Source organism: Sphingobium bisphenolivorans, assembly GCF_000412635.1.
In the GTDB taxonomy this organism is placed as follows: domain Bacteria; phylum Pseudomonadota; class Alphaproteobacteria; order Sphingomonadales; family Sphingomonadaceae; genus Sphingobium; species Sphingobium bisphenolivorans.
The window spans coordinates 1-84,093 of sequence record NZ_ASTG01000024.1; the positions used below are offsets into that span (position 1 = coordinate 1).

At 62.4% G+C, this 84,093-nt stretch carries 72 protein-coding genes, 2 tRNA genes and 2 pseudogenes; 30 read left to right on the forward strand and 46 right to left on the reverse strand.

Features of this window, described 5'->3' with window-relative positions:
* Nucleotides 1–526, reverse strand: a 526-nt coding sequence (locus L858_RS20370; RefSeq protein ID WP_193742878.1) for a hypothetical protein, incomplete at its 3' end; no start/stop codon positions are given.
* Between the two features lie 32 nt (nucleotides 527–558).
* Between L858_RS20370 and L858_RS0115720 the strand changes: the two genes are divergently transcribed.
* From L858_RS0115720 to L858_RS22045, 4 genes are all read left to right on the forward strand, one after another.
* Nucleotides 559–1,470 carry a hypothetical protein gene (locus L858_RS0115720; RefSeq protein ID WP_022684106.1) on the forward strand — a complete coding sequence of 304 codons (912 nt, stop codon included), beginning with the start codon at nucleotides 559–561 and terminating at the stop codon, nucleotides 1,468–1,470.
* A complete protein-coding gene (locus tag L858_RS21730; protein ID WP_152639855.1) occupies nucleotides 1,470–2,102 on the forward strand; it encodes a hypothetical protein in 633 nt (210 codons plus the stop codon). The genes L858_RS0115720 and L858_RS21730 overlap by 1 nt, the downstream gene beginning before the upstream one ends.
* Before the next feature lie 307 nt (nucleotides 2,103–2,409).
* Nucleotides 2,410–3,015, forward strand: a complete 606-nt coding sequence (locus L858_RS0115730) for a hypothetical protein (protein WP_022684108.1) — start codon at nucleotides 2,410–2,412, stop codon at nucleotides 3,013–3,015.
* The gene (locus tag L858_RS22045; protein WP_022684109.1) at nucleotides 3,015–3,170 is read left to right on the forward strand and encodes a hypothetical protein; all 156 of its coding nucleotides are present in this window, start codon (nucleotides 3,015–3,017) and stop codon (nucleotides 3,168–3,170) included. Before L858_RS0115730 ends, L858_RS22045 begins: the two co-directional genes overlap by 1 nt.
* A 45-nt stretch (nucleotides 3,171–3,215) precedes the next feature.
* Here L858_RS22045 and L858_RS0115740 read toward each other — a convergent pair whose 3' ends face one another.
* The gene (locus L858_RS0115740; RefSeq protein WP_022684110.1) at nucleotides 3,216–3,662 is read right to left on the reverse strand and encodes a ferritin-like domain-containing protein; all 447 of its coding nucleotides are present in this window, start codon (nucleotides 3,660–3,662) and stop codon (nucleotides 3,216–3,218) included.
* Between the two features lie 85 nt (nucleotides 3,663–3,747).
* Nucleotides 3,748–4,335 carry an SOS response-associated peptidase family protein gene (locus L858_RS0115745; protein WP_022684111.1) on the reverse strand — a complete coding sequence of 196 codons (588 nt, stop codon included), beginning with the start codon at nucleotides 4,333–4,335 and terminating at the stop codon, nucleotides 3,748–3,750.
* Between the two features lie 101 nt (nucleotides 4,336–4,436).
* Here L858_RS0115745 and L858_RS0115750 point away from each other — a divergent pair, with 101 nt between their 5' ends.
* From L858_RS0115750 to L858_RS21735, 3 genes are all read left to right on the forward strand, one after another.
* Nucleotides 4,437–4,775, forward strand: a complete 339-nt coding sequence (locus L858_RS0115750; protein WP_022684112.1) for a hypothetical protein — start codon at nucleotides 4,437–4,439, stop codon at nucleotides 4,773–4,775.
* 60 nt (nucleotides 4,776–4,835) lie between these two features.
* A complete protein-coding gene (locus tag L858_RS0115755; protein WP_152639856.1) occupies nucleotides 4,836–5,183 on the forward strand; it encodes a hypothetical protein in 348 nt (115 codons plus the stop codon).
* A gap of 69 nt (nucleotides 5,184–5,252) precedes the next feature.
* Nucleotides 5,253–6,089 carry a thermonuclease family protein gene (locus L858_RS21735; RefSeq protein WP_152639857.1) on the forward strand — a complete coding sequence of 279 codons (837 nt, stop codon included), beginning with the start codon at nucleotides 5,253–5,255 and terminating at the stop codon, nucleotides 6,087–6,089.
* Here the strand turns inward: L858_RS21735 and L858_RS0115760 are convergent.
* The 9 genes and pseudogenes from L858_RS0115760 to yajC form a co-directional block, all read right to left on the reverse strand.
* Nucleotides 6,086–6,610, reverse strand: a complete 525-nt coding sequence (locus tag L858_RS0115760; RefSeq protein WP_022684114.1) for a hypothetical protein — start codon at nucleotides 6,608–6,610, stop codon at nucleotides 6,086–6,088. The two genes, L858_RS21735 and L858_RS0115760, sit on opposite strands and share 4 nt — an antisense overlap.
* A 55-nt stretch (nucleotides 6,611–6,665) precedes the next feature.
* Nucleotides 6,666–7,685 (reverse strand): HNH endonuclease, encoded by a 1,020-nt coding sequence (locus L858_RS0115765; protein WP_037504837.1) that lies wholly within the window; start codon nucleotides 7,683–7,685, stop codon nucleotides 6,666–6,668.
* 115 nt (nucleotides 7,686–7,800) lie between these two features.
* A pseudogene (locus L858_RS21740) lies at nucleotides 7,801–7,902 on the reverse strand (ATP-binding protein); the annotation flags it as partial.
* Between the two features lie 132 nt (nucleotides 7,903–8,034).
* Entirely contained in the window at nucleotides 8,035–8,709 is a 675-nt protein-coding gene (locus L858_RS0115775; RefSeq protein ID WP_022684117.1) for an RlmE family RNA methyltransferase, read from the reverse strand.
* Nucleotides 8,706–9,824 (reverse strand): Ppx/GppA phosphatase family protein, encoded by a 1,119-nt coding sequence (locus L858_RS0115780; protein ID WP_022684118.1) that lies wholly within the window; start codon nucleotides 9,822–9,824, stop codon nucleotides 8,706–8,708. Before L858_RS0115780 ends, L858_RS0115775 begins: the two co-directional genes overlap by 4 nt.
* A 103-nt stretch (nucleotides 9,825–9,927) precedes the next feature.
* A complete protein-coding gene (locus L858_RS0115785) occupies nucleotides 9,928–10,272 on the reverse strand; it encodes an MTH938/NDUFAF3 family protein (RefSeq protein WP_028056220.1) in 345 nt (114 codons plus the stop codon).
* A gap of 53 nt (nucleotides 10,273–10,325) precedes the next feature.
* On the reverse strand, nucleotides 10,326–11,312 hold the full coding sequence (secF, locus tag L858_RS0115790) for a protein translocase subunit SecF (protein ID WP_022684119.1): 987 nt from the start codon (nucleotides 11,310–11,312) through the stop codon (nucleotides 10,326–10,328).
* Between the two features lie 16 nt (nucleotides 11,313–11,328).
* A complete protein-coding gene (secD, locus tag L858_RS0115795) occupies nucleotides 11,329–12,930 on the reverse strand; it encodes a protein translocase subunit SecD (protein WP_022684120.1) in 1,602 nt (533 codons plus the stop codon).
* A gap of 5 nt (nucleotides 12,931–12,935) precedes the next feature.
* On the reverse strand, nucleotides 12,936–13,271 hold the full coding sequence (yajC, locus tag L858_RS0115800; RefSeq protein WP_022684121.1) for a preprotein translocase subunit YajC: 336 nt from the start codon (nucleotides 13,269–13,271) through the stop codon (nucleotides 12,936–12,938).
* 190 nt (nucleotides 13,272–13,461) lie between these two features.
* Between yajC and L858_RS0115805 the strand changes: the two genes are divergently transcribed.
* The 3 genes from L858_RS0115805 to L858_RS0115815 all read left to right on the forward strand — a co-directional run bounded on the left by L858_RS0115805 (nucleotide 13,462) and on the right by L858_RS0115815 (nucleotide 14,499).
* Nucleotides 13,462–13,538: transfer RNA gene (locus L858_RS0115805), tRNA-Pro, on the forward strand.
* Nucleotides 13,539–13,678: 140 nt separating this feature from the next.
* Nucleotides 13,679–14,218, forward strand: coding sequence for a glycoside hydrolase family 108 protein (locus L858_RS0115810; protein ID WP_028056212.1), 540 nt, complete (start codon nucleotides 13,679–13,681; stop codon nucleotides 14,216–14,218).
* Between the two features lie 11 nt (nucleotides 14,219–14,229).
* On the forward strand, nucleotides 14,230–14,499 hold the full coding sequence (locus L858_RS0115815; RefSeq protein ID WP_022684123.1) for a 3TM-type holin: 270 nt from the start codon (nucleotides 14,230–14,232) through the stop codon (nucleotides 14,497–14,499).
* On the opposite strand, the gene L858_RS0115820 is transcribed toward L858_RS0115815, so the two are convergent.
* From L858_RS0115820 to L858_RS0115835, 4 genes are all read right to left on the reverse strand, one after another.
* Nucleotides 14,496–15,086 carry a histidine phosphatase family protein gene (locus L858_RS0115820; protein WP_022684124.1) on the reverse strand — a complete coding sequence of 197 codons (591 nt, stop codon included), beginning with the start codon at nucleotides 15,084–15,086 and terminating at the stop codon, nucleotides 14,496–14,498. The genes L858_RS0115815 and L858_RS0115820 overlap by 4 nt on opposite strands.
* Nucleotides 15,086–15,910 carry a 3-deoxy-manno-octulosonate cytidylyltransferase gene (locus L858_RS0115825; RefSeq protein ID WP_152639858.1) on the reverse strand — a complete coding sequence of 275 codons (825 nt, stop codon included), beginning with the start codon at nucleotides 15,908–15,910 and terminating at the stop codon, nucleotides 15,086–15,088. The genes L858_RS0115820 and L858_RS0115825 overlap by 1 nt, the downstream gene beginning before the upstream one ends.
* Nucleotides 15,911–15,923: 13 nt before the next feature.
* Nucleotides 15,924–16,931, reverse strand: a complete 1,008-nt coding sequence (locus L858_RS0115830; protein ID WP_022684126.1) for a KpsF/GutQ family sugar-phosphate isomerase — start codon at nucleotides 16,929–16,931, stop codon at nucleotides 15,924–15,926.
* Nucleotides 16,932–17,224: 293 nt separating this feature from the next.
* Nucleotides 17,225–18,220, reverse strand: coding sequence for an NAD-dependent epimerase/dehydratase family protein (locus tag L858_RS0115835; RefSeq protein WP_022684127.1), 996 nt, complete (start codon nucleotides 18,218–18,220; stop codon nucleotides 17,225–17,227).
* 186 nt (nucleotides 18,221–18,406) lie between these two features.
* Here L858_RS0115835 and L858_RS0115840 point away from each other — a divergent pair, with 186 nt between their 5' ends.
* Nucleotides 18,407–19,534 (forward strand): GNAT family N-acetyltransferase, encoded by a 1,128-nt coding sequence (locus L858_RS0115840; RefSeq protein WP_028056214.1) that lies wholly within the window; start codon nucleotides 18,407–18,409, stop codon nucleotides 19,532–19,534.
* Entirely contained in the window at nucleotides 19,531–20,403 is an 873-nt protein-coding gene (locus tag L858_RS0115845) for a cupin-like domain-containing protein (RefSeq protein WP_022684129.1), read from the forward strand. The genes L858_RS0115840 and L858_RS0115845 overlap by 4 nt, the downstream gene beginning before the upstream one ends.
* On the opposite strand, the gene L858_RS0115850 is transcribed toward L858_RS0115845, so the two are convergent.
* From L858_RS0115850 to L858_RS0115860, 3 genes are all read right to left on the reverse strand, one after another.
* The gene (locus L858_RS0115850) at nucleotides 20,381–21,445 is read right to left on the reverse strand and encodes a GNAT family N-acetyltransferase (RefSeq protein ID WP_022684130.1); all 1,065 of its coding nucleotides are present in this window, start codon (nucleotides 21,443–21,445) and stop codon (nucleotides 20,381–20,383) included. The two genes, L858_RS0115845 and L858_RS0115850, sit on opposite strands and share 23 nt — an antisense overlap.
* Before the next feature lie 49 nt (nucleotides 21,446–21,494).
* Nucleotides 21,495–21,860 (reverse strand): Mpo1-like protein, encoded by a 366-nt coding sequence (locus L858_RS0115855; protein WP_022684131.1) that lies wholly within the window; start codon nucleotides 21,858–21,860, stop codon nucleotides 21,495–21,497.
* A gap of 64 nt (nucleotides 21,861–21,924) precedes the next feature.
* A complete protein-coding gene (locus tag L858_RS0115860) occupies nucleotides 21,925–22,896 on the reverse strand; it encodes a serine hydrolase (protein WP_022684132.1) in 972 nt (323 codons plus the stop codon).
* 78 nt (nucleotides 22,897–22,974) lie between these two features.
* On the opposite strand from L858_RS0115860, the gene ung reads away from it, so the two are divergent.
* Nucleotides 22,975–23,667 carry a uracil-DNA glycosylase gene (ung, locus tag L858_RS0115865; protein WP_022684133.1) on the forward strand — a complete coding sequence of 231 codons (693 nt, stop codon included), beginning with the start codon at nucleotides 22,975–22,977 and terminating at the stop codon, nucleotides 23,665–23,667.
* A 48-nt stretch (nucleotides 23,668–23,715) separates the two neighbouring features.
* On the opposite strand, the gene L858_RS0115870 is transcribed toward ung, so the two are convergent.
* The 5 genes from L858_RS0115870 to L858_RS0115890 all read right to left on the reverse strand — a co-directional run bounded on the left by L858_RS0115870 (nucleotide 23,716) and on the right by L858_RS0115890 (nucleotide 35,327).
* Entirely contained in the window at nucleotides 23,716–29,916 is a 6,201-nt protein-coding gene (locus tag L858_RS0115870; protein ID WP_022684134.1) for an Ig-like domain-containing protein, read from the reverse strand.
* Nucleotides 29,917–29,957: 41 nt separating this feature from the next.
* Nucleotides 29,958–31,145: an HlyD family type I secretion periplasmic adaptor subunit gene (locus tag L858_RS20375; RefSeq protein WP_022684135.1), complete on the reverse strand. Its 1,188-nt coding sequence runs from the start codon at nucleotides 31,143–31,145 to the stop codon at nucleotides 29,958–29,960.
* Complete coding sequence (locus L858_RS20380) at nucleotides 31,142–33,223, reverse strand: type I secretion system permease/ATPase (RefSeq protein WP_022684136.1); 2,082 nt, start codon at nucleotides 33,221–33,223, stop codon at nucleotides 31,142–31,144. The genes L858_RS20375 and L858_RS20380 overlap by 4 nt, the downstream gene beginning before the upstream one ends.
* A complete protein-coding gene (locus L858_RS0115885) occupies nucleotides 33,220–34,470 on the reverse strand; it encodes a TolC family protein (protein WP_022684137.1) in 1,251 nt (416 codons plus the stop codon). The genes L858_RS20380 and L858_RS0115885 overlap by 4 nt, the downstream gene beginning before the upstream one ends.
* A gap of 185 nt (nucleotides 34,471–34,655) precedes the next feature.
* Nucleotides 34,656–35,327 carry a spermidine synthase gene (locus L858_RS0115890; protein WP_022684138.1) on the reverse strand — a complete coding sequence of 224 codons (672 nt, stop codon included), beginning with the start codon at nucleotides 35,325–35,327 and terminating at the stop codon, nucleotides 34,656–34,658.
* A 108-nt stretch (nucleotides 35,328–35,435) separates the two neighbouring features.
* Here L858_RS0115890 and L858_RS0115895 point away from each other — a divergent pair, with 108 nt between their 5' ends.
* Nucleotides 35,436–35,879, forward strand: coding sequence for a hypothetical protein (locus L858_RS0115895; protein WP_022684139.1), 444 nt, complete (start codon nucleotides 35,436–35,438; stop codon nucleotides 35,877–35,879).
* 131 nt (nucleotides 35,880–36,010) lie between these two features.
* Here L858_RS0115895 and L858_RS22560 read toward each other — a convergent pair.
* The 3 genes and pseudogenes from L858_RS22560 to L858_RS0115905 all read right to left on the reverse strand — a co-directional run.
* Nucleotides 36,011–36,195 (reverse strand): annotated as a pseudogene (locus L858_RS22560) (IS6 family transposase); the annotation flags it as partial.
* Between the two features lie 213 nt (nucleotides 36,196–36,408).
* On the reverse strand, nucleotides 36,409–38,688 hold the full coding sequence (locus L858_RS0115900) for a TonB-dependent receptor (protein ID WP_022684140.1): 2,280 nt from the start codon (nucleotides 38,686–38,688) through the stop codon (nucleotides 36,409–36,411).
* A gap of 95 nt (nucleotides 38,689–38,783) precedes the next feature.
* Entirely contained in the window at nucleotides 38,784–40,397 is a 1,614-nt protein-coding gene (locus L858_RS0115905; RefSeq protein WP_338010742.1) for an N-acyl-D-amino-acid deacylase family protein, read from the reverse strand.
* A 526-nt stretch (nucleotides 40,398–40,923) separates the two neighbouring features.
* Between L858_RS0115905 and L858_RS21045 the strand changes: the two genes are divergently transcribed.
* Nucleotides 40,924–41,772: a helix-turn-helix transcriptional regulator gene (locus L858_RS21045; protein ID WP_022684142.1), complete on the forward strand. Its 849-nt coding sequence runs from the start codon at nucleotides 40,924–40,926 to the stop codon at nucleotides 41,770–41,772.
* Between the two features lie 811 nt (nucleotides 41,773–42,583).
* Here the strand turns inward: L858_RS21045 and L858_RS0115920 are convergent.
* Nucleotides 42,584–42,674, reverse strand: a tRNA-Ser gene (locus tag L858_RS0115920).
* A 131-nt stretch (nucleotides 42,675–42,805) separates the two neighbouring features.
* Here L858_RS0115920 and ald point away from each other — a divergent pair.
* The 3 genes from ald (at nucleotide 42,806) to L858_RS0115935 (ending at nucleotide 45,514) form a co-directional block, all read left to right on the forward strand.
* Entirely contained in the window at nucleotides 42,806–43,921 is a 1,116-nt protein-coding gene (gene ald / locus L858_RS0115925; RefSeq protein WP_022684144.1) for an alanine dehydrogenase, read from the forward strand.
* Nucleotides 43,922–44,148: 227 nt separating this feature from the next.
* Nucleotides 44,149–44,979, forward strand: a complete 831-nt coding sequence (locus L858_RS0115930; RefSeq protein WP_022684145.1) for a sulfite exporter TauE/SafE family protein — start codon at nucleotides 44,149–44,151, stop codon at nucleotides 44,977–44,979.
* Nucleotides 44,980–45,145: 166 nt separating this feature from the next.
* Nucleotides 45,146–45,514, forward strand: coding sequence for a hypothetical protein (locus L858_RS0115935; RefSeq protein ID WP_022684146.1), 369 nt, complete (start codon nucleotides 45,146–45,148; stop codon nucleotides 45,512–45,514).
* A 2-nt stretch (nucleotides 45,515–45,516) separates the two neighbouring features.
* Here the strand turns inward: L858_RS0115935 and L858_RS0115940 are convergent, their stop codons facing one another.
* Entirely contained in the window at nucleotides 45,517–46,752 is a 1,236-nt protein-coding gene (locus tag L858_RS0115940) for a phospholipase D-like domain-containing protein (RefSeq protein ID WP_022684147.1), read from the reverse strand.
* Between the two features lie 88 nt (nucleotides 46,753–46,840).
* On the opposite strand from L858_RS0115940, the gene rpoZ reads away from it, so the two are divergent.
* Nucleotides 46,841–47,185, forward strand: a complete 345-nt coding sequence (gene rpoZ, locus L858_RS0115945) for a DNA-directed RNA polymerase subunit omega (protein WP_007688625.1) — start codon at nucleotides 46,841–46,843, stop codon at nucleotides 47,183–47,185.
* 118 nt (nucleotides 47,186–47,303) lie between these two features.
* Here the strand turns inward: rpoZ and L858_RS0115950 are convergent, their stop codons facing one another.
* Nucleotides 47,304–47,897 (reverse strand): nitroreductase family protein, encoded by a 594-nt coding sequence (locus tag L858_RS0115950; RefSeq protein ID WP_022684148.1) that lies wholly within the window; start codon nucleotides 47,895–47,897, stop codon nucleotides 47,304–47,306.
* Nucleotides 47,898–47,985: 88 nt separating this feature from the next.
* Nucleotides 47,986–48,153 (reverse strand): hypothetical protein, encoded by a 168-nt coding sequence (locus L858_RS22050; protein WP_022684149.1) that lies wholly within the window; start codon nucleotides 48,151–48,153, stop codon nucleotides 47,986–47,988.
* 346 nt (nucleotides 48,154–48,499) lie between these two features.
* Between L858_RS22050 and L858_RS0115960 the strand changes: the two genes are divergently transcribed.
* Nucleotides 48,500–49,501, forward strand: a complete 1,002-nt coding sequence (locus L858_RS0115960; protein ID WP_022684150.1) for a LacI family DNA-binding transcriptional regulator — start codon at nucleotides 48,500–48,502, stop codon at nucleotides 49,499–49,501.
* Here L858_RS0115960 and L858_RS0115965 read toward each other — a convergent pair.
* Nucleotides 49,487–50,344, reverse strand: coding sequence for an SMP-30/gluconolactonase/LRE family protein (locus L858_RS0115965; protein ID WP_022684151.1), 858 nt, complete (start codon nucleotides 50,342–50,344; stop codon nucleotides 49,487–49,489). The genes L858_RS0115960 and L858_RS0115965 overlap by 15 nt on opposite strands.
* Nucleotides 50,345–50,355: 11 nt before the next feature.
* The gene (locus L858_RS0115970) at nucleotides 50,356–51,495 is read right to left on the reverse strand and encodes an aldose epimerase family protein (RefSeq protein WP_022684152.1); all 1,140 of its coding nucleotides are present in this window, start codon (nucleotides 51,493–51,495) and stop codon (nucleotides 50,356–50,358) included.
* Between the two features lie 129 nt (nucleotides 51,496–51,624).
* Here L858_RS0115970 and L858_RS0115975 point away from each other — a divergent pair, with 129 nt between their 5' ends.
* A complete protein-coding gene (locus tag L858_RS0115975; protein WP_022684153.1) occupies nucleotides 51,625–52,929 on the forward strand; it encodes a sugar MFS transporter in 1,305 nt (434 codons plus the stop codon).
* Nucleotides 52,930–53,000: 71 nt separating this feature from the next.
* Here L858_RS0115975 and L858_RS0115980 read toward each other — a convergent pair whose 3' ends face one another.
* A complete protein-coding gene (locus L858_RS0115980; protein WP_022684154.1) occupies nucleotides 53,001–53,765 on the reverse strand; it encodes a FadR/GntR family transcriptional regulator in 765 nt (254 codons plus the stop codon).
* A gap of 210 nt (nucleotides 53,766–53,975) precedes the next feature.
* Here L858_RS0115980 and L858_RS0115985 point away from each other — a divergent pair, with 210 nt between their 5' ends.
* From L858_RS0115985 to L858_RS0116005, 5 genes are all read left to right on the forward strand, one after another.
* Nucleotides 53,976–54,902: a Gfo/Idh/MocA family protein gene (locus tag L858_RS0115985; protein ID WP_022684155.1), complete on the forward strand. Its 927-nt coding sequence runs from the start codon at nucleotides 53,976–53,978 to the stop codon at nucleotides 54,900–54,902.
* Between the two features lie 19 nt (nucleotides 54,903–54,921).
* Entirely contained in the window at nucleotides 54,922–56,484 is a 1,563-nt protein-coding gene (locus tag L858_RS0115990) for an alpha-N-arabinofuranosidase (RefSeq protein WP_022684156.1), read from the forward strand.
* A 104-nt stretch (nucleotides 56,485–56,588) separates the two neighbouring features.
* On the forward strand, nucleotides 56,589–57,620 hold the full coding sequence (locus tag L858_RS0115995; protein ID WP_022684157.1) for an arabinan endo-1,5-alpha-L-arabinosidase: 1,032 nt from the start codon (nucleotides 56,589–56,591) through the stop codon (nucleotides 57,618–57,620).
* 22 nt (nucleotides 57,621–57,642) lie between these two features.
* Nucleotides 57,643–59,070, forward strand: a complete 1,428-nt coding sequence (locus L858_RS0116000; RefSeq protein ID WP_022684158.1) for a glycoside hydrolase family 43 protein — start codon at nucleotides 57,643–57,645, stop codon at nucleotides 59,068–59,070.
* A 256-nt stretch (nucleotides 59,071–59,326) separates the two neighbouring features.
* Nucleotides 59,327–62,131: a TonB-dependent receptor gene (locus L858_RS0116005; protein ID WP_022684159.1), complete on the forward strand. Its 2,805-nt coding sequence runs from the start codon at nucleotides 59,327–59,329 to the stop codon at nucleotides 62,129–62,131.
* Between the two features lie 455 nt (nucleotides 62,132–62,586).
* Here L858_RS0116005 and L858_RS0116010 read toward each other — a convergent pair whose 3' ends face one another.
* The 5 genes from L858_RS0116010 to L858_RS0116030 all read right to left on the reverse strand — a co-directional run bounded on the left by L858_RS0116010 (nucleotide 62,587) and on the right by L858_RS0116030 (nucleotide 68,218).
* Nucleotides 62,587–63,264, reverse strand: coding sequence for a response regulator transcription factor (locus tag L858_RS0116010; protein ID WP_022684160.1), 678 nt, complete (start codon nucleotides 63,262–63,264; stop codon nucleotides 62,587–62,589).
* Nucleotides 63,261–64,694 carry a DUF4118 domain-containing protein gene (locus L858_RS0116015; protein ID WP_022684161.1) on the reverse strand — a complete coding sequence of 478 codons (1,434 nt, stop codon included), beginning with the start codon at nucleotides 64,692–64,694 and terminating at the stop codon, nucleotides 63,261–63,263. The genes L858_RS0116010 and L858_RS0116015 overlap by 4 nt, the downstream gene beginning before the upstream one ends.
* A gap of 8 nt (nucleotides 64,695–64,702) precedes the next feature.
* Nucleotides 64,703–66,607 (reverse strand): potassium transporter Kup, encoded by a 1,905-nt coding sequence (locus L858_RS0116020; RefSeq protein WP_028056216.1) that lies wholly within the window; start codon nucleotides 66,605–66,607, stop codon nucleotides 64,703–64,705.
* Between the two features lie 329 nt (nucleotides 66,608–66,936).
* Nucleotides 66,937–67,605: a hypothetical protein gene (locus tag L858_RS0116025; protein ID WP_022684163.1), complete on the reverse strand. Its 669-nt coding sequence runs from the start codon at nucleotides 67,603–67,605 to the stop codon at nucleotides 66,937–66,939.
* Between the two features lie 58 nt (nucleotides 67,606–67,663).
* On the reverse strand, nucleotides 67,664–68,218 hold the full coding sequence (locus L858_RS0116030; RefSeq protein WP_022684164.1) for a recombinase family protein: 555 nt from the start codon (nucleotides 68,216–68,218) through the stop codon (nucleotides 67,664–67,666).
* Nucleotides 68,219–68,397: 179 nt separating this feature from the next.
* Here L858_RS0116030 and L858_RS21750 point away from each other — a divergent pair, with 179 nt between their 5' ends.
* The gene (locus tag L858_RS21750) at nucleotides 68,398–69,156 is read left to right on the forward strand and encodes a hypothetical protein (protein WP_028056217.1); all 759 of its coding nucleotides are present in this window, start codon (nucleotides 68,398–68,400) and stop codon (nucleotides 69,154–69,156) included.
* A gap of 422 nt (nucleotides 69,157–69,578) precedes the next feature.
* On the opposite strand, the gene L858_RS0116045 is transcribed toward L858_RS21750, so the two are convergent.
* From L858_RS0116045 to L858_RS0116065, 6 genes are read right to left on the reverse strand one after another with little or no spacing between them, the layout of a single operon-like run.
* A complete protein-coding gene (locus L858_RS0116045; RefSeq protein WP_022684167.1) occupies nucleotides 69,579–72,092 on the reverse strand; it encodes a DNA-directed RNA polymerase in 2,514 nt (837 codons plus the stop codon).
* Between the two features lie 49 nt (nucleotides 72,093–72,141).
* Nucleotides 72,142–75,249, reverse strand: a complete 3,108-nt coding sequence (locus tag L858_RS0116050) for a type I restriction endonuclease subunit R (RefSeq protein WP_022684168.1) — start codon at nucleotides 75,247–75,249, stop codon at nucleotides 72,142–72,144.
* Between the two features lie 47 nt (nucleotides 75,250–75,296).
* On the reverse strand, nucleotides 75,297–75,944 hold the full coding sequence (locus L858_RS21755; RefSeq protein WP_152639859.1) for a hypothetical protein: 648 nt from the start codon (nucleotides 75,942–75,944) through the stop codon (nucleotides 75,297–75,299).
* A 17-nt stretch (nucleotides 75,945–75,961) separates the two neighbouring features.
* Nucleotides 75,962–77,338 (reverse strand): restriction endonuclease subunit S, encoded by a 1,377-nt coding sequence (locus L858_RS0116055; protein ID WP_022684169.1) that lies wholly within the window; start codon nucleotides 77,336–77,338, stop codon nucleotides 75,962–75,964.
* The gene (locus L858_RS0116060) at nucleotides 77,335–79,170 is read right to left on the reverse strand and encodes a type I restriction-modification system subunit M (RefSeq protein ID WP_022684170.1); all 1,836 of its coding nucleotides are present in this window, start codon (nucleotides 79,168–79,170) and stop codon (nucleotides 77,335–77,337) included. The genes L858_RS0116055 and L858_RS0116060 overlap by 4 nt, the downstream gene beginning before the upstream one ends.
* Nucleotides 79,171–79,230: 60 nt before the next feature.
* A complete protein-coding gene (locus L858_RS0116065; RefSeq protein ID WP_238564984.1) occupies nucleotides 79,231–80,820 on the reverse strand; it encodes a site-specific integrase in 1,590 nt (529 codons plus the stop codon).
* A gap of 673 nt (nucleotides 80,821–81,493) precedes the next feature.
* On the opposite strand from L858_RS0116065, the gene L858_RS20395 reads away from it, so the two are divergent.
* The 3 genes from L858_RS20395 to L858_RS0116080 all read left to right on the forward strand — a co-directional run bounded on the left by L858_RS20395 (nucleotide 81,494) and on the right by L858_RS0116080 (nucleotide 83,268).
* Complete coding sequence (locus L858_RS20395; RefSeq protein ID WP_022684172.1) at nucleotides 81,494–82,105, forward strand: outer membrane protein; 612 nt, start codon at nucleotides 81,494–81,496, stop codon at nucleotides 82,103–82,105.
* Between the two features lie 347 nt (nucleotides 82,106–82,452).
* Nucleotides 82,453–82,755 (forward strand): type II toxin-antitoxin system TacA family antitoxin, encoded by a 303-nt coding sequence (locus L858_RS0116075; protein ID WP_022684173.1) that lies wholly within the window; start codon nucleotides 82,453–82,455, stop codon nucleotides 82,753–82,755.
* 3 nt (nucleotides 82,756–82,758) lie between these two features.
* Nucleotides 82,759–83,268, forward strand: a complete 510-nt coding sequence (locus L858_RS0116080; protein ID WP_022684174.1) for a GNAT family N-acetyltransferase — start codon at nucleotides 82,759–82,761, stop codon at nucleotides 83,266–83,268.
* Between the two features lie 167 nt (nucleotides 83,269–83,435).
* Here L858_RS0116080 and L858_RS0116085 read toward each other — a convergent pair whose 3' ends face one another.
* The gene (locus L858_RS0116085) at nucleotides 83,436–83,684 is read right to left on the reverse strand and encodes a hypothetical protein (protein ID WP_028056219.1); all 249 of its coding nucleotides are present in this window, start codon (nucleotides 83,682–83,684) and stop codon (nucleotides 83,436–83,438) included.
* Nucleotides 83,685–84,093: the final 409 nt, after the last annotated feature.

An 84,093-nucleotide genomic window follows, 5' to 3' on the forward strand; every position in this document is an offset into this window, starting at 1 on the left:
CTCTCACCCAGATCGTCGCGCTATACCTTTTGCCTTTTGTGGTTTTGGTCAGTGCCAGCAGCAACTCAAGATCGCGGCTAAACGCCCTAGCTTCGCTTTGCTCGCTAAACGACACGACGAGACTGCCAAAGTAGTCGCGCTCGTCATGGGGCTTGTCCTCAAGCAGGTCGCTCAGGAAGTCCTCTAGAAAATCCACGCCTTTGATCGGCTCAGCATGTAGCCGCCATCTCGTTTCGAAGCCGTCCTTATCAACCTCAAACCAACGAATTTCCCCGCGACGGTTTGCCAGCTTCACCATGCTCTGGATCGCTTTAGCCCCGTAACAAGTGGGGTCGAAAGGCACGGCAACATTCCATTCAAATGCTTCCGAAGATCGCAGCAAAGGGGTGGATGCTGAACTTTTTTTGCTGCTCATTTTTGGCGGTTTTCCTGTGGTTTCGATGGTTAACTCAGAAGCACGAAGCCATGAAAATATGGTTAAAATCAGCCCCCTCAAAAAACCATGAGAGCTTTCAATTGTCAGCAAGACGCTGGCAGTTTGAAAGAAGGAAGTCCAAAATGCACAACTCGACTAACTCCCCCGTCACCGCTTCGCAGGGTTCGATTATCAACCTGAGCTTCACGTCTGAACAGGACGCTCGTAATCAGGCGGACAGCATACGCAATATCTGTACTGCACAGATCAACGCCGATAACGCTGCAAAGGCGAACTTGCGGGTTTCTTCACAAAACAACCTCTACGTTCTTCTCGGCACGTTCTGCGAATTGTCGTTCAAGTTCCTTGATCCGATGAATGCGAACTTCCTGAGTGTCGTTCTTGGTGATTATGGATTGCAGCCTGCGCCTGCTGGCGTGAACCCCTTCCGTCCTCTCTCGGATATGTTGTTTGGTGAGTGGGTTCGAGAAATCATCAACTATGAAGAAACGAAGTCGGCAGCACTGCCATCGTCAGAGTTGCAGAAGGTGAAGGCAAAGACGCGCAAGGCACCTCCGGGTACTACTGCAACGCGGACTGTCAATGGAGAAAAGTGGTTCTTTGTCCCCAATCGCTCTGCGGAAAAATATGCGAAGGTCGCTCGCTACGCCAAGTCGCAGGGATGGGAGCCGCAATATGTCGCGCAAAACATCGCAGACTTTAAGGGCAAGATGGACGGTGTGGTGAAGGCTGACACTGCCGCGACGAGGGGTACTGACGCGAAAGAGATTGAGACGCAGGAACTTGTCGATCTCGTGATGGCAAGAGAGCCGCATTCTAAGTTGGATACCTCGGAATGTGGTTTTGGTCCTGAAGACAAAAAGCGCGAGCTTGTGTGTCTGTGGGCTGAAGTTGAGGGTGATGAAGTTTTGATCCGAGGATTAATGCCAACGAGCCAAGATGCTATCAAAGCCTATCTCCGCAAATATGCCAATGACAATGCCGCGCAGCTTTGGAAGGAGCAGGCAAAGGGCAATAAGACGGCAGAAGCGTAATGGTGAAAACCGATCCCAGTGCTCCTCGTGAGCACTGGGCTAGTCCCTTCGATCTTGAAGCCCACTGGCGGAAGATGGAGGAAACTGAGCAAGCTCGCAAACCCAAGCTGCCACCGCTCGAACTGACGCCTTATGGTCCTGATCGCAATGTGATTTGGACAACCTACTATGCCTTTCTCGATGGTGGGAAATTCCCGCTTCCGAACGGGCATTGGCCTCCTAGGGCGCTGTATGATCCGACCTTTATCGGACCTTTACCGCCCAACAATAGATGGTGGATACCTCCAACAAAGCGGGATAATAGAACTGGTCTTTGGTACTTTACAAACAACATGGTCATTCCTGATCCGAATGAGGTAGCTGAGTGGATCAAGCAGAACGCAGTGCAGTCGATCCACATCTACTATTCTTGGGAGGAAAAGGGTGTAATGAAGAGTCGGCAAAGTCACAAGAAATGGACCTATCGCCCTAATGATGATTGTGATGAAAACCGTCGCTTTAGGAATAGAATTCGAGAGTTTTTTGGATGGCTTGAAACTGAGCGAGTTTTCCTCGTCGGCTTTGATTTCGACGATGAGAATGATGGAGGTAAGTTCAAACTGCGCTTTCCTTGGCGATACAAAGAGCAATAACAAAGCCCTGTAGCCGGTTCATTCTGGCTACGGACTTTTCTCGTTCAACATAAATTTTGAGTAGCCCTGTTGAGCATCCTGTTGTCTAAACCACAAGATGCACATATTTAGCCGCTGATGGCAGATGCCCGATTGCGGAGTTACGGCAATCGGGCACCTGTCTAAGTTCCAAGCAAACATTGGAAAGCACTTGCTTGTCTTGTATTTAACGATACAGGCTTGTTGCCCTCGCGTCATTATTCTTAAACAAGATTTCTGACGCCGATCAGGTAAATAACTCTGGAAAGCAAATTACCGGAGTTACAATATGATCGACCTTACTCTTACCCAATTTCTCAAGGCCACCTCGACTGCCAAGCCTGAGAACGCAATCATCGCGCCACGCGCTGCACATGATGCAATCCCCTACACGATGTTCGATGTTCTTGATGCGGTTCAAGAGAACCAACTAGCGAAGAGCCGCTCAGACTATTTCAGTTTCTCGGATTGGGATGATGGCCACTCTTCTGCTGACCATGTTCGAACCACGCTGCTCTACGTGGAATATGAAGCAAGCCGCAAAGAGGCTGTTCAAGATCGTCTCGCTGAGATGGGCTTGGACTATTATGCCATCCCAACATTTGCGACAGATCGGAATAAGGAAGGCCGCAAGAAGCGCATAGATTGTTGGGGCTTCGCGATCGGTCTTGATGAACCGCTCAATGAGAGCGACACGATCCGAATGGCGAGCCTCATCATCGAAGCCATCGAATGTGGCGGACTGACTGACGGCTCCTACATGCCAACCTATCTGCTTCGTTTACGCGCCGGCCAGATCGAACATAACGCTGGCAAGCTGCTCTCTCGCGAGTTCATGGAAGAAGCTGCTTTGATCCGCACGACTGTTCGCACTTGGAAGAGGGAGGTGCTGTGATGATCGAACTACAGCCGACCCTCATGCTGACCGACGAAGAGCTGGAAATCCTGAATGCCGACAAGCACGTGGACAACGAGGCTCTCGCTACTGCAATCGACGCGGCGATCGCAAAGATAGAAGAAGCGATGAAGGCACTTCGACCTTCGGACTAAGACCGACCCCGCTGTCGTGTTGGCAGCGGGGCAGTCGTCGGCTGTTTACGATAGACTATGCTTCAGGGCGCTGGCACGATCATGACCGGCTTTCACGGACTGAAATGCCTGCTCCACTACTGACCGAGAAGACGGATCGAGATCGGCATCATTGAGAGCGGCCTCGAACTTTCCTTTGATGTAATCTTCGCCGCGTTCAACCTCCTGAATGATCGCTTTGTCATCCTTTCCGGTGAACGCCTGCTTCAAATCCATAAACGTCCGATGCGCGGCGGCTAGGAAGCTGCTGTCGTCCTCCGGGTTGCCACCCAGTCTTGTAACCTCGGTCTGGAGAGAAGTTGCGACTTGGCTGCGCTCACGAGCAAAATCAGCAAAGAGTGTTGCGAACTGCGTGCTCTCCGCATCCTCTGCGGCATCTTTGAAGCCCTTCATACTGTCCAGCGTAGTTTTGATCAGGCTGTTCAGGGTCGAAATGGTGCTGTCTGCGCTCATCGCCATTCTCCTATCAGATGGTGACATGCAAACGGGCAGCGAGAAAGAAGGGTCCGTCGCCCACAACAATCGCAACCTACTTAGATTATTGGACGGTCATCCTGATCGAAGGAAACGGCTTGGACATCGCACAGGCTCCTACGAAATCCGTGGACAGCCATTCCTCGTACTGGTTTGGATCAAGAATCACCGGCATGGCCTTGGGGTGAAGCGGCTCAAGCAGTTCATTGGGTTCGCATGTCAGGAACGCGAATGCGGGTCCATACTTACACTGCCGCCAGATGCCGGCGAACGCCGCCATAGGCTGATCCAGGACATTGAACCACCACTCTTCACGGCCGTGCCCGATCTTCGGCTCAGCGAACGTTGAGAACGGCACCAGGCATCGCTGAGCCGGATTGGCGAGCATCGACTTCCAAAAGTTGCTTGATAGCTTTCTGACGTTCGTGACGCGCTTCTCCAGCATTTTGCCGCTGGCACCCCGAACATCGCAGGGAACTCCCCACGCCATCACATCAGATCGAACTATCCCATCGTCCTTACGGACGACCATCCCCATACGTTTTGGATAAACGTCGGTCGCGAACTCCTCGTTCGGCTGGCGCACATCGAAGCCCGCATATTCACGCCAAAGAGGTATCTGATCAGGATTGTTGCGGTAGTGATTACACATACCCGCAGCCTATCTAACCAGCAGGTCATCGCAACCCCCTTGCCGAATCGTTCTCATTTTGTTCTCATATGGGCAGCACTCGACTCGAAGGAACAGGAACGATGGACAGGCTTGAGGAAGCATACGCTGCGCTGGCCGCGCATATCGACATTCATGGCAAGAAAGGCCCTTACAATGGCATCGAGGAGATCGCGGCCGATTTGGGCATGAACAAGGTGGATATGTCGGATGCCGACGACATTCACTTTGCCTACCGTCTCAACCAAACCGGCGCGAAGCTGACCCTAATCTATCTGCTGGTGCCCGCGCCTGAAGGCCAGCCGATAGAGGAAAACTACTGGCTGGAACTGTCAGGTCGTGGCCCTGCCAGCCATGCGAAGGTTTGGCATTTCAGTGACGGCGAACTCGTGGACAATGAGCCAATACGAAAAGCGGCTTAAACCTTTTCCAATCCCATGAGCGCCGGGCCTTGACCCCGGCGCTTTGTTTCTCGGACGATAATGTCAATTCCTCCCCAAGCTCTGACGCGAAAGGCGCTGCTCGCGTTAGAAGAAATTTGCGGCGTCTCGCATGGGCGCTTTACACGCACCATGACGCTGCGCTTTGTCCTGGCCTACCTCTATGCTGTAAGCAAAACCAAGGACAGGACGTTCTTCGATGACCTCTGGAAAGGCCATGGCACCCCGCATCGGCGTGGGCAGCACATGGATGACATCTGCGCTGCCCAACATTCGACTGCCTGCCTGAATGCGATCTATCGCGCAGTTGGGTTCGAGCGCAGTACGGACTTTCAGTTCTACCACCTTCGGCAGCGAAAATATTTAGAGCAGAAGGGAAGGGGCGAGTGATTCCCTTACATATTGCTACGGAAGCGTTATAGAACCACGGTTATGGGGCGAAGATCACAACAGGGATTTTTGATCGAACTGGCCATTATCGGCGCGTTGGGAGCTGGTGTATGGGCTGAAAAAAATACCGTTGTTTCCGGCTCGTTCGTCATAGGACCTGCGCTGGCTATCTTGGTGCCGCTGTTCTTCTGGAATTACATGCGGCCTTGGGTCCGTCGCAGAAAATGGCGTCCCCGCATAGTCGGCCAGCAGCGGCAACCATATGATAGGCGGTGGCGGTCGAATGGGTGGCAGCAGCCCAAGGAACGGCAATTCCCCGCATGGGCGGTTTATGCCGCTGCTGCGGTCCTGATGGTCGGCACGTTCTGCGCTGTCTTCTTCTGGCCCAACAGCGAGCCGAGCGAAGCGGCTTTGGTTGAAGCGTCGCCCTCACCGGTTCCCGCTCCGCTTAATGCCCTATCACCCTACCCGCCGAGCAAACAGACATTCGCCAATGTGCCGGAAAGGTCGGGCGCACCTGTTGAGCCGTCGGAAGCTCATCCAAGGGTCAGTGAAGTTCCGTCTGATCGCTTTCTATGCAATGTGAGCAGCATCACAGACGGCGACACGCTGCGCTGCTCAGATGGAACGAGGGTCAGGCTCCATGCTGTAGCTGCCCGTGAAAGTGACGAAACCTGTCGTCCGGGCCATCCCTGCCCGTCTGCTTCTGCCGCATCAGCAACCGCAATGTTGTCCCAACTGGCATCGGGTCAGACGCTCCAATGCGAGCAGACCGGAACCAGCTATAACCGCGTAACGGCTGTTTGCTGGAACGAGCAAAACACGGAAATCAACTGTGCGATGGTGAACAGCGGCACGACACTCGTCTGGCCGAAGTTCAATGCACGGCGGTCTATATGTAGTTAAACAGTATCTTTCGCGACAACATCAATATTGGAGGGCGGCATCGCAAGCGCTGCCTCACCCTGCTGCCTGGCGAACTCATCTACGCTATCCGGGGTTTCGGAGAAGCGGTCCCTGAGCGCTGTCCAAATGTTGATAGCGGCTTTCGGGCTCAGTTCACGCGTCCCGTCATTCACGACCAGCACTGAAATAATCGGCAGGCCGTGATCCCAGCACCACGCCCCGAGCACACCTAACCCGTCCGTCAGTTGATTGACCCAATACTGGCCTAGAGGATGTCGCTCACCGTGCCATGCTTGGTAGAGATCCTTGTAAGAGACGCGCTTGTCAGCGGCCTTATGGCACTCAGCCAGGATCAGCCGAGCCAAGCGAACTGGTTCGTAGATCGACGTCTTACGCCGATCCAATTCGATAGCTAGATCGGATCGAGGCCACTTGCCGCCAACCGTAAGGCCGCGAGCATCGTAGTTGCCGATCATCCTCGTGAGTTCGTCGTTCGTCAGTTCGTGAATTTGCCGTGGCATACTCTATCCGATATTCTTTCTACCGCGCGGCTAGGGTAAAAAGCAAAATGATGCGTTAACCCGGCCCCTTGATCAGCGCCTTGAGTTCCGAAACTGATAGCCAAGGCTTCGCCTTATGAACCATTCGGTGGCAGTTGGAGCAAATCAGCGCCAAATCCTCAGGCAACGTTTCGTCGCCTTCGACCATCGCGTGAACCGGATTTGTGTGATGCGCTTCGATAAACCCGTACCCTCGCGCACCATAGCTTGCCACGAAGTCAAAACCGCAAGCCTCGCACTCCAATTTTCCGTGTGCCTTGAGTGCCGCCGACTTGCGGATTGCTACGACCTTTCTGTCTCGCTCAAGAGTGCGGTGATAGCGGTAGCTAACCTTGCCTTCCTTGGCCTTATAGCTCTGGACCTCATCAAGCGTGTCGTCATCCATATTGGCAAAAGTGCCCTCACGGATGGCTTCGGCAGCGACAGCAAGCTCTTGCGGCCGTCCATAAAATTCAGCCCATATCGCTTCATCCAGTTTACTCGCACCGTCGAGACCCTTCCCACCCTTGCTGGTGAATGCCGGGTCTAAGCTACGGAAGTTCATCATCTTCATGATGACCCCGCTCGGATTTCGATAAGTGGTTAGACCTGCCTCGGTCGCCATCTGCCTTAGCAGCGCCGACATTTCGATAACGTCTGGATGATTTATGCCCGGATCGCGGCCCTTGTGCTTCACATAAAGATCTAATGCGAGAATCACCTGTTCGCGCGTCCAGAGCGGGTTCTTTGTTTTGATCTCACTCCCTTCTGGCGCATCGAAACTGAACCCCAGCTTCTCCAGCACCGGCACAACATAAACCTGGCCGCCGCTAAACTCATCAAAGCGCAGTGGCGCCGGTTTGCCGGGCAGATAACCAAAGGCTGCGCCGATGATCGCTTTGCTGTCGTATGGATTACCGTTGTGCCACAGCCGATATGTCCGAGCAGGCTTGTACCCATATTTGGTCAGGAATTTCTGCTGACCAAGCGCGTCGTATTCCGCAATGGCCGCCAGCACAGCCGCTCTCGTGACGTTGAAAGTCGTTCTCTCTACCACCGCCAAGCCCCCGCCTCGGTCGAATCGTTCTAACCTCTAAGCTAGAGAGCGCAGAAACAGAAGTTCACGCAAGGAATACCGTAGTTTACACGGTTTTGATTTATGTTTGCGTCAACACAAGTATGAAGTTGGGAAGGCCCGGCACCAGCTGGCACTGCACCTCCACCCCGCGCGCCTCCAGCCCCAGATAGGCGACCGTCGATACCGTCGAAACCAATGAACATCCCCCTGGCGACTACCCCGCCCGAACCTCTCTGTGCTCCTGCGATGGCGGGAGCCTGGTTCCAAAGGTCGGACCGGGTCCCAGCCTTCGCAGGAACAGGAGGACGTTTCAATCTCTTAGCAGCGATCAGCCCTCTGCTTCAGGACGCCCCTTGAACCCCTGCGCGACGACATACCATTCGACGCTGCCCTTCCGGCTGGCGGGTGGCTTGGCATGTTTAATCGTCGTGAAATGCCTTTTCAGGATCGCGAGCAGGTCAGCGTCGGTGCCACCCGCGAACACCTTCGCCACGAAGGTGCCGCCCTTGCGCAGATTCTCCACCGCGAACATCGCGGCCGCCTCGACCAGCCCCATGGTGCGCAGATGGTCCGTCGCCGCATGCCCGACCGTGTTCGCCGCCATGTCGGATATCACCAGATCCGGCGCATCGCCCAAGGCTTCGGCCAGCAGCGCTGGCGCCTTGTCGTCCATGAAGTCCATCTGGAACAGCGTCACGCCGGGAATCGGATCGGTCGGCAGCAGGTCGATGCCGACGACCTTCGCCTTGGGACAGAGTTTCCGCACCACCTGCGCCCAGCCGCCTGGCGCCACGCCCAGGTCGACGACCGCGCGCGATCCCTTCACGAAGTGGAACTTCTCGTCCAACTCGATCAGCTTGAAGGCGGCGCGGCTGCGCCACCCCTCCGCCTTGGCTCGCCGGACATAGGGATCGTTCAACTGCCGTTCGAGCCAGCGGGTGGACTGCGCCGTCCGCCCCTTCGCCGTCTTGACCCGCACCTTGCCGGCGCCCGTGCCTCTCACATCTTCACTCCATCGCGGTCCATCAGGCCGCGCAATATGCCTTCGCGGATCCCTCGATCGGCGACCCCCAGCCGCCGCGCCGGCCATATGTCGAGGATCGATTCCAAAATCGCGCAGCCCGCCACGACCAGGTCCGCCCGTTCCGTGCCGATGCAGGGCAGCTTCTGCCGCTCGCTCAGCGGCATGGAGGAGAGCCGGCCCGAGATCGATCGCATCGACGCGGACGGCACGATCAGCCCGTCGATCGCCTGCCGGTCGTAGCGCGGCAGGTCCAGGTGCAGGCTGGCAAGCGTCGTCACCGTGCCCGATGTGCCCAGCAATCTTATGTCGCATTCCGGGCGCGGGAGCCGCCGTGCCAGCGGGGCGAAGGCATCCGCCACGCGCGCGCGCATCCGGCCATAGGCTTCCAGCCGTGTCGATCCATCCGCATGATCGAACGGCTCGCTTTCGGTCAGCGACACCACGCCCCAGGGCGCGCTCAGCCAATCCACGATCCGGGGCGCCCCCTCCCGGCGGGAATCGACCAGCACCAGTTCGGTCGATCCCCCGCCAATGTCGAAGATCAGCGCGGGGCCGTCACCCGGCTCCAGCAGCGCATGGCAGCCCATCACTGCCAGTCGCGCTTCCTCCTGCGCGCTGATGATGTCGAGCGCAATGCCGGTTTCCCGATAGACACGCTGGATGAAATCGGACCCGTTCGATGCCCGGCGGCACGCCTCCGTCGCGACCGACCGCGCCAGCGTGACATGGCGCCGCCGCAGCTTGTCGGCGCAAACCGACAGGGCGGATATGGCACGTTCGATCGCCTCATCGCTCAGGCGGCCCGATGCCGCCAGCCCCTCGCCCAACCGGACGATCCGAGAAAAGGCATCGACCACGATGAATCCGTCCGCAGAGGGTTTCGCGATCAACAGGCGGCAATTATTGGTGCCAAGATCGATGGCCGCATAGGAACGGCGTCCGCGCGGCGGATGAGGCAACAGGCCCCGCGGTTTCGACGGGGGAGTGAGGGCCGCAGCCTTGCTCCCAATGCCCTCACCGGAACGGACCCCTTTGCCCGAAACTCCGCCGGCTGGGCCGGAACTCTGCGGCGATGGGCGGCTGTGCTGCACCATGGCCGTATCTCTTTTCTTCTTCGCCAGCGCGGACAAGCGCCGGAACTTGGCGTCAAGAGTAGGCAAAGGATGACCAAAGCGCAAGGCGCGCGCAGGAAAGCTCTTACAGAAGCGGCAGAAGCGCGGCGACGATCCAGCGTTCCTCGGCGCGCAGCACGCCCCAGGCCCGTGCGGCGGCGCGGCTGTCCATCACCTCGACGCCGATGCCCCGTGCCTCCAGCTCCCGGACAAAGGCCCGCGCGGGCTGGCGCAATCCCGCTCCTGTTCCGAGCAGGAGGAATTCGGGAAGCGGGTCGAGATCGAGCAGGTCGCCAAGGTCCGCCACCGACAAGGCGGCAACGGCCGGAGCTGCCTGCCATGCCAGCGCCCGGACAGGGGAGAGAAGAAGGCCGCCGGGAAAGACATCATCCTTTACCCGAAAGCCCCGGCCGGAAAAGCCGGTGACGATTGGTCCCTGCCCCGTCTCGTCGCGGCGCAGCTCGATCCCGGTGCGCTTTTCGTTCAGGGCCGCGCTCCGTCGTCGCGCGGACCCATCCGCTCCGCCTGCGCCGCGATATTGACCTTGCTCGCCTTCTTCTCGGCCGCTGCGGGCGACAGGCCGAGCGTGATCAGCAGCGAGGAGGAGACATAGACCGAGGAATAAGTGCCGACGATGATGCCCAGCATCATGGCGGCGGTGAAGCCGCGCAGCACATGGCCGCCCAGCAGCAGCAGCGCACCCAGGGCCAGTAGCACCGTGACCGACGTCATGACCGTGCGCGGCAGCGTCTCGTTGACGGACAGGTCGATCAGCGCCTTCATGTCCATCTTGCGATATTTCCGCATATTCTCCCGAATGCGGTCGTCGATCACCATCTTGTCGTTGATCGAGTACCCTACGATTGTCAGCACGGCCGCGACGATGTTGAGGTCGAATTCCAACTGCGTGATCGCGAAGAAGCCGAGCGTCATCAGCACGTCGTGCATGATCGCGACGAAAGTCGATATGCCGAACTGCCATTCGTAGCGGAACCAGGAAAAGATCGCGATGCCGATCACCGCCAGCATCACCGCCAGCACGCCGTTCTGGATCAACTCACCCGACACCTTGCCCGACACCGTGTCGTAGCGGGAGAAGGTCACGCCGGGAAATTCCGCCGCCAGCGCCTTGCGCGCTTTTTCAACGACGGCGTTCGACGCGCCAGCACCGCCCTGTTCAGGTAGCGGCAGGCGGATCTGCACCGTCTTGGGATCGCCGAACTGCTGGAGCGAGCCGTCGCCCACGCCCAGCCGGTCGATCACGGTGCGCACCTTGTCGGTCTGCACCGGTTCCTGAAACTTCGCCTCGATCATCAGCCCACCGACGAAATCGACGCCGAGGTTCAGCCCCTTGTACAGGGTCGCACCCACCGCCAGCACCGTCAGCAACGCCGTCAGCGCAAAGGCCCAGTGACGCAGCTTGACGAAGCCGATATTGGTGTTGTCAGGGACGAGCTTAAGCAGTTTCATAGTCTCTCTCCGCCCGTCAAATATGAATTTCGGTCGGGCGATGGGTGCGGACCCAGCGGGACACGAGCAGGCGCGTGAAGGTGACGGCGGTGAACACGCTGGTGGCGATGCCGATCAGCAGCACGATCGCGAAGCCCTTGACCGGGCCGGAGCCGAGCGCGAGCATGATGCCGCCGGCGATGGCGTGGGTCACGTTCGCTTCGAAGATGGTGCGGCTGGCTTCCTTATAGCCATGTTCGATCGACTGGACGACGTTGCGCCCGCGCCGCCGCTCTTCGCGGATGCGCTCGTAGATCAGCACGTTCGCGTCGACCGCCGTGCCGATCGTCAGCACGAAGCCGGCGATGCCGGGCAGCGTCAGCGTGGCGTTCAGCATGCCCATCACGCCCAGGATCACCAGCACGTTGATGGCGACCGCGAGGTTGGCGTAAATGCCGAAGCGGCCATAGCTCACGAACATGAAGGCCGCGACCGCCGCGACCGCGATGATCGACGCGAGCAAGCCTGCTTTGATCGAGTCCGCGCCAAGCTGGGGGCCTACTGTACGCTCCTCCACCACGGTGAGCGCGACAGGCAGCTTGCCCGAGCGTAGCGCGATGGCGAGCTGGTTGGCGCTCTCCACCGTGAAGCTGCCGCTGATCTGCGCGGAACCGCCCAGGATCGGCTCGTTGATGTTCGGCGCGGAGAGCACCTTGCCGTCCAGGATGATGGCGAAGGGCTTGTTGACATTCTGCGACGTCACCTGGCCGAACTTGCGGCCGCCCGCGCCGTTGAAGCGGATATTGACGATCGGCTCGTTGCCCTGCTCGCTGAAGCCCTGCTGCGCATCGGTCAGATCCTCGCCCGACACCATGACCTGCCGCTGGACGGCGATCACTGGCGAGCCCGACGGATTGGCCGGATAGGGCAGGACTTCGCTGCCGACCGGCGCGCGGCCCTGCGCCACTTCAGCCGGGTTGGCGGTCGTGTCCACCAGCTTGAATTCCAGCTTGGCGGTCTGACCCAGCAAAGCCTTCAGCGCGCGGGGGTCCTGAAGACCCGGCACCTGCACGACGATGCGGTTGCCACCCTGCTGCTGAATGGTCGGTTCGCGCGTGCCCATTTCGTCGATGCGCTTGCGGATGACTTCGGTCGCGACTTCCATCGCACTCTTGACCGCATTGTCGATCCCCGCCTGCGTCGGCGTAATGGTGATGGTGGTGCTGTTCACCACCTCGACATTGAAGTCGCGTTGGCCGGTGAGGCCCGCGCCCTGCGTCAGCGGGCGGATGCGCTCGACAGCGGCATCGACCTGCGAAGGGTCGCGCACCATGAAGCTCAGGCGGCCGTCTCGGCTGGAAATGTCACCGATCGCGATGCGCGGATCGCCGCGGCGCAGTTCGGTGCGAACCTGCTCCTCCATATTGGCGAGGCGCTGTTTCGCGACGTCCTGCGTGGAGGCTTCGAGCAGCAGATGGCTGCCGCCCGACAGGTCGAGGCCCAGATTCACCCGCGTCCGCATGAAGGCCGGCAGACGCTCCACCGTCGAATCCGGCAGGAAGCTCGGCACGGAACAGAGGATGCCGATCAGCAGCGGCAGCAGGATCGCGGCGACCGTCCAGCGCGAAAAGTTCAGCATAGGGGTCAGTCGTTCGCAGGCTTGGCGGTGGCGGGATCGATCACGTCGGTCAGCGTGGACTTCACCGCCTTCACCTTCATGCCCGGCGCCAGTTCCACATCGACGTAAAATTCATCGACGCGCGCGACCTTGCCCACAAGGCCCCCGCCGGTCACCACCTGGTCACCCTTTTTGACGGCGTCGATCTTGGTCCTGTGCTCCTTCATTTTCTTCTGCTGCGGACGGATCAGCAGAAAATAGAAGACCACGAAGATGAGGACCAGCGGAGCCATCTGCACCAGCATGGAGGCACCGGACGATTCCCCGCCCGCAGTCTGGGCAAAGGCTGGAGATATGAACATGCTTGGGACTTTCGCCTTGTTGTCTTGTCCGCCACAGGGCGCCGCCAAGCGCCTGTAGATCAAGGGCGGGCGGCTAACACAGATGAGCGGGCCGAGGCAATATGATTAGGCCCCCCTGAAGAAAGGGCGAAGGCGCGCATCGAATCCCTTGCATAATGCGCAAACTGCTTCTAATTGCCGCCGCTCCGGTCGGGACGTAGCGCAGCCTGGTAGCGCATCACACTGGGGGTGTGGGGGTCGGAGGTTCGAATCCTCTCGTCCCGACCAAAATTCCTGAGCCCCTGCGGCAGTCCCCCACATTTGTCTGCAACGGTGTGAACTTCGGCTTTGGCGCCGTTTTTTTCTGCTGTCCTACAGCGAACCAAATGGGATAAATGACCCGCCTTCATCAATGGGAAGGCAGTATCATGGACATTTCGAAGCTGATCGACGAAGTCATCGCTCGCGAAGGCGGCTATAGCAACCATCCGGCGGACCGCGGCGGGCCGACGATTTTCGGCATCACGCAAAGCGTGGCTCGCGCCAACGGCTATATGGGTGACATGCGCAGCCTGCCGCGCGCCGTGGCGGAAGCGATTTATCGCAAATCCTATTGGGAAAAGCCGGGCTTCGCTTTCGTCGCGGAACTGGCGCCTGCTCTGGCAGAGGAACTGTTCGACACGGGCGTAAACATGGGGCCAGACACGGCCAGCGGCTTCCTGCAGCGGGCGCTCAACGCGCTCAACCGCAATGGGCGCGACTATCCGGACCTGGCGGTCGACCAAGCCATAGGGGCCAAGACTCTGCGCGCGCTCGGCGCCTTTCTGCGGTTGCGGGGCAATGCGGGCGAGAAGGTCCTGCTGAAGGCGATCGAAGCGCTTCAGGGGGAACGCTACATGGCCCTTGCCGAACACCGGCCCGCCAATGAGGCCTTCCTCTACGGCTGGCTTGCCAACCGGCTCGGCTAGGGAGGACGCCCATGACGGAACGTTTGAAGCAGGGCGGAGTGGACCGGTGGACGCTGCGCGCTCGCCCCGCCTTCCTCTATGTCATATACGGCCTGCTGCTCTGGTCGGTGCCGCTGGGCCTGATCGGCGGGGTGCGGCCTGATGTCGCAGCGGCAATCACGCAGGCGATGCGCGCCTATTTCCTTGCCTTGCCCGAACCGCTCTATGCGCTCTTCGGCACCGGCTATCTCGGCTACACCGCCGCGCGCGCATGGGGGAAGGCGAAGGGCGTCGACCGCTAGGGCCGTTCGTCCCAGCGGATGAGTTCGGGGGCGCCGCTGGGGCCGATCACAAGCTCGCCAAAAGCGCCGGTGCGTAGCTTGAGCGAGGCAGCCGGCCGCGAGGCGGCGATCAGGGCGAAACGGGCGGCGCCATTGCTGGTCACCAGCAGATCGGCGCCGTCCCCCTCCTGCGCGAACCACTGCTTCCAGGCCGCGATGCGATTTTCGGCATCGACATGCCAGCCCGGCGGGGGAATGCCTCGTTCATCCCAGTTTGCGAGCGCCTTCGCACCCAGGCGGGCGAGGACATCCGCCTCGGGGCGTCCCTCGTCAGGGCCATGGTCGATCTCATTAAGCCAAGGGAGCGGCCCGTCGCTTTGATGATCTGTGGCGGCGGCGATGCGCTCGGCAGTCTCCCGTGCGCGGCTCAGCGGGCTGCTGTGCAAGCGGCGGATCGTGAGGCCCAATGACGCGAAATGGGCGCCGAGCCGGTCGGCCTGCACGCGCCCGCTTTCGACCAGCTGGAGGTCGGTACCCGCGCCGATGCGCCGGGCCTGCGCGCTGCTCTCGAACGTGTTGCCGTGACGAATGATGAAAATACGGCGCATCAGGAGAGCAAGGGCGTGGGATCGCCGTGGGCGGCGATCAGCGCCTCGACGCGGGCGATGTCGGCCTGGGTGTCGATGCCCGAGCTGTCGAAGCGGGGCGGATCGACCGGCACGGTGGTGATCGGAATGCCGAGCTCCAGCAGACGCAGCTGCTCCAACCCTTCGAGGGTTTCAAGCTCCGTTGGTGCAGTCGCCTCGAACCGGGTCAGGGCCTTCAATGTGTAGCCATAAAGTCCGACATGCCGCCACACGGGCGAGAGCGGCTGGCTCGCTCGCAATATCTGCTCGTTACGAATGGCAGGAATGATGGTCTTGGAGAACCAGAGCGCAAGTCCCTGCGGGGTCCGGGCGCAGGTGGTTCCGCTGAAGGGCGATCGGCTCTTATGCTCCCGCAGCGCGTCCAGAGCTGCCCAGTCGAGCCGGATGACGGGGGTTGCGACCTCAGCGCCTGCCTCCAGCGCGCCGATCACCGCGCGCAACGCCTCTTCGGGCTGGAAAGGAGAGTCGCCCTGGAGATTGATCACGAAGCGCGGGAGTATGGTCTGCTGCCGTGCGGCCGCGAGGGCGCGTCCGGAGCCTGTGGCGATACCACTGTCCGTCATCACTGCTTCGCACCCGGCGGCTCGCGCGTGATCGGCGATCTCGGCATCATCGGTGGCGACCAGCAGTTCGGCCTCCGCCAGCCCTGCGGTCGCGGCCCTAGCCATGGCGATCGTGCGGTGCAGCAGCGTACGCCCGGCGATTGGTGCCAGCGGCTTTCGCGGCAGGCGGGAGGAGCCGGCGCGTGCCGGGATCACCACGAGCGTGCGCGCGGCCGTCGTCATGCGCCGACCGGGATCAGGCGACTCCCGCATGCAGCAGGTCGTGCATGTGGATCGCGCCCACCAGTCTATCCTTTTCGCACACGAAGAGCAGCATGATATTATGATCGTGCATCAGGCGAAGCGCTTCGGACGCCAGTTCGTCAGGGGCCACAGAGAGGGGTTCCGCCGTCATGTAGCGGCCCACGGGCTCGTTCATGTGGCGCGTGCCGGTGACCGTGCGGCGCAGGTCGCCATCGGTGAAGGCCCCGATCAGCGCACCCTTGCTATTGACGACCGCCGTGCCGCCCAGCCGCGCGCGCGTCATTTCGATCGTGGCGTCCAGAAGGGAGGCATCCTCCTCCACCCGCGGCACATCGCCGCCCGACGCCATCAGTTCACGCACCTTGATGAGCTGTGCGCCCAAGCGGCCATTGGGATGGAATTTGTGGAAATCGTCGGCCGAAAAGCCCCGCATCTCCATCAGAGCCGTGGCAAGCGCGTCTCCAAATGCCATCTGGATGGTGGTGGAGGTCGTGGGGGCGAGCGAATTGGGGCACGCCTCCCGCACGGCGGGCATTAGGATGCAGATGTCGGATGCCGTCGCAACCGTGCTGCTGTCGCGCGCGGTCATGCCGAGCAGCGGTATGCCGAAGCGCTTGCAATATTGGATGATCGGCCCGAGTTCGTTCGACTCCCCGGAATGGGACAGCATCAGCACGACATCGTCGGGCGTCACCATGCCGAGATCACCATGCCCCGCATCGGCAGGATGAAGAAAGATAGCGGGGGTGCCGGTAGAGGTGAGGGTCGCCGTCATCTTGCGCGCGACGATGCCGCTCTTGCCCATGCCGGTCACTATGACGCGACCGCGAACGTTCATGATGACCCCGACGAGCCGGAGGAAGGTCGCGCAAAATTCCCGATCGGAAAACTGAGCCTCGAGCGCCTTCACGCCGTCCGCCGCGATCGAAAGAGTGCGCCGCGCCGTCTCGGCGATCCGTCCGCCAGAGCCGAACGGCACGATATTGGTTACTGTCGACACGCTGTAAGCCCTTATTTCCGCCGGCTGCCGCAGCCTATCACTGCGTCCAGAGGCGGCGACGCACGCCTGTCCCCAAGGCGAGAGTCCTTACTTCGTTTCACGACCCGGCCAGCTGCGAAGCCGGCCCCGCCGTTGAATAGGCTTGGTGCGTGCGGAATGGCAATCGCTTTCGCAATTGCGAATGATGATTTCCGCGCCGTTAATGTCACAATCCTGCAAAAAACGCCTGGGGAAAAATCATCCGCTCGCGCGTCGGAACCTTCTGCATGGCGCGGAGTTATGGGCGTCCGAATTCAGCTGTGATAGTCGCGATACCAAGACACGAAATTCGGCACACCGACCTCGATGCCGGTCGCAGGCGCAAATCCGATATCCTGCGCGATGGCGCTGATGTCGGCAAAGGTCGAGGGCACGTCGCCTGGCTGCATGGGCTGGAAATCGATCTCCGCCTTGCGGCCGCAGGCTTCCTCCAGCACCGCGATCAGCTGCATCAACTCCTCCGGTCGGTTGTTCCCGATATTATAGAGCCGGTGCGGCGATCGGCTACCGCCCGCCTTCAGCGCGCCATCATCTTCGGGGGGATTGTCGAGACAGCCGATCACCCCCCTGACGATGTCGTCGATATAGGTGAAATCCCGCTGCATCCGCCCGTGGTTGAACACCGGGATCGGCTGGCCGGCGAGGATCTTCGAGGTGAAGATCCACATCGCCATGTCGGGCCGCCCCCAAGGGCCGTAGACCGTGAAGAAGCGCAGGCCGGTCATGGGTATGCGGAACAGATGGGCGTAGGTTTCGCTCATCAGTTCATCGGCGCGCTTGGTCGCGGCATAGAGCGACACCGGGTGGTCGGCCCGGTCCTCCACGCGAAAGGGCAGCACGTCATTGCCGCCATAGACGGAGGAAGAGGAGGCATAGACCAGATGCCGCACCCGCCGCTCGCGCGCCAGTTCCAGCATGTTGACATGCCCCGCCAGATTGGAGCGGACATAGGCATGCGGATTGATCAGCGAATAGCGGACGCCCGCCTGCGCGCCGAGGTGAATGATCGCCTCCACCGTCTGGTCCGCCAGCGTCGATTGCAGCGCCTCCAGATCCGCGAAATCCAGTTCCGCAAAGGTGAAGAGGCGACCATGGCGCTGCTGCAGCGCCGCGACCCGGTCGCGCTTCAGCGACACCGGATAATAATCGTTCATATTGTCGATGCCGATGACGGCGCGGCCTTCGGCCAACAGCCGGTCGGCCACCGTCATGCCGATGAAGCCCGCGGCTCCGGTGACGAGAATGGTCACGCCGCCACCTCATGAAATTTCGCGGTCGAATCGATGCGCATGGATGTCCTTTCCGCCGCAGCACGGCCCTCTTGCTTCACAGACAATCCCGCTCGCGATGTAAAGGGCTTTACCGGGCGACTACGTATTAGCCGCTGCTTCAAAAGGTTAGGCTTTCCATAATCATTCCTCCCTATGGGACAGCAGATGGACATGGCCTCCCATCCCGCGCTTGCAGGCGCGCGCGCTTTTGATCCGGGACAGCGGGCCCGCTGGACCGAACTGGCCGCGCAATCGGCCGAGCCCAACGCCTTCTACATGCCCGAACTGCTCTGCCCGGCACTCGATCATCTCGCGCAGGAGGAGGTTCATGTGCTGGAGGCGCAGCAAGGCGGCGAACTGATCGGCTTGCTCCCGCTGGTGCAGTCGCCACGCCATGGCCGGCTGCCGCTGCGCTGCGTCACCAACTGGATGCACGATCATTGCTTCTTCGGCGCGCCGCTGATCCGGCGTGGGGCCGAGGCCGCAGCCTGGCGCGATCTGATCAGCCAGCTGGACAAGGCAAGCTGGGCGCCCGGCTTCCTCCATTTGGTCGGGCTGGACGCGGCGGGCGCCAACGCCGCCGCGCTGGAGGCGCTGTGCGTCGAGCAACGGCGCTCACGGGAAGAGGTGCACCGCTACGACCGGGCTATGTTGCGTTCGGGGCTGGACGCGGACGCCTATTGGGAAACCCATGTCCGCGCGAAGAAGCGCAAGGAACTGCGCCGGTTGCAGAAGCGGCTTTCCGAAATCGGCGCGGTCGAGACACGGCTGCTGACTGATCCCCGCGATCTCGTGGACTGGTGCGATGCCTTTCTCGAACTCGAGGCGTCCGGCTGGAAGGGGGCGAATGGCTCTGCCCTTGGCTGCCGAGCACAGGACAGCGCCTTCTTCCGCGCAGCCTGCGCTGCGGCGTTCGAGTCATCCGCGCTGCATTTCCTGCGCATCGATCTGGATGGCAAGGCGATTGCCATGCTGGTCAACTTCCGACACGGCGAGGGCGCCTTTTCCTTCAAGATCGCCATCGATGAGGCTTTGGGGCGTTTCTCTCCGGGCGTGTTGATCGAAATCGCCAACCTCCAGGCCGTGCAGGGCGATCCCGCCATCAGCTGGATGGACAGCTGCGCCGCCACCGACCATCCGATGATCGACAGCCTCTGGGCGGAGCGCCGAACCATCACCCAATATCGCATCGCGCTGCGGGGGAGCGGCCTGCAGCGGGCGCAGCGCGCAACGGCTTTCGCCTTCGCGCGGGGCGCCGAGCACTTGGCGCGCAGATTGAAAGGCCAGGGATGAACGCGCATTTTCCCGTGAGTGACGCCCGCGCCAGGACGATTTTCCCCGATGACGCGAGAACGGCGTTCGCCGCCGCCTACCCCGATCAGCCGGTGAAGCTCAGCCACCAACTGGCCGATCATGATCTGCTGACGCTCGATGCACTGGCTGAACTGGCCGAGCGGATGCCGGCGGCCTCGGTCGAATATAATCTGGGCAAGCTGCCGCTCGGCGTGCGGCCGGAGGACACCCCTTCAAACGGGCTGACGCTGGGGGAGACGATCCGGACGATCGAGACGAATGGCAGCTGGGCGGTGCTGAAGAATGTCGAGCGCGATGCCGCCTATGCTGCCTTGCTGGATGCCACGCTCAGCGAGCTGGTCCCTTTGGTCGAGGCGAAGACCGGACCGATGCTCAACCGGGAGGCTTTCATCTTCCTCTCGTCCCCAGGCAGCGTCACGCCGTTCCATATGGACCCGGAGCATAATATCCTGCTCCAGATCCGGGGCGAAAAGACGATGACCGTCTTCCCGGCGAAGGACGACGAACTGGTGCCTCCGACCCAGAGCGAGGCCTTCCATGCCGGCGGGCACCGCAACCTGGACTGGCGGGATGGGTTCCGCGATCGGGGGCAGGCCGTCGAGCTGCTGCGGGGCGACGCTGTCCATGTGCCGGTGAAGGCACCTCATTTCGTGGAAAATGGGCCCGCCGTGTCGATCAGCCTGTCGGTCACCTGGCGCTCTGAACGAAGCGTGGCGGAAGGGGAACTGCACAGCCTCAACGCCTTGCTGCGGCGGCGGAAACTGCCCACCGCCCGGATTGGCGCGCAGCCCGAGGCACAGGGCTTAAGGCGGCTGCTCTATCGCCTCATGCGGAAACTGGGCGCCTGAGCAGCCTGCGCAGCAGCGCCTCAACCTGCAGTCGGGGGCTGAACCGCTCAAGCTGCCACCATTCCAGTTGCTCCTGACAGGTGGCCAGGCTCTGCTTGTAGCGGTCCTTGCCGGCGAGCAGCGAATAAAGGGCAAGGCCTTGTCCGGCATAATGATCCACGGCCGCGGCATGGCAGAGGAGGCCGGGCTTGTCCTTTCCCGAGCGCGCGGCGGCGAAAGCGGACTGATAGTTCATCGCCCTGCCCCGATGCACGAAATTGACGAGAAGACCGACCAGCCCCTCGCGATCGGTGAAACGGAGCAGCTCGACCTCTCCTGTGGCCAGCCCTGACGAGACAAGGGCGGCAAGAAAGCGACGAAAGCCGTCATCCTCCCACGCATTATCTGCATGGCGACCGGCATTCAGTTGCCGCATCTCCGCCAGCCAGGGCCCGACATCATCGGCGGTCGCGCGATCGATATTGGGTAAAGCCCCGCCATGCTCCTTTACCGCGCGGCGGATCTGGCTGCGGCTGTTCGCGCTTAGCAAAGACAGATAATCGGCGGCGCGCACGGCGCTTAGATCGACTTGATAGACCGGCGAGGCATCTACCCGCGTCCTCCGATGGGATGGGAAACGAAGCAGCGGCGCACCGGGGGCCACCCCGCCCAGACGCAGCACCCGCCAGTCGTTTCGGGAGGCCAGTGCGGCAAGGCTGGCCTGCGCCGCCTCTTCTTCCCGGCCCGCCAAGGTAAGGAGGCCATTATATTCCACGAAGGGACGATCGGCCGCCGGGTCACCCAATTGGTTGAGCGACAGCGTGGCCGCCGGGCCGAGCAGGCGCGGCTGCATCGCATGGCCGAACAGCGCAAGCGCGACATCCTGCCCTTCATCATCGGTAACCGCGAGCAGTTCCGGGGCCGCGCCGTAACTTTCCAACCATGCGCCGATCCATGTCCAACCCAGGAAGAAGGAAGAGTCCGCCCGCGCCTCCAGCGATCGCCAGCGAGGGCCGAGCAGCGACAGTTCGGGCAGGCGAAGGAATTGGGCGTGAAGGGCCATGGCGGCTCCTTGTGGCAGAGCCGCCGCGCGGGTCAAGGGATGGTCCGTTCTAAAGCGCGCGACGCAACGCGGGATCGACCGACCCGTCGCGACGCACGCCAGCCAGCGCAAGCTCGCGACCCATGCGGCCGGTGACGAAGCGGAACCACATCCGGAAGTCGGCGCGCAAGGACCAGAGCGGATGACGGAAGGTCGCCGGCCGGTTCCGCTCGATCAGACCATGCCCTATCCAGGCAAAACCATAGCCCGCCAGCGGCAAAGCGGCCCCTATCCACCATCGGCCCGACAAGGGAATTGCGCCCAGCAGCAGGACGACCAGGCTGGTGCCGGCATAATGCAAAGCCCTTGTGCCGGGCCGTGCATGCTCCTGCAGATAATAGGGCCAGAAGTCCCGGAACGCCGCCTTGCCGTGCATGTCCCCTCCCCTCAACGATCGGCCAAGCCTATCGTCCGGCATGATCGAAGTTAAGGTTTGTGCGTCAGACCGTGCGGCGTTCGGGAGCGAAGAGGAAATAATCATAGGCGGCACGCGCTGCCTCCGCCATGATCCGGTCGCGGATCACATGGCCGCGATGATCCTTCATTACGAAGACCGAGATGACGAACATCCGGCCATCCGGCAGCGTAACGATGCCAGCATCATTGCCGAGGCCGTTGAGCGTCCCGGTCTTGTGCGCGATCTGCGTGCCGGGCGGCAGCATGGCGCGCAGCCGCATCTTGCCGGTCTTGCAACGATCCATGATCGAGAGCATCAGCGCCGTGCTGGAGGGCTTCAGCGCCTTGCCCTGCCGGATTGCGGAGAGCAGCTCACCCATCGCACGCGGCGTCGAGGTATCGCGCGGGTCCGTCGCGAAGGCGAGGTTGGGCATGTCGCGCGCGTTGCGTTCACCCTCCGACAGCCGCGCTTCGGCCGCCGCCTCATCACCGAAGCCGCCGCTCAGAACCTTGGCGCGGGCGAGCAGCTGCGCGGTATTGCTGTCGACCCGCAGACCCTTGATCCCCAGCGCCCGCACCCAGCCATCGACCGCCGCAGGACCGCCCGCGCGCGCGACCAATGCGTCCGTCGCCTCATTGTCGCTCTGCGTCAGCATCATGTCGAGCAGGGCGCGAACCGGCATCGAACGGCCGAGGCGCGGCAGTTGCTCGTCCAGCCCGAGCTGACCGTGATCGAGCAGCGCGAGGATCTTGCCGGCGACCGCGACCTTGTAGGTGCTCGCCATCGGAAACAGCGTGTCGCCGTTGAAGCTCAGCATCTCGCCGGAGGAAAGATCACGCACGGCGATGCCGACCGTGCCGTCGGTCAGCGCCGCGAAGCGCGAAAACTCGTTCATCAGCCGCGCCTCGGCATCCTGCTGCACCGGGCTGCGGACGGGTCCGAACGCATCGGCGGTGGGCAAGGGGGCGAGGAACAGCCCGAGAAAGGCGATCAGCGAAGTTCGAAAGCGCGGCATGCCGATCCTTTTCCCGATTCGGCGCGGGAGAGCAAGGGGCGTTGACAGTGCTTTGCACGACCGTCCATCACGCGCGACATGAGCGACACCATCAAATTGGACGAGAGTTGGCGCGCGCCGCTGCTCGGCGAATTCGAGCGCCCCTATATGCAGGAGCTGAAGCGCTTTCTGGCGGATGAAAAGGCCGACGGGAAACGCATCTTCCCCAAGGGCAGCGAATATTTCCGCGCGCTTGACCTGACGCCGCTCGACAAGGTGAAAGTCGTGATCCTGGGTCAGGACCCCTATCATGGCGAGGGGCAGGCGCATGGCCTCTGCTTCAGCGTGCAGCCGGGGGTGCGCACGCCGCCGTCGCTGGTCAATATCTACAAGGAGCTGAAAAGCGACCTTGGCCTCGCGCCGCCTCGCCACGGCTTTCTGGAACATTGGGCAAGACAGGGCGTGCTGCTGCTGAACAGCGTGCTGACGGTGGAGATGGGCAAGGCCGCGTCGCACCAGAAGCGCGGATGGGAGCAGTTCACCGACGCCATCGTCCGACTGGTGAACGAGAAGAGCGAACCTGTCGTGTTCCTCCTGTGGGGCGCCTATGCGCAGCGCAAGGGCGGGTTTGTCGATCCCTCGCGCCATCTGGTGCTGAAGGCGGCGCACCCTTCCCCGCTCTCGGCGCATAACGGTTTTCTGGGCTGCCGGCACTTCTCGCAGGCCAACGCCTTTCTGGAGGAGAAGGGCCGGGGCGCGATCGACTGGGGGCTGCCGGAAGTCGTCGCCTGAAAAAAGCGCGGCTTCGGGACAGCCGCCGAAGCCGCGCCCCGCTCCTTGTCAGACGAAGGAGGCTTGGGTGATGGCCGCGGCGTCCGTGTTGGCGAGCCGCGCCAGTATGTCACCGCTGCCGCCATCGATCAGCAGACTGTCGCTGACCGACGCGCCATTGGTAGCCGGATCACCCTGTACGATTTGCAACGAGGCGAAAGTCAGGCTGCCGGGCAGCCGCAGATGATCGACACCCTGCTGGAAATCGGTGATCAGGTCCGCGACCGACAGGGTTTGGCCGTGCGGCGCCTCCAGAATGAAGAGGTCAGCGCCCGCGCCGCCGGTCAGCACATCGCGCCCCGCGCCGCCATCCAGCACATCGTCGCCGTCCAGCCCGCTCAGCAGATCGTTGCCGCTGTCGCCAAGCAGCAGGTCGGCGCCCGCCGTTCCCGTCAGTTGCACATCGCTGCTGATCGCCACGCCATTGGCGTCGAACGTCTGGACGAACACGCCCTCCGGCACGATCACCGGCTCGCGCACGCTGACCGTGCCGCCGATGGTGGAGCCGGGTGTCAGGCCACCAACGACCAGGATCGCCGAATAGTCATGGCCGACCAGCTGGTCGAGCAGTGCTTGCGGCACATGATAGAGCCCCTCCGCGTCCGCCGCCACATTGGCGATGCTGATCGCGCCCGTAGGCAGCACCGTCGCATTGGCGATGCCGTTGAGGCTGATCTGCGCATCGCTCGTCGTGGTGAGCTGGATGCCGACGCTCGTGGGGGTGCCGGCAACCGCATCGATGTGGAACGCCTCGGCATGCCCAGCCGCAGCCACGACGCCAAAGCCGCCCGGCCCGACCTGCAGGCTGCTGGACGCGCTGTGCGAAGCAGCGGTGCGATCGTAGCGGATATCCTCCAGCGAATAGACGCTCACATTCGCCGTCTGATTGGCCGCAAGCCCACTGACCGACAGAGCCAAGCGATTGTCGACAGCGAACTGGTCGAGGATCGCCTGCGTCACCTCGATCAGTCCGCCTTGCGGTATCAAGTTGACGATCTTCTGTGCCCCGTCGTCGCCCCTGCCGATCAGCGCGAAGCTGGTGCCGGCGGGTGCGCCTCCGACATAGATTTCACTCGGCTGACCCACGATCGTGACCGAGGTCAGGAACGGGTTGAAGACGATCTGCTGTCCCACCTCCTCGGGCGCAAGCGCGTAGCTGAGGGCATAATTGCCATTGTCCAGCGCCTGGAAGTCGAAGGCGAGCGTGTCGCCGTCATTGTCGGTGAGCTGCGAAGCGATGCCCTGCAGCTGGACCACGCCGCCCTGCTTGCTGCCGTCGGCGGCGAAACGCTGGAGAGCGAGGCCGTCGACGCTTTCGTCGCCGTCGACATCGACGATCCAGCTGACGACGAAGCCGCCACCTGCCACCGGGCTCAGGCGGAGCGCATTGTCCTCGTCGTCGGTGGAAACCGGGGCCGTGAGGTCGAGCCGCTCGATAGCGGTGCTGACCGCATTGCCATTCGCATCAAACATCTGGACATAGACGCCTTCCGCCGCAGCCACGGGGATGCGGGCGGCGATCGTACCTGCGATCACCGAGCCGGCGGTGAGGCCGCCGACGACCAGCATCGCCGAATAGTCCTGCCCCTCCAGCTGGTCGAGCAGCGCCTGCGGCACATGATAGAAGCCGTTGGCATCGGCCGTCACATTGGAGATGCTGATCGCACCTGTCGCGAGCCGCGTCGCGTTGGCGATGCCGTTCAGGTTGAGCGCGCCATCGTCGCCCGGCGTGATCTGGATGCTGACGTTGGCGGGGGTGCCGGTAACGACATCGATGCGGAACGCTTCTGCATGGTTGGCGGTCGCGATGACGCCGAAGCCCGCCGCCCCGACCTGGAGGCTGCTCGTCACATTCTGCAGCGCTCCGGTCGGGTCATATTGCACATCCTCGCGCGAATAGACGTCCACAGTCGCCGTCTGCCCCGTGGTGAGGCCGCTCACCGACAATGTCAGGCGGTTGTCGACAGCGAACTGATCAAGAATATCCTGGGTGATCTGAATCGCGCCGCCATTGGCGACGAGCGCCACCGTCTTGGGCTGGCCGTTACTGCCCATGCCGGTCAGCGCGAAGCTGGCATTGGCCGGCGCTCCGCCGACATAGAGGTCGATGGGCTGGCCGACGATGGTGGTCGTGGTCAGGGCCGTATTGAAGAGGATATGCCGGCCCACCTCCTCCGGCTCCAGTGCGAAGGCGAGCGCATAATTGCCATTGTCAAGCGCCTGGAAGTCGAAGGCGAGCGTGTCGCCGTCATTGTCGGCCAGCTGCGGCGCGATGCCCTGCAACTGCACGACGCCGCCCTGCTTGCTGCCGTCCGCAGCGAAGCGCTGCACTGCCAGGCCGTCCGCCTCGTCATCCACATTGGCATCGACCAGCCAGCTGACGACGAAGCCGCCGCCCGACACCGGGGTAACGCGCACCGCATTATCCTCGTCATCGGTAGAGAAGGGCGCACCGGCGATGTCGATGCGCTCGGCCGTTTCGCCGACCGCGACACCATTGGCGTCGAAGGTCTGGACGAACACGCCCTGCGGCACCGTCACCGGCTCGCGCACGGTCACGGCGGCGGTGAGGGTCGAGCCGGCGACAAGGCCGCCCACGCTGAAGAACAGGCGGTAGTCAGCACCCGCCAACTGGTCGAGCAGCGCCTGCGGCACGGCATAGTTGCCGTTCGCGTCGGCCGTCACATTATTGATCTGGATCGCGCCGTTCGAAAGCTTGGTGGCGTTCGCGATATTGGTCAGATCGATATTATAGTTGCCGAAACTGGGCGTGATCTGGATGCCCACGGACCCCGGCGCATTGGACGAACTGATGATGCGCAAGCTTTCGGCATAACCAAGCGGAGTGCCGATGGCGGCGCCGGTGCCCGTCAGCTGCGTGCTGACCTCCACCTGCGAAAGCGGGCCCCGCGGGTCATATTCCTGCTCCTCCAGCGTTGCGACAGAGCCGACGACATTCTGCCCGGAGGTCAGCCCGTTGACCCTCAGCGAGAGTCGATTGTCATATTGGAACTGCAACAGCAGCGTCTGGTCGATCTCGATGACTTTGTTGACCGGGGTGATGTTGACGGTCTTCTGCGTGCCGTCGGTGCCCAGGCCGACCAGGACGAAGCTCGCGTTGGCGGGCGCATTGTCGATGTAGATTTGGGTCGGCTGCCCGGCAAGCAGGACGGAGGGGAAATTGGGCGACAGGACGACACCGAAGCCCGTTTCCTCCGGAGCCAGGCCATAGACCAGCGCATAACCGCCATTGTCGAGCGCCTGGAAGTCGAAGGAGAGATCGTCATTTTCATTTTCGAGCAGTCGCTCGGAAATACCCCGGAGCAGGATGTTGCTACCCAGCTTGCTGCCGTCGGCGGCGAAACGCTGAATGGCGAGGCTGTCGGCTTCCTCGCCGCCGTCCACTACCCAGCTGACGGCAAAGCCGCCACTCGGCAGCGCCGTCAGCCGCAGCGCATTATCCTCGTCGTCGCTGTCGATCGGCGCGGTGGCCCCGTCTATGCGGCCGGCGGTATCGACAATCGGGGCTGTGGTGTAGAAATATTGGCCGGTCGCAGACGGCGCGCTGCTGTTGCCGGCGGCGTCCGTCGCCACTGCCGAGTAGCGTATCGCGCCCTCGCCAAGCTGGGCGATCTCGGCAGCGCTGAGCGCAACCGAGAAGGTCGTGCCGGCAATGACCGCCTGCTTGACCAGTGTCTGCGCGCCGACGAACGTCAGCGTGACACTGCTGCCGGCCTCCACCGTACCGGTTATGGTCGTGCCGTCGGCTGCTTCCCGCGCGGTCAGCAGCGCGCCGTCGGTCAGCGCCAATGCGGTCGGCGCGGTCGGCGGGGTCGTATCGAGCGTGACGATGGCGGGCAGCGAGGGCTGGCCCACGAGGCCGGCGGCGGAGACGAAGGAAGCCGTGATAGACTTGGCGCCATCTGCGCCCAACTCTGCGGCCGAGATGGCGATGGCGATCGAGCCGGTCGCGCCGGCGGCCGGGATGTCGGAGGCGGTCAGGACGATCGACTTGACTAGCGTGCCGCCGATCGAGAGGCGCAGCGTGTCGCCGGCCGCTACACCCGTGGAGGCGGCGTAGGTTACCGTCACCACCGATCCGTCGCTAGCTTCCGCCGCGGATATACGGGCGCCGTCATCGACCACGGGGCGGTCGGGCGCGCCAGGCGCGTTGGCGGCAGTTTCGGTGGGAACGATCACCTCCACCTGCGCGGCGGCGGCATCGATCTTCTCGCCGAGTGCCGCGCCCTGATAGCCGCTGCTGTCGAGCGCGGTACCACTGCCAATGGCCCCGCTCACATCATTGGCGAGCGTCTGTTGCGCGACGATCTGCGAGCTGGCGACAGCGGCGAGCGTGTCGAGCGCGCTGGTGCCGCTGGCCTGCTCGACCGAATCGTTGACGCTGGCAAGCGAACTGCTGATCGCCGCCGCCTGGGCCGTGATGGCGCTGCCGGCCGTCGAACCGCTGGCGTCTGCCACCGCTTGCACGATCTGGCTGAGCGTCGCGCTGCTCGACAGGTCAACGGCGCCGCCGGCGTCGATCTGCTCGACAATGGCGGCGACGGCGGCGGTGAGCCCGGTCTGCGCCCCGCCCGCAGCGCCCGCAGCCTCGCTCGCGCTCGCCATCACGGTCAGGATGTTGGCGACCTGGATCGCGGCCTTCTGCACCGCCACGGCGTTCGCCAGCGCGGCCGCGTCGGTGGATTGCGCCACCACGGCGATCGGATCGAAGCTCTTGAGGTCGAGCGCGGCGTCAAGTCCCAGCGCCGCCTTCACCTTTGCTTCGGCATCGGAAATCTGTGCCGCGCTGGCGCCCGATCCGGCGAGCGCTTCCACCAAGGTGGTGAGCGGCGTGACGACGGTCGAACCTTCAGGAGCGCTCAGCTGCCCTTCGAAGGCGATGCCGGTCGAAATGTCGGTCGTGAGATTGGTGCCGTTGCCAGCGACCAGCGGGGCCAGCACGATCCGGCCGGTCCCGAACAGATTGGCGAAATTGCCTAAGGCATCGGTGCTCGTGTGATATTCGGCGGTGAACTGCCCGTCGCCATTGGCATCGACGAAAGTCTCGCCCGCGTCACGCAGGCCGTTATTGTTGCTGTCGGTGAAGGCCTCATGATCCCACACCCCGTCATTGTCCGCATCGCGGAACACCAGCGCGTTGGCGATATAGCCGTCGATGGCCTGCCCGCTGCTGCCCGGATCGAAATTGACGCCGAGCGTAGCGGCGGTCGAGGCGTTCCCCGCAATGTCGGTGAAGGCACCCCCGGCCAGCGAAATGGCGATCGGTCCAGGCTGGGTGGCAGTGGGCGTCAGCGTGGCGGTATAGACGTTGGGGTTGGTGGGCGAGACGGCGAGGCCACTCAGCATGCCGCCGCTGATGCTGACATCGCTGGCGGTGAAACCGGCCGGCGCTTCGCTGAAGCTGAAGGTGAGGGTCGCGGTCTGGCCCAGCAGGAGGGTGGCGGGCGCGGCGCTGATCGCGACGGTCGGTGCGGTGGTATCTACCGTGATCGCCAACGCGGACGACATCGTGCTGACATTGCCCGCCTTGTCGGTCGCAGTGGCGGTGAGATTATGCACGCCTTGCGCCAGGGTGATGTCGATGCTGAAGCTGCCGTTGCTGCCGACGAGCACCGAGCCCAGGCTGGTGGTGCCGTCGCGCAGCGTTACCGTGGAGCCTGCCTCGGCATTGCCGGTGATGGTCAGCGCGCTGCCCTGGCTGGTAATCCGGTCGCTGCTGGAAACGCCGCTATCGTCCGCGGCGGCAAGCGCCAAGGCTGAGGGCGCGGCCGGCGCAGTGCTGTCCTTCTTGCCGCCGCCGCCACCTCCACCGGCTGCCGCAGCGACGCCGCCCGCCACTGCCAGACCGCCGAGGATCCCGTAGGCAAGACCATGCCCGCCGCTGCCCTCGACAGCCGCGGGCGCCGCCGATCCTGCAGCGGAACCCGCCGCTGCCTCCTGTGCCGCGGGAGCGCCGCTCATGTCGCCCAGAACCGTGCTTGACGGCGCAAAATAGGCGTCGGGCAACTGGACCGTCACCTCCGAACCGTGCCGCACATAATGCGCGTCATCGACCGTCTTGCCGGTGGCTTCATCGATGACGGTGACAAGGGCATCCTTGTCGGCAGCCACGATGTTGGCGCCCTTGGCGAGCGCGACCGTGCGGATCAGCTTTCCCGATTTGGTCGAAATCCTGGCAACGATCTTCATGTCCGAACTCCCCTGTTCTGCAAATTTTAGAAATGGATGGCTCAGCGCTCACGAAAGGCCTCCTCGACCTTGAGCACCGGCCGCAGGAAATAGTCCCACACCGTCCGCCGCCCGGTCAGGATCTCGACCGTCCCGGTCATGCCGGGGATGATCGGCAGTGTCTTGCCGTCATGGACGAGCGCCGACTGGCCGGTGCTGATCAGCACGCGGTAAAAGGCCTCCTCATTGGCCTTGCGGTCCTCGCGCAGCGTGTCGGGGCTGATCGTCTCGACCTTGCCCTTGAGCGCGCCGTAGATGAGATAATTATAAGCGGCGAGCTTGACCGTCGCCCCCTGCCCCGGCCGGATGAAGGCAACGTCGGACGGACGGATCTTGGCCTCGACCAGCAGCACGTCGCGGAAGGGCACGATCTCCAGCACCGGCGCGCCGGGTTGGACAACGCCGCCGATCGTCGTCACCTGCACATTCTTCACCGTGCCGCGCATCGGTGCGCGCAGCACCGTGCGATCCAGCGCGTCGCGGCGGCCGGTCACGACTTCGGATACCTGAGACAGTTCGCTTTCCACCTTGGACAGCTCGGTTCCGGCATCGGCGCGATAGCGGTTGGTGCGCTCGCTGATCTGCATCTGCGCTTCGTTGATCTGGCGGCGCAGGCGTAGCACATCGACTTCGGGCACCAGTCCGCGCGCGCTCATCGGTGCGGTGATCGCCAGCTCCCGGCGCATCAGTGCGATCGAACCCGACAGGCCGGCAGTCGATTGATCGACGGCGGCACGGCGGACCCGATAGGTCTCGCTTTCATACCGGATAAGATCGGCATCGCCTGCAATCTCCTGCGGAAACTGCAGCGGCAGGCCGGCGGCCTCGGCACGCAGCCGGGCAGCGGAGGCGAGCAGCGACCGGCGGCGGCGCTCCATCTCGTTGAAGGAGGATTCCGCGCGCGTCGGATCGATGACGATCAGCGGCTGCCCGGCTTCGACCAGATCGCCCTCATGCACCTTGAGCGCGGACACTATCCCGCCCTCCAGGCTCTGGATCACCTGCACCTTGCCGGACGGCACGATCTGCGCCGAGCCCATTGTGACTTCCTCCAGCACGGCGAAGCGCGACCAGATGAGCAGCGCGGCGACGAGAGCCAGCAGAAGCAGGGCAAAGGCAAGCCACGCCGGATGACGATCCTGCCGATTGGCGGCGGCAAGCGGCGCGCGGAGCGTGTCCGTCAGGCTCATGCGGCGGTCCTCACCTTGCCGTCGGAAAGCGCCTTCAGCACCGCCTCGCGCGGACCGTCGGCGACCACGCACCCCGCATCCATGACGATGACGCGGTCGACCACCGCCAGCACGCTATGCTTGTGGGTAACGATGACATAGCCCGCGCCGCGCTCCGCCAGCCCGGCGATCGTCCGCAGCAATTCGGCCTCGCTCTGCTGGTCCATGGCGGACGTCGGCTCATCGAACAGATAGATGCGCGCATCGGCCAGCAGCGCCCGGGCGACCGCCACGGCCTGGCGCTGCCCGCCCGACAGCGTATCCCCTCGCTCCCCCACGCCTCGATCGAAACCGAGCGGGTGGGTTGCGGCGAGCGCGGTGACGCCGGTCGCCTCCGCCACCTTCAGCATCTGCGGATCGCTGGTCCGGGGCGCGGCCACCAGCAGATTGTCGCGCAAGCTGCCGTGGAACAGCCGCGCGTCCTGCCCGACCAGCAGCAGCGTCGCACGGATGTCGGCCGGCTCGATAGCGGTCATATCGACGCCGTCGAGCAGCACCTGCCCTTCCTGGGGCCGGTACAGCGCGGCCAGCAAGCGCAGTAGCGTCGATTTGCCGCTCCCGATGCGGCCAAGCACGGCGATCCGCTCGCCCGGCCGGATTTTCAGCGAGATGTTGTCCAACGCGGCTCGCGTGCCTTCCTCATAGCGGAAGCTCGCCCCGCGAAGCTCCACGTCGCCACGCCAGCCGTCGCTCGAAAGCAGATGGCGGCCAGCGTCGCGGTCAAGCGGCAGCGCCATGATCCGGTTGAGGCTCGATAGCGCCGAGCGCACCTGCTGGAATCGAACGGCGAGGCCCGACAGCGTTACGAGCGGCGCCAGCGCGCGCGAGTTGAGCTGCACGCAGGCGACCAGCGCGCCAGCCGTCGCCTGCCCCGTGCTCGCGAGATAGACGCCCCAGGCGAGCATGATCGCCGCCGCGCCCTGCTGCACGGCCGTGGTGAGGTTGAGCGCCAGGTTCGACCAGCGCTGGCTGACCAGCGCGCGGTCGGCGATGAAGCCGCTCGACATCTCATGCCGGCGGCGCATCCGTTCCTCGGCACGCAGGGCTTTGAGCGTCTCCAGCCCCTCCAGGCTTTCGATGACGGTGCCGTGTCGCACGGCCGCCTCGCGCAGATTCTCGCGCGCCAGCCGGGCCATCGGGATCTGAACCAGCAGGGAGAGCGCCAGCACGGTGACAAAGGCGACCAGCGGCACCGCCACCAGTGCGCCGCCAATCATCGCACAGACGCCCAGGAACATCAGCGCGAAGGGCAGGTCGGCGATCGTCACAAGCGTTGCCGATGCGACGAAGCCGCGAACGGATTCAAATTCCTTCAGCACATTGGCGAAGGCGCCGGAGGATTGCGCCCGCGCTTCCAGCCGCGTCGCCAGCACCCGTGCGAACACCGCATCGCCCAGGATCAGGTCGATCTTCTTGCCGGCCGCGTCCAGCGCATGGCTGCGGATCGTGCGGGAGATGAACTCGAAGACCAGTGCCACGCCTACCCCCCCCAGCAGCGACCAGAGCGTCACGAAGGCGAGGTTGGGCAGGATGCGATCATAGACCGTCATCATGAAGATGATGCCGGCGAGCGAGAGGATGTTGATGACGGCAGACAGCGCCGCCGCTTCCTGAAAATAGCGCCGATGGCGCCAGAGCACCGGCCAGAACCAGCCTGATCCGCTGTCGGCGACCAGTTCGTCGGCGCGGCTGTCCGTCGATCGTGCGGGCCCGAGGCCGAGGCAGAGCGCCACCTGCTCCCTATCGACGACGGCGCCCGACGCGCTCACCAGCCTGTCCTCGGCGAGCCCCGTCACCGCCACGGCGGACCGGTCGTGCATCAGCGCCACGATCGGCAGCAGATCGGCGCTGACCACTCGCGCCGGTATCTCGCTGGCGCTGATGCCGAGGTCGGACAGCGCCTGCAGGATTTGCGCGCGGTCGCTCGCCATCCCCAGATGAGCCTGCAGCACCGCCCGGCTGACGGCCTGCCCCCGCAGCGCGAGACATTGCGCCAGCGCTTCCGGCAGCGACGGCGCTATCGGCACAAGCTCGCTCATTGGCGGTTTCCATCGACAATGGCGGGATAGATGCGTCCCAGCAGGCCCATCAGCTGATAGCGTGTCTGGGCGATGTCGAAGCGTTCGTTGACCAGCTGCGCCCGCACGTTGAAGCGCTCCAGTTCATAGCCCAGCAAGTCCAGGATCGTGCGGCGGCCTAGTCGAAACTGCTCGAACACGATGTTGCGCGCATCATCGGCGCGGCTGATCAATCCTTCCAGCGACGGCAGGCGGGCGCTTCGCTGCGCCTGAAAAGTCCAGAGCCGGCGAACCTGTGCACTGAGGGACGTGCGCGTCAGATCGGCACTCGCCTGAGCGGATTGCAAGCTGGCCTTTGCAGACTCATGGCGCGCCCTGCCGCCCCCGCTATCAAAGGGTAGCGCGCTCGCCCGCACGCGAAAGGCGAAGCCGTTGAGCAGGCGGGTGTCGCCGTCGACAGTCCGCTCCGATGTCCGCGCCCCTTCCAACGCCAGCTGTGGCACCCACCAATTGCGCGTGCCGCGAACGCTTTCCTTGCCTTCGGCTACCTCTATCTCGGCGATCCGGGAGGCTGGGCTCGCCAGCGCGAGCCGCTCGGCGCTTTCGGGACTATCGGGCAGCGCGCCGCCCAGATCCGGGGGGCTGCCCTGCGGTTCCACGGGGAAGGCGGCTACTTCGCGGATGCGGCCCTGCGCCTCGATCAAGGCGATCTGCCGCGTCTGCAGCGCGGTTTCGGCCTGTTCCAGCCGGGATTCGACCATCACCACGTCGGAGGTGCGCCCGCGATCATAGCTGGCAATGTCCACGACCAGCTGATCCAGCGTGCGGAGCGCCGCGACTTGCTGCTGCGAAATGGCGATCAGTTCGGCCGCGCGCGCATGATCGATCCAAGCGAGGCCAAGTTGCTGCGAAAGTTCTGCCAGTGCCGCCTGCTCCTGCACGCCCAGCAAATCGACGCGCAGCTTGCGGCGCCTTATTTCAGCCGGCGTGCGGCCGCCATCAAAGACGAGCTGGCTGATCTTCGCTTCGGGCAGCAAGGCGAAGCCGGATGGACGCGTGGAGTTGCCGTCGTCCCAGCCAATGTCGGTTTCCACCCCGAATTGCGGCCGATAACTGGACTTCGCAGCGCGCACATCCGCACGGCCGGCGCGGGTCGTCTGCTGCGCCGCGACGATCCGCGGATGGGCGCCGGCCATCTTCTCCAGCACCTGCTCGAATGTCTCGGCCCCCGCCGCCGAGGTCATCATGAGCGCGCCGGTCGTTAGCATCGCCCCAGTCCCGCGGCGTAACGCGCGCATGGGTGCCGCTCGCCTGACCTGCGAACAAGAGAGTGAAAAAAAGATGGCTCCCGCCCCGAAAATACCCCTGATTCGTGGAGGGATACAAAAGGCGGCGAAGCCTCACATCGCCCAAACAAGGTATGCGGGCGATTTGGACTGCAGTCGGGAGGGGTCTATCGGGGCGTCGCGAACCAGATGACGTGGCGCGCGCCCTTGCCGTTGCTGCGCGCCCTGACCGCGACCTCATCCACGGCAAAGCCGGCCGACCGTAGCCGGCGGGCGAAAGCATCATCGGGCGCCGCCGACCAGATGGCGAGAATGCCGCCGGGCTTCAGTGCCCGCCTCGCGATGCGGAGCCCCTCGCTCGAATAAAGCCGATCGTTGGAGGCCCGGGTGAGGCCGTCCGGACCATTGTCTACGTCGAGCAGGACCGCGTCGTATCTGGCCTGCGCATCGGCGATCACCAGCGCGACATCGCGCTCGGCAATATCGACGCGCGGATCATCGAGACATCCCGCAGCCAGGGTCGCCATCGGCCCGCGCGCCCATGCGATGATCTCCGGCACCAGTTCAGCTACGGTCACCCGATCGGCTGGACCCAGCCGCGCCAGCGCCGCGCGCAAGGTAAAGCCCATCCCATAGCCGCCGATCAGCAGGTGAAGGCCCTTGCGCCCCCGCAGCCTTTCGCACGCCATGATGGCAAGCGCTTCTTCCGAACCGCTCATGCGGCTGTTCATCAGTTCATTGCGATCGAGCACGATCATGAAGTCCGCGCCGCGACGGAAAAGCCGCAATTCCTCGCCGCCTGGCACCTGTGCCGTTCCAAGGAGTTCGCGTGGCTGCATGGTCGGCAAGCTTTCGGATGGGAAGGAGGATGGCGCGCCATACACGCTTCGGCGGGGAAGATGTAGCCCCGGCTTGACCCGACGGGCAGAGCAGCGCATCGCGCCGCCATGCGTTACTTTCTCGACACGGAATATAATGGCTTTGGCGGCGAGCTCATCAGTCTCGCGCTCGTTCCCGAACATGGCGATCAGGAGTTCTACACCTCGCTTCCCCTGCCCGAGGATATCCATCCCTGGGTCGCTCAGAATGTCATTCCCTATCTGCGCCATGTGCCACCCGGTGTCGACAATGAGATGAACCGGGCGGAGGCCGCGTGGCAGATCGCCCATTATCTTCAGGGTGACAGGGACCCGGTGATCGTCGCCGACTGGCCGGAGGATATCGCGCATTTTTGCATGCTGTTGCTCCCCGGCCCCGGCCAGATCGCCCCGGTGGGCAGCCTGCGCTTCGACTTCGTGGCAACGCCGGGTTTCAGCACGGCCAACAACAGCCGCGTGCCCCACAATGCCTTGCACGATGCACGCGCGCTCCGGACCTTCTGCGGCTGCTGATGCCAACGACCACGCCTGATAGCGCAAAGCAGCGCGGCTGCTGAACTCATCCGGAAAGAAGGCTGGCGGAGCTGCCAGACAAGGGCGAACCGCTCTGCCCATGATCCAGTGCGGCCTTTGACGTCATCTTCTCAGCTCAGGAGGGATTGCCACTCGGCCAAGGCGGCCGAGCGTCTGTCCCTGTAGGTTTTCCGGTCGACAAGGTAGCACTCCAGAGAAAAGCGCTTGTGAACATGGCCTGCACGGAGGCAAATTTCTGTAGCGCCTTCGCCTGCCGGAACCGAAGGATCGCGCGTTCCCGTCGTCGGAAAGGAAGGCGGACCGAACTGGATCCACCAGTAGCGCACCGTAAAGTGCCTGATATCGATCCCCCGTTCGTACAGCAGATCCTCCACATCCGCAGACTGAGCGGAAACCCGGCAATCCCGCTGCTGCCGTCCGAGCGGGCCAGGTGCGAGACCCGCGTCCCGGGAGGGACGACATGCCTGTTCATCAGATTGGAACGCGCGGGGGGGCCTCCCGGCCCCCATCAGAACCGTTGCGTCACCGACGCGCCGAATGTGCGCGGTACGCCCGTAAGGGATACGTTGAGGCCCAGCGAGTCAGCCAGGTCAATCACGACAGTGCGATAGCGCTTGTTGAAGATGTTGCGCATCCACAATGCGACTTCCGTGCTGGTTGCGCTGTGCGTCAGCGTCAGCCGGCCGTTGGCCAGCCCATAGCCTTCCTGGACGTGCCAATTCCTGGGCGACGACATCGCATCCTCATCCAGGTCGTTGGCGGACTTATAGGAATAGTCCCCGCTCGCCATGAGCTGGGTCGGCCCGTCGATGACAAGATAGGAGGCCGAAAGGCTCCCCCGCCATTTTGGGGTGTTCTGGAAGGTCTTGTCCGACAGGTCGCTCAGGATGACGGCGCCTGTCGTGGGGTTCCTCCCTACCTCGGCGAAATACCTAGTATATTTCGCGTCGACCAGGCTGCCAGTCGCGTTGATCGTGAGGCGGCTGGAGGGAGCCAAGGTGATTTCCACCTCGGCGCCCTTGATCGTCGACCCCGCAGCGTTGCGGATCGTCGAGAAAACCGCGCCCGAGGCCGGGTCCACCGTGGTAACGCTCCGCTGGAGATCGGTATATTTCGAATAATAGGCGGCCAGGTTGATGCGAAGCTTGCGATCGAACCAGTCCGACTTCACGCCCGCTTCCAGGCTGCGCACCTTTTCGGGGCGATAGCTGCTGAACGAGCCGGGGCGGACGGTGCCGTTGTTGATGCCGCCGCCCTTGAAGCCGGTCGAATAGGTCACATAGGTCAGAATATCGGGCGTGGGCTTGTAGCTGGCGCGCATCAAATAGGACAGGTTGCTGGCCTCCACGCTGAAGCGGGCCAGGCAGGTGCCGTTGATACGGTCGGCGACCGGGATTTGACAGCCCGCTCCATCAGTATTGCGCGACACCTGCCCCTTCTTTTCCTTGGTGTATCGCAGGCCGCCGGTCACCGCCAGCTGATCGGTGAACTGGAAGGTCGCCTGGCCGAAACCCGACAGGCTTTCCGCCGACAGATCATTGCGGATGCGATTGGGGTTGCGCGGATTCAGCGCGGGCAGGGAGATGCTGTCATTATTGTCGAACCCCGACGTCGTGTAATAATAGGCGCCGACAATATAATCGAGCCGATCATCGACGGCATTGCCGAGCAACTGGAACTCCTGAGTGAACTGCTTCAACGACTGGTCATTGGAGGCGAGCAGCCCGTCGACCGAGGTGCCATCCAGGTCCTGGATATCGGCTTTCCTGATCCAGCGGTGCGCCGTGATCGACCGCAGCGTCGCGCCGCCCAGGTCGAGGGACACGTCCAGCGAAATGCCGGCCGTCTTCACCCGGTCGTCCTGACGCGTCGAATAGGCCCGGTCGCGCGTGTTGGGCGGGACGCCGGCGCCGGGTTCCAGCGCCGCCAAGGCTGGAACATTGGCAAGAGGGACGCGGCGCTGCGCCGCAAACTGACGCGCGAAGCTGGTGTTGGGGAAAACGCCGATCAGCTGATAGGCCGAACCATTGCTGGTGCCGCGGCTGTAATCGCCGCGCACGGTGGCCGTCACCGCGCCGGCCTCGCCGCGAACCGCGCCCCGAAAAACATAGGATTTGGCGTTCCCTAGCTTGTCCCCGCTGATCAGATCCCGCTGGAATCCGTCTTCATTCGTGAATCCGCCGACGAAGCGGCTGTTCAGTCCCTCGCCCAGCGGCAGGTTCACCACCGCGTTGATGCTGCGATGTCCGAAATTGCCGATGCTCGCGCCGACCTGCCCTTCGAACTCGTCGGTCGGCGCGGCAGACGTAATGCTGATGGCGCCGCCGGTAGTATTACGCCCGTACAGCGTCCCCTGCGGTCCCTTGAGCACCTCGACCCGGTCGACGTCCAGGATGTTGCCGAGCGCAAAGCCCAGTGTCGATGGCAGGAACACATCGTCGAGATAGACGCCCACCGCGGGATCCAGCCTCAACACGGTGTTCCCCGTCTGCATCCCGCGCATGCTGACCAGCGCGCCGAAGACCGGGCTGGCGGCGGCGGGGTCCGTGTTCATGCCCGGCGTCACGCGCGACACGTCGCTCAGGCTGCGCACGCCTAGCTGTTCCAGCCGCTCGCCCGACAGGGCGGTTATCGCGATGGGCACATTCTGCGCCGCTTCCGATTTGCGCTGAGCGGTCACCACGATGTCGGCGATGCCGACGCCCGATTGCGCTTCCTGCGCGGTGGCCATGCCGGCCTGAACGCCCAACGCCATGACTGAAGACGCGCACATGAACCTGAACAGCATATTTCCTCTCCCCTATCCCGTCTTTTTGATCATTGGGATTGTCTTGTCGTCGCCGGCTGACCGGCTTGTCGACGGCGCGGCTCGCCGCCGTGGATTTAGTGAAAGGTCGTAGTTCCGGCGGCCGCAGGCGCGGGCTGGGCGCCGCGGACGACGCCGCCCGGCAGCGCGCCGGTCGGTTCGCCTTCGCGATAGGTCACAACGCCGCTCTGGATCGTCGCGACATAGCCATGCGCACGCTGCACCACCCGGCGACCGCCGCTCGGCAGGTCGCGCACCACTTCGGGCACGCACAGCTGGAGACGATCGAAATCGATGATGTTGAGGTCGGCCTTGTATCCCGGCGCGATGACGCCGCGGTCCAGCAATCCGATCATGCGGGCATTGTCCGATGTCATCGCCTTCACGATCTGTTCGACGGGAAGACGGGGACCACGTGTGCGGTCCCGCCCCCAATAGGACAGCATCGTCGTCGGAAAGCTGGCGTCGCAGATCACGCCGCAATGCGCGCCGCCGTCACCCAGCCCGAATATCGTATCCTTGTGCTGGAGCATCTCATAGGACGGATCGAGGGAGCCATAGGCATAGTTCTGCGCCGGTTCGAACAGGATGCCGCGGCCGCCATTTTCCAGCATCAGGTCATAGGCGATCGCCTCGGCCGCCTTGCCGGTCGCTTTGGCCCGCTCCTTCAGGCTGTCGCGCATGTCCGGCTCGTACGTCGGCGGATCGGTCATCTCGAAGATATAGCCATAGTCGCGGCCGGGGCCGTGATCCTGCGTGCGCGCCTGCGCGGACTCCTCCAGGATGCGGTCCCTGACCTGCGGGTCGCGCAGCGTGGCGATGCGCTGGTCGAAGGGCAGGTCGGCGAGCGCGTCGTAGCTGGGGCAGCCGGTAAAGGGGCTGAGAGTCAGGTCGAAGCCGAGCAACACGCCTGTGGGGCGACCCATCACCTGCGCCCGGATCGGAAGACCTGCGTTGCTGGCCTGTTCGGTCAGCTCCAGCAGGTAGCGCCAGCCTTCGGGATTATTGTGCTTTTGCGCCAGCGAATAGGACATGGGGCGGCCGGACCGCTCGGTCAGGCGGCGGAACATCGCGAACTCGCCTTCGATATCCTGGAACAGCTCGAAGTCGGAAAGCACCTGGAAAACACCCTGTCCCGCCTGCTTCATCGCCTGAAGGATGCCGTCCAGTTCGTCCTCCGCCGCCCGTACGGTTGGGATAGGCTCGCCGGTGACGCTCTTTTGCTGCACGGCACGGGACGTGGCGAAACCGACCGCGCCCGCGTCGATGGCTGCCTTTACTAAATCGGCCATCTGGCTGATATCTTGCGCGGTGGCCTCTTCCCGGCGGATGGCGCGATCGCCCATCACGAACACGCGCAACGGGGAATGAGGCACCATCGCCGCGATATCAACATCATGCGGTCGAGCCGCCACTGCATCCAGATATTCCGGGAAGCTCTGCCAGTTCCACTTAAGCCCTTCGGTCATCACGACCTCGGGAATGTCTTCGACGCCCGCCATCAATTCGACGAGAGCTTCATGATCGGTAGGATGGCAGGGCGCGAAGCCGACGCCGCAGTTGCCGGTCACAATCGTCGTGACGCCATGATTAGAAGACGGCGCCATGCGGCTTTCCCAAGTGACCTGGCCGTCATAATGGGTGTGAATGTCGACAAATCCGGGCGTGACGGTTAGACCACGCGCATCCATAATGCTGGCGCCATCAACTTCGATGTCTTCGGCTACCGCGGCAATGATACCGTCTTCGACTAGAATGTCCGCCCGGCATGCAGGTGCTCCGCTGCCGTCAACAACGGTCCCGCCTCGAATGAGAATTCTTTTATTATCGCTCATCATCGCCTCTGCCTGTCGGCACGTTCGACCGCGCCTCATTCCGCCGATGATCGTGTCGGGATAAGGGAGGGCCTGTCAATCGACGCCGACCCTCATTGCTGTCGACGCCCGGCCATGATGTCGGATCCCGGCCATTCTATCGATTCTCCCCCCCCCCTCGCGGCGCTGGCCGTCGGCGCACATGCCGCCCAGGAAATAACCGATACGAAGAGCCTTTGGCGAGCCAGCAGGCACATTGCGGCGCTGATCGACATGCGGCCGAAAACGCGATGCCCGCCCGTATCTTCTCAAGCTCATCACAAACTGATAGGCTGATGTGTCGACAAGCGGACAATTGCTGCGACAGTGGAGCTGTGTGAAATTTAGGGGAGAGGGATTGCCCATGATGAGTAATTCCCCGTTTGAGAGGCTCACCGAAAAGTCGGCGAACACGTCGCTCGGCCGAGTCGAGATCATGGGACTTTGTCTGCCGGAGCCGGTGGATAAGTGCCTTGGAATTTCGCGGGAACATCTGCTCTATCTTCATCTCACGCCACGCCTCAATGGTGCCCGCGCGAGCTTCGTAGACCGATGGGCCAAAAATCGTTTCGAGGACGTCGGCCAAGTATTTATTCGACCCGCGGGTTTTGCGACTCATTTCCGGGCCGATCCGGGCCTGCCGCGCTTCATCATCTGCCGGCTCGATCCAGCACGCCTGGCCACATGGTTCGACGAGACGGCATCGGCTCTCGATCAGCGATTGGCCGGCAGCCTGAATGTGCGGTCGGCTCGCGTGAGCGCGCTACTTCGTCGGCTGGTTCAGGAATTGCGCCAGCCCGGTCTGGCCAGCGAAGCGGTGATCGAACTGTCCATTGCGCAGATATCGATCGAACTTGATCGTTTCTACTTCGCGATTGCCGCGCGGACGAATGGCGGCCTGCCTCAATGGCGCCTCAAGCTGATAGACGAGAGATTGTCGCAGTATGGGGCGCCGCCCACCCTCGCCGAGCTCGCCCAGTTGGTGAATCTGTCCGTGCGCCAACTGACGCGCGCCTTTCGTACCAGTCGGGGCATGTCCCTTGGCACCTACATGGAAGAAAGGCGGATTCAACAGGCCCGCCAGCTGCTGAGCAGTGACATCGAAATCAAGGAGGTAGCCGCCAAGCTGGGATTTGCGTCCCCCTCCAGCTTTACCTATATGTTCAGGAACGCCACAGGGGAAACTCCACGAGATTACCGCCAGCATGGCTGAGGCCTGGAATTACGCGAACACGGTGCACTGGCGCGCTCGTGAACCGGAGCTTGCCCCCTAATTCAGCCCTCATCGACATGCGCGACAATGGCGCGGCCCTGGCATCACGTCGACCTCGTGGACAACGGCAGCAGTTAAGGAGACACTGACGGAGCGGGATTTTCATCGCAAGGCCATCTTGATTACGGCGCCGGTCGCGAGAGCGCAGACCTTTTCGTCGCTCGCGGCGCGTCAGTATAATCGTGGATATTGAAGAGGAATGGCTGCAAGAACGAAGGAGGCGCTCGAAATGCTCGCGGCCGCGCGAAGGCGTTGACCTGCAACATCGCCAGCGCGATGCATGCATCGCGGCCGTGCAGGCGGCGGTGGACGCCATCGATCGACTGGACGTCCCGACCAATGTTACAGGCGTGCTTTCGACGGGCAAGTTCGGCGACCTCGACGAAGCGGAGGTCGCCCTCGTTTGAAGGTGAACGTTTTTGGGCCGCTGTTTCTTTGTCAGCCCGCTCTGCCCCATCTGATCGCCAGTCACGGCAACATCGTCAACGTCGCCTCCAGGGGATCCAGGGCAGTGCCAATATCGCGCTGTATACCGCCTCCAAGGTTGCACTCACTTTGCTCACCCGAGCGGCCCGTGGTGAGGAAGTGTCGACATCCGGTAGTGCTGCCTGGGGCAGCAAAGAATGTGCCGCAGAATTATCCGGTGTTAGTCCCGGTCGGATTCTCTGCGCTACCGAAGCGAAGTGAACGCACGCGGATTTGCGCCATACTCGACGAAAAATCTCGTAACGTGCTGATATGCGACACTAGCTGGCGGAGCGGGAGGGATTCGAACCCTCGATACGCTTTTGACGTATACTCACTTTCCAGGCGAGCGCCTTCGACCACTCGGCCACCGCTCCGCATTGCACTGGAAGTGCGGCTCCCTATCGTGCAGCGGGCCTATAGGCAAGGGGATGCTTTACTTTCCTTTTCGTCAGCGCTCCCAATGCCCACATGAGAGGGTAGCGAAGCCACAAAAAAGAGGATGGTCATGATCATCGGCACCCTCAAAGAGATCAAGAACCATGAATATCGCGTCGGCCTGACGCCCGAGAGCGTGCATGAGCTGACCGCGCATGGGCATCAGGTGCTGGTGGAGAGCGGTGCGGGCGAAGGCATCGGCGCGCATGACCCGCTCTACGCGCGCGCTGGCGCGACGATCGTCAAAGATGCGGCGGACATTTTCGCGAGGGCGGAGATGATCGTGAAGGTCAAGGAGCCGCAGTCTGAAGAACGCGCCCAGCTTCGCCGCGGGCAGATACTCTACACATATCTGCACCTCGCGCCCGATCCCGAGCAGACGCACGACCTGATCGCGTCGGGCGCTACCTGCATCGCCTATGAGACGGTGACCGACGCCAATGGCGGGCTGCCGCTGCTCAAACCGATGAGCCAGGTCGCCGGCCGCATGGCGATCCAGGCGGGCGCGACGGCGCTCGAAAAGGCGCATGGCGGGCGCGGCGTGCTGCTGGGTGGTGTGCCCGGCGTGCTGCCGGCGAAGGTGTGCGTGATCGGCGGCGGCGTGGTCGGTTTCAACGCGGCGCAGATGGCGGCGGGCCTTGGCGCCGACGTCACCATATTGGACCGGAGCCCGGAAGTGCTGGAGCGGCTCGGCATCTATTTCGAGGCGCGGGCGAAGACGCGCTTTTCCAACCGCGCCAATCTGGCCGAATGCGTGGAGGAAGCGGATCTGGTGATCGGCGCCGTGCTGATCCCGGGCGCCGCCGCACCCAAACTGGTGAGCGCCGACATGCTCAAGACGATGAAGAAGGGTGCGGTGCTGGTCGACGTCGCGATCGATCAGGGCGGCTGTTTCGAAAGCAGCCACCCGACCACCCATGACGATCCCACCTATATCGTTGAGGGAATCGTCCATTATTGCGTCGCCAACATGCCGGGCGCGGTTGCGCGCACCAGCACCTATGCGCTCAACAATGTGACCCTGCCCCACGCCCTACGCATTGCCGATCTCGGCTGGAAGGAAGCCCTGCGCCAGGACCGGCATCTGCTCAACGGCCTGAATGTGTGGGACGGAAAGATCACCTACAGGGCCGTGGCCGAGGCACTCGACCTGCCTTTTGCGGCACCTGAAGACGCGATCGCCTGAAGCGACGCCCGCCTGATCCATAGCACTCTCGACCTGCCTTGCGGGTTAGCCGCGCTCGTTCGTCTTGATGGGCGGGGGCAGCCATGTTCGCGCCCCCTCAGGCACAATCCCGCCGAAGAGAGGCATGGTACCAAGATGGTCGATCGAACATTTCCCGCCGCCTTCCTGCCGAATGACGCTGCCCGCCCCATTTTCGCCAGCGGCGTTCCAGCGGGAGGGCGCGGCTGATGCATGGCGAGATGATGAACTGGCTGGCGCCCCTTGCCGCCATGCTGTGCGCGGGCCTGGTCGCGGGATTCGCGGCAGGCATTTTCGGCATCGGCGGCGGTTTCGTTGTGGTGCCTGCCTTGCTGGTCGTGCTGCCGCTGCTCGGCGGGACGCACGAGGCCATCGCCCACGTCGCGATCGGCACATCGGCCGCGACCATCATCGTCACCTCGATCCGGTCGCTGTTGGCCCATGCCAAGCGCGGCGCGGTGGAGTTCGAAGTATTGAAGGCCTGGGCACCCTGGATCGTGCTAGGCTGCGGCGCCGGCGTGCTGCTGGCGGGGCATGTCGATGGCGACACGCTCAAGATGATCTTTGCGACCGGCGTGGCGCTGATGTCGCTTAATTTCCTGCTTCCCAGCATCAGCGGCAAGGTCGTAAGCGACACCATGCCCTCGGGCATCGTGCGCATGGGGATCGCAGGCGGCCTGGGCACCTTCTCCTCGCTGCTGGGGATCGGCGGCGGTGTGATCGCGATCATGGTGATGACCTTGTGCGGCCGGACCATTCACCGCGCCATTGCGACGGCGTCGGGCATCGGCACGCTGATCGCGATCCCGACGACCATCGGCTTTGCCATCATCGGCTTTCGCGAAACCGGCCTGCCTTGGGGGTCGCTGGGCTATATCAACGTGCCCGCGACGCTCGCCATCGCGTCGATGTCGATGCTGACCGCGCCCCTTGGCGTCGCCGCAGCCCACAGCCTGCCCGCCGGTCCGCTCAAGAAAATCTTCGGCGTCTATCTGATCGTGATCGCCGTCGTCATGTTCCGCAATGCGATGAAGCTGTAAATCCCCGCACTTCGGCGCAAAGATATGCGCCGTCGCCATAGTTTTCCAAAGCGACGGCCGAACGATGGATTGGCGCATTTCGTCCCTTCTGTACATTTGTTCATGCGGACATCCCGCTCCTTGGGCGTTGAATCAACCAGAGTTCGACTTGAGGAGAAGAAAGATCATGAACCGCGCCATCATCATCACTCTGGCCGCGCTTGGCCTGGCTCCCGCCGTTCCCGCTGCCGCCCAGCCGCACGGCCAGCCGATCAGCTATGAAGAGCAGCGTGCGGCGCGCGAGGCGGACATGACGCTTCGGGCGCCGATCGCCGGGGTTCAGAACAACGCCTGGTTCAACTATCGCACCGACCTGGCCGAGGCACGCAAGGAGCTGGTCAACGACCTGCGCGGTTCATCGGATGCCGAAGACGAACGCGACGCCTGGGACGAATATCGCACCGAATTGGCCGATGCCCGTCATGATTATGTGAAGGAGATGCGCGAGAAGGGCTATCGGCCCGGTCAGGTGCGTGTTTACGGCTCTGCCCGATAGGCTCAGTCGGCGTCGGGGTTGCGGAAATTGAGCCGCCGCGTGACGGTATAGTCCAGCACCCCGACCAGCAGATAACTCACCCATTGTTTGAACAATGTCAGCAGACCGCGCTGGCGGCGATATCGATCCAGCGTGATCTGCCGGCTGTCCCTGATGCGCCGGTCGATGAAGGCGCGCATCGCGTCGGCAAAGCCAGCGTCCTCGACACGCAGCATGATCTCCAGGTTGAGGAACAGGCTGCGCATGTCGAAATTGGCCGAGCCGATATATACCGCATCGTCGATGACGATCAGCTTCATATGCAGCTTGCAGCTTTGATATTCCCAGATTTCCACGCCACGCTTGAGGAGCGGGCCGTAGAGCAGCCGGGCGGCCGCGACGGTCGCGCCATTATCGGACTTGGAAGGGAGAACGAGGCGGGAGCCCTTTCGCTGAGCCGCCCGTGCGATGCGCTTCAACATGCCCCGGCCGGGCGAGAAATAGGCGGCGACCATGTCGACCCGCCTCGCCTGTTCCAAGTCATGCTTCACCACCTGCGCCCAAGGACTCAGCCGCCGAGTCGGCCCGCCGATCAGCCAGCGCATCGCGCCATTGCCGGGGCAAGGCGGCGCGCGCCAGTGCCGCACCATCCGGCGCAGGGTGCGAAACCGCTGCTTGCGCGTCGATACCCAGCGCCAGAGCTGCCCGAACCAGCTGCTCATCGCCTGCACCTGCGGCCCTTCGATCAGCAGGCCCAGATCGTGCCAGCAATCATCGGGCGGAAGGCCGAAATAGGCGTCCTCGACATTGAAGCCGCCGGTCAGCAGGCGGCGGTCGTCGGCGATCGCCATTTTCTGATGATTGCGAATCAGATAGCGGGTAGAGCGCCGCGCGCCGAACCGGCCGAATTGCGCGCCGGCGTCGATCAAGGGATCGAAGAAGCTGGCGGGCGTGTCCGCAGAGCCGAACGCGTCGATCATCAATGTTACGGCAACCCCGCGGGCCCGCGCCGCGATCAGCCGGTCGAGCACACGCTGGGCGCTCTCGTCATGGGCGAAGATATAATAATAGAGTTTCAAACTCTCATGCGCGCCGTCGATCAGATCGAGCAGCGCTTGGAGAATCGCCGGCCCGGTTTCCAGGAGCCGCAGCCGGTTGCCTTGCAGCGATACGGAAACGCGCTCCTCGTCTCCCGCCTGATCAGCCTGCCGCTTGCTCGCCATAATCAGTTCATGCCTGTCTTTGGCGCGACCCGCCATGACTTTATGGCCTTTTCATTGACTCTGGGCGGCCCAGCTGTTAGGCGCCGGCTTCACGACTTTTCTCTGGTTGATCAGGAGCGCCCGTTTGGCCCGCGTTACCGTCGAAGATTGCGTCGACAAGGTTACCAACCGTTTTGACCTCGTTCTGCTTGCTGCCCAGCGCGCGCGTGAGATTTCGGGTGGTGCCGAACTGACTTTGGATCGTGACCGGGACAAGAATCCGGTCGTTGCGCTGCGTGAGATCGCTGAGGAAACCGTTCTGCCGGTGGACCTGCACGATTCGCTCGTCGCTTCGCTGCAGAAGGTGCAGATCGATGATGACGATACGCCTGACGAGATCGGCTCCATCGCTCAGTCGGCCGAGGCGCTGCGCCTGACCGCTGCTGCCCCGCCCCGTAATCAGAATATCGGCGGCGATTACGACGGCTGAACGGCTTACCAGTTTGGAGAGGGAATGGAGCCCGGCCTGCGCAAGCAGGACCGGGCTCCGATCTTTTCAGGCACCGTCGGGCGAGGCGCGCCATAGGACAGCGCCCCGCCTCCGATAGTCAGCCGGCGAAGTTGCCAGCGTGCGCGAACTCGGAAATATCCCGCCGGCCGCTCGGATGCTCACGCGCCTGCAAGGCTTCGGGCAGAACCGACTTGTCCGCGATCCGGCCGATCGCGACTGCCGCCTCGATGTGGAAGCGCTGTGGCACGGCCAGCTCTTCGCGCGCCTTGTCGAAGTCGACGCCCGTCATGCCATGGCTGTGATAGCCAAGCCGCGTGGCCTGCAGCGCGAGCAGCGCCCAGGCGGCACCCGCGTCGAAGCTATGGCTGCGCAGAGGCTTGGCATCCTCGACGCTTTCGCGCACCATCAGCGTGTCGGACAGGATATAGACGAGCGCCGACGCGTTCTGCACCCAGCTTTGATTGAAGGGCAGCAAAAGCTCCAGGAACCGCCCCCAATCCGCGCCTTCACGGCGGGCATAGAGAAAGCGCCAGGGCTGATAGTTGAAAGCGGACGGCGCCCAGCCAGCGGCTTCGAACATCGTGTCCAGATCCTCTTGAGGGATGGAGGAGCCGTCGAAGGCGCGGGGCGACCACCGCTCCACGAACAGAGGATCGACGTCGCGAGTAACCGCACGGGCGGGTATGTTCATTTGAATCTCCAGCTTGTTGATCTGCTCACAGCGCGTCTACCCACCTGCGCGGCAAAGATGACTCGTGGCGGCGCAGAGACAAGGCCCATTACGCTGACAGCCGTTCCTCGGCCGGCTCAGCGTGCCGACTCTGATCGCCGCCGACAGCCTGATCCGGGACATGGTCCAGCAGCACGCGATGCGGATCGCGGAACAGTTCACGCTTCACAGCGCCGCTCCAACGTTCCAGATGCCGGGCCACCGCCTCATGCCACATGGGATATTCTCCTCGACTCGCACACCAGTTATCTAGCGTGCGAGTAGAGTTAAGTCCGTCAAATTTTGCTGGCGATGCCATTAGAAAAGCTAGTCCGCCGCAAGAGGCGGGAAGCGCATCCCGGGCAGGATCATGGCGTGTGCAGTTCGCTTGATCGCCGCCCGGGATGACAGACGCTGCCGATCAGGAGGAATGACAACGTTGTCCGATCGCTTTAGGCATAGTAATGCGCCGGAGCAAGTGGATTTTCATACTACAGCCGAGCGTTCTTTGGAGGAAGGGGCAAAGCCCCCCTCATGGCGTGGGTAAACGTTGTCTCCGTCTATTTGCCATGGCAAGAGGCCTGATGGCCAGCATTCATGATGTCGCTGCGTTGGCGGGCGTATCGATCAAAACCGTTTCTCGCGTGGTGAATCAGGCGCCCAATGTCAGCGCGGACCTGCGCGACCGGGTGACGGCCGCCATTCGCCAGCTCAACTATCGCCCCAACCAGTCGGCAAGGCGGCTGGCCGGCGGCCGCTCCTTCATGATCGCCTTTCTCTACAACAACCCTGTTCCAAGCTATATCGGCCGCATACAGGAGGGCGCCGCCTATCGCTGCCGGGAGCTTGGCTATCATCTTGTGGTGGAGCCGCTGCCGCTTTCAGGCGAGGAACGATTCGCCATTCTCGACCGTTTGGTCGCGGCGCTACGCCCGGATGGCGTCTTCCTCGTCCCGCCGCTGTCCGACGACACCCGGCTGCTTCAGCGCTTGTCGGAACTAAGATTGCCATGTGCCCGGATCGCCGGGTCGGTGGTGGCGGAAAGCTTCAACATCCCGACGCCCGAACGGTCGACCGGCCGCATGGTCGCTGACCATCTCATCAGCCTCGGCCATGAGCATATCGGCGTCATCACACCGCCCGCCCGGCACAAGGCGGCGCTGCGCCGGGTCGAGGGTTTTCGCGACGGGCTTGCCGCAAGAGGCCTGCCTGGCGATGAGACGCTGTTCGTCGAGGGCGCGTTCGACTTCGCCTCCGGAATCGCCGCCGGCGAGGCTCTGCTTGGCCGGCAGCCCCGCCCCACCGCTATCTTCGCCACCAATGACGACATGGCGCTCGGCGTCCTGACGCTCGCCCATCGCATCGGGCTGCGCGTGCCGGAAGATCTTTCCGTGGTCGGCTTTGACGACACGCCAGCCGGGCTGACTGCCTGGCCGCCGCTCACGACCGTGCGCCAACCCTTGGAGGCCATGGGCGGCGCGGTGATCGACGCCCTTACCGGCAGCGCAACGGAAGCACCAGCGTTCGAATTTCAGCTGGTCCTGCGCAACAGTTCCGGACCGGTCCCGACCTCAGCCCGCAAATAGGTTCGTCGGCAATCCGCGCACGCCGGGAAATAATTCGTAGAAGCCGCCGTCATAGACAGTGTTGGGAAGGCCGATCGCCGCCGAACTGACGAACATTCGGTCGAGTTCCGGTCCGGCGAAGCAGATGTTGGTCACCTGTTTGGCGGGCAGCAGAATCGCACGGTCGAGCTTGCCGTCGGGCGTGAAGCGGCTCACGCGCCCGCCGCCCCAGTGCGCCACCCAGATATGTCCTTCCGCGTCCACGGTCATTCCGTCGGGATAGCCATCCTCCTCCGCAAAGCGGATGAACGGCTCGCGGTCGGAGATGCCGCCATCCGCCGACCGGGCGAAGCGGTACATGACCCGTTTCGCCGTATCGCTGTGATAGAGCCACTGGCCGCAGGGGGAGAAGGCGGGCCCGTTCGGCACGCCATAGGCGCTGTCCATCACCGCCCAGCTTCCGTCGGGATCGAGCCGGTAAAGCGCCCCGACATCCTGCTCTTCCGCCATGTCCATCGTACCGCACCAGATGGCGCCGCTTGCATCCGCCTTGCCATCATTCATGCGGCTGCCGGGCAGATGCGGTTCGGGATCGGACAATGGCACGATGCTCAGCGGGTCGAGCGACATATGCGCGAAACCGCTTTGAAAACCCGCGATGAAGCCGCCGCCCATCCGCTCGGCTAGCCAGCCTAGCGGCTCGGGCATCGGCCAGCGCTGGATCGCGCCGTCATCGAGCGACAGGCGATTGAGCGCTGGTCCCAATATGTCCGTCCAATAAACCGCATTCTCCTGCTGCGACCAGAGCGTCCCCTCGCCCAGCATGTCGCGCTGATCGCGCTCTATCAGCCGCCATTCCACCATCTACCCGCCCTTCAACGCTTGACCGACAGACGATAGATCATCTGGTGGTGATATGGCTTGCCCGGATCGACACGTGCCGACAGGAAGCTCGGCTGGTTCGGCGCATTGGGGAATTTCTGCGGCTCAAGCGCGATGCCGTCGCCCATACGATAGAGGTGGCCGTGCTTCCCGATCAAGGTTCCGTCGAGGAAATTGCCGGCATAGAATTGCACGCCGGGCTCCGTGCTCAGCACTTCAAGCACGCGACCCGACACCGGGTCCTCCAGCCGTGCGGCGAGTTCGGGCGTCTTGGTAGCGCCCTTGTCGAGGGCGAAATTATGGTCATAGCCGCGGCCGAAGACAATCTGCTGGTCGCGCCCCTCGCGAAGGCCATCGGCCACCCGGCGCGGCGCACGGAAATCGAACACCGTTCCTTCGACCGGCTTGAGTTCGCCGGTAGGGATGAGGTTGGCATCGACCGGCGTAAAGGCCTTGGCCGGAATGGTCAGCAGATGGCCCATCGCCCCGTCCTGCGAGCCTTCGCCCGCCAGATTGAAGATGCCATGATTTGTCATGTTGACGATCGTCGGCTTGCTCGTCTTCGCGTCGAAGCTGATGCCCAGATTACCCTGCTCATCCAGCGTATAGGTAACCGTCGCGTCAAGCTGCCCCGGATAGCCGGAGTCGCCGTCCGGGCTGCTGAGCGACAGGACCAGAGAGGCCTTTGGACCGCTTTTCAGCGACACAACTTTCCACACCTGCTTGTCAAAGCCCTTGCCGCCGCCGTGCAGCGTATTCACCTTGTCGTTGAGAGGCAGTTGATAGGTCTTGCCGTCCAGCGCGAACTTGCCGCCCGCGATGCGGTTGGCATAGCGGCCAACGGTCACGCCGAAATAATTGGGGTGATCGACATAACCGGCGAGATCGTCATAGCCGAGCAGCACATCGGCGCTCTTGCCGTCGCGGTCCGGCCCGTAAAGCGACTGAAGGGTCGCGCCATAGGTCAGGATCTTCGCCGAAACACCCTGACCGTTGGAAAGGGTGATGGTTTCCACGGCTGTCCCGTCGGCCAGCTTTCCGGCGGGCGCGCGGCTGGCTTGGGCCGCCTGGAGCGACGTGCCGGTCATGAGGAGAACCGCGCCTGACAACGTTGCCAAAAACTTTCTGTGCATATATCGCCTCTCATCTCAAGCTTCCTCCCGCACGCCATTGACGCGCCGCGTGGCCGGATATACTCCTACAAAATAAGCGGGCGCAACCCTGTTTGGCGGCGCCTGCTCGACTCTTCTGGAGAAGGATGAATGGCAGGACCCGTTTCCTCTACTGCCGCACCGTCGGCGGCCTATAATCCCGGAGCGCGCTACGGCCCTGCCCTTACGCTGCTCGCCAGCCTCTTTTTCATGTGGGGCTTCATCACCGTCATCAACAACACGCTGCTGCCGCACCTGCGCAGCGTGTTCGAACTCAGCTACACCCAGACAACGCTGATCGAGTCGGTCTGGTTCATCGCCTATTTCGTGGCGTCGATTCCGTCGGCCAAGCTGATCGAGCGCGTGGGCTACCAGAAATCGCTGGTGATCGGCCTGCTGATCATGGCGGCGGGCGCTCTGGGCATGATGCTGGCGGCCAGTATCCCCTCCTACGGCGTGACGCTGGGGATGCTGTTCGTGATCGCCAGCGGCATCACCCTGCTTCAGGTCGCGGCCAATCCCTATGTCGCGGTTGTCGGCAAGCCGGAAACGGCCTCTTCGCGCCTCAATCTGGTGCAGGCGATGAATTCGGCCGGCACCATGCTCGCACCGATGTTCGGCGCCTATCTGATCCTTGGGCGGTCCAAGGGCGGCACGGCTCAGGGCGAGATTGTCCTGACGCAAGCGGAGCGACTGGCGGACGCGCAGTCCGTCATCCTGCCCTACGGCCTCGTCGCCGCCGTGCTGGTCGTGCTGGCGATCATCATCGCCCGCTTTCCACTCCCCGACATGGGAAGCTCGACCGCGCGGCTGGCCAAGGAAGAGCGCAAGAAGCACTCGCTCTGGGCGCATCGCAACCTGGTGTTCGGCATCCCCGCCATCTTCATCTATCTGATCGCGGAGATCGGCGTCGCGAACCTGTTCGTGAACTTCGTGAGCCAGCCTGAGATCGCCAACCTCACCCATGAACAGGCGGGCCGCTATTTGAGCTTCCTATGGGGAGGCATGATGGTCGGCCGCTTCGCCGGCTCCGCCATCATGCAGCGCTTCGACGCGGGCAAGGTGCTCGCCGCCTTCTCGATCGGCGCCTTCATCGTCATGATGATTACTGTAATGGCGCATGGCGAGGTTGCCATGTGGTCGCTGATTCTGGTCGGCCTGTTCCACTCGATCATGTTCCCGACCATCTTCACCCTCGGCATCAAGGGGCTTGGCCCGCTCACGGAGGAAGGCTCCGGCCTGCTGATCATGGCGATCGCCGGCGGCGCGCTGGTGGTGGTGCAGGGATGGCTGGCCGATAATTTCGGCCTGCAGAACAGCTTCCTTCTGACCGCGCTGTGTGAACTCTACATCCTGTTCTACGCTTTGTGGGGTTCCCGTCCCACCCATGCGCTGCCCGATCAGCATCTCGGCTGAGCGGCGAATCAGAAACAAGAAAAGGCCGGCGCGGACATAGCGCGCCGGCCCTTTTTCTATTGCGGCGATCCTCAGCGGGTCATTGAACTGGCCGTATCCTCCAGCGCCAGATCGACCAGCGCGCGCATCGCCTCCGCCGCGCCCGCCGCATCACCCGCCGCGATGGCGTCGAACACCCGTACATGGTCGGGAATCGGATTGCGCGGCAGCGCACGGGCACGCTGCTTATATTGTGTCGTCCAGTTGACCGCCGCGCCGATGCTCGCCGTCAGCACCAGCAGCGCGTCGTTGCGCGTGGCGGACAGGATCGCGCTGTGGAAATCCCGGTCGGCAGCGCGCCCGGCTTCCGTAGCCAGCGTGTGCCGCCGCATCGCGGTCAGCGCATCCTTCATGCGCTTGAGATCATTCTTGTCACGCCTTTCAGCCGCCAGACGCGCCGCGGCCGGCTCGACGATAGCGCGCAGTTCGAACAGGTCGCGCACGAACTGCGTGTCCGGTTCTCCGGTGAAGGCCCATGCCAGCACCTCGGGATCGAGCAGGTTCCAGCGGTGACGGGGCAGGACCCGCGTACCTGCCTTGGGCCTGCTTTCCACGAGCCCCTTCGCGGTCAGGACCTGAATAGCTTCCCGATAGGCGCTGCGCGACACTTCCAGTTCCTCGGCGAAAGCGACCTCGCCCGACAGGGTGTCGCCCGGCGCGTATTGGCCGGACAAGATAGCAGTGCCCAGCTTGTGCGCGATCGCGCCGTGCAGGCGTCGACCCGGCCCCCGAGCAGCCCTGGCAAACTGCCCATTTTCAATGTCGGGTCCGCTCTCAAGCGCCGATTGCTTTTCCATTACTCGCCTCCCGTACCGCCCATTTGAGACACAAGACAGGAGAAAATACAATCATTGCCAACATCGCTTCCCTATAATATGTCGGAGTAAATAGAGATTCACGCCGGTTTGCTCCGTCCGGAGCGGAGTGAGGGCGCGCTAGGCGCAAGCGGAGGAGTAGCTTCCATGACATCGCGAACGTTGCAGCACTGCAGGGCGGCCTCCTGACCGATGGACCCGATTCGCATTGCCATCGTCGGCATCGGCAAGATCGCGCGTGACCAGCATGTCCCCGCCATTCGGGGCAATGGCGCTTTCAGCCTTGCCGCGACGGTCAGCCCGCAGGATGCCGGGCTTCCCGGCGTGCCGCACCATGCCAGCCTTGACGCGCTGCTGGCCGAAGGACCGGCGGTCGACGCGGTCGCGCTCTGCACGCCACCGCAAGTCCGGTACGAACTGGCGTCTCAGGCGCTGGCCCGCGGCATCCACCTGTTTCTGGAAAAACCGCCCGGCGCCACCCTGGCCGAAGTCGCCGCGCTCGAGGCGCAGGCGGGCAAGGTCGGTGTCAGCCTCTTCGCCGCCTGGCACTCGCGCTTCGCCGCCGGAGTCGCGCCCGCCCGCGCCTGGCTGGCGGAACGCAAGATCGGTCGGGTTTCGATCATCTGGCGGGAGGATGTCCGCGTCTGGCATCCGGGGCAGGCCTGGATCTGGGAACCCGGCGGCCTTGGCGTGTTCGATCCCGGCATCAATGCGCTCTCGATCGTCACTCATATCCTGCCGCGCCCCTTCTTCCTCAAGGACGCGACGCTGGTGTTGCCGGAAAACCGGGCCGCCCCCATCGCCGCCGACCTCCAGTTCCGCGACACGGCAGCCGCGGCGATCCACATGGACCTCGACTGGCGGCAAACCGGCCCACAAAGCTGGGACATTCTGGTCGAAACCGACGCCGGCACGCTGAAGCTCAGCCAAGGCGGCGCGGTGCTGTCGCTGCCGAGCGGCACCGAGCATGGCGAGGATATCGAATATGCGGGCCTCTACAGCCGCTTTGCGACGCTGATCCGCAGCGGGCGGAGCGATGTGGACACAGCGCCCTTAAGGCTCGTCGCCGACGCTTTCCTGCGAGGTAGGCGCGAAACCACCGACGCCTTTTACGACTGATTTCCAAGGAGAGAGACGAATGATCAAGGCCTTGCGCCGCACGACTGCCGCGCTTCTGCTCTGCGCCACCGCGCTTACCGGTGCGCAGGCGCAGACCGACGGCAAGCCGACGACCGCGACCATCCATGCCGACAAGCCCGGCGCGACCTACGACCGGCGCATCTTCACGCAATTTGCCGAGCATCTGGGCAACGGCATCTATGGCGGCCTGTGGGTAGGCAACGACCGGTCGATCCCGAACACCAACGGCTTCCGCAACGATGTGGTGGCAGCGCTGCGCCACCTGTCCGTGCCCGTCATCCGCTGGCCGGGCGGCTGTTTTGCCGACGAATATCATTGGCGCGAGGGGATCGGCCCCAGGAAGAACCGGCCGGTGAAGGTCAACACCCATTGGGGCGGCGTGACGGAGCCCAATAGCGTTGGCACCCACGAGTTTTTCGAACTACTCCGGCAGGTGGGCGCCGAAGCCTATATAGCGGGCAATGTCGGCAACGGCACGCCGCAGGAGATGGCGGAGTGGGTCGAATATATGACCGCGCCTGCGGGCAGCCTGGCCGATCTGCGCGCGAAGAACGGGCATAAGGAGCCGTGGGCCGTCCCCTATTTCGGGGTCGGGAATGAACTGTGGGGCTGCGGCGGCAATATGCGCCCCGAATTCGCGGCGGACGAGACGCGCCGCTATGCCACCTTCGTCAAGGCTCCGGCCGGCACCAAGATCCTGAAGGTCGCGGCCGGCGCCAATGTCGATGATTATAACTGGACCGAGACGATGATGCGGGTGGCGGGCGACCGGCTCGATGGCCTCTCACTCCATTACTATGTCCACCCCGCCGGGGGCTGGCCGCCGCGCGCGCCCGCGGTCGATTTCGACGAAACCGGCTGGGCCGATGCGCTGGCCGGCGCGCGCAAGATGGACGAGCTGATCACCAAGCACAGCGCGATCATGGACAAATATGATCCGCAAAAGCGCGTCTTCCTGGCGGTGGACGAATGGGGCGCCTGGTATGCGCAGGACCCCGGCACGCATCCCGGCTTCCTCCGCCAGCAGAACACGCTGCGCGACGCGCTGATCGCGTCGATCCATCTCGACATCTTCGCCAAGCATGCCGACCGCGTGCGCATGACCGCCATAGCGCAGATGGTGAATGTGCTGCAGGCGATGATCCTGACCGAAGGCAAGAAGATGGTGCTCACCCCCACCTATCACGTCTTCGAAATGTACAAGCCCTGGCAGGACGCGACGGTGCTGCCGATCGATATTACGACGCCCTGGTATCACAAGGACCAGTTCGCCATGCCGGCGGTCAGCGGCTCGGCGGTGAGGGGCAAGGACAGCAAGGTCCATGTCGGCCTGTCGAACCTGGACCCCAATCAGGCCAACACGGTCACGGTGAAGCTGGACGGCCTCACCGCCGCGACTGTCTCTGGCCGCATCCTGACGGCACCGGCGATCAACGCGCACAACAGCTTCGACGCGCCCGAGGTGGTGAAGCCGGCGGCCTTCAACGGCGCGCAGGTGAACGGCGGCACGCTGACCGTCGCCCTGCCGCCGAAGTCGGTCGTGGTGCTGGAACTGCAATAAAGCGATCGGGAGCGGGCGGGAAACGCCGTCCGCTCCGTCCTATTTTGGCTGCTCCGTGTTCCTGCGCAGGAGCACGCTGCTATCACGGTATGGAGAGTGCCCGCATGGCGCGGCAGATCATCACCCATTTCACGAGCATTGCCCTTCTCGCGGTGGCGGGGACCGCCTGCGCACAGCAAGCGCCGCCTCCGGACGCTACTCTCAACAGCCGTCTCACCGGCGATCTCACCCCCACGCACGATCCTGTAATCATCCGCGAAGGCGACAGCTATCATGTCTTCAGCACCGGCCACGGCAAGCGGCTGATCGAGACGCGCAGCTCGAAGGACCTGATCCACTGGACCGCCGGCGATCCCGTCTTCACGGCGCTCCCCGCCTGGGCCACCAATGCGATCCCCGGCGGCGAGGGCATGTGGGCGCCCGACATCAGCTATGTGGATGGCCGCCACCGCCTCTATTATTCCGTTTCGACCTTCGGCTCCAACCGCTCCGCGATCGGCCTCGCCACCAGCGCGACGCTCGACCCCAAGGCACCGGGCTATGGCTGGCGCGACGAAGGGCTGGTGGTAATGTCGACCCGGACCAGCGACTATAACGCTATCGATCCCAACTTCGTCATCGATCGCGAGGGCCGCCACTGGCTGACGCTCGGCAGCTTCTGGACCGGCATCAAGCTGTTCGAGCTGGACAGGAAGACAGGCAAGCCGCTCCATCCCGACAAGCCCTATTCGATCGCCCGCCGCCCCGCGCCCGTTGGCGGGCCTGCTCCAATCGAGGCGCCCTTCATCATCGACCATGGCGGCTATTATTGGCTGATGGCGTCCTATGATTATTGCTGCAAGGGCGTGAACAGCACTTACTATACCGTCATTGGCCGCTCGAAGGCGATCACCGGCCCCTATCTTGGCAAGGATGGGAGCTCGATGATGAACGGCGGCGGCACCATCTTCCTGCGCGCCGACCTTCAGGAGCAGCAGCGCTGGCGTGGCCCGGGACATGCGGGCTGGCTGCACGACCGGGACGGCAAGGATTATGTCGTCTACCACGCTTATGACAAGCAGCAGAACGGCGCCCCGACCCTGCGGATCGCGCCTGTGCGTTGGGGCGCCGATGGCTGGCCCGTCGCAGAATATTGATGAACGCACCGGAGTAGAAAATATGACCCTCCCCCTGTCCCGCCGCGCCTTCATCGCCAGCACGGCCGCCCTGTCCGCCACGCCGATGCTGGCCCGCGCAGCCGCCCCCGCGCAGCCCGCCCCAACCCCGATCAACCCGCTCGTCCGCCAGCGGGCCGACGCGCAAGTCTTCCGCCATGAGGATGGTTATTATTACCTCACTGGCTCGGTGCCCGAATATGACCGGCTGGTCCTGCGCCGTTCTAAGACCCTCGCCGGATTGGCGACGGCGGAAGAGGCGGTCCTTTGGCGCCATGAAAAGAGCGGTCCCATGTCGGGCTTCATCTGGGCGCCCGAGCTCCACCAGATCGAGGGCCGCTGGATCATGTATTTCGCCGCTGGCCCCAGCGGCGGCGGAGAGGATGTGTTCCGCATCCGCACCTATGCGATCGTCTGCGACGGTCCCGATCCGATGACCGGCAAATGGAAGGTGCTGGGCCAGTTCCAGGCTCCCTGGGACAGCTTCAACCTCGATTCCACCAGCTTCGTCCACCGCGGCCAGCGCTATTTCGCCTGGGCGCAGCGGGAGCCGGGAATCGATACGAACTCCAACCTCTACATTGCGCCCATGGCGTCGCCGCTAACCCTCGCCGCCAAGGCCACCCGCCTCACCATTCCCACACTCGACTGGGAAGTGCGCGGCTATAAGGTGGCCGAAGCGCCGGCCGTGCTTCACCGCAATGGGCGCCTGTTCATGACCTATTCGGCCAGCGCCACTGATGCGCGCTACTGCCTGGGCCTGATGACTGCGGATGAAAATGCGGACATCATGGACGCGAACGCCTGGACCAAGTCGCAGCAGCCGGTCTTCACGACCTGCCGGGAAACCAGCGTCTATGGCCCCGGCCACAACAGCTTCACCATGGACGAACAGGGCCGCGACATTCTGGTCTATCACGGGCGCGATTATGAGGCGATCAAGGGTGACCCGCTGTTCAACCCCGACCGTCACACCCGCGTCCAGCGGCTCTATTACAAGGCCGACGGCACGCCCGACTTTGGCGTTCCCGTCGGCAATGGCGCCATGCCGGAACGCTTCGCCTCCGCCGCCAATCCCAAGCTGCTGCTCGCGCATGAGGGCACCCGCCTCGTGGCTGGGAACCCATCCCTCGCAGCGACCCAATTCCGTCAGTCCTCCGGGCGTGCCGGATCACGCAGCGTCATGCTTTCCCCCATTCTGCTGCCGGACCATTATCTGGTCGCCGCGAAGGACGGGACGGTAACGCTGGCAAAGGACGATCACAGCGGCGACTTCGCAATGCGCAGCCAGTTTGTGCGCTTCACCGATTCGGGTTCCCGCCATGTCCGCTTCGCGCCCATCGGCGTGCGCGGCAAGGCACTGGCGGCTGTGGATGGACGGATTGGCCTTGCAAATAGCCGCAGTGCTGCGGCGCGCTGGCTAGCCGATTGATCGGCAACGCAAACTCAGACAATTCATCGCATGAAAGAGCCGGCGCATTCGCGACCGGCTCTTTTTCATTGAAGGAGAAATCATGTGCAAAATGGGCAGAAAAGTGCGGCCGTTGGGAAATGAGACATATTTGCAACGGCGCGAAATTTTTTATCGGACAGCCATATAGAATCCCCCTTGCGCGGAATTACTCAGAGAAATAATTAGTCAGAGTATTTCCAGTGCTCACGACACGTTTCCAGGAGAGGGTTTATCCATGGCTGCCAAGCCTCTCGTTCTCACGTCCGCGTCCCTGCTCGCCCTCATCACCGCGAGCGCCCACGCCCAGACCGCAACAATGCCCGCCGCGCAGGCCAGCGCGCCTGCTGAAGGCGAGGAGATCGTCGTCACCGGTGTGCGCGCCTCCATCGTCGGCGCGCTGAACGTCCGCAAGGAATCGACCCAGATCGTGGACTCGATCGTGGCGGAAGATGTCGGCAAATTGCCCGACAACAACGTCATCGAAGCCTTGCAGCGCATCACCGGCGTTCAGGTCAGCGACCGCGCAGGCGGTGAAGCCGGGGCGATCTATATACGCGGCCTGCCGGACGCGCTGACCACGCTCAATGGCCGGAACATCTTCACCGCCGATGACCAGGCCTTCGCGCTTCAGGACATTTCCGCCAACCTCGTGAAGCAGGTCGACGTCTACAAGACCCGCTCGGCGGACCAGATCGAAACCGGTCTTGCCGGCCAGATCAACGTCAACACGCGGCGTCCGTTCGACTTTGACGGCTTTGCCGTGTCCGGGCTCGTCCGTGGCATCTACAATGAACAGGCGGAAAGCTACAACCCCAACGTCGCGCTGCTCGTTAGCGACCGCTGGGAAACCGGGATCGGCGACATCGGCATCCTGGTGAACGGCAGCTACACGCGCACCAAGTACCGGGACCAGACTGTGACGGCCGGCGCGCTCGTTCCCTTCGCTACAGAAAATCCACCGGCAGGATCGGGCTTCGCTCCACTTGAGCGCATCTTTCCTGGTGCGGGCAATGTGAATTGGCAGCCGGGCCTTGACCGCGGCCTTCCTACCGCTGCCGGATCGACGCTCGCCATCAATGGCATCAACGTTCCTTATTATCTGTCGCGCGACGCCGTGTTCAGCTCGGACCTCTACGGCAAGCGGGAGCGCCCCTCCTTCAACGTCGCGCTGCAGTGGGCGCCCAACAGCAGTTCGGTCTATACCGCCGAAGTCTTCTATGCCGGGTTCCGGGGCCAGACCTTCAACAGCCTGCAGTTCAGCTTCGTCGATTGGTGGGGCAACCCGGGGCCAGTCACTCTCTATGACGGCACCAACATCGTCAGAACCCGCAGCGATGTGGCCGATGTCTATGGCTTCAACAGCGGCGATTTCGGCACGACCAAGACTGACAGCTTCGTCTATGCGCTGAACGGCAAGTGGGATTTGGGCGATCGCGGCAAGATCGTCGGTGACATCGCCTATCAGACCAGCAAAGTGAAAACGTCCTTCATCGCCATGCGCACGGATCGGGTGGCGGGCGCGATCAGCACCGACTTCAACGCCGGCGGTGGCATCCCCTCCTATCATTTCGACGATGATTCGCTGCTGACCGACCCCAGCGTCTGGAACGTGGCGCAGTTGTACGACAACGCCAACGAAGACAAGGGCAGCGCCATCACGGGCACGCTTGACGGCTACTACACATGGGACGACGGCTTCCTGCGCCAGATCAAGGCCGGCATCCGCATCGACCAGCGCAAGGCCTCAAGCTCCCTGCGGACGCAGGATGCCGGTGCGCCGCTGGTCAGCACGACGCTCGCCGGCCTGGGCCAGGATGCTGCCTTCACCAACTCGGACTTTTATCAAGGCCGCGCCGATGTACCCGATAGCTGGACGCTCGCCAGCGGCTATTGGCTGCACGACAATGCCGACATGGTGCGTGGCCTCTACGGGCTGAGGACGTCCGACCAGCTGTCGCTGCAAAAGGTGTTCGACATCGATGAAAACACCATCGCCGCTTATGTTCAGGCTGATGGCGAGCTGTCCATCTTCGGCCGGCCGCTGAAATTGCAGGCGGGGGTGCGCTACGTCACGGTCGATACGGACTATAATTTCTTCGACCGACTGAATGGCGGCGCGCGGACCAGTGTATCATCTGGGTCGAGCCGCTGGCTGCCCAGCTTCACGGCACGCTATGAGATTTTCGACAATCTGCGCCTGCGCTTCAATTATGGCGAGACGCTGCGTCGGCCGAACTTCACCGACATCAACCCCAACTACAACCTGACCGGCGATCTCACCAATGTGGGCTATGGCAGCGGCACAGCCGGCACCGCGTCGCTGAAGCCGACCCATTCGAAGAATTTCGACGTTGCCCTCGAATGGTATTTCGACCGTGAAAGCGCGATCACCCTTACCGGTTTCCGCCGCGAGATCGACGGATTGGTCGTGCCGCTCACTGTCATGGAGACCATCCCGAACAACGGCATCGTTGCGGGTGCGACGAACAACTTCGCGATCACCCGCCCGGTCAATGCTTCCAATGGCGTGCTCAAGGGACTGGAACTGGGTCTGACCTACTTCCCACGCTATCTGCCCGGTCCGCTCAAGGGTCTGGGTTTCGTGGGCAGCGTGACGGTGCTGGATTCGAAGCAGAATATCCCGCTCTCGGATTCGGCCGGAAACATCGTCGGCCAGGCAAGCTCTTCCTTCTTCGGGGTGTCGGATCTCAGCTACAATGCGACGCTCGCCTATGACAACGGCCCGATCGGCGCGCGTCTGTCCTATATCTGGCGCAAGGAGTTTCTTCGCCAGAACGAAGCCCGCCTGTTCGCCAACCCGATCGGCATCTGGCGCAGCCCGGAAAAGAGCCTGGACTTCCAGCTCACCTGGAACGTCAACGACAAGATCGGTGTGACCTTCGACGCGGTGAACCTCACCAAGGCGAAGCAGCAGACCTACTATAAATTCGAGGATGTCGGCGGTCCCGAGCAGTTCAACTTAGGCACCACATTGCTCGCCCGCACCTTTGCCCTGGGTGTCCGCTTCAAGTTCGACTGAGTGCCCGATGGGCGCGGTGCCTCCCCGCCGCGTCCAAATCCCGCGGCGGTCGTTTCGGGACGTTTCTCCGGTCCCGGGACGACCGCCGTCCCTTTTAGAGGCTCTGTCATCAGGCCGATGACGCGGAGACGAGCCGCTCCGCACAGCCGGTCGGGCGCCGCTTTGCAGCTTGCCTGCTTCCTAGATAACGACGTCAAACGCACCCGCGCCGGACGCGCATCGTTCCTGCCTGATCTGTTAAAGCCGCTGGCGTATATGCCGGCGATGATGGAACGCGCCCAATGCCCGCTTGACCAACTGACCCAGACCCCTCTCCTTCCATTTTGCGGAAGAGCTTAGCGGCAGCATGCGCGGCCACATTATGTCGTTCGGTATCCGTAACAAGTAACGCCGTAAAATGGGCGCTAGCGGCGTAGCCAAGTGTTGGCGCAGGCCTGCAACTCCAACCCGTTCCATCACGCCTGGGCGAGGCGATAACCAATTCCCGGCTCGTTCCGGATCAGAACGGGCTGCGACGGATCAGCCTCGATCTTCAGACGCAGCGCGCGCACGGCGACGCGAAGATATTCGACGTCGTCACGGTGCGCCTTGCCCCAGACGCGCTCAAGCAAGGAAGCATGAGTAAGCACCCGCCCACCTGCCTCGACCAATGCTTGCAGCAACGCATACTCCTTGGGCGTCAAGGAAACCGGGCTGTCGCGTACTTCGACTTCGTGGCGCTCCGGAACCATCCGGATCGGGCCATGGCACAACTCTGGCCCAGTTGCCGTTCCCTTCCCGAGCCGCAGCGCCACGCGCAGCCGAGCGCGCAACTCGTCCCCATCAAAAGGCTTGGTGACATAGTCGATCGCGCCAAGATCCAGGGCGGCTACTTTTTCGGCCACGTCGTCACGCGCGGAGACGACGATGATCGGAACGGACGACACGGTCCGAATGGCGGTAATCAGTTCCAGCCCATCTCGATCGGGCAGGCCAAGATCAAGCAGAACCGCATCGATCCCGCCTTGGGTAATTGCGGCCATGGCAGCACGGCCATTTGCGCCACAGACGGCCTCATGTCCATCGTGCGCGAGCACCACGCCAAGCAGGCGCAGAATTGCTGGTTCATCATCGATGCAAAGGATGCGGCTCACATCGCCTCCCTGCCGGCTAGTGGCATGGTCACGGCAAGAGAGGTTCCGCCATCGAGCGTGGAATTGACGGACACCGTCATCCCCATTGCATCGGTAAATCCCTTGACTATGGCAAGGCCCAGCCCGCTGCCGTCCTCCCGGTCGCCGCCCTCAAGCCGGATGAAGCGTTCAAAGACGCGTGTTCGGTCGTCAAAGGGAATGCCCGGCCCATCATCAACGACACTGAACAGCACGACATCTTCCGTAGCGCGCGCCAAGAGCGTCACGCAACTGCGCGCGTGTTTGAGCGCATTGTCCAGCAGGTTGGTGATCACGTGATGCAGCAATAGCGGGTCTCCTGTCACGAAAGGCAGATCAGCCGGAATGTCTCGTTCGACAGCAATCCATTGCGGAACCATTAGTGCGTTCACAGCAGAACTGACGGCGTCGACCAGGTCCACACTTTCCATTGCGGGAGCGAGCGAACCAGCCTCGATCCGCGCGGCTCCGATAAGATCGGTCATCATCCTGTCAAGGCGCTGCGCGGCACCTAGCGCGTCACGCGCGTCGGGATGGTTCTGCGCCAGTATGGCAAGGCGTCCAGTAATAACGGTAAGGGGCGTTCGGAAGTCGTGTGCCAGCGAGGCGAGGAACGCGCGGCGCAGTCGATCCGCCTCTTCAAGCCGTTCACGCTCCCGTCGTTCGGTTTCCAGTGCATGGCGATCGCCACTCTGGCCCAGCAGGATGCACAGCTGTCGAAGATGTTCGATCTCCGCCTGTTCTCGCAGCCTGCCATCGAATGGTCGCGCGATCGCAGCCACATGACCCTCCTTCGGGTTTTTCGGAGCGAGGGGCATGAAGGTCCAGTCGGCAGCCGGCATCACGGCTGTTCCATGCCCGGTTGCGTCGCCGTTATGGAATGCCCATGCCAAGGCGGAAAGGTCGAGCGGCGAAAAGGCCGCATCGCGTTCAGGCAAGGCTCCCTCGGCCAAAAGGCGGAGATCGCCATGTCGCGCGGCCACCCAATCAATGCCCGCCTGAAGCGGGGCCGCGGATGGATGGCTGGCGAGAATAGCGGAAAGTTCGGCAAGCTCTCCACTGCACCGCGCCCGTTCCAGCGCTTCCGCTTCGCGCGCCATCAGGCGCGTGGCGAGGCGGCTAGTCACCAGCGCGACCGCGACCAGCACGAACACGCTAACCAGATTGTCGATGCCGTGGATGCGAAAGGTATAGCGCGGCGGCAGCAGGAAGAAATTATAGGAGCCCGCCCCCACCAGCGCGACGATCAGCCCCGGTCCCACCCCTCCCCTTGTGGCGGCGTACAGCACCGGCAGCAGATACAGCAGCGCGGCGGATGCAAAGCCCAGCACTGGCAGATAGGCGGATGTAAGCCAGGCGATGCCTGAAACGGCCAGCAGGCCGATGACACAAGTGGTGGCAAAGCGTTGCACGAAGCGCCTTATAGCTCGATCTGGCTGCCCAATTCGACCACGCGATTGGGCGGGATGGAGAAATAGGCGGTCGGGTCGGCGGCGTTACGGTGCAGGAACATGTAGAGCATCGTCATCCAGCGTGGCAGCGCCGGCTTGCTGGCAAGACGGATGGCGCTGCGCCCCATGAAGAAGGACGTGCCGCCCCGTCCCGCCAGCACGCCTCCGCGCCGGCCAAGGTCGCTCGGCACATCAATGCTGTCCATATAACCATAGCGCAGGCAGGCCTTCAGGAAATGATCGTCCATCCGCTCCAGCACCAGCCGGTCATCGGGATCGACGTAAGGGGTGGGCTGGCTTTCGACCTTCAGCATGATATTGTTCTGATGCAGCGCCTTGTTGTGTTTCAGGTTGTGCAGCAGGGCTGAAGGGGCGACGTTAAGGTCCTGCGTCAGGAATACGGCGGTGCCCGCTACGACCGTCGGCGGACGCGCGGCAAGCACCCGGACCATCTCGTCCAGGGCCGCGCCCTGTTCGCTGGTGCGCGCTATCGCCGCCCTGCGCCCTTTCAGCCATGTGGCGATGACCAGCCCCACAATGCTTGCCACCAGCAGCGGCACCCAGCCTCCTTCGGTGACACGCAGGATGTTCGCGCCGAAGAAGAACAGGTCCAGCGCCAGGAACGGTGCAACCAACAGGCCCGACCATAGTGGCTCCCACTTCCACAAGCGCCAGGCGATGATGAAGGCAAGGCAGGTGGTCACCACCATCGTTCCCGTGACCGCGATGCCATAGGCCGCCGCCATGGCGGAACTCGAGCGGAAGGCGAACACCAACACCAGCACGCCCCCCAACAACAGCCAGTTGACGCCGGGCATATAAATCTGCCCCTTCTGGTGCGCCGACGTCTGGTGGATAGTCAGGCGCGGCAGCAGACCGAGCGCAATCGCCTGATGCGACAGCGAATAGGCGCCCGTGATCACCGCCTGGCTGGCAATGATCGTGGCGAGCGTCGCCAGCACCACCAGCGGCGCGCGCAATGCGTCTGGAGCCATGATGAAGAACCAGTCGGCATTCACGAGCGGCTGGCCCGAAGCCTGTGCCACCGCCAGCGCCTTCAGCGCGAGCGCCCCCTGCCCGAGATAGTTCAGCGTCAGCGCGGGCCAGACGAAGGCTAACCACCCCAGCTGGATCGGCTTGCGCCCGAAATGGCCCATGTCGGCGATCAGCGCCTCCGCCCCGGTCACGGTCAGGAATACTGCGCCCAGCACGAACAATCCGGTCAGGCCATGCGAGGTCAGGAATTCAACAGCATTGAGCGGATTGAACGCGACGAGAATTTCGGGCGCGTCAGCGATATGCCAGAGGCCAAGTCCGGCAAGCGCTACAAACCATATAGAGCAGACCGGGCCAAATAGGACCGCCACGCTGGCCGTGCCGCGCGCCTGTATGGCAAAGAGGCCTGCGAGAATGCCGACAGTCACCCCCAGGATGGCATGTTCCGTCATGCCTTCAAGGCCGGGGATGGTCTTCAGCCCTTCTACAGCAGACAACACCGACAGGGCTGGCGTAATGATGGCGTCGCCATAGAACATGGCCGCCCCCACCGCTCCAAGGAGCAGCACGATCAGCCAGCGCCCCCTTGTCGCCCGGTGAGCCAACGCCATGAGCGACAGAACCCCGCCTTCGCCATTATTGTCCATCAGGGTGAGGAAAAAAACGTATTTAAGAGTAACGACGATGATCAGTGCCCATAGCGCCAGTGAAAGCACGCCAACAATATCGCCGCGCGTGATCCCGCTATGCGCCGCCTGAGCCAACGCTTCGCGAAAAGCATAGAGGGGGCTGGTGCCGATATCACCGTAGACCACGCCGATCGCGCCAAGCGTCAGGGCAGCCAATGAGTTACGTGTTGAATGAGAGGTTTCCTGCACCGAGCAAGCTTCCTGATTGAAAGCCAACAAGTGGAGGGCAAGTGCGTTAAGCCTCCATATGAATGAAGCGGCCCGCGCATAAAATTCGCGTAATTGTGGCTGAAGGTGCGATGCTGTAACGCCACCCGCGCAAGCGATCACAACACATGTCGCAAAAAATCGGCGGGAGTGACCAAGCTCCGCCAAAATCATTTAGATCTTCTATTTCAGTTATTTAGTTAAGTTCTGGCGGAGAGGGAGGGACTCCGGTTACCTGACCTGAAAATGGCTGATTTCTGCGACTTCCCAACTGCGATGGAAGTCCTTTTGTACCTGAGCTGTGTACGCGGTCAAACGTTCTTACCTGAGGCCTGCTCATACGGCCAGCGCGTCCGTCGTGGCAACGTATCGTCAAATGTCACCGTGACCCGCACGGCAATCCAGCGCGAGAAGAAGTCGCACAGGTTAGAGGCGAAATAGCGCATGATGTCTCGCCGACCCAAGCCTTCTGGGCGGATATTGAAGTTATCTGGGATGAACCGCCGTGACTGAGAATAGGCATCGATGCCCGCGTCCCTCAGGTCAATCCCCGCCCACTTATTGAGTCTGCCGACGAACTCAGTCCCCTCCGGATCGCGAGGCCGCTCCGCGTCCTCTCTGAGCGCAGTCAGAAGAAGAGCCGAGTCCAATACGTTGGGTCCTACTGCCGCTGCTTCTCGCAGTAGTCGAGCTGAGTGCCGCTCACCAGGCGTACCTGAGCGCCCGCCATTGAACCTTATCTCAGGCATGTACTCGTCGGCAAAGCCCTGCACGATTGTTGCGGTGTTCTTTTGGATCGCTTCGCGACGCCACCATGTTTCGTCCTCAAAGGAGCCCGAGGGGCTGCGCGCTTCCACGTCAAGAAACAGCTCCTGTCGCGGTAGGCCGCCCAGTTGCAGCTCTTCTCGAAACCAACTGAACGCCTCCTCTTTCAGCAAGCGCTCCTCATGACGCGCTTTGTCCAAAGCTGGGGTACGCATTCAATTCCTCCGAAGATGTGTGAAGAAAAAAGCAGGCCAGCGCAGACCCGCGCTGATATCAATTCAAGCCTTCCAGCGCTCGATAAACGCTCCCTCGGCCGATCTTGAGCCGTCGCGCGATCTCAGTGGGGCTCACCCCCTCAGCCTTCATTCGGCGAACCTCTTCGACGGGAACGGACGGCCTCCTGCCCTTATAGACGCCAGCCTCCTTCGCCTTCGCAATGCCTTCCATCTGGCGTTCGCGACGTATCGCTGTCTCGAACTGAGCGAACACCGCCAGCATCTGCAAGAAGGCGATTCCAGCCGGGGTCGAGGTATCGATGGGCTGCTCGGTGGCCCGCAGGTACGCACCGCGCTGTTTGAGGACGCCGACGATCCTCTCCAGGTCAGCAACGGACCTAGCAAGACGATCAATGCGGGTAACAAGCAGGGTGTCGCCCTCTCGAACAAAATCGAGGAGGGTTTCCAGCTCGCGCCGCCCTTCAGTGGTGGTGCCGCTCCGCTGTTCGCTGCGAACGATGTCGCAGCCTGCCGCATATAGCGCCGCCTCCTGTACGGAGCAGTCCTGGTCGTCTGTGCTGACGCGAGCGTATCCGTAAGTCTTGGCGTTCATCAGATCGTCCCAATAGGTTCTAGACCATGGGCATCTATCTGTCCGAAAATTAGAAGTCAACCCTATTGGGACGCAACAGCTGTCCCACAGGGCTGTTCGGCTAGAGTATACCCCAATGGGACTGGCTCCGTTGCAATCCGGTATCGCCCTGTTATCAATGAGGAACAGGGGGAGTTTTCATGACGATTCTAGCGGTGCCATTCACTAGTTTAAGCCTAGTAGCTCATGCTGCCGGTGGCGCAATCGTGCGGGGAACTGGCGGATACATCGCCGGAACCTACGTGGACGCTAGCATCGTTGGTGCCTTCGCCTCGGCAGGTGCGGCTCTGCAATCTATGGGCACTTCCGCAGCTGCACTAGCGACCAATCCCGTCGTACTGGGAACGGTGGTTATCGCAGCGGTTGCCGTGGGCACCTATTGTTACTTTAACGGCATCCCGGCACCCGTGGCAAAAACACTCGTCCACGCCGGTCTGGGAGCCCCAACCAAAAAGGGCCTCATGATCTCCGCGCCCAAGCTGGCGACCGCCTTGGTCCTTCTCGGGGCGGCTGGCTATGTAGCTTATCGCTTCTACAAGAACTTCAAAGACCTGAGGGCAGACGAAGCGACGAACGAAACCTGGGGTCGGGCCGACGAAGCTGCCGCACGCACTGAAGTCGAGAGCAGCTTCGGCACCGATGTCTGGACCCGTGTGGGACAGGCAGTTTGGGCGACAAAGAACGACGTCGCGGAATCCCTAGCGACCATCGCGCAGGAGGCATTGGAACGTGCGGCCCGCTTGGCTGGGACGGTATCCACGGGAGCGACTACTGCCTACGACACCACAGCCAAGCAGTCAGGCCGGTTGACTCAAAGGACCATCGCAGCCCTCAAACACCTCGTCGCCCATCGTCCAAGATTAAGCCGACCGTTCCGAAGATCCAACCGACCTGAATGATGCAGAGCTCGGAAAGTTAGGCCACCCCCACCCCCAAGGGGGGATGCTGGCAAGGGTCGATGCTCGATATCGGCGTTCGAAAATCTGCAGCAAAAAGCAACTGGCCCAGGCCTCTCGCTGGTCGATGGGCCCCTGAGGCGAATGGTCCTCGGAGTAGCCATAGCCACCGAGATCGTTGGCCGGAAACCGGAGACCATCCCATTTTCAATCCTCTGTCTACCAACACCGAAGATTGAAGGAAGGACGAGGACGAATGACACACGGTGCCCGAGAGCCGCGCCCGTTCCCCTTCGGTGTCCTCAAGATTGAGGTGGTCGAAGGCCTCCGGCGAGTCCTGTCGATCATCGTTCCGTTGGCGCTCTTGCGTGCTGGTCGAGTGGCGAGATCACCGCTCTATATAAAGGGGTAATCGCTCGTCGAGCTCAGGCGAACATATACACCGCGTCCAGCACAGACTTGAGATCGAGGTCGCCCTTGCTCGGCAACGGCGGAACCTTGGCCCGGAGCTTCTCATCATTGATCTGGTCGAGAAGCTCGGCGCGGAACTGGGCCAAGGGATCGCCTTCATACATTGCGACGAAAGTCTCCCGAAGAATCCTCGATAGTCGGTCCGTCTCGGAAGCGTGTGTGCCGAAACTATCATGAATAACGGCTAGGTCGACGATGCCAGCTTCGTGCGACGCAACGGTAGTCAGCATCAGGTGCGCTGCGTCCAAGGAGTGGACGAAGTTCGGGGCGATGCCGTTGACCGACTGTGGCCCGTCCATGACCTTTACAGCGCCTAGTTCGGTCCAGGCCGAAAACGTTGGAGGGCTTGCGTCTTCATCAAGCTGGAGCTGGAGACGCTTGCCTCGGAACGTCACCTCAACCTTCCCGGCCTTCGTGTTTGCATAGCGCTGCATCACGGGCAGACCCGCTGGGGTCGTCCACCATAAGGGAAGGTCGACGGCATTCATCACCTTGGCCGCCGCCTTGAGCCAGTCCATCGCGCGCTTCGCGGCGGGGACAGTAGCGCCGATCAAGCTGTAGAGCCGAGGAGCCAGCCAACGAGCGGCGATAAAGTTATCGTCTCCCCCAAGATGCGGCGGCTCACCCTTGGTCTGCAAAGCCTGATCAAGGCGTTGTAGTTCAGCGTTGACCTGATCTGTCATCCCGAACGCCGTCGCGGAATAGACGTATGTCATGCAGGGGCGCTTCACGATCCCGCGAGTGATCCTACCGTTTTTCCATGGGGTCGCCTCGGGATCGTTCGAGGCATCGACCATGGCCTGGGCCTTGGCCGCGACGACGGCGTATATGTCGCCTGGCTGGTCAGCAGGGGTCAGGTTCACATGTGGCGCAGCCTCGGCATCCCGTAGTAGCGCTGTCAGGTGCTGCAGGCCCGAGTTCGACCCATCGATGGCGATGGGCAGGTGCGAAACGAACGCCTCGCCCTGTTCGACATATCCAGCCCACTCGTAGCAAGCCGCAAGCGCCGCCCATGGCTTCTCAGCCGTAGTCCAGAAACGATGGCCATCGAGCGGGTCGTAGGCGCTGTCCAGAATCGCCGATCGATTGCTTTCGACCCACGCAACCCGCTCATCGAAGCTGACTTTGTCGACACCGAACACATTGGCGACGTGGATTGCAAGCCACCTTGCGCCGGACGGCCCCAACGGCTTCCCAACGGCAAACTCAAGGAGTGCCCGACCGATGTCGCCTGCCTGCGGGTGCGGGCCGCCCTGTGGGACGGGATAGACCCGTCCTCTGAAGTCCAGCTCATGGGGGAAGTAGATAGCAGGGAAGTCGGCTAACTTCCGCGCAACCCAGAGCTGCTGCGCTATCGTCAGCCGCTTGCTGCGGGCGGCAGCATTCCGCTCATGAACTTTCGCGCTCTCCAACCCCCACCGCGCCAGCACCTCGGGATTTTCATCCGCCTCAGCAGGACGGTTCGGCACGGACTCCCCATCGCGGGATGGCAGCCCGGCCAAGCTCCCGCCGTCGGCATCCAACTGCGTCACCACGTCGAGCACGCGACGATTGATCCGCCATCGCGTCTCCTGGATCGCGTTCACGGCCCGATAGACCGTGGTCATGTCGATGTTGGCGAGTTCTTCCCGATACGGCCGCGACCGCGAACGAACGAGGCGCGTCCCAATCGGTGGTTGCAGATAGCCGCCGTCAGTCGGTGTGGTCCACGGTCGGGGCGAAACGACCATCGGCATCGGCAGGGGGTCGAGCAATTCACTGCGCTCGTGCTGGCGTTCGAGCCAGTGAGACGCAATCTCCGTAACGCGCAGGTTACGCTCACGCCGAATCGCCTTTCCGACGGTCGTCTGCACCATGATTAACTCGAACAGCCCCGTCGCGACAGCGGCCAGCTCAATCAACTTCAGGCCGAGATTCACCTGCTGCTTCGGTGACCAGCTAAGAGCGACGCCCTCGGCCTCATGGATCGCGGCAATGGCGCGTTGGCGTTTAGCACTGACGATCTTTCGTCCCGCAAGGCTCCGTTGAATGCCCGCCGCGCCCTCCGGATTGACCCGCTCGAACTCGGTCGCTTGGATGTGATCCATAATGGCCCGCGCTACCATTTGGGCGGCTTTTTGAACGCGGTGTTCTTGAATACCCGCTTGCAGCGCGCAACGCAGCGTCAGAAAGGCCAGCGCTCGCGCGTCGGGTTGATACGGTGCGAGAAGTTCGAACGCCACATGGCGCCGTCCGGCCCTCCCCGCCTTTCCTGCATCCAAGAACACCGAAATCGCGTCGGCCGTGGGTTTCAGGGCGCGGCGCAGCATCGCCCGGCCCGGCGGAAGGGAAGCCTCGTCAACGCCCGGCCCGAAGACATCGACCCACGGCGCGTTGCGCTTGCCGCGATAGCTTGCCCGGCCGATGGCACGGGATTCAGCTTCGAGGTCCCGTTGGACCTCCATGAGATCGACTTCGATGTCGGACATGAATCCAGATCAACTTCAGTGGTTCAAGTGGAGGAAAGCGCGCGGACCGCTAGGTAGCCGGAACATCCAACGGCGGGCCCGCAGCCCTGAGCGCCTCATAGAGCTGCCCCGGCCCCAGCAAGATATCCTTGAGGCCCGCACGGACCTTGTCGGACCGGAGGGCCTGCTGGCTCATCTTCTGGTGGGCCTCGAGGGCGTCGATGATGGCATTCAAGAGCTCATTGTCGAGCGTGGGCGATGCTGCGAACTGAGACTTGCTGTTGTTCTGCGCCTGGGTGACGAGCTCCTCAGATTCCAGCAGCTTGCCCCTGATAACCTCGTTCACATAGACAAGCTGGTCGCCGTCGGTGAGGTCACCGTCGAACAGGTCATTCACCCTCTCGATGATCTCCCGGAGCAGGGCCTTCTGCTTCTCCTGAAGCGTTCCCGAGCCTGCCCCATCCACTGGCTTGATGAGCGGTGCTTCGCCCCCGAGCTGCATCTGTTTCTTGCCCTGATTCTTCAGGGCATGGTGGGTCAGAACGAGCTGCGACACATCCACCGTGATCCTCTCGCGCCCAAAATCCAGCAGGCGGACGAGGTACTTGAAGAACAGGAAGCGCTTCTCGATGTCCGTGTTGCCGTAGTCGAACATCTGGCTCAAAAAGGTATAGATGCGGATGTAGGTCTGCGCGTCCGCCTTGAACATGGCGAGTGCGTTCATCTCGTCCGATGCCGCGCTTGCAGCCTTCTCATCCCCGAGTTCGTCGGCGTCGGCCTTGGATTGTTTAGCCGCAGCGAAACGCTTGAGCAGGCGATCCGCCACAGGCCCGACAGCGCCTGCGAGGTCGCCCTGCTTTGACGTGGGGTTCATTGCGACAGTCGCCACCCGGTCCACCTCGAAGCTGTCGTACCAGCCGCCCGCGTCCAGCTTGGCGCGCAGGTCGTAGACGATGTTGGGGTCGGTGACGCCCTCCAGCTCAGCCGTTTCGTAGTACGTCCTGAACGCCTCCAGCACTTCCTCGGAGCTGTTCACGAAGTCGAGAACGTAGGTCGTGTCCTTGCCCGGATGGGCGCGGTTGAGGCGCGACAGGGTCTGCACCGCCTGAACACCAGCCAGCCGCCGGTCCACATACATGCCGCAGAGCAGCGGTTGGTCGAACCCAGTCTGGAACTTGTTGGCGACCAGCAGCAGATGATACTCCTCCGCCTTGAAGGCATCGCGGATGTCGCGGCCCTTCAGGTTCGGGTTCAACTCCTTGCTGGCCTCGCTGAGCGGATCGGGGGCGGATGCCGGGTCGTTCACTTCGCCTGAGAAGGCCACCAGCGTCCCCAACGGATAGCCCTTGCCCCGGATGTACTTGTCTATCGCCAGCTTCCAGCGCACCGCCTCCTTGCGGCTGCCAAGGACGACCATCGCCTTCGCCTTGCCATCCAGCAGCGGCTCGACATTCTCACGGAAGTGCTCGACGACAATCCGGACTTTCTGGGCGATATTGTAGGGATGCAGGCTGACCCACTGCATGATCCCTTTGGTCGCAGCCGAACGCTCGACCTCGGCGTCGTCCCGTTCCTGGCCATTATGCGCCAGCTTGAACGCCAGCTTATACGGCGTGTAATTCTTCAGGACGTCGAGGATGAAGCCTTCCTCGATGGCCTGCCTCATCGAGTAGACGTGGAAAGGCCCGGGAAGCCCGCCGGGCTCCTTCGGACGCCCGAAGAGCTGCAGCGTCTTGGCCTTGGGCGTGGCGGTAAAGGCGACGTAGGTGACGCCGCTATCGCTGGCCCGTGCGGCCATCTGGGCGGCGAGGAGGTCTTCGGTGTCGATCTCGCCACCGTCCTGCAGTTCGGCAATCTCTTCCGGCGACAGCACTTCCTTGAGCTTGGCCGCCGCCTCGCCGGTCTGGGAGCTGTGCGCCTCGTCCGCGATGACGGCGAATCGCTTGCCCTCGGTCGCAGCCTGCTCACGCACGGCCTGTAGAGCGTATGGGAAGGTCTGGATGGTGCAGACGATGATCTTCTTGCCAGCCTTCAATGCCTCGGCAAGCTGGCCGCTCTTGCTCCCGCTGTCGCTCTTGATCGTCTCGACGACGCCCGTGGTGCGCTGAAAATCAAACAAGGCATCCTGAAGCTGCCCATCAATCACCCGCCGGTCGGAAACGACCATGATGGTGGAGAACAGCTTCTGGTCGTTCGCGTCGTGCAGTTCGGACAGGAAGTGCGCCGTCCAGGCGATGGAGTTCGTCTTGCCCGAACCGGCCGAGTGCTGGACAAGATACTTCTCGCCCACGCCCTCTTCCAAAATCTTCGCCTGCAGCTTTCGCGTGACGTCGAGCTGGTGATAGCGCGGGAAGATGATCGAACGGATATTCTTCTTCTCGTCCCGCTGGGTAACGAGATAGCGGCCGAGCAGTTCGAGCCAACTGTCGCGCTGCCATACCTGTTCCCACAGATATGCCGTGGGATGGCCAGAAGCAGGCGTCGGGTTGCCCTTGCCGCCATGGTCGCCCTGATTGAACGGCAGGAAAAAGGTCTGCGGCCCAGCCAGCTTCGTGGTCATCATCACTTCACGGTTGGACACGGCGAAATGGACAAGCGCGCCCGACGGGAAGCTGAGCAGCGGTTCACGGTCCCGCCCCTTCTGCTGTGGCAGGCGGTCGAACTTATACTGGTTCACCGCGTCCCCGACGGACTGGGTGAAGTCGGTCTTCAGCTCCACGGTGGCAACCGGGATGCCGTTCAGGAAGAGGACGAGATCGATGCAGTTCTCGTTGGCGAGGCTGTAGCGCACCTGCCGCACGACGCGCAGGCGATTGGCGCTGTAGCGGGCGACGATGTCAGGATTCATGCCCATGGCGGGCTTGAACTGCGCCAGCGCCATCGTGCCGCGAACGCCAATCGTGTCGATGCCGTTGCGGATGACATCGAGCGTCCCACGGTCATCCAGCGACTTCCGCACACGATCCAGCAGGATGGCTTCCGCCGCGCCGCCATGGAGGGCTGTCAGGCTCTCCCACGCCTTGGGCTGGGTCTCCTGCACCCAAGCCACGAGATCGGCCGGAAACAGGGCGCTCTTACGGTCATATACCTGCGCATCACCAACCTCGTGATGCCAACCATAGGCTGAAAGGTATTCACAGACCTCGTCCTCAAAGCTGCATTCTTTATGAAGACTCATGCGCGAACCTACTCCCGGAACTGAGGGTGACGAGAGCCAACCTCAGACTAACTCACAACATCATTAAGAACAGTGCCGAGCTTGCGAAGCACGTTCTCGTAGGATGCCGTAGATATTCCGCCAACGTCGGGTTCAACTGCTGTGAACAACCAATGTCCGACCGAAACACTCTTGGTCCTCTTGTAGAGACCAACTGTGCGCACCTGACGCGGGTCAAAGGTGCGACTCTCAAAAGGATGAAACTCTTTGAGACGGAGTTCTGTGCGCTGTACGATAACTCCGTCGCGCAGTCTTTGGCCGGGTTTCCAGGAAGATGAAAGTGGGCTGAGCGCCGCGATACACTCATGTTCTGGTGTTCCGAGCCTGAGGAACGTCGGATCAATAAGCCTGTCAAACGGCTCTTTCGTGTTGATCTCACACACAACGTACGCTGAAGAGCCGAATTGAAGATAGAAACCGGGTAGCACCTTGAAGCCCCAGTTGGTGCCCTGCTTTAGACGATGACCGATGTAAGCCTCCGCCTTCTCTCGGGTGGACTGAAGCGCACCCTCATGGTATTTTGCAACCCAAGTCGAGTGCCATGCATTCCGACCGTATGACGGGAACCATACCAATATGGGCGCGCAAGCTTCGAGCCGGTCTTCATTACGGCTGCGTTCACTTGGATGGCCAAACAGATAGATCACTTCACCCACAGTACATTCCTTGGCTATCAGGCAGCGGCGAGTTCGCGGAGATCAGCCGATATCGCTCGTACGTCAATCTTGCCAGTAACCGCTGCCGAAATAAGCGCCGCACGACGCTCGAGTAGCAAGTCAATAGATCGAGCCGCTTCGGCAGAAAGCGCAGCAAAACGATCTTTGAGTTCGGTGACAGCGCGAACGATCGCTGGTTGCTCATCAATCGGGGGAACTGGCAGCACCAGCGAGCCGAGCACCCCAATATTTATCACATCCATCGTCCCGCCTCGACTGAATGCCGAAAGCTGTTCAGATGAAATCCCGGAACGTAGAAGGACGCAGAGATACTCAGGACAGACCCGCGCACCCGATCTAATTCTTATTAGCCGAGGGTTTATAATCCCCCTCTCAATGGAATCCGGAACCAGCGCTATCTTTCCAAACGTACCCACGCAGCTGATAAGGATGTCCAAAGGCTGCACCTCGTACTGGCGAAGCTCCTCGAAACGCTCTTCAGAAATGTAGTAGTCGCCGATGGTGAAGTCGCCGGGAATGACCTGCTCCTGGCCATAGACCCGGTAGCCACTCGACACATACATGTCCTTGGTAATTGCTGAGCCGAACGGACCAGCCTTCACATTGGCCCAGAGGTGAGTAAGTCGCGCAACTTCCCAATGAGCTGGGACTTCGCCGAGCCATTCCACGCCGGAGCCCTTCATGGGCACCGACGGGTCGAGGCCCTTGGTTACCGCGTGGGAGATGACGGCCTGTCGTTTCTCCTTGAGCAGTTCGATGAGCCGCCGCTGCTCCTCCACCAGCGCATCGATCTTGGCCGTCTCGCGGTCGAGGAAGGCGGCGATGGCGGTTTGTTCGGGGAGTGGGGGAAACGGAGCGCGCTCTTCGAAATAGCGACCGCTGTCCAAGTTCTGAATGCCGGACGTCTGATTGATTGAGCCTTGAGTTAGCCTGACAGAATAGGCCGCCGCATGGACATAAGTCCAAAAACGTGAGTGCATTCCGGGCTTCAGTTGAACCCGCGCCACGAAGTTGGAACACACAGCAGGCACATCTTCTGCATATTGAACGACTGCGCCAACTGGTTGCTTTTCCCCGCCCCCAGACTTTTCCAGTAGCAGGTCGCCACATTGCAACTGGCGTCCTTTACGTTCCTTTTCCGTCACCTTTCGCATGGTCGGTGCGTCTATGGACGCTATAAAACGCACACGATCAAAGTCCGCGACACGGACACAGATGATGTCCTCATCAGCTTCCTCTGGTTCTCCGCCCCAGATTCCATTGCGGGCGGACTCAACAGAAGCTTTGATGCGGTCAATACTCCAGTGAGCCGGGACGTGGCCAAGCCATTCAATCCCGCTGTCCCGATAGCTCGGATAAGCCGGAAAGCTCACGCCGCGAGTTCCTCAATCATCGCCTTGATTCGATCGGTCACCTGCTTGAGGTCCGCGTCGATCTCCTCCAGCGGCCGGGGCGGTTCGAAGACATAGAACTGGCGGCTGAAGGGAATCTCATAGCCGACCTTGGTCTTGCTCTCGTCGATCCATGCATCCTCGGCATGGGGCAGGACTTCACGGCGGAAGTAGGCGTTCACATCCTCATCCAACGGGACGTTCTCGGTGTCGCGCAGGGCGCTGTCGGGCGGTGGCTTGCCCTTCGCTTTGCCGCGCTGACTGAGAACCACGTTGCCATTCTCATCCCGCTGAGGACGCTCAACGGTGATCGTGCGGTAACCGAAGGCGCTGTTGGGGAACAGCCGCGAGAGAGGGGCCAGCTTCACCTTGCCGCCCTCGGGTGCGTTCGGCGCCTGCTCGCCATCCCAGACGACTTCGCGCGCCAGTTCCTTGCCGTCCGCGTCCAGCACGGTGGCGACCTTCGCCTCCTCGGCGCGGCCAAAGAGCTGGGTGATCTGGCGGATATGCTGCTCGCCCATTTCCTTGCGCTTGGAACCAAGCGACTTCCGCATCTTCTGCCAGAAGGAGGAACCGTCGATCAGTTGCACCTGCCCCTTGCGGCTGGCGGGCTTCCGGTTCGAAACGATCCAGACATAGGTGGCGATGCCGGTGTTGTAGAACATGTCCGTCGGCAGGGCGATGATCGCCTCCACCAGATCATTCTCCAGCATGTAGCGCCTGATCTCGCTCTCGCCGCTGCCAGCTCCGCCGGTGAACAGCGGGGAACCGTTGAGAACGATGCCGAAGCGACAGCCGCCCTCGGTCGCGGGCCGCATCTTCGAAAGCATGTGCATCAGGAACAGCAGCGAGCCATCCGAGACGCGCGGCAGACCGGGGCCGAAGCGGCCGTTGAAGCCCTGCTGCTCATGCTCCTTGCGGACTTCCTTTTCGACCTTCTTCCATTCGACGCCGAAAGGCGGATTAGCGAGCATATAGTCGAAGGTTTGGCCGTGGTGGCCATCGTTCGACAGCGTGTTGCCGAAGGCGATGTTGGAAACGTCCTGCCCCTTGATGAGCATGTCCGCCTTACAGATGGCGTAGGATTCCGGGTTCAGCTCCTGCCCCGACATCGTCAGCCGCGCGCCGGGGTTGAGCTCCGCCAGATGCTCCTCAGCCACCGAGAGCATGCCGCCGGTCCCTGCGGTGGGATCATAGATCGTCCGCACGACGCCAGGCTTCGACAGGACATCGTCATCCTCGACGAAGAGCAGGTTGACCATCAGCCGGATCACCTCGCGGGGCGTGAAGTGGTCGCCTGCCGTCTCGTTCGCTGCTTCCGCGAACTTGCGGATGAGTTCCTCGAAGACGAGGCCCATCTGGCTGTTGGTCACGGCATTAGGATGCAGGTCGAAGCCAGCGAACTTCTCGGTGACCAAGAACAGCAGCTTGGCGCGGGCCAGCTTGTCGATCTGGTTGTGGAACTCGAACTTCTCGAAGATGTCGCGCACCTCGGGCGAGAAGCCCTGCAGGTAGGACGTCAGGTTCGCCGCGATGTTGTCGGGGTCGCCGAGCAGCTTCTGCAGGTCCATGGGGGACGTGTTGTAGAAGCTGACACCAGCCTTGCGGCGCAGGAACGGCTCCGGGTTCAGGCCCGCCTTCGACCGCAGTTGGTACTCTGCCAGGACGTCCGTCTTGGTCTCCTCCAGGACGCAGTCGAGACGCCGCAGGACCGTGAAGGGCAGGATGACCGAGCCATAGTCGGAGGGCTTGTAATCGCCCCGCAGCAGGTCAGCGACCGACCAGATGAAGGCGGACAGAGCAGTCTGATTCATCGAGATATATTCCCCCTTGGGCTCTTGCTACGCGCCTTCGGATTCCGTTGGCAAGTCGGGTTAGCCATCATTCACGTCGATCCTGGGCAACTTTTCGATCTCTGCCGCGAGTTCATCGAGCGGCCAGGTCCCATAGGACTCGCCTTCGGTCTTGGGCGCATGGCCGGGGATGACTGCCCGCGCCTCCGGGTCCATGCGGGCACCGCGAGCGACCGTCTTGAACCGATGCCTCCAGCCGTGGTTCGGTGCGACATTCTCGTCCGTGATGCCCAGCGAACGCACCCACGCCGCCAGCCGCTCGCCGACCTTCTTGTAGTGGGGATTACCTGCGGAGCCTCCCCGGTGGCCCGAGGGATTGTAAAAGAGCGGACCTGCGGCCGAGCCCTCGACGAACTTCAGGAAGCCCTGATCGATCAGGTGTGAATGGAGTGGGACCATTCGGGCCGTATTATTCTTCACGCTGCCCGCTTCCGGTGTGATGTTCATCGCCCAGACGCCGTCCTGACAAATGATGTCCTGTTTCCTGAGCTGGGTAACCTCGTTCACACGCGCACCAGAATAAGCGCAGAGCCAAGGGACCCACCTGCGGGCCACGGAATGATGATGCGAGAGCCGCCCTTCGGGAGCCTTAACGGTAGCCCGAAGGATCGTCAGGGCCTCTGCGTTGGTGAAACCTGGATCGCGCAGGCGCTGCCGCTTGCCACCCCGAACGGTAACGCCAGGAGTGGGATCGACGTCGACCTTCCGGTTTTCTTTCGCCCATCCGAACACCGCCTTTGCCGCCGCCAGATATGTCTCCCGGACCGTCTTGGCCGAACGCTGCTTGCCGGTTTTCGTCGGTTCAGTAAGCAGCCGGTCTTTCCAGTTGATAATGTCTTCAGGCGTGACCCGTGCGGCATCGTCATGCCCAAGAAAGGCGATGAGGTGCTGGATCATCCGCTTCCAAGCCTTGACGGTCGCCTCGGCAGGGTCGCGCTCGGCAACGTAGCCGTCAAAGAGGCTCGTGATGGTTGGGCCCGACACCGCAGGAACCTTGGCCTCTGGTGCTGCCGGTTCCCAGTTCGGAAGCTTGTCGATCAGCTTATCGGCACCATAATCGCCGCGACAGCGCCTAATCATGAGGTGGCTGAAGGCGATGTAGAGGTCCGCCATGTCCTGCAGGAGGCGATCCGCCGCCGGTGGCGTGATCCGCAGGTCCTCCTTGTCCAGCAGCCACCGCATCTCGTTTTCTAACATCGGCGTTATGCGCCAGGGACCTTCGTAGGGCTCGCTATTGCCCCGAAGAGACTCCTGGTAGGATTGCTCGGTTTCCTTCGGGTAGAGGTCCTCTAGACCCATCTCCCAGCCGAGTTCGTCGCCGGGGCTGTCCTCATGGCGCTGACACATATCGCGATACCACTTGCCAGCCAACGCCCGCGACTGGCGCTGCGTGAGATCGACCGCCGGGCCAGCGTGAGTTGATCGCAACGCCGCGACGCGCTCCTCGACGGCGACAAGCCAGGCGCCGAACTCCGCCCGCGCCTGGCCCTGGGTCAAAGACGCAGGCCAAGTCGGCTTATCTTCTCGTTTCCCGTAGGCCGCTCTCACGTCCTTGGGGATCACTTTGCGGGCCGTCCAGAGCCCTGTCTTTGTCCTAGTTAGCTTCGCCATCCTGAGCGCCATTTGTACGTGCCTTTTGTACCTGAGGCAGCATCAAAAGCCACGGAAATCAGCCGATCCTAGAGAATCCTGGGTTTCTGGAAGGAATGGCGGAGAGGGAGGGAAACGAACATTTTATATAAGTCTCTGTTTTCATTAAGTTATTAAAACTGCCTTTCTACCAGATGCCCCTTCAAATGCCCCCACTCTTCAAGAGTGAACGAGTAAGCTCGCTTCTGCCGGCTAAAACTGAAGGGACTTTTCGGGCTTCAAGCGTCGGGCGTAGCATGCTCGGCACTGCAAACCACACCTATTTCCTGACCCTCATGGATCAAGCGAATTGCGGCTTTTGCAAAGCTCTGGTCTGGAACTCGCCGGGCCGTCGAGGGCAATTCAGCCGATCGGCAGCGCACCCAGTTCCGCCCAGAATTTCCGAACACCTCGGAGGACCATGTCTAGGGGCACTGTCACCGAACCGTATATCGGTTCAGCCGCCTCGGTGGGGCAGAGGAAACGGGCTATGGCGGCAGCGAGGAGCCAAGAGGGAAACCCCTTATTAAGGCGTGACTTTAACGCAACAGCATGCAGATTTATAGTTTCATGTCCGAAACGTCCTATGCCCTACAAAGCACCTCGGTATGACGCCCTCGGTCGCATTTTTCTGCAACCAAACAAGGGGTTACTCGTGAAGAAAATTCTGTTTGCTACGGCAGCTCTGTTGACTGTTTCCGCTCCCGCCTATGCGCAGGAGGGTTCGAATTTTGGCGGTGCTAAGATCGGTGCTGTGATCGGTTATGACAAGGTTCGCCTTGAGGTCGAAGATCTTGGCAATGGCTCGAAGGATGGTTTCCTCTACGGCCTCACTGCCGGTTATGACTTCGATCTCGGCACGGCTGTCATCGGTGTTGAAGGTGAATTCGCTGATGCAACCACGAAGGAAACTGTAGGCGACCTGGCTGTTGATGGCGTTGAAGGCTCGCTCCGCGCCGAGCGCGATCTATACATCGGCGCGCGTCTGGGCTTCCCTGTCAGCCCGAGCGTCATGCTCTATGCCAAGGCTGGCTATACCAACGCAAAGTTCAAGGCTTCGGTCACTGACGGGATCGACACGTTGGCGGGCAGCGACGAACTTGACGGTTACCGCGTTGGCGGCGGTGTTGAGTACACCAACGGCCAGGCATTCGGTCGCATTGAATATCGCTACAGCGATTATGGCAAGTACGAGATCGACGGTGAAGACACCGGCATCCGCGCTTCGCGCCATCAGGTTGCTGTCGTCGGCGGCTGGCGCTTCTGAGCGATTCTCAGGCGTTCACAGTCCGCCTGAGAATATCGCGGGGGGCGGGAGAGCAATCTCCCGCCCCTTTCCCTTACTCTCACCTGTCGGCCAGATTTTCGGACCTCACGCCCCCAGAATTCACGAATTATATTCGCGTCCGTCACCAGCCGAGCGCGGCCGCTACGCTCCAATCCCGGCCGCTGGTGGCCGGATTATTTGCCATCAGACCCAGACACTTCCGGTACAACCGGCCGTGCGCGTTCGACGTGGGCTCCGATGGCAGACGAGCTTAAATGACACTGCTCCTTGTCGCAATGTATTGTAAATTGCAATACGATGTGCCATCTATCCGGTAGAGGTGAAGCATGCCGCAAGCGATCCCACGCAAGGAACATCCGCTCTCTATGAGACTGCCGGATACCGACATTGCCATCATTGATCGTGCTGCGCGACTACGCGGGCGTTCACGAACCGACTTTGTGCGCGAAGCCGCCGTCCGCGCAGCCGAGGATGTGCTGATGGAAACGGTGCCCATTCGCATGAGCGCCGAAGGGTTTGACGCTTTTATGGCTGCCATATCCGGACCCGAGGCCCCTGTTCCCGAAATGGTGGATTTGTTTCGCCGTGCCGCGCCTTGGGAAGCTGATCGTTCTCTGGCCGGAGAATAGGTCTTGCCGATCTCCGGCCCGGAGCCGCTGTCTACCGCGCATGACGTTTCGACTTTCTCTTGTGGCAAGCCTTCTCTCGATCGCTGGCTGCAGACGCGGGCCCTTAGCAACCAGGAAAAGGGGTTTACGGCGGTCATGGTCGTCCACGAGGGTGGCCGTGTCGTCGGCTACTACGGCCTTGCGCCGACCGCGATTGTGCCCGCGCAGCTTCCTCGCTCGATCCGTACCGGCCAGCCGCCAGATCCCGTGCCCTGTCTGCTGTTGGGGCAACTTGCCGCCGACCGGAGCTGGACTGGTAGAGGCGTTGGCACTGGCCTGCTCAAACATGCCCTGCAACGCTGCGTAGCGGCCTCATTGCTGATCGGCGGTCGCGCATTGGTGGTGAATGCCGTGGATGATGAAGCATCAGCATTCTGGCGCAGATGGGGCTTCTTGCCCTCCAAGGATGATCCACTGACCTTATTCCGGTCTATTTCGGATATCGCAGCTTCGATAGGGCACGCCGGTCAGTGAACTGCAAGCCACCCATCACGCGGTAGCCAAAGCGTTCATAAATCTGCCCGGGGGCTACGCGCCAATTCCGGTCGCAGGCTGCACGACCGGACAAGGTAATTGGGATAATTGGCGCCCTCCTTGGGTGTCCCGCGTCGCCGCGTCGTTTCTGACGAGTTAACCAGCCCTTACCCATAGAGATGGTCAAGCACCCGCTTGACTAGGGCCCAGGCACCTTCACGACGAGGGTGCCCTTTTGCCCACACGATCCGGTCGATGGCATCCACATCCAGCCCAGGCGCACTTTGCTGGATAACACGGGCATGATAATCGCTGATTTCGGCTAAATTGCTCATGTTGCTAACCTCCATTCGACCGATTTCGAACCTGAAGGACTCGTCGCCACCCGGCCAAATCTGAACGCTCACCACCATCATATTCCAGACTCCTTCTATCGCCGCGAGGCTCCTGAATTTCATCCTTCGGACGCAATTCACTTCACATCTTCCTGACTTCGATAATAATCGCCTGATGGCCGGTTCCTAGCGGGGCGGAGGCGCGCGCCGAGAGAGAGAACTGGCTTCAGATGCTACATCTCCGGGGTGCTCAGATCTGCTCCAACAGCGCCAACACGAGCCGAAGCGTGTCCGCTCCCGCACGATGCGGGGCGGGTGGCCGCCACGTTGACTCAGCATGGAAGAGCCGCACTCCGTGTTCAGAACATTCCTGCACGCCATCGCGGCCGACGTGGAAGCAGACCTCGACCGGATACGCCTTATGGCGGATCACCAAAGCGGTGCTCGATCCGGAGCGGAGGGGCGGTGCGCGGCGACTGACAGGATGCGA

Excerpts from the sequence above, each read along its gene's own strand:
- L858_RS0115720 (WP_022684106.1), top strand. The coding sequence starts at position 559 with ATGCACAACTCGACTAACTCCCCCGTCACCGCTTCGCAGGGTTCGATT.
- L858_RS21730 (WP_152639855.1), top strand. The coding sequence starts at position 1,470 with ATGGTGAAAACCGATCCCAGTGCTCCTCGTGAGCACTGGGCTAGTCCC.
- L858_RS0115730 (WP_022684108.1), top strand. The coding sequence starts at position 2,410 with ATGATCGACCTTACTCTTACCCAATTTCTCAAGGCCACCTCGACTGCC.
- L858_RS22045 (WP_022684109.1), top strand. The coding sequence starts at position 3,015 with ATGATCGAACTACAGCCGACCCTCATGCTGACCGACGAAGAGCTGGAA.
- L858_RS0115740 (WP_022684110.1), bottom strand. The coding sequence starts at position 3,662 with ATGAGCGCAGACAGCACCATTTCGACCCTGAACAGCCTGATCAAAACT.
- L858_RS0115745 (WP_022684111.1), bottom strand. The coding sequence starts at position 4,335 with ATGTGTAATCACTACCGCAACAATCCTGATCAGATACCTCTTTGGCGT.
- L858_RS0115750 (WP_022684112.1), top strand. The coding sequence starts at position 4,437 with ATGGACAGGCTTGAGGAAGCATACGCTGCGCTGGCCGCGCATATCGAC.
- L858_RS0115755 (WP_152639856.1), top strand. The coding sequence starts at position 4,836 with ATGTCAATTCCTCCCCAAGCTCTGACGCGAAAGGCGCTGCTCGCGTTA.
- L858_RS0115760 (WP_022684114.1), bottom strand. The coding sequence starts at position 6,610 with ATGCCACGGCAAATTCACGAACTGACGAACGACGAACTCACGAGGATG.
- L858_RS0115780 (WP_022684118.1), bottom strand. The coding sequence starts at position 9,824 with ATGGTGCAGCACAGCCGCCCATCGCCGCAGAGTTCCGGCCCAGCCGGC.
- secF (WP_022684119.1), bottom strand. The coding sequence starts at position 11,312 with ATGAAACTGCTTAAGCTCGTCCCTGACAACACCAATATCGGCTTCGTC.
- secD (WP_022684120.1), bottom strand. The coding sequence starts at position 12,930 with ATGCTGAACTTTTCGCGCTGGACGGTCGCCGCGATCCTGCTGCCGCTG.
- yajC (WP_022684121.1), bottom strand. The coding sequence starts at position 13,271 with ATGTTCATATCTCCAGCCTTTGCCCAGACTGCGGGCGGGGAATCGTCC.
- L858_RS0115810 (WP_028056212.1), top strand. The coding sequence starts at position 13,679 with ATGGACATTTCGAAGCTGATCGACGAAGTCATCGCTCGCGAAGGCGGC.
- L858_RS0115815 (WP_022684123.1), top strand. The coding sequence starts at position 14,230 with ATGACGGAACGTTTGAAGCAGGGCGGAGTGGACCGGTGGACGCTGCGC.
- L858_RS0115820 (WP_022684124.1), bottom strand. The coding sequence starts at position 15,086 with ATGCGCCGTATTTTCATCATTCGTCACGGCAACACGTTCGAGAGCAGC.
- L858_RS0115825 (WP_152639858.1), bottom strand. The coding sequence starts at position 15,910 with ATGACGACGGCCGCGCGCACGCTCGTGGTGATCCCGGCACGCGCCGGC.
- L858_RS0115840 (WP_028056214.1), top strand. The coding sequence starts at position 18,407 with ATGGACATGGCCTCCCATCCCGCGCTTGCAGGCGCGCGCGCTTTTGAT.
- L858_RS0115845 (WP_022684129.1), top strand. The coding sequence starts at position 19,531 with ATGAACGCGCATTTTCCCGTGAGTGACGCCCGCGCCAGGACGATTTTC.
- L858_RS0115850 (WP_022684130.1), bottom strand. The coding sequence starts at position 21,445 with ATGGCCCTTCACGCCCAATTCCTTCGCCTGCCCGAACTGTCGCTGCTC.
- L858_RS0115855 (WP_022684131.1), bottom strand. The coding sequence starts at position 21,860 with ATGCACGGCAAGGCGGCGTTCCGGGACTTCTGGCCCTATTATCTGCAG.
- L858_RS0115860 (WP_022684132.1), bottom strand. The coding sequence starts at position 22,896 with ATGCCGCGCTTTCGAACTTCGCTGATCGCCTTTCTCGGGCTGTTCCTC.
- ung (WP_022684133.1), top strand. The coding sequence starts at position 22,975 with ATGAGCGACACCATCAAATTGGACGAGAGTTGGCGCGCGCCGCTGCTC.
- L858_RS0115870 (WP_022684134.1), bottom strand. The coding sequence starts at position 29,916 with ATGAAGATCGTTGCCAGGATTTCGACCAAATCGGGAAAGCTGATCCGC.
- L858_RS20375 (WP_022684135.1), bottom strand. The coding sequence starts at position 31,145 with ATGAGCCTGACGGACACGCTCCGCGCGCCGCTTGCCGCCGCCAATCGG.
- L858_RS20380 (WP_022684136.1), bottom strand. The coding sequence starts at position 33,223 with ATGAGCGAGCTTGTGCCGATAGCGCCGTCGCTGCCGGAAGCGCTGGCG.
- L858_RS0115885 (WP_022684137.1), bottom strand. The coding sequence starts at position 34,470 with ATGCTAACGACCGGCGCGCTCATGATGACCTCGGCGGCGGGGGCCGAG.
- L858_RS0115890 (WP_022684138.1), bottom strand. The coding sequence starts at position 35,327 with ATGCAGCCACGCGAACTCCTTGGAACGGCACAGGTGCCAGGCGGCGAG.
- L858_RS0115895 (WP_022684139.1), top strand. The coding sequence starts at position 35,436 with ATGCGTTACTTTCTCGACACGGAATATAATGGCTTTGGCGGCGAGCTC.
- L858_RS0115900 (WP_022684140.1), bottom strand. The coding sequence starts at position 38,688 with ATGCTGTTCAGGTTCATGTGCGCGTCTTCAGTCATGGCGTTGGGCGTT.
- L858_RS0115905 (WP_338010742.1), bottom strand. The coding sequence starts at position 40,397 with ATGGATGCGCGTGGTCTAACCGTCACGCCCGGATTTGTCGACATTCAC.
- L858_RS21045 (WP_022684142.1), top strand. The coding sequence starts at position 40,924 with ATGATGAGTAATTCCCCGTTTGAGAGGCTCACCGAAAAGTCGGCGAAC.
- ald (WP_022684144.1), top strand. The coding sequence starts at position 42,806 with ATGATCATCGGCACCCTCAAAGAGATCAAGAACCATGAATATCGCGTC.
- L858_RS0115930 (WP_022684145.1), top strand. The coding sequence starts at position 44,149 with ATGCATGGCGAGATGATGAACTGGCTGGCGCCCCTTGCCGCCATGCTG.
- L858_RS0115935 (WP_022684146.1), top strand. The coding sequence starts at position 45,146 with ATGAACCGCGCCATCATCATCACTCTGGCCGCGCTTGGCCTGGCTCCC.
- L858_RS0115940 (WP_022684147.1), bottom strand. The coding sequence starts at position 46,752 with ATGGCGGGTCGCGCCAAAGACAGGCATGAACTGATTATGGCGAGCAAG.
- L858_RS0115950 (WP_022684148.1), bottom strand. The coding sequence starts at position 47,897 with ATGAACATACCCGCCCGTGCGGTTACTCGCGACGTCGATCCTCTGTTC.
- L858_RS22050 (WP_022684149.1), bottom strand. The coding sequence starts at position 48,153 with ATGTGGCATGAGGCGGTGGCCCGGCATCTGGAACGTTGGAGCGGCGCT.
- L858_RS0115960 (WP_022684150.1), top strand. The coding sequence starts at position 48,500 with ATGGCCAGCATTCATGATGTCGCTGCGTTGGCGGGCGTATCGATCAAA.
- L858_RS0115965 (WP_022684151.1), bottom strand. The coding sequence starts at position 50,344 with ATGGTGGAATGGCGGCTGATAGAGCGCGATCAGCGCGACATGCTGGGC.
- L858_RS0115970 (WP_022684152.1), bottom strand. The coding sequence starts at position 51,495 with ATGCACAGAAAGTTTTTGGCAACGTTGTCAGGCGCGGTTCTCCTCATG.
- L858_RS0115975 (WP_022684153.1), top strand. The coding sequence starts at position 51,625 with ATGGCAGGACCCGTTTCCTCTACTGCCGCACCGTCGGCGGCCTATAAT.
- L858_RS0115980 (WP_022684154.1), bottom strand. The coding sequence starts at position 53,765 with ATGGAAAAGCAATCGGCGCTTGAGAGCGGACCCGACATTGAAAATGGG.
- L858_RS0115985 (WP_022684155.1), top strand. The coding sequence starts at position 53,976 with ATGGACCCGATTCGCATTGCCATCGTCGGCATCGGCAAGATCGCGCGT.
- L858_RS0115990 (WP_022684156.1), top strand. The coding sequence starts at position 54,922 with ATGATCAAGGCCTTGCGCCGCACGACTGCCGCGCTTCTGCTCTGCGCC.
- L858_RS0115995 (WP_022684157.1), top strand. The coding sequence starts at position 56,589 with ATGGCGCGGCAGATCATCACCCATTTCACGAGCATTGCCCTTCTCGCG.
- L858_RS0116000 (WP_022684158.1), top strand. The coding sequence starts at position 57,643 with ATGACCCTCCCCCTGTCCCGCCGCGCCTTCATCGCCAGCACGGCCGCC.
- L858_RS0116005 (WP_022684159.1), top strand. The coding sequence starts at position 59,327 with ATGGCTGCCAAGCCTCTCGTTCTCACGTCCGCGTCCCTGCTCGCCCTC.
- L858_RS0116025 (WP_022684163.1), bottom strand. The coding sequence starts at position 67,605 with ATGCGTACCCCAGCTTTGGACAAAGCGCGTCATGAGGAGCGCTTGCTG.
- L858_RS0116030 (WP_022684164.1), bottom strand. The coding sequence starts at position 68,218 with ATGAACGCCAAGACTTACGGATACGCTCGCGTCAGCACAGACGACCAG.
- L858_RS21750 (WP_028056217.1), top strand. The coding sequence starts at position 68,398 with ATGACGATTCTAGCGGTGCCATTCACTAGTTTAAGCCTAGTAGCTCAT.
- L858_RS0116045 (WP_022684167.1), bottom strand. The coding sequence starts at position 72,092 with ATGTCCGACATCGAAGTCGATCTCATGGAGGTCCAACGGGACCTCGAA.
- L858_RS0116050 (WP_022684168.1), bottom strand. The coding sequence starts at position 75,249 with ATGAGTCTTCATAAAGAATGCAGCTTTGAGGACGAGGTCTGTGAATAC.
- L858_RS0116060 (WP_022684170.1), bottom strand. The coding sequence starts at position 79,170 with ATGAATCAGACTGCTCTGTCCGCCTTCATCTGGTCGGTCGCTGACCTG.
- L858_RS0116065 (WP_238564984.1), bottom strand. The coding sequence starts at position 80,820 with ATGGCGAAGCTAACTAGGACAAAGACAGGGCTCTGGACGGCCCGCAAA.
- L858_RS0116075 (WP_022684173.1), top strand. The coding sequence starts at position 82,453 with ATGCCGCAAGCGATCCCACGCAAGGAACATCCGCTCTCTATGAGACTG.
- L858_RS0116085 (WP_028056219.1), bottom strand. The coding sequence starts at position 83,684 with ATGATGGTGGTGAGCGTTCAGATTTGGCCGGGTGGCGACGAGTCCTTC.